The 115,343-nt window shown below is 29.1% G+C and carries 89 protein-coding genes and 4 tRNA genes (2 of these 93 cut by a window edge); 38 read left to right on the top strand and 55 right to left on the bottom strand.

Features of this window, described 5'->3' with window-relative positions; all coding sequences use genetic code 11:
- The 3 genes in view from glyA to bhYOR_RS03000 are tightly spaced (at most 3 nt apart) and all read right to left on the bottom strand, a layout consistent with a single transcriptional unit that may run on beyond the window.
- A protein-coding gene (glyA, locus tag bhYOR_RS03010; RefSeq protein ID WP_025399913.1) for a serine hydroxymethyltransferase crosses the window boundary here: on the bottom strand, positions 1 to 1,159 show its 5' portion. The gene continues 95 nt to the left of window position 1, outside the view; only the first 1,159 of its 1,254 coding nucleotides appear in the window; it begins with the start codon at positions 1,157 to 1,159; the stop codon falls past the left edge of the window.
- Positions 1,149 to 2,702 (bottom strand): DNA-binding protein, encoded by a 1,554-nt coding sequence (locus bhYOR_RS03005; RefSeq protein WP_025399912.1) that lies wholly within the window; start codon positions 2,700 to 2,702, stop codon positions 1,149 to 1,151. Before bhYOR_RS03005 ends, glyA begins: the two co-directional genes overlap by 11 nt.
- 3 nt (positions 2,703 to 2,705) lie before the next feature.
- Positions 2,706 to 4,151, bottom strand: a complete 1,446-nt coding sequence (locus tag bhYOR_RS03000; RefSeq protein WP_025434099.1) for a cysteine--tRNA ligase — start codon at positions 4,149 to 4,151, stop codon at positions 2,706 to 2,708.
- A 200-nt stretch (positions 4,152 to 4,351) separates the two neighbouring features.
- Between bhYOR_RS03000 and murB the strand changes: the two genes are divergently transcribed.
- On the top strand, positions 4,352 to 5,269 hold the full coding sequence (murB, locus tag bhYOR_RS02995) for a UDP-N-acetylmuramate dehydrogenase (protein WP_025399910.1): 918 nt from the start codon (positions 4,352 to 4,354) through the stop codon (positions 5,267 to 5,269).
- A 1-nt stretch (position 5,270) separates the two neighbouring features.
- Here the strand turns inward: murB and bhYOR_RS02990 are convergent, their stop codons facing one another.
- Complete coding sequence (locus bhYOR_RS02990) at positions 5,271 to 7,469, bottom strand: methyl-accepting chemotaxis protein (RefSeq protein ID WP_025434098.1); 2,199 nt, start codon at positions 7,467 to 7,469, stop codon at positions 5,271 to 5,273.
- A gap of 200 nt (positions 7,470 to 7,669) precedes the next feature.
- Here bhYOR_RS02990 and bhYOR_RS02985 point away from each other — a divergent pair, with 200 nt between their 5' ends.
- The 3 genes from bhYOR_RS02985 to argS are packed head-to-tail and all read left to right on the top strand — an operon-like array spanning position 7,670 to position 12,239.
- Entirely contained in the window at positions 7,670 to 9,886 is a 2,217-nt protein-coding gene (locus tag bhYOR_RS02985; RefSeq protein WP_025434097.1) for a methyl-accepting chemotaxis protein, read from the top strand.
- 15 nt (positions 9,887 to 9,901) lie between these two features.
- Positions 9,902 to 10,495 (top strand): hypothetical protein, encoded by a 594-nt coding sequence (locus tag bhYOR_RS02980; protein ID WP_025434096.1) that lies wholly within the window; start codon positions 9,902 to 9,904, stop codon positions 10,493 to 10,495.
- A complete protein-coding gene (gene argS / locus bhYOR_RS02975; protein WP_247088199.1) occupies positions 10,485 to 12,239 on the top strand; it encodes an arginine--tRNA ligase in 1,755 nt (584 codons plus the stop codon). Before bhYOR_RS02980 ends, argS begins: the two co-directional genes overlap by 11 nt.
- Before the next feature lie 30 nt (positions 12,240 to 12,269).
- On the opposite strand, the gene bhYOR_RS02970 is transcribed toward argS, so the two are convergent.
- Both bhYOR_RS02970 and bhYOR_RS02965 read right to left on the bottom strand, forming a co-directional pair.
- Positions 12,270 to 14,201 carry an AMP-binding protein gene (locus bhYOR_RS02970; protein ID WP_025399905.1) on the bottom strand — a complete coding sequence of 644 codons (1,932 nt, stop codon included), beginning with the start codon at positions 14,199 to 14,201 and terminating at the stop codon, positions 12,270 to 12,272.
- Between the two features lie 13 nt (positions 14,202 to 14,214).
- Positions 14,215 to 14,922: a CPBP family intramembrane glutamic endopeptidase gene (locus bhYOR_RS02965; protein ID WP_025399904.1), complete on the bottom strand. Its 708-nt coding sequence runs from the start codon at positions 14,920 to 14,922 to the stop codon at positions 14,215 to 14,217.
- A 115-nt stretch (positions 14,923 to 15,037) separates the two neighbouring features.
- Between bhYOR_RS02965 and bhYOR_RS02960 the strand changes: the two genes are divergently transcribed.
- Together bhYOR_RS02960 and rsmA are read left to right on the top strand one after the other, a co-directional pair.
- Positions 15,038 to 16,312, top strand: a complete 1,275-nt coding sequence (locus bhYOR_RS02960) for a ComEC/Rec2 family competence protein (protein WP_025434095.1) — start codon at positions 15,038 to 15,040, stop codon at positions 16,310 to 16,312.
- 28 nt (positions 16,313 to 16,340) lie between these two features.
- A complete protein-coding gene (rsmA, locus tag bhYOR_RS02955) occupies positions 16,341 to 17,177 on the top strand; it encodes a 16S rRNA (adenine(1518)-N(6)/adenine(1519)-N(6))-dimethyltransferase RsmA (RefSeq protein WP_025434094.1) in 837 nt (278 codons plus the stop codon).
- Here the strand turns inward: rsmA and pta are convergent.
- Complete coding sequence (gene pta, locus bhYOR_RS02950) at positions 17,148 to 18,206, bottom strand: phosphate acetyltransferase (protein ID WP_025434093.1); 1,059 nt, start codon at positions 18,204 to 18,206, stop codon at positions 17,148 to 17,150. The two genes, rsmA and pta, sit on opposite strands and share 30 nt — an antisense overlap.
- A 106-nt stretch (positions 18,207 to 18,312) precedes the next feature.
- On the opposite strand from pta, the gene metG reads away from it, so the two are divergent.
- Both metG and bhYOR_RS02940 read left to right on the top strand, forming a co-directional pair.
- Positions 18,313 to 20,511 carry a methionine--tRNA ligase gene (gene metG / locus bhYOR_RS02945; protein WP_281506144.1) on the top strand — a complete coding sequence of 733 codons (2,199 nt, stop codon included), beginning with the start codon at positions 18,313 to 18,315 and terminating at the stop codon, positions 20,509 to 20,511.
- Between the two features lie 21 nt (positions 20,512 to 20,532).
- On the top strand, positions 20,533 to 21,582 hold the full coding sequence (locus bhYOR_RS02940; protein WP_025399899.1) for a lipid II:glycine glycyltransferase FemX: 1,050 nt from the start codon (positions 20,533 to 20,535) through the stop codon (positions 21,580 to 21,582).
- On the opposite strand, the gene murD is transcribed toward bhYOR_RS02940, so the two are convergent.
- From murD to bhYOR_RS08140, 3 genes are all read right to left on the bottom strand, one after another.
- Positions 21,579 to 22,934 carry a UDP-N-acetylmuramoyl-L-alanine--D-glutamate ligase gene (gene murD, locus bhYOR_RS02935; RefSeq protein ID WP_025399898.1) on the bottom strand — a complete coding sequence of 452 codons (1,356 nt, stop codon included), beginning with the start codon at positions 22,932 to 22,934 and terminating at the stop codon, positions 21,579 to 21,581. The genes bhYOR_RS02940 and murD overlap by 4 nt on opposite strands.
- A 24-nt stretch (positions 22,935 to 22,958) precedes the next feature.
- On the bottom strand, positions 22,959 to 24,302 hold the full coding sequence (locus tag bhYOR_RS02930; protein WP_025399897.1) for an MATE family efflux transporter: 1,344 nt from the start codon (positions 24,300 to 24,302) through the stop codon (positions 22,959 to 22,961).
- Positions 24,303 to 24,840: 538 nt separating this feature from the next.
- Complete coding sequence (locus bhYOR_RS08140; protein ID WP_281506142.1) at positions 24,841 to 24,972, bottom strand: hypothetical protein; 132 nt, start codon at positions 24,970 to 24,972, stop codon at positions 24,841 to 24,843.
- Between the two features lie 150 nt (positions 24,973 to 25,122).
- Here bhYOR_RS08140 and bhYOR_RS02925 point away from each other — a divergent pair, with 150 nt between their 5' ends.
- A complete protein-coding gene (locus tag bhYOR_RS02925) occupies positions 25,123 to 25,917 on the top strand; it encodes a M15 family metallopeptidase (RefSeq protein ID WP_247088188.1) in 795 nt (264 codons plus the stop codon).
- 2 nt (positions 25,918 to 25,919) lie between these two features.
- Here the strand turns inward: bhYOR_RS02925 and recG are convergent, their stop codons facing one another.
- The 8 genes from recG to bhYOR_RS02885 all read right to left on the bottom strand — a co-directional run bounded on the left by recG (position 25,920) and on the right by bhYOR_RS02885 (position 38,820).
- Positions 25,920 to 27,983, bottom strand: coding sequence for an ATP-dependent DNA helicase RecG (recG, locus tag bhYOR_RS02920; RefSeq protein ID WP_025434091.1), 2,064 nt, complete (start codon positions 27,981 to 27,983; stop codon positions 25,920 to 25,922).
- Between the two features lie 8 nt (positions 27,984 to 27,991).
- Complete coding sequence (locus bhYOR_RS02915; RefSeq protein WP_025399894.1) at positions 27,992 to 28,564, bottom strand: YggT family protein; 573 nt, start codon at positions 28,562 to 28,564, stop codon at positions 27,992 to 27,994.
- An 11-nt stretch (positions 28,565 to 28,575) separates the two neighbouring features.
- Entirely contained in the window at positions 28,576 to 32,019 is a 3,444-nt protein-coding gene (dnaE, locus tag bhYOR_RS02910) for a DNA polymerase III subunit alpha (protein ID WP_025399893.1), read from the bottom strand.
- Between the two features lie 141 nt (positions 32,020 to 32,160).
- A complete protein-coding gene (locus bhYOR_RS02905) occupies positions 32,161 to 33,339 on the bottom strand; it encodes a methyl-accepting chemotaxis protein (RefSeq protein WP_025434090.1) in 1,179 nt (392 codons plus the stop codon).
- Between the two features lie 109 nt (positions 33,340 to 33,448).
- Entirely contained in the window at positions 33,449 to 34,036 is a 588-nt protein-coding gene (locus tag bhYOR_RS02900; protein ID WP_025399891.1) for a hypothetical protein, read from the bottom strand.
- Positions 34,037 to 34,133: 97 nt separating this feature from the next.
- Positions 34,134 to 35,744, bottom strand: coding sequence for a glutamine hydrolyzing CTP synthase (gene pyrG, locus bhYOR_RS02895; protein WP_025434089.1), 1,611 nt, complete (start codon positions 35,742 to 35,744; stop codon positions 34,134 to 34,136).
- 1,132 nt (positions 35,745 to 36,876) lie between these two features.
- The gene (locus bhYOR_RS02890) at positions 36,877 to 37,635 is read right to left on the bottom strand and encodes an ATP-binding cassette domain-containing protein (RefSeq protein WP_407933128.1); all 759 of its coding nucleotides are present in this window, start codon (positions 37,633 to 37,635) and stop codon (positions 36,877 to 36,879) included.
- A 120-nt stretch (positions 37,636 to 37,755) separates the two neighbouring features.
- The gene (locus tag bhYOR_RS02885) at positions 37,756 to 38,820 is read right to left on the bottom strand and encodes a glycosyltransferase family 2 protein (protein ID WP_025399887.1); all 1,065 of its coding nucleotides are present in this window, start codon (positions 38,818 to 38,820) and stop codon (positions 37,756 to 37,758) included.
- A 220-nt stretch (positions 38,821 to 39,040) separates the two neighbouring features.
- Between bhYOR_RS02885 and pyrH the strand changes: the two genes are divergently transcribed.
- Complete coding sequence (pyrH, locus tag bhYOR_RS02880; protein ID WP_025399886.1) at positions 39,041 to 39,730, top strand: UMP kinase; 690 nt, start codon at positions 39,041 to 39,043, stop codon at positions 39,728 to 39,730.
- Between the two features lie 8 nt (positions 39,731 to 39,738).
- A tRNA-Leu gene (locus bhYOR_RS02875) sits at positions 39,739 to 39,822 on the top strand.
- 135 nt (positions 39,823 to 39,957) lie between these two features.
- Here the strand turns inward: bhYOR_RS02875 and bhYOR_RS02870 are convergent.
- From bhYOR_RS02870 to bhYOR_RS02840, 7 genes are read right to left on the bottom strand one after another with little or no spacing between them, the layout of a single operon-like run.
- Positions 39,958 to 41,301 carry a Sapep family Mn(2+)-dependent dipeptidase gene (locus tag bhYOR_RS02870; RefSeq protein ID WP_025434088.1) on the bottom strand — a complete coding sequence of 448 codons (1,344 nt, stop codon included), beginning with the start codon at positions 41,299 to 41,301 and terminating at the stop codon, positions 39,958 to 39,960.
- Positions 41,302 to 41,346: 45 nt separating this feature from the next.
- Positions 41,347 to 41,721, bottom strand: a complete 375-nt coding sequence (locus tag bhYOR_RS02865) for a response regulator (protein ID WP_012422327.1) — start codon at positions 41,719 to 41,721, stop codon at positions 41,347 to 41,349.
- Between the two features lie 36 nt (positions 41,722 to 41,757).
- Positions 41,758 to 43,530: a BB0569 family chemotaxis protein gene (locus bhYOR_RS02860; RefSeq protein ID WP_025399884.1), complete on the bottom strand. Its 1,773-nt coding sequence runs from the start codon at positions 43,528 to 43,530 to the stop codon at positions 41,758 to 41,760.
- The gene (locus tag bhYOR_RS02855; RefSeq protein ID WP_025399883.1) at positions 43,530 to 44,681 is read right to left on the bottom strand and encodes a CheB methylesterase domain-containing protein; all 1,152 of its coding nucleotides are present in this window, start codon (positions 44,679 to 44,681) and stop codon (positions 43,530 to 43,532) included. The genes bhYOR_RS02860 and bhYOR_RS02855 overlap by 1 nt, the downstream gene beginning before the upstream one ends.
- A gap of 60 nt (positions 44,682 to 44,741) precedes the next feature.
- Positions 44,742 to 46,883 carry a chemotaxis protein CheA gene (locus bhYOR_RS02850; protein ID WP_025434087.1) on the bottom strand — a complete coding sequence of 714 codons (2,142 nt, stop codon included), beginning with the start codon at positions 46,881 to 46,883 and terminating at the stop codon, positions 44,742 to 44,744.
- Positions 46,884 to 46,906: 23 nt separating this feature from the next.
- The gene (locus tag bhYOR_RS02845; RefSeq protein WP_025399881.1) at positions 46,907 to 47,218 is read right to left on the bottom strand and encodes an STAS domain-containing protein; all 312 of its coding nucleotides are present in this window, start codon (positions 47,216 to 47,218) and stop codon (positions 46,907 to 46,909) included.
- Positions 47,219 to 47,235: 17 nt separating this feature from the next.
- On the bottom strand, positions 47,236 to 47,769 hold the full coding sequence (locus bhYOR_RS02840) for a chemotaxis protein CheW (protein ID WP_025399880.1): 534 nt from the start codon (positions 47,767 to 47,769) through the stop codon (positions 47,236 to 47,238).
- Between the two features lie 567 nt (positions 47,770 to 48,336).
- Between bhYOR_RS02840 and bhYOR_RS02835 the strand changes: the two genes are divergently transcribed.
- From bhYOR_RS02835 to bhYOR_RS02825, 3 genes are all read left to right on the top strand, one after another.
- Positions 48,337 to 48,852: a DUF3996 domain-containing protein gene (locus tag bhYOR_RS02835; protein WP_025399879.1), complete on the top strand. Its 516-nt coding sequence runs from the start codon at positions 48,337 to 48,339 to the stop codon at positions 48,850 to 48,852.
- A 276-nt stretch (positions 48,853 to 49,128) separates the two neighbouring features.
- A complete protein-coding gene (locus bhYOR_RS02830; RefSeq protein WP_025399878.1) occupies positions 49,129 to 49,647 on the top strand; it encodes a BAPKO_0422 family outer member beta-barrel protein in 519 nt (172 codons plus the stop codon).
- A gap of 140 nt (positions 49,648 to 49,787) precedes the next feature.
- The gene (locus bhYOR_RS02825) at positions 49,788 to 50,327 is read left to right on the top strand and encodes a BAPKO_0422 family outer member beta-barrel protein (RefSeq protein ID WP_025434086.1); all 540 of its coding nucleotides are present in this window, start codon (positions 49,788 to 49,790) and stop codon (positions 50,325 to 50,327) included.
- Positions 50,328 to 50,342: 15 nt separating this feature from the next.
- On the opposite strand, the gene gnd is transcribed toward bhYOR_RS02825, so the two are convergent.
- On the bottom strand, positions 50,343 to 51,737 hold the full coding sequence (gnd, locus tag bhYOR_RS02820; RefSeq protein ID WP_025399876.1) for a decarboxylating NADP(+)-dependent phosphogluconate dehydrogenase: 1,395 nt from the start codon (positions 51,735 to 51,737) through the stop codon (positions 50,343 to 50,345).
- A gap of 119 nt (positions 51,738 to 51,856) precedes the next feature.
- Here gnd and htpG point away from each other — a divergent pair, with 119 nt between their 5' ends.
- Positions 51,857 to 53,704 carry a molecular chaperone HtpG gene (htpG, locus tag bhYOR_RS02815; RefSeq protein ID WP_025399875.1) on the top strand — a complete coding sequence of 616 codons (1,848 nt, stop codon included), beginning with the start codon at positions 51,857 to 51,859 and terminating at the stop codon, positions 53,702 to 53,704.
- 33 nt (positions 53,705 to 53,737) lie between these two features.
- On the opposite strand, the gene crr is transcribed toward htpG, so the two are convergent.
- From crr to bhYOR_RS02785, 6 genes are all read right to left on the bottom strand, one after another.
- On the bottom strand, positions 53,738 to 54,307 hold the full coding sequence (gene crr / locus bhYOR_RS02810; RefSeq protein ID WP_025399874.1) for a PTS glucose transporter subunit IIA: 570 nt from the start codon (positions 54,305 to 54,307) through the stop codon (positions 53,738 to 53,740).
- Between the two features lie 3 nt (positions 54,308 to 54,310).
- Positions 54,311 to 56,032, bottom strand: a complete 1,722-nt coding sequence (ptsP, locus tag bhYOR_RS02805) for a phosphoenolpyruvate--protein phosphotransferase (RefSeq protein WP_025434084.1) — start codon at positions 56,030 to 56,032, stop codon at positions 54,311 to 54,313.
- Positions 56,033 to 56,047: 15 nt separating this feature from the next.
- The gene (locus bhYOR_RS02800; protein WP_025399872.1) at positions 56,048 to 56,308 is read right to left on the bottom strand and encodes an HPr family phosphocarrier protein; all 261 of its coding nucleotides are present in this window, start codon (positions 56,306 to 56,308) and stop codon (positions 56,048 to 56,050) included.
- A gap of 178 nt (positions 56,309 to 56,486) precedes the next feature.
- Positions 56,487 to 57,350, bottom strand: a complete 864-nt coding sequence (locus tag bhYOR_RS02795) for a consevred protein (protein ID WP_025434083.1) — start codon at positions 57,348 to 57,350, stop codon at positions 56,487 to 56,489.
- Positions 57,347 to 57,808 (bottom strand): hypothetical protein, encoded by a 462-nt coding sequence (locus bhYOR_RS02790; protein ID WP_025399870.1) that lies wholly within the window; start codon positions 57,806 to 57,808, stop codon positions 57,347 to 57,349. The genes bhYOR_RS02795 and bhYOR_RS02790 overlap by 4 nt, the downstream gene beginning before the upstream one ends.
- The gene (locus bhYOR_RS02785) at positions 57,795 to 59,660 is read right to left on the bottom strand and encodes a PH domain-containing protein (RefSeq protein WP_025434082.1); all 1,866 of its coding nucleotides are present in this window, start codon (positions 59,658 to 59,660) and stop codon (positions 57,795 to 57,797) included. The genes bhYOR_RS02790 and bhYOR_RS02785 overlap by 14 nt, the downstream gene beginning before the upstream one ends.
- Positions 59,661 to 59,896: 236 nt before the next feature.
- On the opposite strand from bhYOR_RS02785, the gene bhYOR_RS02780 reads away from it, so the two are divergent.
- The gene (locus bhYOR_RS02780) at positions 59,897 to 62,215 is read left to right on the top strand and encodes a hypothetical protein (protein ID WP_025434081.1); all 2,319 of its coding nucleotides are present in this window, start codon (positions 59,897 to 59,899) and stop codon (positions 62,213 to 62,215) included.
- 2 nt (positions 62,216 to 62,217) lie between these two features.
- Here the strand turns inward: bhYOR_RS02780 and ligA are convergent, their stop codons facing one another.
- On the bottom strand, positions 62,218 to 64,227 hold the full coding sequence (gene ligA, locus bhYOR_RS02775; protein ID WP_025434080.1) for an NAD-dependent DNA ligase LigA: 2,010 nt from the start codon (positions 64,225 to 64,227) through the stop codon (positions 62,218 to 62,220).
- A 215-nt stretch (positions 64,228 to 64,442) separates the two neighbouring features.
- Between ligA and bhYOR_RS02770 the strand changes: the two genes are divergently transcribed.
- Genes bhYOR_RS02770 through bhYOR_RS02745 form a run of 6 tightly spaced genes read left to right on the top strand, consistent with a single transcriptional unit; the run spans position 64,443 to position 69,635 of the window.
- The gene (locus bhYOR_RS02770; RefSeq protein ID WP_025399866.1) at positions 64,443 to 64,823 is read left to right on the top strand and encodes a response regulator; all 381 of its coding nucleotides are present in this window, start codon (positions 64,443 to 64,445) and stop codon (positions 64,821 to 64,823) included.
- Positions 64,824 to 64,833: 10 nt separating this feature from the next.
- Positions 64,834 to 65,253 carry a flagellar export chaperone FliS gene (gene fliS, locus bhYOR_RS02765; RefSeq protein ID WP_025399865.1) on the top strand — a complete coding sequence of 140 codons (420 nt, stop codon included), beginning with the start codon at positions 64,834 to 64,836 and terminating at the stop codon, positions 65,251 to 65,253.
- A complete protein-coding gene (locus bhYOR_RS02760) occupies positions 65,243 to 65,641 on the top strand; it encodes a hypothetical protein (protein ID WP_025434079.1) in 399 nt (132 codons plus the stop codon). Before fliS ends, bhYOR_RS02760 begins: the two co-directional genes overlap by 11 nt.
- Entirely contained in the window at positions 65,638 to 68,355 is a 2,718-nt protein-coding gene (gene polA / locus bhYOR_RS02755) for a DNA polymerase I (RefSeq protein ID WP_247088186.1), read from the top strand. Before bhYOR_RS02760 ends, polA begins: the two co-directional genes overlap by 4 nt.
- The gene (coaE, locus tag bhYOR_RS02750) at positions 68,334 to 68,930 is read left to right on the top strand and encodes a dephospho-CoA kinase (protein ID WP_025399862.1); all 597 of its coding nucleotides are present in this window, start codon (positions 68,334 to 68,336) and stop codon (positions 68,928 to 68,930) included. Before polA ends, coaE begins: the two co-directional genes overlap by 22 nt.
- Positions 68,931 to 69,635: an SPOR domain-containing protein gene (locus bhYOR_RS02745; protein ID WP_025434078.1), complete on the top strand. Its 705-nt coding sequence runs from the start codon at positions 68,931 to 68,933 to the stop codon at positions 69,633 to 69,635.
- Here the strand turns inward: bhYOR_RS02745 and bhYOR_RS02740 are convergent.
- The 6 genes from bhYOR_RS02740 to bhYOR_RS02715 form a co-directional block, all read right to left on the bottom strand.
- The gene (locus bhYOR_RS02740) at positions 69,618 to 70,982 is read right to left on the bottom strand and encodes an FGGY-family carbohydrate kinase (RefSeq protein WP_025434077.1); all 1,365 of its coding nucleotides are present in this window, start codon (positions 70,980 to 70,982) and stop codon (positions 69,618 to 69,620) included. The two genes, bhYOR_RS02745 and bhYOR_RS02740, sit on opposite strands and share 18 nt — an antisense overlap.
- A gap of 4 nt (positions 70,983 to 70,986) precedes the next feature.
- Complete coding sequence (locus bhYOR_RS02735) at positions 70,987 to 72,207, bottom strand: ribose-phosphate pyrophosphokinase (RefSeq protein WP_025434076.1); 1,221 nt, start codon at positions 72,205 to 72,207, stop codon at positions 70,987 to 70,989.
- Positions 72,208 to 72,381: 174 nt separating this feature from the next.
- Positions 72,382 to 73,017 carry a hypothetical protein gene (locus bhYOR_RS02730; protein ID WP_025399858.1) on the bottom strand — a complete coding sequence of 212 codons (636 nt, stop codon included), beginning with the start codon at positions 73,015 to 73,017 and terminating at the stop codon, positions 72,382 to 72,384.
- An 84-nt stretch (positions 73,018 to 73,101) separates the two neighbouring features.
- Entirely contained in the window at positions 73,102 to 73,641 is a 540-nt protein-coding gene (locus bhYOR_RS02725; protein WP_025434075.1) for a tetratricopeptide repeat protein, read from the bottom strand.
- A gap of 65 nt (positions 73,642 to 73,706) precedes the next feature.
- The gene (locus bhYOR_RS02720) at positions 73,707 to 74,786 is read right to left on the bottom strand and encodes a hypothetical protein (RefSeq protein WP_025399856.1); all 1,080 of its coding nucleotides are present in this window, start codon (positions 74,784 to 74,786) and stop codon (positions 73,707 to 73,709) included.
- Between the two features lie 185 nt (positions 74,787 to 74,971).
- Positions 74,972 to 75,199 (bottom strand): KTSC domain-containing protein, encoded by a 228-nt coding sequence (locus tag bhYOR_RS02715; protein ID WP_025375539.1) that lies wholly within the window; start codon positions 75,197 to 75,199, stop codon positions 74,972 to 74,974.
- Positions 75,200 to 75,547: 348 nt separating this feature from the next.
- Between bhYOR_RS02715 and fusA the strand changes: the two genes are divergently transcribed.
- The 8 genes from fusA to bhYOR_RS02675 all read left to right on the top strand — a co-directional run bounded on the left by fusA (position 75,548) and on the right by bhYOR_RS02675 (position 81,301).
- Positions 75,548 to 77,626, top strand: coding sequence for an elongation factor G (fusA, locus tag bhYOR_RS02710; protein ID WP_025399855.1), 2,079 nt, complete (start codon positions 75,548 to 75,550; stop codon positions 77,624 to 77,626).
- Positions 77,627 to 77,638: 12 nt separating this feature from the next.
- Positions 77,639 to 78,334, top strand: coding sequence for a Bax inhibitor-1/YccA family protein (locus bhYOR_RS02705; RefSeq protein ID WP_025399854.1), 696 nt, complete (start codon positions 77,639 to 77,641; stop codon positions 78,332 to 78,334).
- A gap of 78 nt (positions 78,335 to 78,412) precedes the next feature.
- A complete protein-coding gene (locus bhYOR_RS02700; protein WP_025399853.1) occupies positions 78,413 to 78,763 on the top strand; it encodes a bactofilin family protein in 351 nt (116 codons plus the stop codon).
- Positions 78,760 to 79,395, top strand: a complete 636-nt coding sequence (locus bhYOR_RS02695) for a tetratricopeptide repeat protein (RefSeq protein WP_025399852.1) — start codon at positions 78,760 to 78,762, stop codon at positions 79,393 to 79,395. Before bhYOR_RS02700 ends, bhYOR_RS02695 begins: the two co-directional genes overlap by 4 nt.
- A 51-nt stretch (positions 79,396 to 79,446) precedes the next feature.
- Positions 79,447 to 79,520 (top strand) — tRNA-Lys (locus bhYOR_RS02690).
- A gap of 96 nt (positions 79,521 to 79,616) precedes the next feature.
- Positions 79,617 to 79,689, top strand: a tRNA-Lys gene (locus bhYOR_RS02685).
- A gap of 7 nt (positions 79,690 to 79,696) precedes the next feature.
- Positions 79,697 to 79,769: transfer RNA gene (locus bhYOR_RS02680), tRNA-Glu, on the top strand.
- A 59-nt stretch (positions 79,770 to 79,828) separates the two neighbouring features.
- On the top strand, positions 79,829 to 81,301 hold the full coding sequence (locus tag bhYOR_RS02675) for a hypothetical protein (protein ID WP_025434074.1): 1,473 nt from the start codon (positions 79,829 to 79,831) through the stop codon (positions 81,299 to 81,301).
- On the opposite strand, the gene bhYOR_RS02670 is transcribed toward bhYOR_RS02675, so the two are convergent.
- The 4 genes from bhYOR_RS02670 to bhYOR_RS02655 are packed head-to-tail and all read right to left on the bottom strand — an operon-like array spanning position 81,298 to position 86,425.
- Entirely contained in the window at positions 81,298 to 84,120 is a 2,823-nt protein-coding gene (locus tag bhYOR_RS02670) for a M16 family metallopeptidase (RefSeq protein WP_025434073.1), read from the bottom strand. The two genes, bhYOR_RS02675 and bhYOR_RS02670, sit on opposite strands and share 4 nt — an antisense overlap.
- Positions 84,117 to 84,863, bottom strand: a complete 747-nt coding sequence (locus bhYOR_RS02665) for a hypothetical protein (RefSeq protein WP_025399849.1) — start codon at positions 84,861 to 84,863, stop codon at positions 84,117 to 84,119. Before bhYOR_RS02665 ends, bhYOR_RS02670 begins: the two co-directional genes overlap by 4 nt.
- A gap of 22 nt (positions 84,864 to 84,885) precedes the next feature.
- Entirely contained in the window at positions 84,886 to 85,647 is a 762-nt protein-coding gene (gene xth, locus bhYOR_RS02660) for an exodeoxyribonuclease III (RefSeq protein ID WP_025434072.1), read from the bottom strand.
- Between the two features lie 19 nt (positions 85,648 to 85,666).
- Positions 85,667 to 86,425: an MBL fold metallo-hydrolase gene (locus bhYOR_RS02655; protein ID WP_025434071.1), complete on the bottom strand. Its 759-nt coding sequence runs from the start codon at positions 86,423 to 86,425 to the stop codon at positions 85,667 to 85,669.
- Positions 86,426 to 86,853: 428 nt separating this feature from the next.
- Between bhYOR_RS02655 and bhYOR_RS02650 the strand changes: the two genes are divergently transcribed.
- From bhYOR_RS02650 to bhYOR_RS02640, 3 genes are read left to right on the top strand one after another with little or no spacing between them, the layout of a single operon-like run.
- Positions 86,854 to 88,140 carry a hypothetical protein gene (locus bhYOR_RS02650; RefSeq protein WP_025434070.1) on the top strand — a complete coding sequence of 429 codons (1,287 nt, stop codon included), beginning with the start codon at positions 86,854 to 86,856 and terminating at the stop codon, positions 88,138 to 88,140.
- Between the two features lie 2 nt (positions 88,141 to 88,142).
- Complete coding sequence (locus tag bhYOR_RS02645; RefSeq protein ID WP_025399845.1) at positions 88,143 to 88,754, top strand: glucosaminidase domain-containing protein; 612 nt, start codon at positions 88,143 to 88,145, stop codon at positions 88,752 to 88,754.
- Entirely contained in the window at positions 88,741 to 89,553 is an 813-nt protein-coding gene (locus bhYOR_RS02640; protein ID WP_025434068.1) for a TIGR02757 family protein, read from the top strand. Before bhYOR_RS02645 ends, bhYOR_RS02640 begins: the two co-directional genes overlap by 14 nt.
- A 97-nt stretch (positions 89,554 to 89,650) precedes the next feature.
- Here the strand turns inward: bhYOR_RS02640 and bhYOR_RS02635 are convergent, their stop codons facing one another.
- Positions 89,651 to 90,436, bottom strand: coding sequence for a type III pantothenate kinase (locus bhYOR_RS02635; protein WP_025434067.1), 786 nt, complete (start codon positions 90,434 to 90,436; stop codon positions 89,651 to 89,653).
- Positions 90,429 to 92,231, bottom strand: coding sequence for a hypothetical protein (locus tag bhYOR_RS02630; RefSeq protein WP_025434066.1), 1,803 nt, complete (start codon positions 92,229 to 92,231; stop codon positions 90,429 to 90,431). The genes bhYOR_RS02635 and bhYOR_RS02630 overlap by 8 nt, the downstream gene beginning before the upstream one ends.
- Positions 92,232 to 92,347: 116 nt before the next feature.
- Here bhYOR_RS02630 and bhYOR_RS02625 point away from each other — a divergent pair, with 116 nt between their 5' ends.
- A complete protein-coding gene (locus tag bhYOR_RS02625; RefSeq protein WP_038446213.1) occupies positions 92,348 to 92,782 on the top strand; it encodes a hypothetical protein in 435 nt (144 codons plus the stop codon).
- Positions 92,783 to 92,854: 72 nt separating this feature from the next.
- Here bhYOR_RS02625 and bhYOR_RS02620 read toward each other — a convergent pair whose 3' ends face one another.
- From bhYOR_RS02620 to bhYOR_RS02610, 3 genes are read right to left on the bottom strand one after another with little or no spacing between them, the layout of a single operon-like run.
- The gene (locus tag bhYOR_RS02620) at positions 92,855 to 94,438 is read right to left on the bottom strand and encodes a SpoIIE family protein phosphatase (protein ID WP_025399841.1); all 1,584 of its coding nucleotides are present in this window, start codon (positions 94,436 to 94,438) and stop codon (positions 92,855 to 92,857) included.
- Positions 94,431 to 95,981 (bottom strand): NAD(+) synthase, encoded by a 1,551-nt coding sequence (nadE, locus tag bhYOR_RS02615; RefSeq protein ID WP_025399840.1) that lies wholly within the window; start codon positions 95,979 to 95,981, stop codon positions 94,431 to 94,433. Before nadE ends, bhYOR_RS02620 begins: the two co-directional genes overlap by 8 nt.
- A gap of 43 nt (positions 95,982 to 96,024) precedes the next feature.
- On the bottom strand, positions 96,025 to 96,507 hold the full coding sequence (locus bhYOR_RS02610; RefSeq protein WP_025399839.1) for a glutathione peroxidase: 483 nt from the start codon (positions 96,505 to 96,507) through the stop codon (positions 96,025 to 96,027).
- A 270-nt stretch (positions 96,508 to 96,777) separates the two neighbouring features.
- Between bhYOR_RS02610 and bhYOR_RS02605 the strand changes: the two genes are divergently transcribed.
- Genes bhYOR_RS02605 through rlmB form a run of 4 tightly spaced genes read left to right on the top strand, consistent with a single transcriptional unit; the run spans position 96,778 to position 101,099 of the window.
- The gene (locus bhYOR_RS02605) at positions 96,778 to 97,326 is read left to right on the top strand and encodes a nucleotide exchange factor GrpE (protein ID WP_025399838.1); all 549 of its coding nucleotides are present in this window, start codon (positions 96,778 to 96,780) and stop codon (positions 97,324 to 97,326) included.
- A gap of 35 nt (positions 97,327 to 97,361) precedes the next feature.
- A complete protein-coding gene (gene dnaK, locus bhYOR_RS02600) occupies positions 97,362 to 99,260 on the top strand; it encodes a molecular chaperone DnaK (protein ID WP_012422278.1) in 1,899 nt (632 codons plus the stop codon).
- Complete coding sequence (gene dnaJ / locus bhYOR_RS02595; RefSeq protein WP_025434065.1) at positions 99,260 to 100,363, top strand: molecular chaperone DnaJ; 1,104 nt, start codon at positions 99,260 to 99,262, stop codon at positions 100,361 to 100,363. The genes dnaK and dnaJ overlap by 1 nt, the downstream gene beginning before the upstream one ends.
- Position 100,364: 1 nt before the next feature.
- Positions 100,365 to 101,099 carry a 23S rRNA (guanosine(2251)-2'-O)-methyltransferase RlmB gene (gene rlmB / locus bhYOR_RS02590; protein WP_025399836.1) on the top strand — a complete coding sequence of 245 codons (735 nt, stop codon included), beginning with the start codon at positions 100,365 to 100,367 and terminating at the stop codon, positions 101,097 to 101,099.
- 27 nt (positions 101,100 to 101,126) lie between these two features.
- Here rlmB and trxB read toward each other — a convergent pair whose 3' ends face one another.
- The 7 genes from trxB to der all read right to left on the bottom strand — a co-directional run.
- The gene (trxB, locus tag bhYOR_RS02585) at positions 101,127 to 102,104 is read right to left on the bottom strand and encodes a thioredoxin-disulfide reductase (protein ID WP_247088182.1); all 978 of its coding nucleotides are present in this window, start codon (positions 102,102 to 102,104) and stop codon (positions 101,127 to 101,129) included.
- Between the two features lie 101 nt (positions 102,105 to 102,205).
- The gene (pheT, locus tag bhYOR_RS02580; protein ID WP_025434064.1) at positions 102,206 to 103,900 is read right to left on the bottom strand and encodes a phenylalanine--tRNA ligase subunit beta; all 1,695 of its coding nucleotides are present in this window, start codon (positions 103,898 to 103,900) and stop codon (positions 102,206 to 102,208) included.
- A complete protein-coding gene (pheS, locus tag bhYOR_RS02575) occupies positions 103,893 to 105,440 on the bottom strand; it encodes a phenylalanine--tRNA ligase subunit alpha (protein ID WP_025434063.1) in 1,548 nt (515 codons plus the stop codon). Before pheS ends, pheT begins: the two co-directional genes overlap by 8 nt.
- An 11-nt stretch (positions 105,441 to 105,451) precedes the next feature.
- Positions 105,452 to 112,141: a SpiroCoCo family coiled-coil protein gene (locus bhYOR_RS02570; protein WP_025434062.1), complete on the bottom strand. Its 6,690-nt coding sequence runs from the start codon at positions 112,139 to 112,141 to the stop codon at positions 105,452 to 105,454.
- Positions 112,142 to 112,160: 19 nt separating this feature from the next.
- Positions 112,161 to 112,847: an HAD family hydrolase gene (locus bhYOR_RS02565; protein WP_025399831.1), complete on the bottom strand. Its 687-nt coding sequence runs from the start codon at positions 112,845 to 112,847 to the stop codon at positions 112,161 to 112,163.
- Positions 112,848 to 112,852: 5 nt separating this feature from the next.
- The gene (locus bhYOR_RS02560; RefSeq protein ID WP_025399830.1) at positions 112,853 to 114,106 is read right to left on the bottom strand and encodes a hypothetical protein; all 1,254 of its coding nucleotides are present in this window, start codon (positions 114,104 to 114,106) and stop codon (positions 112,853 to 112,855) included.
- Positions 114,103 to 115,343, bottom strand: partial view of a ribosome biogenesis GTPase Der gene (der, locus tag bhYOR_RS02555; RefSeq protein WP_025399829.1) — the 3' portion only. It continues 76 nt past the right edge of the window; the window shows 1,241 of its 1,317 coding nt (coding positions 77-1,317); its start codon lies beyond the right edge, outside the window — the gene reads right to left on this strand; it ends in the stop codon at positions 114,103 to 114,105. The genes bhYOR_RS02560 and der overlap by 4 nt, the downstream gene beginning before the upstream one ends.

The following is a 115,343-nucleotide window of genomic DNA, read 5'->3' as shown; positions in this document are numbered from 1 at the left end:
AATGAGCAACTCTAATAGAATCATCTCTATTTAAACCCCTTGAAGTAATAGCAGCAGCACCAATTCGAATACCAGAAGTTACAGAAGGATTCTTTGAATCAAAAGGAATTGCATTCTTATTAAGAGTAATGTTTACGCTTTCAAGAACCTTCTCAGCATCAACTCCTGTGATACCTAAAACACCAAGATCAACTAAAAATAAATGATTATCCGTTCCACCACTAACTATCCTAAAACCTTCTGAAATAAAACACTCAGCCATAGCTTTGGTATTATTTATAACCCTAGAAATATAATCCTTAAAATCCTCCATCAAAGCTTCTCTAAAAGCCACTGCTTTACCTGCAATAACATGCATTAAAGGCCCACCCTGGGTTCCTGGGAAAACACAAGAATTAACAGCATCTTCCAGTTTTCTCTCTTTATTATTATAATTTACTATTATACTAGATTCCCTACCTGCAAGAATTAATCCTCCTCTAGGCCCTCTTAAAGTCTTATGAGTAGTACTTGTAGTTAAATGTGCAACATCAATAGGAGAATTATGAAAACCTGTAGCAATAAGACCTGCTGTATGAGCAACATCACACAAAAGATAAGCTGAAACTTCATCTGCTATCTCACGAAATTTTTTAAAATCAATTTCCCTTGAATAAGAAGAAGCACCAGCAATTATTAAATTTGGTCTACATTCTTTAGCTATTTTTCTAACATCATCATAATCAATCATCTCAGACTCCCTTGACACTCCATAAGAATATGCATCAAAAAGCATCCCAGAAAAACTAACCTTACTACCATGAGTTAAATGACCGCCATGAGATAACTCCATTCCAAGAATTCTATCCCCAGGCTTAATAAGTGCCATTATAGCAGCCATATTAGCTTGAGAACCACTATGAGGTTGAACATTGGCATAATTTGCACCAAAAAGCTCTCTTGCCCGTGATATAGCCAAACTTTCAATATCATCAACAACAAAGCATCCACCATAATATCTCTTCGAAGGATAACCCTCAGCATATTTATTAGTCAAAATACTTCCAACAGCCCTTCTTACATCTGATGAGACAAAATTTTCTGAAGCAATTAATTCAATATTTTCTCTCTCTCTTGCAGCCTCCCTTTCAATTAAATCAAACAAAATGCTATCTATCATTAATATTTTCCTCCAAAGTAATCCTATAATTCAAAGAATAATTACTATTTGTCAAGCTTTTATATTTAAACAACACTAAATCAAAATATTCATCGGTCAATAAGTCATCATCATAATCCTCCTTATACCCATAATGAATATAATTATCTGACATATTCAAAAAATAATTAGAACTATCTCTAAATAATACTGCATTTACTATATCAAAATAAATAAATCCAACTTGCTCTAAAAAAAATTCACACCAAATATGTTTCTTAAGATTAGAAGACTTAGAATCAAAATAAAATCCAACCGCGTTTCTTAAAGGTATATTGTTTCGTAAAAACAACAAATTCGTAAGCAAGATCAAATTATCAGCTGAAATCTCTCTCATTTTAATAGACTCATCCAAAGTTAAATCATTATCTATAACCGTAAAATGCAAAATTAAAGCATCAATAATAGATTTTGCCAATTCATAAGCTGAATCTTTCTTATTTATATTCAAGTTAATTGAACTTAAATCAAGTGAATCATAAGATAAATAACGATCCCTCTTATTTAAAACATAAGTTTTAAATTCATACATATTACTATCCGTATTTACCTTAATACGCTTTAAAGCCTCTCTATCAAAAATATCCAAATCCAATTTATAAGTCTCAACTTCAAATTTTAAATTATATGTATTGGACTTTAAACTTTTAAAAAATAAATTATCTAAATCCAATACACTTCCATTATTATCTGAAAATTTAATTTTTTGTCTTTCATTTTCAATTGGACTTAAATAAAAAACATTAAAATTAATGTCATCTGATGTCGAACTAAGATCCTCGCCATTAGCCTGAACAAAATAAATTTCATGAGATATTTTAAACTTTCTACTTCTCTTTAAATTCCACATAAAAAAATTTTTATTAAAATTAAAAGGAATCCTATTACTTTCAATTCCGTCAACTAGTAAAAAAATCTCACCATCAATATGCAAAGTCTTTGGCGGAATAAATTCTATTTCCTCTCGACTCAATGTCAATATATCTTTGGAAAGGATTTTATAAAGTTCATATTTTGTTTGAATAAATATTTCAACAACAGCAAAATCTGATATTAAATTTCTTCCTCTTAATGTAACAGGAACATTTGTCATTAAAACCAAATCCTCAGTAGCAAAAATAAAAGGTTTGTTTTCTTCCTCAAGTTTAATTGGAACTTGTCTACTAATTACAAGAAAAAGTTCATTACTAATTCCTTCCTCGCTCTTTACAAAAACAAGACCTGAAGAGATTTCATCTGTAATTCTAAAAACTATCTTCTTATTGCTCCAACTAATAATACTACTTTTAGTTAAATAATGATCATTAATATTAACCTCTCCAATTTTATCACCTAAATTACGTCCTTTAATGACAATTACATTTTCATGCGAAGCAGGCATCGGTAATATTTCATAAATTACAGGCTTTAGATAAAATAAAAATCCAGAAAAAATAAATAAAATTAAAAAAATTAAAAAAATTAAACTTAAAATAATAGACTGACTCTTAAAAAATACTGCCAAAAACTACCCTCTTTTAACCTTAGTCCCCTCTTCAGTATCAATTAACACAAAACCCTTGGAACGAAAATATTCTCTAATCTCATCAGCACGCTTAAAGTCTTTTCTTAACTTGGCAAGCCGTCTCTCTTCAATCAAAGAATGCATAGTATCATCAATATTGACCCTATCCCTCTCAATCTCTTTAAGCACCCCTTCCTTTAAACCAAGAGATAAAACTTCATCAAATTTAAATGCAAGGAGAAGTTTTAAAAAAGCACTTAAATCATCATACTTAAAAATATCCCATAGCAAAGCTAATGCCTGAGGAATACTTAGATCAAAAGCTATTTTTTCCAAAAAATTATTATAATATTTATTCTCTGAAACAGACTCAATATTATCACAATTCTCATTAAGTAATGCCATGTCAAATTGACTTAATGAAGAATAAAGAAACGTCAATTTATTAAGCATATTTTCTCTAGCTACCTTGCAAGCTCTCAGATTACTAAACGTAAACTTAAGTTGGGTTCTATAATGTGCGGTTAAACAAAAATATCTAAAATCTAAAGGTGAAAATCCATCAGATTCTAAGTCTTTAATGGTAATAAAATTATTATTTGACTTTGACATTTTCTCATCTTCCATAATCAAAAATTCACCATGAACAAACAGGTCGCACCACATTTTATTTAAGTAACATTCCGCTATTGCTATTTCATTTATGTGATGGACTCCAATATGATCAACTCCCCCCAAATGAATATCAAGGGTACTCTTAAAATAATCTAAATTCATTGCCGCACATTCCAAATGCCAACTTGGATAACCAAATCCCCAAGGTGAATCCCATTTCATTTCCTGATCTTTAAATTTTGAATTTGTAAACCACAAAACAAAATCTGATTTATTCTTTTTTGAAAGGTCTATCTCAACTCTAGAAACAGAAGAACACCCAAAATTATTTAGATTAATGCCAGCCATCTGTCCATAATTCTTAAAACGAGACGTATCAAAATAAACATTACCATTAACAAAATAAGTAAATCCATTTTGCTCAAGAACTTTAACCACTTTTATCATGCTAGCAATATACTCACTTGCAACAAGCACTTTACCGGGACGAACTATATTTAATTTAGCACAATCATCAAAAAAAGCTTCTGTAAAAAATCTGCTAATTTCATAAACCGTAAGTCCTCTCTCTCTTGCAGCTTTAACTACCTTGTCTTCTCCCTCATCAAAATCACCTGTTAAATGACCAATATCAGTAATATTCATTGCATAATTAACATTATATTTTAGCAACCTTAAGGATTTAATAAGCAGATCTTCAAAAATATATGTTCTAAGATTACCTATATGGGCATAATTATAAACAGTAGGACCACAAGCGTAAACCTTAATATCAGTAAAATTTTTTACTTCAGATAAACTTTTTGTTTTTGTATTATATAACTTAAGAAGCATACATCCCGTAAAAAAAAATTAATTCTAGAGATCAAAAATACTAAAATAAATTACGATTAACATAATCTCTACATAACTTACTATACAGTTTATTATATTTAAAACAATTTGACAAATTTAGTAACAACTAAACCCAAATCACACCTAAAAGGTTACTTCAAATTTGAAAAAAGTAATAATTCAATATAAAATTAAAAAATATGTCAAAAAACATAAATAATTTCCTTAGAAAAATTAACATTAAACCTAAAACAGAAAATCTTGCAAACTATACAACCTATAAAATAGGGGGAATTTCCAAATTATTCTTAGCGCCCAAAACAATCGAAGATACAGAACATATTTTTAAAATAGCAATAGAAGAAAAAATCAAAATATTTATTTTAGGAGGGGGCTCCAATCTGCTAATAAACGATGGGGGGGAAATTGATTTTCCTATAATATACACTGGACACTTAAATAAAATGGAACTTCAAGACAATCAAATTATTGCTGAATCTGGAACCAATTTTGACGATTTATGTAATTTTGCATTACAAAATGAATTAAGCGGATTAGAATTCATATACGGAATTCCTGGAACACTTGGAGGTGCAATTTGGATGAATGCCAGGTGTTTTGGAAACGAAATTTCTGAAATATTAGATCAAGTTGTTTTTATTGATGAGCATGGAAAAACTATCTGCAAAAAATTTGAAAGAAGTGAATTTTCATACAAAATTTCCCCTTTTCAAAACAAAAATACTGTAATACTAAAAGCAACCCTAAACCTAACAAAGGGCAATAAAAAAAATATTGAAGGGATTATGAAACAAAATAAGCAAAATAGAATAGATAAAGGACATTACCTCTTTCCAAGCAGCGGAAGTACATTTAAAAATAATAAACAATTTTTAAAACCTACTGGGCAAATAATTGAAGAATGCCACTTAAAAGGACTAAAAATTGGGGGAGCAGCGATATCACATTACCACGGTAATTTTATTATCAATAGTAATAATGCCAGCTCTAAAGATATTAAAACCCTAATTGAAAGGGTAAAAACTGAAGTTAAAATAAAAACAGGATTTTTGCTTGAAGAAGAAGTGCTCTATATCGGATTTAACGACAAAAATTAAATTATATACCCCAAAATTCATGATTAATATTTTCAACAATATCTTTCATATTAGCAATTTTGTCTCTACACTTATCAACCAAAGATATATGTTCACGTAAAGACTCTAATGCATCTAAACTCATCTTAGAAACCTCAAATTCACTTAAATCATTATTTAAATTATTAAACTTCCCACTAATAACAAAGTAACTATTAAATATCTCCTTGCACATGTTCTTAGTATCTTTAATCTTAATATCATGAGACAAATACTTATCTTTAAATTCTCCAATCTCCTTTACATGTTTAGCAAGGGTAACATTAATTCTCTCATGCTGCACAGAGTTATTATTAATATTATCCTGAATGTCAATAAAATCCTTATAAATAGCATCAATCTCTGAACTTATAACTGAAATGATATTATTAACCATTTTAAGCTCATCCTTAATAGTTGTCGAATACTTTCCAGAATTAATAGCAAGTTTTCTAATCTCCTCTGCAACAACAGCAAAACTCTTACCAGCATCTCCAGCCTTAGCAGCTTCAATTGCTGCGTTCATTGCAAGCATATTAGTCTGAGCCGATATTAACACTAAAAGCTTATTTGCACTCTGAAGATTATTAGTTTGAGATAAAAGTTCAGAAAAATTCTTATTAATATTCTCAAAAATAGCATTCAATTCAACAACCCTATTCTTTACATCATCAATACTTGCAGAATTTGATGCAACAACTTTACTAAAAACCTCTAAATTCTTATCTATTCCATAAAAAACATTAGCATTCTCTTCAAATCTAGTAGCAATATCCATTATATTTTTACTATGCTCACTAATTGGATTAGATATTAACTCAAAATCCTTTAAAATATTCATAATTGATTTCTCAAACTTAGAAAACGCATCTCCCATTCTATCGTAAGTAGCAAGACTATTATGCATTTCATCTATGCTTTCTGCGGGTATGCTTATCTCAGCTAAACACTTCCTCAATTCCTGTACATAAGCCTTAATGCTATTGTTAATATTAGTAGTTTTTGAAAAAAAACTATCAAATTCAGCACTAATGTAAGAAAAAATAAAAGATTTATATTTAACTTCTAAAACAGACTCAAGATTCAGGATATCCTCTCTTTCCTTTTTATACGTAATCAGCATCCCAAAATCTCTAATAAAGGGTAAAATAAATTTATTATAAAGATAAAATATAATCAGATAAACAAAAAATATAAACCCTAAGAAAAATATTGCATTTGATTGGAATCTAAGAGGAAGATAATTCATATTCAAAATAATACCTTGAACTCCATTCCCATCAATCTGATCAGTACTTAAAAAATAAGAAGAGGTCTTATATTTTAAAATATTCTTGGAAATATTAGGACTCTCCTTAATAAGATCCATAACCTTACTTAACACACTATTTGCATAGTTTTCTGCAAAATTATTAATATTTAAGTCATTAAGACTTAAAAACAAAGGATTAAGCTGCTTATCAACCACAAAAAATTCATAATGCTTATTGCTAGACTTAAGATAAGAATTAAATTGATTTGCAATATCAATAAATAAATTATCAAAACAAACAAAAAAACAGATCACGCCCAATACCGCAGCATCATCATCCATAACCGGCATACTTACAACAGAATAGAGCCTATTTTTTACTCTCTTATAACTTGAATAATACGAAACACGTTTCTTTGCAGGAACCAAGTAAATAGGATTTTCAATAATGTTATTTATACCTAAGAACGAAAAATTTTTATTTGAAATCAAAACATTTTGCCCAACAGGAATGTAGAAAATTCCTTCTAAAGAATTCTCTTCAAGGGGTACATGCTGAAAAACCTTGCTTACCTCATTAAATCCCTTAGAGCTTAAAAATAAAGCAATGCTTGTACTTAAATCTATGAATCGCAAGTCAACACTTGCAATAAAAGTATTTGAAACATTACGTAAAACATTTACAACATTATTATTTGCAATAAGATTTTTTAAAACACCAACAGCACCATTATATTTGTTTTTTACCTGAAAAGCCACATTCTTTGAAAAGAGTTTAAAATCAGACTCAACACGCTCCAAAGACCTATTTTTATAGGTTAAATAAGCTTGCCCTAAAAATAATAAACCAAAGCAAATAAAAATAAAAAGTATGAGATAGAGAGAAAACCTCATATTTTTTAATTTAACATTTACCAAATCCTCATTCATAAAAAAAAATCTCCAAAATTAAACCCATAAAAACAAAGTTTTTAAGCTGTATTAAAGTAATATAATATCATATGAATAATCAATAAATATTCAATAAAATATACATTTTATTATTTCAATATATGTATATAATTATATAATAAAATGTATATAATACTAGTTAGTTATGATATTTTGTAAAAAGTTTTGTGAGGCTTCAAGTGAAAAGAAATCATTCTAGTTCCACTCTCTTTTATAAATTTAATATTGTTATTGTAATTTATACAATAATTATTGCCATGACCATTTTCATATTATTAGATCACGGGTACAGGAAAATAATAACAAAAGAACTTCAAAGCTTTACAAAATTTGTCAATAACATCATAATAAAAAGCTTCTCTAGGGATACAAGAAATATGTTAATCGCTATTGATGACTTTGTTAAGAATTATAATCAACATCTAGGCACACAAAAAAGTGAACATGTAAAAAATGTAATATCCATAGACCAATTAAGTTTATTTCCATCTTATATAAAGATAATAGAATACACAAATAAAAATGGAAAAATATTGTATTCAAGCGATGAGAGAAGACTAAATACCAACATAAACTTACAAGAAATGAAAACGGGTCATAATACAGATAACTACCATACACTTACATTAAATCAAGATTTAACAATAATAAATAATAAATCCTATATACCAATGCTTTACAAGATTCCTCAACCAGATCAAAACGATTTGCATAATACAAGTAATGAAAACATAAAGTCAGAAAAAGATATGATAATAAATCATGATGGATACATTGTTTTATATGCAGACATACTAGAACAAATAAAACAACTGAGAAGAAATATATTTATGCTTTTGGAGAGATCTTTATTAGAAAAAGGAAACCAACACAAAAGCTACCATTACTTCAAGATATATGCAATCAACAGTCAAGGGGATATTTTTGGTGAACAAAACGAAGAAACACTTAAACCTATAAAATTATCCATAAATAGTCTATTTGAAAATAATACAAAAATAACAACCCCATTACTCAATGCAATAGCTAAGAGAAAAAATAATTATAATACTAGCTACAACAACAACATAATCTCTATAACAAGACTTACATCTTCATCTTGGTATTTAGCAATACAAATGAACTATAATAATATATTTTCAAATGAACTTAATAACATCAAATTGATGTCAATATCAATAATAATATTACTCGTAATAATATTTATATTAATCATGATAATCACAATTAGGAAATTAATCATATCAAAAATAGAAAAGCTTAATCAGATCATTCCAAAAGTCAAAGAAGGCGATCTAACAATCAAGATTGAATCAAAAGGAAAAGACTCAATAAGTGACACAATAAATTATTTCGGTCATTTCATTGAGAACTTAAAAAACGTAATAAACTCACTACAAGGCAGAGTAAAATTATTGAAAGACAATGGTGACCTACTCTTTAATGAAATAAATAAAGCCTACGATACAATAACAAACTCAAATAAGTATATAGAAAAAACACAAGGAGAAATAGAAAAACAAGTTGAATTTATTTCAAATACAACAAATACAATAGAAAACTTATCTAAAAATATTGCATCACTTGACAATTCAATTGAAACTCAAGCTGCAAGTGTTGAAGAATCATCCTCAGCTATTGAAGAGATGATAGGAAGCATACAATCAGTCACAGAAATAACACAAAAAGCTGCAAAAAGTACAGAAGAACTTAAAATGTTTTCCGATGATGGTAGAAAAAAGCAAGAAGAAATTATCATGCAAATTAAAGATATTTACAAAAATTCAACTAGACTGCAAGAAGCTAATGCATTAATATCATCTATTGCAAGTCAAACCAACTTACTATCAATGAATGCTGCCATCGAAGCATCTCATGCTGGGGAAGCTGGAAAAGGTTTTGCAATCGTTGCAGAAGAGATCAAAGACCTTGCAGAACAAGTTACTTCACAATCAGAATCAGTTGCAGCATCAATAAATGAAATAATGGATTCAATCAACCATACAGTAAAAACATCAGAATTAACAAATAAAGCCTTCAATCAGATATTCAACTCAATCAACCTAGTAGTTCAAGTCATAGAAGAAATCAATCATACTATGCAAGAACAATCAATTGGTAGCCAAGAAATTTTAAAAGCTTTAAACACAATGAGAGAAATAACATATGAGGTAAAAATAGGCTCAAATGAAATGTTCAGAGGCAATAAAGAGATAATTAATGCAGTTTCTGTTTTAGAAGAAATTAATGTCACTGTTTCAAATTCAATGAAGGGACTAAAAGAAGAAATTAAAAAATTAATAGAAGCAGTTGAAAGCATTAAAACTTTTGGAACAACAAATTCAAACCATATTACAGAAATCAATACAGATACAAATCAATTTAAAACAAAATAGCTAAAGGTAAATCTTATGCATAATAAAACATTTCACATAACAGACAAATATTTAAAAACATCCCTAATGCTATTTCCAATTTTTGCCTATACAAAAAATTTCTTAGAAGGAACCATAATATCAATTTGGATTTCACTATGTATTTTACTTCCAGCAATGATCATTAAACAAATAGGATTAAGAAAGCAAATATTAATAATCTACCTATTAACAATAGGAATTGTTACCAGTTTAACTTACCTATTTATGTACTACGTAACTCCTATTCTTTATGAAAACTTAAGATTTTCAATTCCCATTTTAATAGTTATAATAATCTCATTTCACAAAAATGAACCTTTTAAAAGTTTAAAAGATCCATTAAGCATATTAAAATACTCCAAATTACCAATAATAACATTCATATCACTAAGTGCAATAATTTCACTATTTAGAGAAATACTAAATACTGGTAGCTTACAGCTTTTCAATATTAAATTATCAATCATTAAAGATAGTAATATAATAAAACCTCAAGCTTATAGCTCAAATATTTTTCTAGCAGCATCCTTAATCTTCCTATCAATTAACATATTGATAAACATTAAAGGGAAAAAGAATGAACAGTAAAATAAAAAAAGATTTAAAAGCTAAAATTAGCAAAACAATAAAGGAGCTTGCATTAAGAGAAAACATTAAATTAGAGGAAATAAATATAATCATGCAAAAACCTCCAAAAAGTGAACTGGGGGATTTATCAATACTAATATTTGAATTTAGTAAAATCTTAAAGCTCAGTACATCTGTAATTACTGAAGAAATAATTAAACAGCTTGGAAATAAATATGCAACCAAAGCAATGGGACCTTATTTAAACATAAAATTCAACAGGAAAGAGTACATTAAAGATACAATCAAAAAAGTAAATGAGCAAAAAGAAAAATATGGAATAAATAATATACTTAAAAACAAAAGGATAATAATAGAATTTTCATCACCAAATACAAACAAACCATTGCACATAGGACATCTTAGAAATGATATTATTGGAGAAAGCTTATCAAGAATACTAAAAGCTTCTGGTGCTCAGGTAACAACAATAAATTTGATAAATGATAGGGGAACACATATCTGCAAATCCATGCTTGCTTACAAAAAATTTGGCAATAATACAACCCCTGAACTTTCCTTGAAAAAGGGGGATCATTTAATCGGTGATTTTTATGTAAAATACAACGAATATGCTAAAGATAATGAAATGGCAGAAAACGAAATACAACAGTTGCTATGTAAATGGGAAGAAGGGGATGAAGAGACTGTTCAACTTTGGAAAAAACTAAATAAATGGGCAATTGAAGGAATCAAAGCAACTTATAAGCTTACAAACATTACATTCGATAAAATTTATCTTGAGAGTGAAATATTTAAGATCGGACGAGAAATTATACTTAAAGGATTAGAAGAAGGTTTATGCTATAAAAGAGAAGATAGTGCCATATGTATTGATATACCTACAGGAAAAAATGAAATCTCTGAGCAACAATTTAAACAGAAAGTACTCTTAAGGGCTAATGGCACATCCATTTATCTAACCCAAGATTTAGGGAATATAGTAACTAGAAAAAATGAATTTGATTTCGATGAAATGATTTATGTAGTTGGAAGTGAACAAATTCATCATTTTAAAACTTTATTTTACGTTGCAGATAAATTAGGAATTACAAAAGAAAACAATCTAGTGCACTTATCATATGGCATGGTAAACCTACCTGAAGGCAAAATGAAATCAAGAGAAGGTAATGTAATTGATGCTGACAATCTAATTCATGATTTAAATGAATCAATTATACTAGAAATAAAAAAAAGAAATTCAGACAAAGAAGATTGCCAAAAAATCGCATTAAATATATCATTAGGAGCCATTCACTACTATCTACTCAAAACTGCAATACACAAAGATATATTATTTAATAAAGAAGAAAGTTTATCATTTACTGGAAATTCAGGCCCATACATTCAATATGTAGGCGCAAGAATTAATAGCATACTTGAAAAATATGATGAACTAAACTTACCTAGCGAAAATATTAATTTTGATCTCTTAGTAAATGAAAACGAATGGGAAATAATTAAAATTATCTCTGAATTTGAAGAATATATAATTAAAGCCTCAAAAGATCGTAATCCTTCAGTAATAGCCAACTATTCTTACTTACTTGCAAAAAGCTTCAGTACATACTATCAAGACACGAAAATAATAGATAAAAATAACCCTGAACTTACACATGCAAGAATTGATTTTTCAAAAGCAGTTCTACAAACAATAAAAAACTGTATGCACTTACTTAACATTCCCTACATGAAAAAGATGTAAATTTGAGAAATTTAAATTTACAAGCCTACATCATAATAATTCACAGTCATCCTTGTTAAATATTGACATTATCTTTTTATGATATTTCTCAAATATGTAATACCTCTTAAGCTTAAGAGTATTAGTAAGTTCCTCACCAACAACAAAAGCATCTTTTAATAAAACAAATCCAACGATTCTATCAAAGTTTTTAAACCCAGACTTAGGATTCACTATATCTGAAATACATTTAGAATAAAGTTTGTTAACAGACTCATTAGATAATAAATCATCACGAGAAGCAAATATTATTCCATTAGAACCAGCCCACTTCTCAAGAACTTCAAAATTAGGCACAACAACAGCCCCTAAAAACTTCTGATCTTGACCGACAACCACAACACTCTCAATAAACACAGACTTTGATAAAGCTCTCTCAATAGGCTCAGGTTCAATATTTTCTCCACCTCTTAACACAATTGTATCTTTAGTTCTTCCAACAATTGAAATTTCATTGTTCATTGTCGCACAAACTAAATCCCCCGTCTTAAACCAACCATCTCTTGTTAAAACTTCCCTTGTTGTAGCCTCATCTTTAAAATAGCCACTCATAACCTGAAGGGATCTTACCCAAAGTTCACCTTTCTCACCAGGAGGCAAAGCATTACCATCACTATCAACTACTCTATATTCAACATCTGGCAACAAAGGACCAACAGTATTTGCAACAGGACGTCTAAGACGTCTTACACTTAAAACGGGTCCCGTTTCCGTAAGACCATAACCTTCAAGCACTACAATACCTACAGCTTTGAAAAAATAATCAACATAATCTACTAAAGCTCCCCCACCAGAAACACCAAATTCAAATCTTTTCCCAAGTGCCTTCTTGATCTTTCTAAAAACCAAAACATATCCTAAAAATTTAAAAGGCAAAATCAAAATTAATCCAGTAAGAAAAATAACTTTCTTAAAAAATGAAACTAAAAAATTTGACTTCTTATAAATAGGAACAAGACCCAAAAATTTTTCCTTAAGTTTTACATAAATGATTCCCACTTTTAAGAAAACATTAAATAAAACTTTCTTTAAAAAAGATTCCGATACTCTCTTAATAATACCAATCCTTATGCCTTCCCAAATCCTTGGAACAGAAATAATTGCATGGGGATTTAAAGTTGCAAAATCTTTAAGCAAAATAGGCCCGATAGGCTTTGAATAAGCAACTGCTATACCTTTAAGCATAACTATATATTCACAACTTCTCTCAAATGAATGCCAAAGAGGAAGAATAGATATCATTATTTTCCCTGGTTCAAGTGTTGGCAAATAATTACAAATCCTATCTAGTTGAAAAATAAAAGATTCATGACGAAGTACAACACCTTTTGGCAATCCTGTTGTTCCTGAAGTATATATTATAGTAGCAATATCTTTTCCAGAAACCTTTTCAAGCTCAGAATCAAACATTTTAGGATTATCTTTTAAATAATCATACCCCACACTCAATAATTGTTTATAAGAGATTATTGTAATATTTCCCAATTTATCTTCATAAAGTTTATCATCATCAATCACAACAACATGTTTAACAAATTTAAGCTCATGTTTTTTAGCAATGATTTTTTGAAGCTGTTTAGCATTCTCCACAAAGACAAAACTAGACTCAGAATGATTAATAATATAAGCTAATTCATCATCAGACGAATCATTACCCCTCGGAACATCAATAGCTCCTAAGCTCATAACAGCAATATCAATAATTATCCACTCTCTTCTTGAATCAGAAATAAGAGCTACTCTATCGCCTTTCTTAATCCCATAATGCAAAAGACCAGATCCAACCCTCTTAACTTCATTCCAAAAATCAGAATATATCTGTCTCTTAAAATCTTTAGACTCATTTTCTCTGTAAATAAAAATATCAAGATCACCATAAAATCCCACAACTTCCCTAAAGCGCTTAGGTACAGTATCCAGCATAAATCCTCCTTAACTAATTTAACAAAAAGAGCAACAAACTAACAAAGATATTATAAAAACTATGAACAAAAACCGAATAGTATATATTCTTATGTATCAAATATATATAGGATAAAATCCCCCCAAAAATTAATGCAAAGAAAAACCCAATAAATCCATAATAAAAATGTCCATAAGCAAAAATAATACTACTAAGAAAAGCTGCAATTAATGAAACAACCCCTACCTGTTTAAGTTTAGTAATAATAAAAGCCCTGTAAAACAATTCTTCAACTCCTCCTGTAAAAAGGGAAGTAATAACCATTAAAGCAAGTGATTGCTTACTGCCTATATTCCACATAAAACCAGAACTACCTGCTTCAACCCACAATCGCAATGATTCTGGGAAACAATAAAAAATACATAAACATAAAATAATCAATAGAAAAAAAATATAAATAAGCAACTTGACAAAAATTAAAAATGCTTGCCAAATAAAAATGGGCTTGAATTCAGGAATAAAAAACTCATCTCTAAAATCATAAGAACTTGTTAATTTAGCAAAATAGACAATGAAAATAATTAAAAAAGCACTATATAACCAATAATAATAATGGTTTATACTAAAATTCCAAAGATCAACACCAACATAATCGAAAGGAGAGAGACGAGAAACTATAAAATAAGATAATAAAATCTCCAAACAAGCATACCTTAAAGGGTATTTATTTAATAATGTCATAATAAATTATAGATACATAAATATAAGATTGTCAAACTTTATAATAATTAATCCAAAAATGATCTGATATATTTTTGATATTATTTAAAATATACTTCTTCAAAAGAGATTTTTAGTGATTTTATTGTTTTTAATAAGCGCATTAAATTTATTAATAAGATATTACTTAAGACTAAATCCAATATATTTAAATTTAATCTTAATGTTAATTTTTCTAATCAAAAGAAATGCTCATTTTTCACTCACATTCATGATTAGTATAAGTTTTCTGATCATCTTTGAGATTAGTCTAAACTTTAAAAGACTTGAAGATAATGTTTATCAAATAACAAACATTACCTATTTTGCAAAATACTCAAATACCAAAATTGAATCAATAGATGGATTTGGGAAAAAATATAAATTCATATTCAAAAATATTGAAGATAAATACAAAATTGGAGATATAGTCAAAATTCAAAATAAGAAAATGCAACTTATTAAAAGACCGCTGCTAGTAAAGCTTAGGGAAAAATATAATAAACTAATAAACCAGTTTTTAAACTCAATCAGCATCAAATATTCTCACTTTTCAAAAGCAATTCTAACAAACAATAAATCAGATATAACAAAATACGAGAGTAATTTATTTCAAAAAGCAGGTATATCACATATCTTAGTGGTATCTGGTCTACATTTTTACCTAATTTATATCATTTTTTATTATTTAGTCCATATAATTGAAAGTGAAAAACTAAAATATTTAATTCTAAGCATAATACTACTCAATTATTTAATCTTAACGGGCTTTTCACCATCTGCACTAAGAGCATTCATAATGATAGAAACGCTTATGATCTATAAATTAACATATGGAAAAATTAATTTGATTAGTACATTATCAATTAGTTTTATAATAAATGCCATTATCTTACCACACACACTAAATTCAATAGGATTTAAGTTATCTTATCTTGCAGTACTTGGAATATCAATCTCTCTTGCTCTTAATCAAAGATATAACTTAAATAATCTCATATCTCCACTTTTTACAACACTTGTAATTCAAGTTTCAACAGCTCCCATTCTTTATGCTAATAATCTCAATCTTCAGCCAATCTCAATACTATCAAATCTAATAGTTACTCCCCTAATGCTAATATTCTTGATAATAACAATATTAAGTTTAGGTGTCTACACGGTTAACACACATCTATTTTTACTCCTTGATCTAATTAACACTCATATCTTTAAGGCAATAAAAGACACAGCCATGCTCTTTAGCAAATTTCCAGTAATTCAAAATCATAACATAGGAATATTTTTAGTCTTAAGTATTCTAACGATATTTTACATAATTTATAAATTAGAACAAGAAAAGAGATACTGCAACAAAAGCGCAAAACACTAAATAGCAATATGCTATATTTTTAATATCTATGAACATAAATTATAACAGCATAAACAGCATAAAACGTATGCTTGAAAGCAAAAATATAGCTCCACGAAAAATATGGGGGCAAAATTACTTAATTAACGAGCACATAAGAGAAAAACTAGTAGATGCGCTTGAAATCAAAGAAAATGAAAGAATCTGGGAAATAGGTCCAGGACTTGGAGCAATGACAATTATCTTACTTAAGAAAGCAAATTTCTTGACAGTCTTTGAAATTGATCCTAAGTACTCAGAAATTTTAAATGAACAATTTGGACAACTTAAAAATTTTAAGCTAATAAAAGGTGATTTTTTAAAGACATATAAACAAGAAGGACAAAATATTAATAAAATATTTTCAAATTTACCTTATAACATTGCATCAAAAGTAATATCAATGCTTATTGAAGATGAAATCTTAACTCATATGGTATTTACAGTACAAAAAGAACTAGCAGACAGAATGCTTGCAAAAGAGGGAAATAAAAATTACTCGTCATTCACAGTGCTAGTTCAATCGCACTTTAATGTAATTAAAATAATGGATATTGATAAAAAAAATTTTTATCCAATTCCTAAAGTAAAATCAACAACTCTCAAACTCATTCCGTGTAAGAAAGAAATTAAAGATTTTAAAGCATTCAACAAATTAGTTAGAACAGTATTTACAAGTCGAAGAAAAAAACTTAAAAATACGATCATTAACTTTATTGCAGACGACAATATCCTTAACGAAGATTTCTTAAAAAAATTTTTAGATAAAAGACCTGAAGAGATTTCTGTTAAAGAATTCATTGCTATTTCAAATAAACTAACTACCAATCATCAATGCACTTGTTAATACAATATCATCTACAGAACAACCTCGTGAGAGATCACTAACGGGATTCTTAAGTCCTTGTAAAAAAGGTCCATAAGCCTTAGCAAAAGCCAATCTCTCAACAAGCTTATAACCAATATTACCAGCCTCCAAATTAGGAAAAATAAGTACATTTGCAGAACCGGCAACCAAGGAATCACTGCATTTTTTCTCTGCAACGCTTTTAATTAAAGCAGCATCAATCTGCAGTTCCCCATCAACAAGTAAGTTCGTGCTTTTTTTCTTAACGATATCTAAGGCACACCTCACCTTTTCAACTTCAACAGAATGAGCAGACCCTTTTGTAGAAAAGCTTAAAAGAGCCACTTTTGGTTCTGCACTAAAAATATTTTTAAATGAATTTGCACTCTGTATTGCAATTTCTGCAAGCTGCATAGAATCAGGATTTATTATTACAGCACAATCAGCAAACATTAAAATTCCCTCATACCCAAAACAAGTTTCAAACCGACCAAAATCATTCCCAGTATCCATAATCATAAAAGAAGATATACATTTAGTTTCTTTAAGTTTAGGAAGTATTCCAAACACACTCCTTAAAACCTTAGCAGAAGATGCTAAAGCACCACATACACAAGTCTTAACTTCACCAAGTCTCACCATCATCATAGAAAAAATAATCTCATCTAAAAGTTCCTCTCTAGCCTTACTTAGAGTTAATGTCTTACTGTGTCGTAAACTTAAATATTCATCTAAATATCTATTAAAATCTTTAAAAGAATTGGGTTCTATAATTCTTATCATTTCTAAGATATCACCACTAAAGCCCACAAATTCTTTTAATCTTCTAAAAACCTCATCCCTACACCCAATAAGCACCACAAGTCCTGCAAGTTTTTCCTTTAAAATATAAATAGTAGCCTTTAAAATCCTATCATCCATACTTTCAGGAAAAACTATACTAGCCCTATCTCCCTTTTCCATCACAATTCTTTTTGCTCTACCACAAACATAATCTTTAAAATTAAAAGATCCCATAATACTCTCCATATCACATTTATCATTAATAAAAGCATAAATTATTTAATAAATAAAATGCACAAAATAACCTATATTAGTATTAAAATATGAATATAGTACATCAAAAAAGGAAACAATAAATCAAGTGAAAAAAAAGAACTTAATTACAGCTGCATTGCCATATGTTAACAACATACCTCACCTTGGCAACTTAGTACAAGTCTTATCAGCAGATGCTTTTGCACGATACTCAAGAATGATGGGCATAGAGACACTTTACGTCTGCGGAACAGATGAATACGGGACAGCCACAGAAACTAAGGCTTTAATTGAAAAAACTACCCCTGAAGAACTTTGCAACAAATATTATGAAATACACAAATCAATTTATGAATGGTTTAACATTAAATTTGACATTTTTGGACGCACAACTAACAAACGCCACAAGGAAACTGTACAAGATTTATTCTTAAAGCTAGAAAAAAATGGTTATACCACAGAGAAAGAAAGTGAACAATTTTTTTGTAAGCAAGATCAAATGTTTTTAGCAGATAGATATGTAACAGGCGAATGCCCAAATTGTGGAAATAATGCAAAAGGGGATCAGTGTGAAAACTGCTCTAAGTTATTATCCCCAACCGATTTAATAAATCCAAAATGTATAATTTGCAAAAATATTCCCATTATAAAAACAACTAAGCATATCTACATTGACTTACCAAAGATAAAGGATGAACTTTCACATTGGATGCAAATAACCGAACTAAATACAAACTGGAATACCAATGCCATTAAAATAACAAATGCATTCTTAAGAGATGGACTTAAAGAGAGAGCAATAACAAGAGATTTAAAATGGGGCATACCAGTACCCAAAAAGGAATATGAGAATAAAGTATTTTATGTATGGTTTGATGCACCAATTGGATATATATCAATTACAAAAGAAATCTCAAAAGATTGGAAATCCTGGTGGAAAAATAATGAAGAGACGAATTTAGTGCAATTTATCGGAAAAGACAATATTCTATTCCACACCGTTATATTTCCCTCAATAGCACTTGGAAGCAAGGAAAATTGGACAATGCTAAGCAAACTGGCTTCAAGCGAATATTTAAACTACGAAAACTTAAAATTTTCAAAATCTGCAGGAACTGGAATATTTGGAAACGATGTCATTACCACTGGCATACCTTCTGATATTTGGCGATTTTATATATATTATAACAGACCTGAAAAATCTGATTTTCAATTTATGTGGGATGACTTTATGGAAAGGGTAAACAGTGAACTTATTGGAAATTTCTCAAACCTTGTTAACCGAGTATTAACATTTTATAAAAAATTCTTTGGAGACCAAATAGATAAGATAGAAATAAAAGAAGATTTTTGGCAAGAAATCAATCTTAAATATGATAAAACCCTAAATTTTTTCAAACAAGTCGAACTAAAATCGGCCCTAAAAGAAATTCTTGACATCTCAAGAACAGGTAATAAAATATTTCAAGATAAAGAACCATGGAAAACAAAAGACAGTACACCTCAAAAAACAAAAGAACTATTATTAAATTTAATATATTTAATAAGGGATCTATCTATCTTAATCTCACCATTTATACCGCACACAAGTGACAAAATAAGAAGATTTTTTGGAAACAGTTATGAAATTTCCAACAGATTCTTAGGAACAAATTTGGGATTAAGTACAATTCAGTTCACAGAAGTACTATTTATAAAACTAGAAAAACACTTAATTAATAGTTTAAAATTAAAATATTCAGGAAGCAAAAACATGCAAGATGAACAAACAAGCAATCAAATAAATCCAATAAATTTATTTAGCGAACAAGTATGCTTAAAAGTTGTACAAGTAAAAACAATAGAGCGAAATCCAGACGCAGAAAAGCTGTTCATTTTAAAACTTAATGATGGAACTCCTGATGGCAAACAAATTGTAAGCAGTCTTGCAGATTATTACAAAGAAGAAGAACTAATTGGGAAACACATAATAATAGTAGATAACTTAAAGCCTGCCAAATTTAGAGGAATAAAATCTGAAGGAATGCTAATTGCAACTGAAGATAAGGATAAGAATTTTAAAGTAATAATTGTAGAAGATTTTAAAGATAATCCCATTCCTGGAGAGAGAATAATACTTGAGGGTGATAGTTACAAGGAACTAAAATCACCAGCTAAAATCAGCATAGATAAATTCTTTAAAACTCAAATTGTAGCAGAAAATGGAGAACTTAAAATAAACGGTATTAACCTAATACTAGAACATTCTAAAGAAAAAATATTATCTATAGAAATTCCAAATGGAAAAGTCTATTAAATCTTAAATAAAGCAAAATCAATGAATATTAAAAAAACTCAAATAGAAAGCTTAAATGAAAATTATCTACAAAGCAAACTATGGACAATCGTAAAAAAAACCTCAAGCAACAAAAGTCCATGGAAAGCCATAGCATTAAGTAGTGACCATTTTAATAAAATTCTTGTGATGCAAAGAAAGATCTTTGGAAATCTATACTTAAGTTACATCGCCCATCCAGAATTTTCAAATAAGAAAATTGAAGAAATTAATGTAAATGAACTTAATACCCAAATCAAAAAATTTAGTGAAGATATAAGGCAATATTTACATAAAAATACCATATTTGTACGATATGATTTAATGTTTTATACCACAAGAAGCTTAAAAGAAGACTATATTCCACTAAAACTTAAATTTGAAAATCTTAAAAAATCATTCGATGACATACAACCATCAAATACAACCATACTAGATTTGCAAGATTCATTAGATGCCATTAAAGCTAAGATGAAAAAGAAAACAAGATATAATATAAACCTTAGCAGCAAAAAAAATATTCAAGTCATTATAGATGATGATTTTAAATATTTTGATGAATTTTATAAACTTCATAAAGAAACCGCTCAAAGAGATAAATTCGCTATTCACTCAAAAGATTATATAAAAAACTTAATAAAAGCATTCACAGAAGATACAAATTCCAAAATCAAACTAATAATTGCATTACACAATGAACAACTAATATCTGGAATTATTGTTGGAATATATAAAGACAAGGCCACATACCTCTACGGTGCCTCAAGTAGATCAAATAGGCACTTAATGCCAAATTATGCTGTACAATTCAAGACAATACAAATGCTTAAAAGTCTTTCAATAAAAGAATATGATCTCCTAGGAATTCCTCCAACTGCTGATGCAAAACACCCTTTATTTGGTCTATTTCAATTCAAGACTGGATTTGGGGGAAAACTTATTCATAGAATTGGATGTTATGACTTTGTGTACAAAAAATTTTTATATAAAGTTTATAGCATTTTTGAAATACTAAGATACATCTACTATAAAATCATAAAAAAAAGATTTTAAGTCATAATACTCACTAAATTCTTAAATTGCAGCCCTCTATCAAATTCATTCTTAAAAAGCTCAAAAGAAGCACTGGCTGGGGAAAATAAAACTATATCATCCCGAATAGAGTTTTTTTTAGCATAATAAACACATTCTTCTAAAGAAGAAAAGATAAAATAATGAAGATTATTATCTTCTAAAAATTTAATAATCTTTAAAGTAGCACTTCCTCTTAATAAGATCCAAGTTTTAACCATACTTAAAATCTCACCAAAAACTGCAAAATCAAGCCCTTTATCAGTCCCGCCAGTAATAAGATTAATCAACCCTCCGTAGGGCCTTAAACTTTTAACAGACAAAACTGTAGAATCAGGAATTGTTGATGCCGTATCATTATAATATTTAACACCTTCAAATTCCCGTACGAATTCTAACCTATGTTCAATACCATCAAAATCAGTCAAAATCTTAGATACAACACTTAAATCCAAACGTAAATAACTTGCAATAAAAACGGTGATCATTTTAGAGATCAATAACACAATTCTTGAGTCACTAAGAGTACTCATCACTTTATTATTTAAATAAACTTTACCCATCTCAAAATAAAAAATATCATTTTTAAAGTTTAAAGGCACAGTTTCTGAGAATAAAATGAGCTTGGATTTAGATTTAAATTTATAAAAATAATTATAATAAGCTTGATCCTGAGAGATCAAAATCCCGGAATTTTGATTTATAAAAATTTTTGACTTATCTGCTATGTAGCTATCAAAATTTGAATAATAATTTTGATGATCACAATAAATATTTGTAATAATACTAACAATAGGACACAAATTTTTAAGATCATGTAATTGCCAAGAAGAAAGTTCTAAAACAATAGGCGATGTTCCATCAAGTTCATCTAAAAAACTTAAAGGAGATATCCCAATATTACCTCCAAGCTTAGAATTCGGATACTTAGCAACTAAAACCTTATGCAAAAGAGATGCAAGTGTAGATTTTCCCTTAGTTCCTGTAATAGCAATTATCGGATTTTGATTAAACATTAAAAATAAACTAATATCGGTCTCAACTCTTTTTGCAAGCTTTAAATACTTATTATCAAAGCTTACACCAGGATTTTTAATAACAATATCTGCGCTCTTAAAATCATCCTCATCATGATATCCTAAAACATATCGGACTTTATCTTTAAATTGCTTCAAGGACTTAATACTTGGACCTAATTCCAACTCACTCTTTAAATCAGTAATTACCAAATTACCGCCATGTTTCAACAAAAATTTAGCAGCAGCAAGACCTCCTCCATGAAGCCCCAAGCCCATAATCAAAAAATTTTTACCTCTTATATCATTTAAATACACAGCATCAGTATTATAACAAAATAATCAACCTGTTTTAATAGACTTAATCCACTTAGTACTATAAAAATAAGGAAGAGAAATACCCAACTTAATTACATCTTCAAGAGTTGGAATAAAGACAATAAGTTCAAATGGGGTCTGCGTATACTTTGCTAAAAAGTATGCAATAGGAATTGTATAAATAAAAGTTACAGAACCTTCCATAATAGCTCCAAAATTTGGAGATGCACCTGCACGGAAAAACCCAAATAAATATTGAAACGCAAGTGATGTAAAAAATACTGAAATAGAATAATATCTTAGCATAACTCCCATAAGATCTGCATACTCCAATTTATAGAAAATATGGGGAGCTATAAATGACAAAGCAAACATTATAAAAGAGGTCAGAACAGCCAAAACAAAACCTATCTTGCTCAAATATATCGCAACAGACATTATTTCTTCTTTATCATTATTCATCTCATGTCCCATCACAATATTAACAGCAAAGCAAAAAGCATGAATTATATTAAATCCAATAAAATAAATAGAAAAAGTTATACTATAAGCTGCATACTTAGCAGTATCAATTCTTGAAAAGATCGCAATTAAACCAAAATATCCCAAATACCAAATAAAATCATTTAAAAAAATTGGAACAAAAACCTTAATTAACTCAGAAAATATCACAGGATTGATTTTTAAATTTTCAAGCTTAAGATAAAAATGCGAATTTGTATTAAAAACAGTATAAATAAGATAAAAAATAAGCTCAATCAGGCGAACCAACGTAGTTGCAATAGCAGCACCAACTACTCCCATATTAAGCACAAAAATAAATAAATAGTTAAAAACTACATTTAAAATAACTGAAATAACAGAAGTAGCAATTTGAATTTTAGTTATTTTAACAACTTTTAATGAATTAGCAATAATTCCCTTAACAACTGCAAATATAAAAGAATAAACAGCAATATTAAGATAAGATACTCCATAAAAGACAGCTACTGGATCATCGGATAATAATCCAAGAAAAAAATATGAATAAAATAATGCAATTACTATAAATAAAAAGGAAAAAAACAAAAGAATTAAAATACTAATAAAAAATGTATTTTTAAAACTATCAATATTACCTTGAGCATATTGCCTTGTTGCCAATATGTTATAAGCTCCCATTACAGCAAAAGCAATAGTACTAAAGAGTTCAAAAAGTTTATTTGCAAGAGAAACCCCAACAACAGGATAATCACCAAGATAAGACACCATAATATTATCTGTAAATGCAACAACATTAAATAAAAAGAATTCAATGGTTGTTGGGATTGCAATATTTAAAATATCTTGATACACACTGCTTTTCTTGGATTTGCTTAATGAATACATAACCTCCCCCTAAATATAAAAACAGCAAATTTTCAAATTGTCAAAAAAACAAATTCAAGTTTAAACAAACATACTATAGAAAAATAGAGGGAATTCCTTTATTAAAGAAATCAAAATAAATTTTAAATTTATAGCTCATACAATACCCTAATTGTCATTATAATGCATTTTAAAAATTAAATCAGTTCTTCAGAATGAACTTCCCTTATCCAATTATCTTTAAAAAACTATATTACAATAAATATATTTTTAATGATCTCTTAACAAATTCAGGAAATCTAAATCACTAAAAAATAATAAGCACAACTTTTAGATATTAAGCAAAGAATGAAGGCCACCAAAAATCACAAAATAATCCCAAATATTCCCAATGCTCTAAACATACATTTCTCCTTACCATCAAATCTCCATTAATAACACCGAGATTCCTTCCCATACATCACAACAAAGCATAAATCTACAAGATTAGACGTCACTGCAAAAGATGCATATTCACTACTCCCAAGCCAAGCATAAAAAGCATGCAAAATAGTTATGCTTAAAACCCTAATATACGTAAATTTCCCTTAGAAAACACTTGAGAAGCATAAACACTAAGTACAGCACCAAATACCAATATAACAATTAAAAAAAGAAAAGCCTCAAAAGATGTAGGAATGGCTAATACCAATAACTCTCTTAATATTGAATGGTAATTATAAACTTATTTAACATAATTTACTTAGTTTGCCACTTTTATAAACTTAATTTAAACTTAACATTAATAAAATCTTAAAATTACTCCCACAACAAAAACAAACTATAATATAATTACATTCTAATGAAATCATTAAATATCTTTTCACTAATACTCTTAGTTAATAACTTCACGTTACAAGCAAACCCAATATCAAAACAAGACTTAAAAATCTTACTTCAAACCATAAAAACTTTAGATAAATCTTATCAAAAACAAATAAAAGACAATCCTATTCAATTTATAAAAGAGCTTAAACCATTACTTGAAGCAGAAAAGAATGCTCTCTTAATACTTGTAAATAAAAAAATCCCAATTCCTAGAGAATACAACCCAACCGATTTAGTTTATTTAAAAGATTTCAAAAAATTAAAAAATATTGGAAAAGAAAGCTTAAGGCTAAGAAAAATATTAATAGATGACTTAATTAATCTTGTAGAAGCAGGTAGAGAAAATGGCTTACAAATAAACATAGTGTCAGCATACAGAACAAGAGAATATCAAAAATTTTTATTTGAATATAATGTAAAAACTTACGGACTTAAGATAGCAACAAGCCAATCAGCAACTCCTGATCACTCACAACACCAACTAGGAATAACCATAGATTTTATAAAAATAGATGATAATTTACTAAATACAAAAGCTGGTAAATGGCTTTATGAAAATTCATTAAAACATGGATTCTCATTATCATATCCAAAGAATCATGAAAGAGAAACTGGTTATAAACCAGAACCTTGGCATTACATGTACATTGGCAAACAAGCATGCATCTTACAAAAAAAATATTTCAACAATTTACAATATAAACTTCTCAAATTTTGGCATGAAAATAAAAAAGAACTTTCACAGTTAATTCAAAAATATACAAATTAATATTAACTCTCTTTACCAACAGATCTTAAATATGAGCATAAAAGACTATCAAGTAATTCAATATCTGATTTATTATAATCAGACTTATTTAAAGAAAACATATTAAGTTCTTCTCTAATCAAACTTATAACTTCTTTATCTTCAACAAAATCAGCTATCTTAAGTTTTAAATAACCAGTCTGCTCAAGACCAAATAAATTGCCAGGACCTCTTAATTTAAGATCCTCTTCTGCTATTTTAAATCCATCTATATTTTCTTTTATAGTCTTAAGTCTAAATTTTCCTGATTCTGTTAAAGGTTCCTTGTAAAGCAAAAACAAAAAAGACTTTAAGCTACCTCTACCAACACGCCCTCTAATCTGATGCAAAGTAGAGAGTCCAAAACGCTCTGCATGCTCTACTACCATACAAGTCGCATTTGGGCAATCAATACCAACTTCAATAACACTCGTTGCAACTAAAATATCTATTCTCTTTAAGTAAAAATCACGCATAATTTCTTCCTTAACATGGGATTCAAGCTTAGAATGAATCATTGCAACAGAATACTCAACAAAAATATTCTTAAGATTTAAACACATACTAGTAACATCTTTTAAATTAAACTTCTGTGAAGATGATATTAAGGGATAAACAAAATAAACTTGATGTCCTTTTGCAAGCTCATTTTTTAAAAATTCATATACCTTCTCTTCATTACCATGTTTTGCTAAATACGTAGTAACAGGTATTCGGCTCTCAGGACCTCTTTTAATTAAAGATACTTCAAGATCACCAAAAAGAGTCAAAGCTAAACTTCTAGGAATAGGAGTTGCTGACATTAAAAGCACATCAACCTCTTCTCCCTTATTTTTAAGCTCCTCTCTTTGATCAACACCAAATTTATGCTGTTCATCAATAATGATATAAGCTAATCTTTTAAATTTTGTTCCCTGAGAAAAAATAGCATGAGTTCCAATTACTAAACTATAAGTTCCACTTTGAATTTTTTCTAAAACCTCATCTCTATCTCTCTTTTTTAAACTACCAGTCAAAAAAGCTATAGAAATATTAAAATCTTTTAGTATATTTGCTAAATTATTATAATGTTGCCGCGCCAAAAGATCAGTAGGCACCATCAACGCAACTTGATACCCAGCTTCAATTAAAGGAATGCTAGAGAGAAAAGCAACAATGGTTTTCCCACTTCCAACATCACCTTGCAATAATCTATTCATTGGCTTATTACTTTCAAGATCATTAATTATTTCATCAATTGCAACTCTTTGATCTTTTGTAAGCTTAAATGGAAGTTTTAAAATAATTTGATCAAGCAAATTCCTAGGTAAATTTCTTTTTTTCCTCAAGAAAAACACAGAACTTTTTCCCCTTGAAAAAAACTGAAGCAAAAAAATCTCCCTATAAATCAAAGTCTTTTTTGCCTTTTCAAGCATTTCAAATGAACTTGGAAAATGAATCTCATTTAAAGCCTCATGAAAGGGCAACAATGAATACTTATTTATCAAGAATTCAGGGACGTCTGACTGCCCAAACTTTAAAAAATAAATAAGGGCTTCTTTTACATAAGACGATATTTTCTTAGAAGTTAGTCCTTCACCAAGAGAATAAACTGGCATAATTTTTTTAAATCTTTCAGGATTACAACTAAACACTTCACTATCAAAATTAGAGCAACTCCACATCTGAGTATAATCGTTGTAATTGAACTTAGAATAAATATAAAATTTTTGACCTACCTTAAAAACCCCTTCTAAGAATCCCCTATTAAAAAGAAGAATTTCAAATATCTCATTATTTTCACTCTGAGCTATAAGTTTTAAATTCCTTTTAAAATTATTTCCAAAATCTCTATGTTCTAAAACAGTAAAAACTGTCATAAGTTCACAATTTCTCACTTCCAGTGAATCTGGAAAAGTTTTTATATTTTGACGATCCTCATATTTTTTAGGAAAATATTCTATAAGTTCTCTGATATTTGTAATGTGAAGACTATTTAATCTCTCAAGCCCTTTCTTACCAAGACCACTTATACCTTGCAGGTCATATTTAAATTCATGTAAGAACACTAAAATTCCTAAAAAGGCAAATAAAAGCCTAGACTACTAATAGCCCATATAGCTTGCTCACAAATAATTATAAATGCCAATAACAATGCTCCTGCCACAATTAAACTAATAGCATAAGACATATGCTTATCTGTAACTATATTGTTTATCTTAATAGACAAGGGCATTAACAATGAATCAACGCTTTTCATGAAATCAGTACCAGCAAATAGATGTAAAACCAAAAATATTAATCTTAAAATAAAGAAAAAAATAAGAGCAAAAAAAACACTTCTCAATATTCCCCAAACTTCAATAATAAACAATATAACAAATGTAGACAGTTTATAATTACCGTAAGACAACATTCTCTCAACTATTGTAAGAGTAATTAAAGCTGCAATGGGCGAAAAATCATATATGCCAATCCTAAAAAACCTAATCCTTCTAAAAATAGATAAAAATGGCTCTGTTGAATTATATATAAATCTAAAAAACGCACTAGTATTAATTCCTGAGGATACAAGCCAACTAAGAAGAATTCTAACCAAAATTAAAATTCTATAAATGTTTAAAAATACAATTAAAGTCTCTATTATCACAACTAATCCTCCTAATCAAACCAAATATCCTCCACTATCTTATAACATCTCAACTCATTAAGTTTAGATTCATCAGGTTTAAAGTTTAAAGTCAAGTCCATTTTAAGCTTCAAGCTTTTATCATCATTTTTTAAATAAAGATAAACATGTGAAAATCCAGTATTATCTTCAAGAGCAAAGATTTTATCTTTTAGAGAATAAAGAAGATGGGAATCATTGAGTCCTTCATTAGAAAATTTAATATGAAGATTATTAACCTTATTAACAGCACCTCTTTTAATACTTAAAACTTTTTCAACTACTATTGAAAACCTATCTCTATTAAATGTGAGCTTACCTATAACACCAATAACACCACCTTCTATCAATAAATGTTGATATTTTTCATAACTTTCAGTAAAAACTACAATATCAATCACACCTTTAAAATCTTCAATAACTCCAAAGGCCATTCGAGCATTATTTTTCTTAGTATGAATAACCTTTACCATACTTAGACTACCAGCAAATTTAACAATAGTATTCTTTCTAACAGCAAGATCTTCCAAAATATTAAAGTTTGTAAAGCGTTCCAATTCAGATTTATAAGGATCAAGAGGATGTCCAGATACATAAAAACCTAAAAGGTCCTTCTCAAATTTTAAAAGTTCAGGATAAGAATATTCCTCAAATACATTATAACTAAAACTTTCCACAACAACATCTTGGGATTCAAGAGGGCCAAATAAACTATTCTGACCAAGTTTTTTATCATTCTTATCTTTTGCTACAAAAGCTATTAACTTATCAAGATTTTCAAAAAGTGTTTTCCTATTTTGACCAAGACTATCAAAAAGTCCAGACTTTATTGCAGCCTCAAGAAATTTTTTATTTATAACCTTATCATCCACTCTTCTAATAAAGTCTTCAAAGGACTTATATTCCCCATTCTCTTGCCTCTCAGTAATTATAAGATCAACTATTAAACCCCCAATATTCTTAATCCCATTAAGACCATAAGAAATATTAAAGCCCACTACACGAAATTCTTTAAAAGACTGATTTATATCGGGTTTTAAAACATCAATCCCCATCGATTTTGCTTCTTCAATATAATAAGATAGCTTCTCAGTATTATTAATCTCATTTGTTAAGTTGGCAGCCATAAAATTTGCAGGATAATTAGCCTTAAGATATGCTGTTTGATAAGCTATTAAAGAATACGCAACTGCATGCGATTTATTAAAGCCATAACCAGCAAATGGCTTTAAAAGCTCAAATATATTATTTGCAAGAATTTCATCATAACCTTTACTAAGAGCACCTTTTATAAAATCGACTTTCATCCTATTCATTTCATCTTCTTTTTTCTTCCCCATAGCACGTCTTAAAATATCTGCTTTCCCAAGAGAAAAACCACCAATAATCTTTGCAACTTCCATTACTTGTTCTTGATAAACAATAACTCCATAAGTTGGCTTTAAAACTTCTTTTAAATCTGGATGGGGATATTTAATCCGCTTAGTTCCCGTCTTAGCCGCAATAAATTGAGGTATAAACTGCATAGGACCTGGACGATAAAGTGCATTTAAAGCAATTAAATCTTCAATACTATCAGGTTTTGCTTCCCTTAAAACTTGCTGCATACCTTCAGATTCAAATTGAAAAACAGAAGCACTACGCCCCTCAGAAAGCATTTTGAAAGTCTTAGCATCACTATCAGAAATATTAGCAATACTAAAATCAGGATTAGTAATCTTAATAAGATTTTCTGCATTCTTTATTAAAGTTAATGTCTTAAGTCCAAGGAAATCCATCTTTACAAGACCACAATCTTCCAATAAGTCCATGGTATACTGTGTAGAAACCGTGTCTTGCTTATAATCCTTATAAAGTGGAACATAATCTGTTAAAGGAGTTCTAGCAATCACAATACCTGCCGCATGAGTTGAAACATGTCTATTCATACCTTCAAGAACAAGCGCCGCTTCCATCAGCTCATTATAAACAGGTCCCTTATTTAAATAGGCCTTTAAAGACCCATCTTCAAAAACTTCTCTTAAGGAAACCTTTGGCCCATCGGGAATAAGCTTAGTAAGTTCATTAGATTCTGCAAAAGGAATATCTAGAACTCTACCCACATCTTTAAATACAGCCTTAGGCTTTAAGGTTCCAAAAGTAATTATCTGCGCAACCTTATCCTCACCATATTTTCTTGTAACATATTTTATAACCTCATCTCTACCTTCAAAGCAAAAATCAATATCAAAATCAGGCATAGATACACGTTCGGGATTTAAAAATCTCTCAAAGAGTAAATTATATTTCAAAGGATCAATATCAGTAATTCTAAGAGCATATGCAACAATAGAACCAGCCCCAGAACCACGCCCAGGACCAACGGGAATACCATTATCATGCGCAAATTTAATAAAATCCCAAACAATTAAAAAATACGCTTCAAATCCCATCTTAATAATTGTTGAGAGTTCATAAAAAGCACGCTCTTTAATACTATCAGTTATACTTGCATACCTAAACTTTAAACCTTCAAGTGTTAAATACTCTAAATATTGACCAAGAGTATTAAACTCACTAGGAACCTGATATTCAGGGAAAATAGGACCTGGAAATTTAATCTCAAACTCATTACATTTCTCAGCAATCTTTAAAGTATTTGCCAAAGCTTCTGGCAAATCCCTAAAGAGTTCATACATTTCTTCTTGAGATTTAATATAAAATTCATCGGTCTCCATTTTAAGTCTATTAGGATCGCTTCTCTTAGCACCCGTCCCAATGCAGACAATAATATCTTGAGCTGTTGCATCTTCCTTATTCACATAATGAGAATCATTAGACACAGTCAATGGAACATTAAGCTCTCTAGAATAAGAGATTAACTTCTCATTAACTATATCCTGTTGTTTAATCCCATGACGTTGAAGTTCAAGATAAAAATCATCACCAAAAATACTCTTAAACCAAAGAATTTCATTCTTTGCATCATCAAATCTATTTGCAAGAATTAACTGGGGAATAATCCCACCAATACATGCAGACGTGCAAATAAGTCCTTCGGAATATTTTTCAATATCACCCTTATCCATTCTTGGACGATAATAAAATCCCTCAAGATAAGAAATACTGGTAAGTTTCAATAAATTTTTATAGCCTAATTCATTCTTTGCAAGAAGAATTAAATGATAATAAGGTTTTCCAAACTCATCATTTTTCTTGATATGCTTTGAAATACTTGACATATAAGCTTCAATACCAATTATGGGTTTTATTCCTGCCCTTTTTGCTTCTCTGTAAAATCTAACAGCACCAAAAAGATTGCCATGATCTGTTAATGCAATATGGGACATATTACATTTTTTTGCCTTTGCCACAATATCTGTAATCTTGGCAGCTCCATCTAAGAGAGAATAATCTGAATGCACATGTAAATGCACAAAATCAACTTTTAAATCCATACTTATACTTATCTTACCAAAACAAAACTTGACTTTTAATAGATATACCTCAACCTAACCCAAAACATTGAATAACAAACACTTAAATATTAAACTCAAACCACTTAAAAACTAAATTAAGAAAAATAATAAATTAAAATATTATGCAAAAACATTAATACCCTTCTCTTCAGATTCAACTACTATTTTTTTGACAGATTCAAGTTTGCTAATAATTTCATCTGATAAACTTTCAGCCTGAATTAAAAAATCCCTTGCTTGTTTCAAATTGACATCATCAGAACTATCTTGTGCAAACACTTTTATTATCTTAACAACAAGTTTATGCACATTTAAATAACAAGAATAAATATTCTCCCAAATTTCTCTAGCCTCGAGAGCCTTTGGAGCAAGTCCCTTATAAAATAATCCAAACCCATGTTTCATAGGATCAGTTTGAATCGCCATTTCCTTTTGATTTTCAACAATTAATCTTACAATACTCATCCAAGACATCTGTTCTGAAATGATAAATTCTAATTCCTTTAAAAACTCATCATTAGAATACATAAAAACCTCAGAACTAGAACAAGAATCACAATTCCTTGACAAATAAGAAATATTAGCTTCAACATTTTCAAGCTCACTAATTAGCGTTGAAAATTCATTTTGCTGACTAACAAAATGTTTAAATAACTCTTCAAGAGAAGTAAGTTCTCCAATCAAACTTGAGAAAAAAGTATCAATATCTAATTGCAATTCCTTAATATTTTTAGAAACTAAATCTTTAGATACCTGTTCAATTTCCTTAACAGAAATCACACTCATAACACTCTTTGCCTGATCTGAGAGTCGCTTAATCTCATCAGCAACAACAGAAAATCCTTTTCCATACTCCTTTGCTCTTGCTGCTTCAAGCTTAGCATTAAGAGAAATCATATTAGTTGCACCTAAAAAACTATTGATAGTCTCTAAACTTCCTTGAACACCTACAATAACATCACTAACTCTTTTCAATTTTTCTTCATTAGTCCTTTCAATATCTTCAAAAATAACACTTATTTGCATGCGAGCATTATTTGTTTTATTAATAATCGACTCAAAAACCCCATCAATATTCTCAAAGTTAGAGAATAAATTGTTATATAAAAATTCAATACGAACTAATACATTACTAATAGAAGATTTAGTGTGATAAAATCCCTTTATTATCTCTTTAACAGGAATTGCATATTTGCATTTATTTAAATCTTCCTTATCTTCAATATCCTTTAAAGACTCATCCTTAGACAAGTCAAACATATTAGATTTTGCTTTACCAAAAAATGAAAATTTATACATGAAAAGATTTTACCACAAAAAAGAATTTTCTAACAACATCAAAATAACTTAATTTAATAACTCTTTAAAACGTAATAAATTAAAAGAACCACCTATCCAAATAATAATTTTACTTATTTTTAACTAAAGAATATTTACCGTGTATTTTATTATATTCAAATAAAATATCTTCATAAGAGAAAAATTTCATAAAAATATTAATAAAATCTTCTAGCTTCTCTTTAACCACTGGCAAATAAAAATCATTATCGAGCTTAAAAACATCATCCATATCTAATATAATTAGATCCTCATTTTGCCTTAAAATGGCTTTTTTGGGTTGCCAAAAAAGAATATTAACTTTACCCCTTCGAATCAAAAATCGATTAAGCTCATACTCAAGATCAACATGATCTGCTCTTACCTCAACAATACCAGTAATAACACATCTCTCATAATCCAATCTCTTAATAAGTACTGCATCTGTAAGCATACCTTTTCCTAAAACATCAATATGAAATTGTTCTTCAATTTCATATTGTTTATTAAAGGGCAAATTAGCTATCTTTCTTAAAAGATTAAGAAGTATATACTTTTTACTCATATCTTTATTACTTGGTCTAAGACAAGGTATTTCCATTCTATATTTAAGCTCATCAAAGAAATATTTAACTAATCTTTTCATTGCAATTGCCTTTTTAATATCATTTTCCTTCATCTTATCCCCCTTAATAAATCCTAAAAAATGCACATACCAACTATATTAAATCTATGAAATACATGAAATAAACCAATAAATACATGACTTAGTAAAATCAAAGACATGATTTTACTAAGCCTACAAAAAGCTTAGACGGGCTTTCAAGTCTTGTAATAAGCTCAGGATGAAATTGACAAGCCACAAAAAACTTATTTTTTGGTATTTCCATTATTTTTACTATTCGGGAATCTTCAGAAAATCCAGACACAACAAATCCATGCTTATTAAACAAATTAAGATAATCATTATTAACTTCATACCTATGCCTAAATCTCTCAACGATCATCTCACTTCCATAAAGTTTAAAAGCAAGCGTATCCTTTTTTAAAAAAACAGGATAACCTCCAAGTCGCATTGTTGCACCCTTATCTTTAAGTTCCTTTTGATCGGGCAATAAGTGAATAACAGGACTAATAGAACTGCATGCAGAATTACCTTCAAATAAAGTCTCCTCAGTATCAGCATCAAGTATTCCGCAAACATTACGAGCAAACTCAATTACTGCAAGTTGCATGCCAAGACAAATACCAAGAAAAGGAATATTATTCTCACGTGCATATTTAATTGCACGAATTTTACCTTCATATCCTCTACCCCCAAATCCACCAGGCACTACTATACCATCTATACTCTTTAACATCCCTTCATCAAAATTAGTACTATCAATTACAGTTGTCTTAACTAAAATATCTAAATTAGCAGATACATGGGTTAAAGACTCAAATATTGATGCATAAGAATCACCAAGCTCAGTATATTTACCACAAATCGCAATATTGACAACTTTACGAGGAGAGGCAAAATTTCTCTTTATTATACCTACTAATCGCTCAAGCCCATCCACCTTAGGCTTAACATTTATTTTTAATTTTGCACCCAAAATTTCATGTAATCCCTGTTTATAAAAAGATATAGGTATTTCATAAATAGTTGAAACATCAGTATTATCAACAATAGACTCAGCATCAACATTACAAAACATTGCTATTTTTTGTCTTATCTGTTTTGTCAAAAGTTTAGAACTTCTTGCAATAATTAAATCTGGAAAAATACCAGCTTTATTTAAAGTCTTAACACTCTGCTGAGTAGGTTTAGACTTCTGCTCATTTATCCCAGCAGGATTTGGAATATAAGTTAAATGCACAAAAGCAATATTATCACTACCAATCTCATATCTTATCTGTCTCATTGTTTCAATAAACAAAATATTTTCCATATCACCTACAGTACCACCAATCTCAATCACTAAAAGTTCACTGCACTCCTCTTTGGCAATCTTAAAAATTGTATCCCTAATCTCATCAGTAACATGAGGAATAAGCTGTACAGTTCTACCTAAATATTTTCCATGTCTCTCATTTTCAAGAATATTTTTATATATTTTACCCATCGTAATGTTCCAATTAGACTTAGAATTTAGATTTAAAAATCTCTCATAATGACCAAAATCCATATCAACTTCTCCGCCATCATCAAGAACAAAAACCTCTCCATGCTCAACAGGATTAATAGTTCCAGGGTCAGTATTTAAATAACCATCACATTTAATTGGTGTTATCCTCAAATTATCCTTAAATAACCGTGCTATACTTGCTGACGTAACTCCTTTACCTATCCCAGAAATTACACCACCTGTTACTACCAAAATTTTTAGATTATCCATCATTAATACCCTCCAAAAAAAATAAGTTCAAACAACCAATATCAATACTTAAAAATACTTAAATCAAAATCTTTAACACCATAATTTTTTAAGGCAACATATAATTACAAAAAGATTTATAAATTTAAGGATAATATTCTCCCGCTCTCTTTAAAAATAAATTTTCCATATGATACAATTTATGTATAAACAAAAAATACCTTTAAAAATATCATCTTAATAAAAAATGCTAGACATAACATCAACATTCACTTCATTCAAATAAACAACAATTACTTCAATTTAAAAATTGAATACATATACAAAAATAGCTAAAAATGCCAACAATAAAAAGAACAATGCCGCAAAAAAGGATATTATTCCCACGTAAATACTAAAATTAATTTTAGTATTTACGTTTCCTAAATTTTTAAGAATGAAATATGCACAAAAATAAATAAACCCTGCAAAAAACATACAAATAAGCTTAATGAAATAATACTCTCCCCAAATACCAAAATCGTAAACAACTTTAAATAAGTAGCTATTAACAAAAAAGATAACAAAATAAAAAAAGACAACCAATAATGTGTAAGATAAGCTCCCAATGACAATAGCTTTAAAAAAAGGATAATTTTTAAATATTATCCTAGATAACAAAAATATAGGAAATCCTATTAAATAGATAACATAAGTCTCTTTAAAAAATAGAAAAAGAAGATATAAGGAAGGATAACCTATTTTACTTCCCATAAAAAAATTTTTATCTAATAACACAGTTAAATTCAGACCTATATAACAACAAACACCCAAAAACAAAGGCAAAATAAATAAAAATTTAACTAGAACAAATAAATACCTCTCTAGAGTAGAAACAGGCAAAGATAAATAAAACACATTTCTAAGCGAATCATGAATCGGCTTATAATGATCAAACATATTGTATATTGACACAATATACACAACACAAAATAAAACGAAAAAAAATAATCCATTGTTATCAATCAAGAAAAGGTCAATTAAATTAACAAACCCATAAATTTTTAAAAAAATATGGCTTAAAGGAAAAACTAAAAAGATTGAAATAACAAAATACAAATATAATTTTTTATTATAGGCAAAATCAACATTAAATAGCCCAAAAAATCGCATTAAACTAAACATCAACTAAACCCTTTAATTTGTTATTAGTGATATATAAAAAGAAAAACTCAAGATCAAAATCATTATCGCAAGACCCACTCTCCAAGTAAATTGCCTTAAATCCATCTTTTACCTTCTCATAATAAAGCTCCTCCCCACCTAATTTATCTACAATCTTAACTTTATAGTTATTACGAATATAAGAAATTGAATTTGAAAAAAGAATATTATTATTACCAATAATGGTCAAATGATCTATAATATCTACTAAATCTCTAACATTATGCCCTGTAACAAAAACTATTTTATTTTCTAATCCACTTATAATATCTCTAAAAACATTTTTTGAAGCAATATCAAGACCATTCGTTGGTTCATCAAAGATCAAAATAGGAACATCTGTGGCAATAGCAAAGGCAATAATACTCTTTTTTTTCTGGCCATATGAAGAAGACGCAAACTTTAGATCAATATCTATCTCAAATTTCAATAAATACTCTTTAAAATCCTTTTCCCTAAAATTTGGATAAAATCTACACAAAGACCTATAATAATTATTTAAAGAAACATTAGGTAAGTCAAATTCTTCAGGCACAAAAAACAAATTCACCAAATTTAGAGGATCTCTTGGAAAAACTTTTAAAGAATTAAATAAAACTTCCCCTTTTAATGGATTTAAAAGTCCACTAATAAGCTTAAGTAGAGTAGTTTTTCCTATTCCGTTCTTGCCAAGAATCAAATACGTCTGTGGCTTTGAGAAATTTAAATTCAAGTTTGAATAAACTTTAGTCTTACGATAAGAAAACGAAACATCTCTAAATTCTATTTTCAATCAAAATTCTCCTTTATGTTAATTGTAAAAATAGTCTATGATAAATACAAGAATAAAACACTAATTTTTTAAAAAAGATCTATAAATAAATAAAGAAAAATTAACATAAAGTTTCGCACTAAAATGCCAAATTTTCAACATAATTTTTGGCAAAATTTGAAGCCCATTAAACCTGGAACCCTTAAGACTTGCATAATAACTTTGAAACTCTTTAGAATTGTGAACTTCATTAAGAACAGAAATAAGTTTTTCTTTATGTGCCTTATAAATAAGTCGCTCCTTAATATGCCAACCTATAATATAAATCTGCTTAAAAGAAACATAATAATAAAGCTGCAAATAAAACTTTTTATAATAGTCAAAATATTTCTCAAAAAGCCCTTCTTCCTTTAGAAAATTTTCTACAATATTAAGGGATGAATTAATCTTACTGATTACACTAATTGATGAACTGGCCCTTCCCATCCGCTGGAAGTTAGTATAGAAATAATTATTTACAAAAGAAACTTTATCTGCTTTCAAAAAAGCATGAACCATGAAAACTATGTCTTCTAATATTACATCATTTAATCTAATATTATTCTTTATAATTAAATCTCTTCTAATCAGTTTATCCCACAATGTACCTACAACAAAATTTCTCTTACAAAAGCTAGCAAAAACAGTTAATAATAAATTCCTAAAAGCTTCCTCCCCAGTTACTGGATAATTTGGAAAAGGAAGTGCAGATCTCCTTTTAATATTTTTTGCAAGAAAGTAAATATAAAACTGAGAACAAACAATATCTGAATTATCGGCCTTTGCCCTATTATATAATACCTCAAGCATAGTATTCTCAACAGAATCATCACTATCCCAATAAACTATATATTCTCCTTCAGACTTTTCAAGTCCATTATTTCTAGAGGCAGCTATTCCCATATTTTTCTGATTAATAATTTTCACAAAATCATACTGATCAGCATATTTTTGAGCTATCTTTAAGCTATTATCATAAGAACCATCATTCACCAATATAATTTCTTTATCTCTTAATGTTTGATTAACAGCATTTTTCATAATCACTTCAAGGGTACTATCAGAATTAAAAAAACAAATAATCACAGAGACCTTGTACTTATACATAAAATCCTCCTAAATAAATACCAACCAACAAAAAGCCTGTATTAATAACTGAATATACTAAATATTCTTAATTATATTAATTATAAGATATAAGGAAACATTGTATATATAGTTAATAAGCTTACATGATTTTAAATATATTTTCCAATAAACTAAATAGAAATATACTATAATACAAATTAAAGAAACAAATAAACAACTTGAAGCATAAGGGATTTAAATGGTAAAAATAATTAGCCTTGGAGGGGGAATAATCAATCCTGACAAAATCAACATAGAATACATTAAAAATCTTAGAAGTCTTATTTTTAAATGGGTACAAGAAGATAGTAAAAGAAAAATTATATTAATTACAGGGGGAGGAAAACCTGCAAGAGAATATCAAGATGCTTATAAACAAATAAATCCTAATTTTAAAAATCATGAACTTGATGAGATTGGAATAATGGCAACCAAATTAAATGCCAAACTTATAAGCAAAGTAATGCAACCACTCTGCATTGACAATATTGTAAGCGATCCAACTCAAGATTTTCATTTTAAAGGACAAATATTAGTCGCATCAGGATGGAAAGCAGGCTTTTCAACAGATTACATCACTGTAAAGTTTGCCGAAAAATTTAAGTCAGATGAAATAATTAACTTAACCAATGTAAATCAAATTTACGACAAAGATCCTAAAAAATTTGATGATGCAAAAGGATTAAAAAATATTACTTGGAATGAATTACAAGATATTGTTGGAAAAAACTGGGAGCCTGGATCAAATCTACCGTTTGACCCGATAGCTACCAAACTAGCACTAAAGCTTAATCTTAAGGCCTATGTACTAAATGGAACTGATCTTCCAAACTTAAAGAAAGTTTTTGATAAAAATGATGATTTTTTAGGAACTATTGTAGTAAAATAAAATTTATTGCCGGTATGGCGGAATTGGTAGACGCGTCAGACTCAAAATCTGATGAGGGCAACCTTGTGTCGGTTCGACTCCGACTACCGGTATTTACATTTATTTAAATAAGAAATGATACTTATCCTTAAGAAAATACTCTAAACAAATATATATGCCAAAAACATTAATAAATCTGATAGAATGAATCGGCATTATTGATATTAAATCTTTTAAATATGAAATTTTTAAACATTAAGTTTTTTAATAGCGTCCTTATAAATTGAAATAAGATTCATAAGTTCACTCTCGTCAATATATTCATTGGTTTTATGAGCTGTATTATCTGATCCTTTAAATAATGGACCAAAAGCAACACAATTTTTGAAAGCCCTTGAATAAGTTGCACCACCAATAGCAATAGGACTAACATCACTCTCGCCTGTAAAATTCTTATAAACTTCAATCAAAGATTTAATAAAATTTGAACCAGAATCAACATAAAGAGGATCAAGAAAAGAAACTTCATGATAATCTAGAGAATATAAATTTAAAGTTTGCTTTATCAAATTCACTAGTTCTTCTCGTTGATAACTTACAGGATACCTCATATCAAAAGATAAAATTTGATTAGATGTCTTAGACAACTTAACCTTTGTTAAGCAAAGAGTAAGTTGTCCAGATTTCGAATCTTCTAAGACTTTACCAAATAATTTTTCGCCATTAATAGTAAAACTAATTTTATCTTCAAAAAAGTTAATAAAATTAGCTTTTAAACCTAAAGACTTAATAATATTTAGTGCATAAGGAGCAACATTAACACCAAGCTCAGGTAATGAAGCATGGGCAGAAGTTCCGTGAATTAAAATATTATTCTCAAAAAATTTATATCTAATCTTACTGCCAAAACTGTCAAGCAAAATTCTAAAATCATCTTTATTAGAATCGCCAAGCTCAAAAGAACACTCGTCAGGAATCACATTATATCCAGTTCCAAGCTCAAAATTAATACAAAATCTCTCATCACTCATAACATCGAACTGTAATAAACCTTTCTCGGCATTAACAACAGGAAAATCACCATCAGGTGTAAAAGAAAAATCAGGAATCTCTTCCCTAATCTTATATTGCTCAATACAACGCCATGCCGTCTCCTCATCTGTCCCAAAAATCACCCTAAATCTTTTCTTAAAAAAAAGCCCCTCTAAAACTAATAACTTAAAAGCATAAAGAACAGCCATCAAAGGTCCCTTATCATCTAGAACACCCCTAGCATATACTTTTCTATCTCTAAACTCAAGTTTAAAAGGATTTGAATGCCAATTAGACACATTACCAGCATCAACAATATCAATATGGGCCAAAATACCTATAAGTTCATCACCCTGCCCTATATCAGCAAAACCATAATATCCATCCCGATCCTTATAAACTTTAAAACCAATATCCTTAGCTATTTCTAAAACTTTATCTAAACACAAATCAATTTGTTCTCCAAAAGGCTTGCCTTTTAAAGCAGAAGCATTAACACTATTAAATTTTATTAATTCTCCTAAATGGAAATAAAATTGTTCTTCTAACTTAAAACCCATAAGACTAAACCTTAAATATAACCTTAATACTATTAAAAATAAAGACTAAAATATCTTTGATATTGTTTGCATAAGAGTATCAGGATTGAAAGGTTTAACAAGCCAACCGGTAGCACCAGCTTTACGCCCCTCATCAACTTTTGACTGCTCAGATTCAGTAGTTAAAACAAGTATTGGTATAAAACTCCCAAACTCTCTTATCTCTTTAATCACCCCTATTCCATCCAGATTAGGCATATTAATATCAGTAATAATCAAATCAAAATCTTTATCGCTCTGTCCAACAGCTTCCTTAAACTTAGATACACCTTCAAGTCCATCTTGAGCCTCAGAAACTCCAAAACCATTTTGTTCTAAAATGTAAGCAACACTCTGCCTAATAGCTCTATTATCATCTATAACCAAAATCCTTTTTTGCATGTAGCACTCCTAAACTCATAAAAAAGTATATAAAAGTTAGAATAAAATTACACTACCCTCATCAAATGAATGAATATCTTTTTCATCTTCAATAAGAGACAATAAATATTTCTTATGAACAAACAAAGTAAATCTATTAGCAATTCTGCGAATAAATTCCTTATCTTCAATTTCAACACATTTAAGACCATTTTTCAATAATTCTGCCTCAAGGGCAATATTAATATTATTGTCCATTTCAATTAAAGTCTTTTCAAGATTTAAAAGATTCTTTCTTAAATTCTTAATATTATGAATATCTAACTTTATCTCTTCAAATATTTCCAAGAAATCAACTGGAAATATTTCATAGGATAATACATGGTCAAGAGCAATCTTCTTTATCTCAAAAATATTATTCTTCATCTCCATAAATAGTTTTTTAAATTTATTAAAATAATTTCTCTCAAGATAAAATCTATTATCACAATCCTTTACAACTTTTTCAAAGAAAAATATTATTTGAGATAAAAACTCCCGTCCTTTAGTAATATTTGACTCAATATTACTAATAATTTTTGACATCTCAGAAATATTACCTTCCATATCCTCAAGTTCAACTCTCTTTACAACCTCTATTTTGGAAGCTATATTAATATTTTGAAATCTAGAAGAAATAGCTGAAATATTTGAAAACATTAATTCTAAAGATTTAACAAGCTTAATCTGTTCATAATAAAGATTTAAAAAGTTAGAATTATTTTTTTCAACATCATCAATCCTTTTAAGTAAATTCGATAAAATAACGGAAAAAGATTCCACTGCTCTTGAAATATCAATATACAAAGAATTATCCGATTTTAAATCATTAATGACCTGAATAGAAGAAATAGATGTATCAATAAATCCTTCAAAAGCCATCAAATTTTCATCCAATTTAGCAATAACATCCTTAACTATCATTTTAGATGAATCTGTAAAAACAGACAAAACTTTTAACTTTTGAAGTTCACTTGTATCCCTAAACTTAAAAACATCAATGCTTGAATACATAATATTTAAATGATACAAAGACTGAGTAAGTCTATCTTGAAACTGTAGATAAGATACAGCATTCACAAACTTAAATTTAAAATCATTAAGTATACCTAAGATATTATCATAAAAGGCAATAACTTCTCCAATGCCGCCTGAAAATTCATCTATATTTTTCATCAAATTATCTTTAAATTCTTCAAGAATTTTATTCTCAGCTGTATTATTTTCAAGTACCTGATCCTTAGCACGATCAAGTCCAACTTTAATATCTCTACCCCTACTAGTAAGCTGATCTGCTTGCTTAATCATAGATTGAGTCAAAGTCTTAATCTCATTTGTAATATAAGAAAAAGCACCTCCTGCTCTACCAACCCTCATGGCAACAGTCAATGTATTAATTGACATTATTTCCATATCAATAGAACTTTTTTTCATCTTTTCAATTACATCTTCAAGAATCTCTATATCCTTGACCTTATCCCTTATTACACCAAACTGAGATTCAAGCAATTCAGTTGAAGAATTAAAATAAGAAACAAAATCATTCAATACCCTTATTACTTTAGAGATAAAAATATTTAAAGAGTAATCATTATCAATATCAAGATTAGAAATAAATCCAATATTAAAAGATAAATCTTTAATATCTTTGGAAAGTTTCTCTATTAATTTAGGAATTGATTTACTTAAACTGGCATAAACTTGTCTTGAACGGCTATCAAAAGCCTCAAGTTCAGTAAATATTTTATTAATATGCGGATCAATATCCAACAACTTATCATCATCTTCCATTAAGATCTCCTTAAAATATATTCAGATATTTTATTTAAAGGAAGGACCTTATCTACAGCACCTATTTTTATTGCCTCCATAGGCATACCAAATACTACAGATGTTACTTGATCTTGAGCAATGTTATATGCACCACTTCTCTTCATCTCAAGCATACAACAAGCACCATCATCCCCCATTCCCGTAAGCATAACTCCAATAGCATTTTCCCCAGCATACATAGCAGCAGAACGGAACAACACATTAACAGAAGGCTTATGTCTGCTAACTAAAGGACCATCTAACAGATTAACAAAATAATTCCCACTAGCATATTTCACAATTAAATGATAATTACCATTTGCAATTATTACAAGACCGGGTCTTAAAATATCTCCATCTTCAGCCTCTTTTACATCAACTTCAAGTTCATTATTCAAACTTTTAGCAAAAGATGTTGTAAATCCCCCTGGCATATGTTGAACAACAACAATTGGAGGGGAATCTTTCTTAAAAGGCTTTAAAAGAACTCTTAAAGCCTCAGTACCACCGGTTGAAGAACCAACAAAAATAACTTTTCCGGTTTTATTTTTATTAATAATACCTTGATATTTCAGAACAACGTCTGGATCATTTTTGGGCGCAACATTAATAACATCTGAAACCTTATAGTTCTTTGTTATACCAGCAATATCGCCCTCAGATTTCTTACTCTCAGATTTAGCAAAAAAATCAGGGGCTTTTATTCTTTTAGTCTCACAAGAAGCAATAAATTTATTACTAGCTAGCTTTTTGATCTCTGATTTTATTAAATCCAAATAATCACTTCTAAATAAATTAACTGTAAGTTTAAAGTTAAGTTTATTTATTATTAATTTAATTTTATCTTTCTTAGGTTCCAGGAATCCAAATTTTGGATAAACTTCATCTTCTGCTATAAAGACAACAGGAAGTGAAATATTATTAAGAACATTATTAAGCGCAAGTCCAAAATGCGACTTGGCCGTATTCTCGACAACAATAACCAAATCAGGAAATTTTTGTAAAAAAACATTAATAAGGTTTAAAGAATTAGAACCTGGATTTAATATCTCAATATCCACATCCTTAGCAAAAGTCCTAACAAAAACCTGTCTTATAAGACCCTGAATATCAATTACCAATATTTTCATTATTATTCTTTAATATAAACCTACCTTATAAAGGCCCCAAATATATTACGTTAAAACATGCTACCTTATAATCTTAGTTATTGTATCAATATCAATTACTAATGCTAGGCTACCATCTCCAAGTATTGTAGCTCCAGAAACTCCTTCCACTTTAGAATAAAGTTTACCTAAAGTCTTTATAACGGTTTGATGCTGTCCTAATACCTCATCTACTACAATTCCTATTTTACCACTATTTGTATTAACAACAACAACATGCTCACTATCACTTTTTTCATCAGATATTTCAAAAAACTCTCTAAGGCGTATAAAGCTAATCATGCTCCCTCTATAATTCATAACATTATTATTATTTTCAAGCACGCATACTTTAGAAATCAATTTGTCAGCCTCAAGACAAGACTCAACACTAGAGAGAGGCACAATAAAATACTCATTCTCTACTCTAACAAGCCACCCTTCAATAATTGCCAAAGTCAAAGGAAAAATCAACTTTATGCGAGTATATTTGCCAAGTTCACTCTCGAGAATCACACTTCCTCTAAGAGACTCCACCTGTTTTCTAACAACATCCATTCCAACACCACGCCCTGATATATTTGTAACAACATCAGCTGTTGAAAATCCAGGTTCAAAAATCAAATTATAAACATCCACATCCGATAAAGTTTTTGAAACATTCTCAGATATAATATCTCTCTCTATAGCTCTCTTAATTATCTTAAACTTATTAAGCCCTCTACCATCATCTTCAATAATAACAATTACAGAATCGCCCGATTGATGTGCAGAAAGCTTAATGATACCTTGAGCATCCTTTCCTGCCTTTATTCTCTCCTCAGCTGATTCAATTCCATGGTCAATTGAATTCCTTATTAAATGCACTAAAGGTTCATTTAACCTTTCAATAATACTTTTATCAAGAACAGTATCACCACCTTGTGCATAATAACGAATTGATTTGCCAAGCTGAGCAGATAAATCCTTAACTATCCTTTGAAATTTCACAAATAAAATCTCAATAGGAACTGTTCTAAGTCCTGTAGTATAATCTCTAAGCTCATTAATAAGCAAAGAAAACTCAGCTGAAATTGAATTTAAAATATTATTATTACTACTCTCAGCTTCCTTTGCAAGCTTAGATTGAATTGTAACAAGCTCACCAACAAGATTTACTAAATGATCTAATTTCTTTGAATCAACCTTAATACTTGCAATATTTACTTTACTCTTAGCAGTATCATCATTAAAATTAGCCCCAACACCACCCAAAGACATCTTATTATATATCTCTTTCGATTCAGGTGAACTTTGATTTTCTTTAAAAAAGACTTCATTAACACCTTTATCTAAATTATCTGCCAAGAAATCAAGTTCAAAAGCCTCAGGTATTTCATAAGATGCATCAACTTCTTCAACAACAACTTTGGACTGTCCATCCAAAAACATAAAAATATCTTCTATAGAACTTTTACTCTCTTCTGTCTCTAGTTTGACTTCCCACTCAACATAAACATTATCAGGTGATATTAATTCCAAATCAGGAATATTTCTTACTCTAGCTCTAACTTGTCCATTTCCTAAATTTAATAATTTCCTTAAAAAATTGATTGGTTTGTGCCCATGAAATAAAATTCCCTTTGAAGGTGAGAAAAGAATTTTATAAACTTTAGTCTCAATATTTAAAGCCTCATCATCAAATTTACCTTGCTCTAAAGATGAATCCAAGACAGATTTTTGAGAATTCAAATCATTAGATGGGCTTGCCTGATCTTCATTAGTAGAACTTAAAACTGTATTATTAAATCCAACACCACGCCCTTTCTTGATTGTATCTATTAAATCTTTTTCACGAACCTTATATGCACTCTCATCAATAGCTTCATCTCCTTCAATTAGTTCGCGAATAAAATCAACTGCCATTAAAATGGCATCAACATTATCCTGATTAAATTTATCAGAACCTTCTTTTATAGGATCAAGAACTGTTTCTATTTCATGCACAAGAGAAGCTGTCAAATTAAAACCAAACATCCCAGCACTACCCTTTATTGTATGAAAATTTCTAAAAATAGAATTGATAACCTCTTCTCCTGATTCAAATTCAATATTAAGAAGTGCATGCTCAATATCTGAAATATTCTCTATAGACTCTTCTTTAAAAGAATCTTTAAATTTATCAATCATATCACTACTATTCATAAATTGCCCTTAAATACATAAAATTAAAATTCAATTAAACTAAGGCCTAAATCCAAGTTATCAATATCCTCAATATCATTCAAAAATCCGCCATATATCAATGAACTTAAAACTTCATCAGATGGATATTCTATCTTTATAAGTAAGTTTCTATCTTTAGCATATTTATTGGAAGCATATAAAATTTGTATAAAAGTAATATCTATTTTCTCTACATTTGAAAGATTAATGACAAGCGCCTCTTTTTCCTTCATCTCCTTAAGAATATTTAAAAGATCTTCTTTAACTTTAAAAATGTTGTTTACTACAAGTTCTCCTTCTGGATTATAAATCATAACACGTAAAACTCCTATTACTCATCATCTGAATCAGATACTGTAGTATTTTTAAATTTGGAGAGTTCTTTAATATCAAATAGATTTTCTATATCAAGAATAATAATAAATTTATTATTACGTTTACCAATTCCAGATATAAATCTTGAATTGAATCCCGTACCAATCTTTGGAGCATCATCAATATCAGATGAATTTAACTCAAGAACCTCATTAACATAATCTACCAAAATCCCAAGATTTAATTCATCACCTTCATATATCAAAGTTAATATAATAATATTTGAAATATCAACGTCTTTTTTCTTAATCCCATCATCACTAACTTTACGCTCTTGCATACCAAATTGCTTTCTAATATCAATTATTGGAACTATTTTTCCCCTATTATTGATTATTCCTGCCATATAATCAGGGGTTCTTGGTATTTTTGAGATTCTAGTATACTCTAATACCTCAACAACATATTTAATCTCAATCGCATAAAGTTCATCTAAACTAAACAAAAGATACTGACTTAATGTACCCTGTACATCGGTTTCTAATTCCATAAATGCCTCTTAATGATATAACTAATAATATAAAATAGAACACTCATAATTTTTATTCAAATTTCACATATCTCACATATTCTAATGTATCAATTATAAATCAAAAACTTCAATACTAAACAAATAAAAAACAATGTTAAATATCATACATAACAAAAATGAAATCTAGTATAACTATCCTACATAATATAAGTAAAAATATAAATGTCAACCGTTTAAATTATTAAGAACAATAATACCTGACAACTTAAACGGTTATTATAAATAATATTCACAAAAAACATTAAACAGACACAAAAACATTTAAACAATCCAAGCAAAATTATAATTAAAATTCCACGATGGGCCCGGCCCTTATATGAATTATTAAAATCAAAATTAACACTTATTCGTCAATCCTAGCAATTAATTTACCCATAAAAAGAGAATTGATTATGAACAAAAATTGGCAGACAACAAATTATAAGAAAAACTTATATCTACTGCAAACCTATTGCATTAGGCCAATTCAGAATTAAATTTAATATCAAATTCAATATAAAATCTCATAATTAAAGGAAAAAGCTCATGAAAAAAAAGAATATGCTTGCTTTAATGTTTATGTTATTATCAATATCTGTTTTTGCAAAGCCAACATCAACAGCAAGAAGCAAATTCGGCATGGGAATCTTACTGCCATTCCCAATTGCATTAGCAATCAATATTGAAAATTTTGACATAGACCTAGGCGTTTATAATGGAACAAATAACCTTTTTAAAGATTGGCAAACCTTATTTCTTGCAATAGATTACATTTTTTACGCACACACTCCTGAGAATACGGATAACATTCTAGATTTTGCTGTTGGAGGAGGTGGTTATGGAACAATATGGTTCTCGAGATTTGGCAACGGTCAAACAAACAGTGGGCCAATGAGCTTAGGAGCAAGATTGCCACTGATTCTAAATGTTGCAATAGCTAAGCAAAAATTTGATATATTTTTAAAAGTAGCACCTGGTCTTGGATTAAATATTTGGAGCAGTGGAGTTGGAATAAGATGGGAAATGTTTGCTGGGGTCGGTATGAGATTTTGGTTTGCATAAGAATAACTATCACATAAAGAGAAGTACTTAGTACTTCTCTTTATAAATCAAGTAAAATATTAAAATAAATTTTATTAATATCATTAAAGAAATTAAATGATGTCAAAATAACAAATAGCATTAATATTACAACGATTCTTGACAAAAAACTTATAAAGTATCAATATTTAATTTGCTAAAATTTATGAATATGCATTTTACTTAAATATAGCAGTTGATACTATTACTTCTGCTTGAAAGCAAACATATACTTAAAAATGAAAGGATCCTTAGTACATGAAAAAAATAATCTTAATCCTATTACTAATAAACTATTTTAATGTTTCAGCAAAGGATTCATACACAAATAAAAAAGGTTATTTTGGAATTGGAGTCCTAGGACCATTCTCAAATTCATTTCAACTAATCTTAGGTAAAAACATCGAAATAGAAATTGGAATTTACAACGGACTAAAAAATCTATTTACCAATTTCAATACATTATTTGCTTCTCTAGAGTTTACTGTGCTCTCATCAGATGTGCCTGAACAATCTAATCCGATAGACACTTCACTAGGAATTGGTATTTATGGATTATGGTGGCTATCTGAATGGCAAAATACCCACAAAGCCTATGATTCGACAAATATCGGCATTAGAATATCTCTCACCCTAAATCTACCAATTATCAAAAAAAATTTTGACATGTTCTTAAAATCAGGACCAGGAGTCAATATTTGGGGCATCGGAGGTAGCAATCCAAAACAAAAATGGGAATTATTTGCTGGAATTGGTATGAGACTCTGGATTGCATAAAAATAAACAGCATTATAAACATCTCGGATTTTAAATAAATCCAAATCAATTGGATTCCCCCTATTATATTTTATTAATCATCAATAATAAAATATAATTAAAATTATAATGATATAAAAACATTAATTGTTGGGGATTTAATGCAAAAGTTAATGCTAAGAATAATACTAATACTAAGCATATGGGTTAATGCATTTGGAAGAAGCTCATACTCAGATAGAAAAATAGGATTTGGAGGAAGCATTGGAAATCCAATATTTAATTGTATCATGTCATTCCCATTTATTGATCTTGAAATAGGTTATGGGGGAACTAATGGTATCAACCTATCAAAAGACAAACTCAAATCAAAAATATATGATTTCAATATATTTGTACTCTCAGCCTTAGATTTAATATTTACAATACCATTAATAGAAAAATTATCTATTGGAACAGGAATTGGGAGCAATATACACATATCATCTCACCAATCAAATTTCATAAATATGGAAATAGGGTTTGGATTTAGAATTCCAATAGCTATCCTTTATGATTTAACAGAACAAGTAGAAGTAGGACTTAAAATAGCACCTTCAATAGAATTTGTATCAAACGCAAAATCCATTGCATATCATTACTTTTATGCAGGACTTAAAACAAATATAATGGGTGGAATATTCGTCAAATATTATATTTAAACCACTAAACTCAAATTATTCCCAAATACTATGAAAAAATTCACCTCTCTTTGAATCAATTCTTTCAAAACTATGTGCACCAAAGAAATCTCTTTGTGCCTGAATTAAATTGGCTGGCAAATAATTAGTAGAATAAGAATCTAGAAAAGAAAGACTTGCATAAAACACTGGCAAAGGTATTCCAATCTCACTAGCTTTTGAAACTATGCGCCTTAAAGATTTTTGATGATTTCTTATCATATCCAAAAAATAATCATCAAAAAGTAAATTAATTAGATGGGGATTTTTATCATAAGCTAATTTAATTTTATCTAAAAAAACACTTTTAATTATACAACCTTCTCTCCAAATCAAAGAAATCTTTCCCAAATTCAAGTCCCAAGAATAATTAACAGATGCACTCTTAAGCATCATAAAACCCTGAGCATAAGCTAATATCTTGGAAACCAAAAGTGCATAATAAAGATCTAAAATCCAATCACTAAGATCGAATTCAGCAGAATCCACGTCCATTTTAAGGATATCACTAGCAATTACTCGTTCATGTTTTAATCCTGATAAAAACCTTGCAAATACAGATTCAAAAATCAAATTTGCTGGTACATTTAATTGTAAAGCTTCAATTGATACCCACTTACCAGTACCTTTTTGATTTGCAACATCTAAAATCTTATCAAGTAAATATTCATTATTTTCCTTATGTTTTAAAATCTTTGATGTTATTTCTATCAAATAACTAGAAAGATCACCTTCTCCCCACTTGTCAAATACTTCAGAAATTCTTAGATTATCTAAATTAAAAGCTCTCTTCATAAAAAAATATGCTTCACTAATAAGTTGCATATCTGCATACTCAATCCCATTATGAATCATCTTTACATAATGCCCAGCCCCATTCTCACCAACATAAGCAGAACAAATATCCCCAACACTCGTCTTGGCAGCTATCTTATTTAAAATAGGCTCAATTAACCCATAAGCCTTTTTACTACCACCATACATCAAAGAAGGTCCAAATCTCGCGCCCTTTTCACCACCTGAAATTCCAAGTCCAACAAAATAAATATCCTTAGAAGATAATTCTTGCTCTCTCCTTACAGTATCCTTATAATGAGAATTTCCACCATCAATAATAATATCGAATTTTTCAACTAAAGGTAAAATTTGTTCAATGACCCCATCCACAGCAGAGCTTAATATCATTAAAATAATTTTTCTAGGTTTTTTTAAGCTTCCAATAAAAGTCTCAATATCTTTAAACCCATGAATTTTTTTATGAGCATTGTTTGCAAGGAAAATTTCCGTCCTATAATTATCTCTATTATAAACAGAAACATTAAAACCGCTATCAGCAATATTTAACGCTAAATTGCTACCCATAACTCCCAGCCCATAAATACCAACATCCATAGTATTATCCCCTACACTAATTTTTTATTATAGACAAATTTACTTTATTCATTATTTTTAGATTATGTTATATTATAAAAAAAGTAAAGATTAAAACAAATGCAAGACAGGAGAATTCTATGAAAAAACAATTTGATACAGAAGTTAATGATTTACTTTATTTAATCATACATTCTCTTTATTCTCATAAAGAAATATTTTTACGAGAATTAATATCAAATGCCTCTGATTCCATTGATAAACTTAAATTTTTAAACTTAACAAACGAAAAATTTAAGGATATTAAATTAGAGCCAAAAATAGAAATAAGTTTTGACGAGAAACTCATTAAAATAAAAGATAATGGAATTGGAATGAACAAAGAAGACCTGATTAATCATCTTGGCACAATTGCAAAATCAGGGACTAAAGAATTTATAAACAATTTAAAAAAAGATGAGAAAAAAACTGCAAGCTTAATTGGACAGTTTGGAGTTGGATTTTACAGTGCTTTTATTGTAGCAGGCAAAGTTGAGGTTGTAACAAAAAAAGCTTTAGAAGATGTTGCCTACATCTGGTCTAGTGATGGCAAAACAGGATATGAAATAGATAAGGCAGAAAAAGATGAAAATGGAACTGAAATAACCCTTTATCTTAACGAAGAAGGAATTGAATATACTAATAAATGGAAAATCCAAGAGATTGTCAAAAAATATTCAAATCATATAAGTTATCCTATCTTCATTAAGTACAAGGAACCTTTAATGAAGGATGGGAAGCAGGAAGGATTTGAAGACAAAGAAGAAAAACTAAACGACACAACAGCAATTTGGATAAAAAATAAAAATGAAATAACTGATGAAGAATACAATGAATTTTATAAAAATCTAACCTTTGATTATGAAAATCCATTAATTCATATTCACACAAAAGCTGAAGGAAGTATTGAATATACAAATCTTTTCTATATCCCAAGCAAAGCTCCCTATGATCTCTACTATCCAAATACTAAACCTGGTGTAAAATTATTCATAAATAGAATTTTCATTACAGATTCTGCTGATAGCTTACTTCCAAATTACTTAAGATTCATAAAGGGAATAATAGATTGCCAAGACCTGCCCCTAAACGTAAGTAGGGAAATTTTACAGCAAAATAAAACATTGGCCAAAATAAAGGTATCTTCTGTAAAGAAAATACTTAGTGAACTTGAAAAGCTAAGTGAAACCGAACATTCCAAGTTCAATGAATTCTCCAAAGAATTTGGAAGATGTTTAAAAGAAGGGGTTTATTCTGACTTTGATAACAGAAGCAAGCTTATATCCTTAATTAGATTTAAGTCTTCTCACATCGATGGGCTTGTATCCTTAAAAGAATACAAAGAGAGAATGCCTGAAGGACAGAAAAGCATATACTACATAACAGGGGGAAAAGAAAACATACTTAAAATCAATCCAATTGTAAATGCTTATAAAGAAAGAGGCTATGAAACTCTTATTATGGATGATGAACTTGATGAGGCAATTTTAAATTTCATCACAGAATATGATGGCATAAAGTTAAAAGCAATAAACAAAAATGAAACAAGTGATGAACTTAAAGACGAAAATTTCAAACACATGGAAGAAGAATTCAAAGATACATTACTAAGAGTAAAAGAAATACTTAAAGAACATGTTAAAGATGTGTCACTATCAGCAACGCTAAAACAAGAACCATCAGCAATCATAATTGATAGTGCTGATCCCACTTATCAAATGCAAAGAATTATGATATCAATGGGACAAGAAGTCAAAGAAATAAAACCTATTCTTGAACTCAATCCAAACAATAAAATCATTCAAAATTTAAAAAATTTAGATGATGAAAACTTGGAAAAAATAAGCATTATTCTTCTTGAAGAAGCAATGATAACATCAGGCTTGCCAAGCAAAAACCCAAGTCAATTTATAAGCATCATAAATGAAATACTAGAGCAAAACATATAATACAAGTAAGTTCGCAAGCTCATGCCTGCGAACTTACTTCTTAACTCTAAGAACCAAATCCTTGCCCGCCTCAACAGGTTTAGTCTGAGATATCTTAGTTTTAACCTCTTCAGTTAAAGTAGTAGAAGAAGGTACAATATATTCAGAGCCATCTTCAAGCTTTCCAAATATATACTCAATGCTTGAAACTTCATCAGAATTCGCAATAACAACAGGAGTAACTACTGACTCTGCATGGGCCTTTAAATACTCAAGGTCAAGTCTAATAATAACATCGCCCTGTTTTACGCTCATGCCTTCCTCAGCAACCCTTGTAAATCCTTTACCATTCAAATTAAGAGTATTAATACCAAAATGCACAAAAATTTCAACACCCTCTTTAGTTTCAAGGCTAAAGGCATGGTTGGTTTTAAAAATTTTACCAATATTTCCATCACAAGGCGCAACCAACTCACTTCCAGTCGGCATAATCGCAATTCCATCACCAACTATTTTCTCAGCAAAAGCCTCATCTGGTACCTTATCAATTGAAACAACCTTCCCACTAATAGGTGCTATTAAATCCAAAGTAGCGGACTTTTTAAAAAAACCTAAAAACCCCATAAACTAATCTCCTATATATTTATCTAAAAATTTCAAAGTCTCTGATTCTGACTTACTATTTAACACTTTATTTGCCAATTCACTTAAATCAGATATTGTATACTGTCTTAGCAAATACTTAATTCGAAGTGAAGCACTAGGAACCATACTTAAAGATCTAAATCCAAGCCCAATAAGAATCAAAGCTCCAGCCTCATCTCCCCCAAGCTCACCACAAACAGAAACATCAATACCAGCACTATTACCAGCATCAAAAACATTCTTAATAAGCTTTAAGACAGCAGGATTATATTTATCATATAAATTTGATATTTTCTGATTACCCCGATCTACAGCCAAAGTATATTGGGTTAAATCATTAGTACCAATACTAAAGAAATCCAATTTGTCAGCAAATTCAGAAGCCACTAAAGCCGCTGAAGGAACTTCTATCATACACCCAACTTCCAAATTTTCATCAAAAGGCAAATTTCTAGACTTTAAATTCTCTTTAGCTTTATCTACAAAATAATTAATTATATCAATTTCCTCATATCTAGTAAGCATAGGAACCATGATCCTTATTTTGCCATAATGACTAGCTCTAAAAATCGCATTAAACTGACTTTGTATCAAATCCTCATAGTCCATATACATTCTAAGAGCACGATAACCTAAAAAAGGATTATCCTCCTTTGGAAAATTAAAATATGGAATCTCTTTATCTCCCCCAATATCAAGAGTACGAATAGTAACAACACCTTTCTTTTCAATAGTTTCTACAACTTTCTTATAAGCTTCAAACTGTTCATCCTCTGTTGGTGGCTTTACAGACTCCATATATAAAAACTCTGTCCTAAAAAGCCCTATACCATCAAGACCATATTTATTAACATAAGAAATATCTGTAGGAGTTCCAATGTTAGCCTTCAGAGATATTTTAATACCGTCTTTTGTCTTTGCATCCTGGTTTTTTAATTCAAAAAGCTCTTTTTCATGCTCATTATGCTCTAATATCTTATGTTTATATTTATCAAGTTCACTAGATGTAGGACTAGAAATAATTATTGAAGATAGCCCATCAATTATTAATTGATCACCTTCTTTAATTTTAGCAATATCTAAAGGTGTCATCACAAGAGCTGGAAGTCCCATTGTCCTTGCCAAAATAGCAGCATGAGAAGTCTCACCACCAACTGCAGTCACAAATCCCTTAACATAATGTAAATCAACCTGCATTGTATCAGAAGGTGTTAATTCTTCAGTAATCAAAACCACATCTCTCTTAATCTCAGCGAGATCAGTCACCTGATCTAAGATATTTGCAATAAGCCTATTCCTAATATCTTTAAAATCAGAAACCCGCTCTTTTAAATAAGCATCTGTATATTCTTCTACACTTGCAATCAATTCTTTAAAGGATAGATATACAGCATAAGCAGCACCATAATTTTTATTCTTAATAAAACTCACAACAGAATCAGAAAGCTCATCATCCTCAATAACTAACATCTGCCCCTCAAAAATGCCTTCCTTATCAGCCCCAAGTTGAGCTACAACCTTTCTTGTGAGATCTTTAAGTACCGCTATAGCCTTTGACTTAGCATCATTAAATTTTTTTATCTCACTATCAATTTGTAAAGAAGTAATTTTTGATTTATCAATGAACTTATCAAAATCCTTCTTAATAAAAAGCGCTTCTCCTATACCTATCCCTTTAGATATTCTTTTCCCCGATAAAGTCATATCAACCTTCCACACCTACTCTTCAAAAGATTCAATGAGCTCAACAAGTTCAGTAACAGCCTTCTCTTCATCATCACCCTGAGCACAAACCATAAGCTTCTTACCAGAAGATAATTCTAGGGTTTGTAATCGAAATAAACTTTTTCCACTAACAGATTTCCCATCAGCTTCAATAGTGACATCGCTAGCATACTCCTTAGCCCTTTTTACAAAGGTTGACGCCGGTCTAACATGCAAGCCATTAACAGCTTTAATTGTAGCTTCTCTTTTAACCATAAGCTTAAGCCCCTTATTTGAATATTTATTTTTTGATTAAGTTATCAACAAATAAATATTATAATGCATAAAAACAAATTGATACATTAATTCTATTGCTTTTATACTAAAACTATGCCAAAAAACCAGCAATTATTTAATAATTAATAATGCTAATTTTATAATATTATTGATAATACTAAAAATTAAATAATATATCGAAATAAAAATTTTTTATAAGTCTTAAACTCCTCTCCCCTAAATTAAAGTTTTTAACATCTCGTATATTCCTATCTAGCATCTTAAGAGAATCTTCTATTTCAACTAGAGATAAAGGCAAAGATTTATTAAGAAGTAAAACTTGAGAATCCCTTAAAGTAATAACTTTGTCATTATAAAATATTTTCATCAGAAAATCACTTATAATATCTCTTTTAACATTCAAAAGAACGCAAATAAAAATAATATTTACCTCTTCTAAAATATCAGATGAAAAAGTATCAACAAATATACTGCTATAAAAACTCTTATTCCATAAATTCGTAATTGGAAATTTTAATTTATTTAAAAACAAAGTATGACGATTTTGTATGTAATCATCTCTGTTAATACTGTAAGCATTATAAGTACAAGTTTTTTTAGTTAAAATATTTTTAAATTCAAGCTGAGCATCAAGACTTAATAACAAAGGATATAAATCAAACACCGTATTCTTATAATAAAATCCATTAGCAATATTAATGCTATTTAGATATATTCTATCATTTAGTTTTGAAATAAATTCATAAAATAACCTTGGAATGTTTCTCTCTCCAAATTGCAATATCGCATCATAAGTAACACACGGTCCCATTTCCAAAAAATTACTCTTAAGAAAAACTTTATTAAATCTTTCAAAATTATTAATTATAAAAAAGTTATCAGAAATATCATTTTTCATAAAAATTGCAGCATTTTTATGAAAATCAATCTCATTATAAACTATATAACTGTTTGAATCTTCCTTAAACAAGCTGACAAGTGCATTAAAATTTTCTGGATAATATACCTTAACACCACTCATTTTCTCTCTAACTCTTCCAATCGCAAATAAAGATCTAAAAAAGTATTAACATCAAGACAATTACATTTTAATGTATTATAATATCCCAAAATATCAGTCCTAATTATAACCTTACGTTTTAAAAAATAGTAAAATAATAATACATTAGATGAAAAACAATTTGCACAAAACCCAAAATCATTTTCAAGTAAAACTTTAACCAAGGTCTCATAAAAGGTTGTATTTTGCAAACCCTCAACAGTAATGATACTACGCCCATTTAACATAAATGCTGGAACTAAAGATGAACATACAGGTTTTAAGTCTAAGAGCACTAATGAAAACTTTTTATTCATGTTTTCAATGAAATTTCGCTCGCCTGAATAAAAAATACTTATCAAAAGCTCTTTGGTACTTAAAGGAAGTTCAATACTTTTTGAAAGACTCTCTCCATTTAAATTAAAGCTAATTAGTATCAATTCGTACGCTCCAACTATTTAGAATATCCTTAAGATCAATAGGGGTTTTACATATGTTAAAGTCAAAAGCCTGAATTAAAGCTGTTCTAATTGCAGAAACAGATGCAACAAATAATACTCTAAAAGAAAAAACAAATTCACCATCTTCAATAAACTCAAGCTCCACGGAATCAACAATATCATAAGTAATATTTCCAAAAACATAATCAACTGCCAAGCTAAAAATTGAAAATGCACGTTTATTATTTATTCTAAGTTTATCAAACTTACCATTTTCAACAAAAAAATTCACATTACTAAATATAACATTAAAAGAACTTATTCCTACATCAATCTCAAGAGAACAAGCAACATTAAACCTCTTGCCTATACCTACAACAAAGTTTTGATCAACTACAACAGGATATTCCCCTTTAAAATCCTCACCGATTATCATGACAAGCTCATCCTTAACAGCTAAAACCTCTCTTTCAATGATATAAGATTCTTTGATCAATGCACTATAAGGTTCAACATCGTCTCTAAAGGCATCACTAACAATAAAATTAACATTATCATAAGATAAGCTAAAAGTCCTAGCTAAAGTATTCCTTAAATAGTTCATTAAGTTGACATCTATCACTCTATAAGGAATAGATACATCTAATTTATCCTTATGCAAACTCATAGAAACAGTTTGATTGCCACTTAAGAAAGCAGAATCTAGATTAGGGCCTAGATTTAAAAAGGCAAATCCTATACCTTTTCTTCTTATATCGAAAATATTATATTCATTATTTAAGCTTATAGAAGATGACTTGCGCATGATAGAATTTTTCAAATCCATTTCCTTAAAAAGCTTTAAAAAAATATTATATTCACTCTTAACATAGCTGAGTAAATAACTAAGGGGTTCAATTGACAAACTAACTGCAAGATTATAAAAGTTTGAATAAATAAAATTATAAACAGAACTCTCAAAGAAGAAATAATTGTCATAAAAAAATATAGCATTACTCTTAGTCGATATAAAATTAATATGTATACACACATCAAAAAATAAATTACTAAAAATATGCTTAAGGCAATCAAAATAAAATTTATATAAAAAGTTTAACGGTCTGTCGATTTCAAGATCTAACATAATCTTAGCAAGCCTATTTTCTACTGATAAATAATTAACAGCTGAAAACTTTAAACTTAAGGATTGTGCCATTAAAAAATGTCTTTTATAATAAATAACATTAACTTTTTGCCCAAGTTTCTTAGCAATTATTATACCTTGTAAGACAGCATTAAAAGAAACTGGAAACAAAACATTCAAACAATCATTATTAATAGGATTAATAATGATCTTATCTTTAGCAATACAAAAATTATTACTAATAATTTGCTTTACAAGTGCAATATTATCAAGGTCTGCATCAATGATTAAACTATCGCCTTTAAAGCACACTCTAACTAAAAGAATATCACTGCAATAATTTAAATAATCTGAAAACTCATAATAAGAATTATGAATTTTAAATTCACCTGATTCTTTCACTCTTGAATCAAAATAAACATCATTCTGCTCAATGTCTTTTAATTCAAAATCAATGCTTTCTTCTGCTCCTAATAAAGAATCTAAGCTCTCAGAATATAAAACTACAGGAATTTGTCCTTCAAAATCTATTTTATTATCAAAAAGTTTTAAATCAAATTCATTAGAATCAACAATATCGATAAACTTTAAGATAATATCATCTTTATAACTTATATAAAAAACCTGATCTTTATATTTATCTGAAAGTTTAAAATCCTCAATAATAGAATTATTGATATTGCAACAAACTGGCAAAGCCCAAACTTCATCCATATTTTCTAACTTCATAAACAACTTAAGTAAAATAAGAAGTCAAAAATTTATAATTTACCTTCTATTTGTATCATTATGTCATAATACCAACAAAATTACTATTGCAAATCAATTCATGATGTAACAATTAAAATATGGATCTCAACGCTTAAATTATTTTCACACTGTTATATATTTTCTTTTGATAAATTTTAAAAACTATGATAATATCAAATTTAGAATGAATGTCAAATAATATCAATAGGGTGTTTATGGGTAAAGGTAAAAAGATACTTCCAATGCTCTCTAGAATTCTTATGCTATTTTCGTGCACACTACTTTTTGGAGAGCCCAAAAAAAATACAAGTGACTATATAATAAATCACTCAAAAATTTATATCCCCAAAGAAGATTTAAACGAAGATTTCAACAATGAAGAAGGGATGATTTACCATAAGAAAAACAAAATTTTAAAAGACAACAAATCAAATACATCAAATAAAGAATCAAATAAACTTAAGTTTAAAGCTTCAGAACAAATTCAAATATCAGACAACATACAAGCAATAAATAATATCTTAACAAACGAAGAGTTACAATACCAACAAAATTTAAACACAAATGATTTTTACTCAGAACAAGACGATATAAATGATTGGTTTATAGAAAATATAGATAACTTAAAGCTTAGAATTGAAAACTATGAAAAAAAAATAGAAAATCTAGAAAATCTTTTAAGGCAAAAAAACATAAAATCAATTGAAAAAAAGAATGAAGAATACGAAATTCTAACAAAAAATTTAAAAGAGGAAATTAAAAAAATAAAAAACCTAATTAACGCAAAAGAAAACTTACTTAATCATGCTCTTCAATCAACAAACAATACTTACAACAATGATCAAGAATATGAAGAGAATCAAAACAAACATATATCAAATGAAGAATATAACTATCCATCTGAAGAGAACACATACGATATATATGCTCAAGAACAAGAATATTTTAATTCAGAAGCCCAAGTACTAAATGAACTTGATAATAAAATCAATAATAACAAAGATACTATTAACAATAATATCCACAGACTAAGTGAACTTGACGATAAAATCATTAACAACAAAGAGGCTCTTAAAGATGCTCTTCATAAGAACACTCACAAATTAAGTGAACTTGATAATAAAATCATTAACAATAAAGATACTATTAACAATAATATCCACAGACTAAGTGAACTTGACGATAAAATCATTAACAACAAAGAGGCTCTTAAAGATGCTCTTCATAAGAACACTCACAAATTAAGTGAACTTGATAATAAAATCATTAACAATAAAGATACTATTAACAATAATATCCACAGACTAAGTGAACTTGACGATAAAATCATTAACAACAAAGAGGCTCTTAAAGATGCTCTTCATAAGAACACTCACAAATTAAGTGAACTTGATAATAAAATCATTAACAACAAAGATACTATTAACAACAATATTCAACGACTAAGTGAACTTGACGATAAAATTATTAACAACAAAGATACTCTTAACAATAATATTCAACGGCTAAGTGAACTTGACGATAAAATTATTAACAACAAAGATACTCTTAACAATAATATTCAACGACTAAGTGAACTTGACGATAAAATTATTAACAACAAAGATACTCTTAACAATAATATTCAACGACTAAGTGAACTTGACGATAAAATTATTAACAACAAAGATACTCTTAACAATAATATTCAACGACTAAGTGAACTTGACGATAAAATTATTAACAACAAAGATACTCTTAACAATAATATTCAACGGCTAAGTGAACTTGACGATAAAATTATTAACAACAAAGATACTCTTAACAATAATATTCAACGACTAAGTGAACTTGACGATAAAATTATTAACAACAAAGATACCTTATTAGCATTTCAAAAAGAATTAATAGATTTAAAAAATAATCATGGTACTAGCTTAAAAAATATCGAAAACAATTTATCTTCAATAGAGAAAGTAATAAATATACTAAAAGATAAGATTGATAAGAATGAAGAATTATACAAAGAGAACAAAGATATAATTCAACAAAAGCAAGACAAAATAAATACATTGGATAAAAAATTAACGAACAATGAAAATACTATCCTAACACTTAAAGAAGAATTTACAAAACATAAAAACAAAGATCTCTTAACTCGCGAAAACAAAAAATCACAATACACAAAAAATGAATTTTATCCTAACAATGAAAAAACAACACATAAAAATGCCATGATAAAAACCGCTGAATTCCAAATATATCCAGATACACATTTAAATAACTATAATTTTAAAGATCAAAGTAGTGAATTTGATTTTAAAAAATCTAACGGATATTACATTGAAGTAGAACCAACAAAAAACTTATATAGAGCAAAAGAAATTTACAGACTAATCCCAAAATATAATGTTAAAACCCACTTCATCAACCCATCATTAAAACATAAAGAAAAATTTTTCAGAAACTTAATAAAAGTAGAACATACAAATGAAATAGTTACTCTATATAAAAATCTAGCATCAGAATTTAAAAACATAAGAATAATAAAATAAATTTAATCATCTAAATCCACAAAATCTTTAATATCAAAAAGACTGAGGGTCTTAATACCCAAATTATTGGCTTTTTGTACTTTTGATCCAAACTTTTCTCCAACAAGTAAAAAATCTAAACGCTTAGTAACTGAAGATCTGAAAACAGCACCTTTCTTAATAAGCTTTTCAATAAGTACATCCCTAGAATACCCTTTAAAAGAACCTGTAATGCAAAATTTTTTACCAAATAAAAAAGAATCATCTGCAGCATCATTAGTATTATCTTCCTCCATTTTAAACCCTAATTCTTTAAAAAAATTAAACTTATCAAGAATAGTCTTATCATTAAATGCTTCAATGATATTTAAAGCTATCCTCTCCCCTATTCCCTTAATCTTTAAAAGTCTGGCAAGAGCATCCTCTTTATTTTTGCAAAGAGTACTAATTATATCAAACGAGTTTAAATTGTTATTAATTAGCACTAATATTGTACTCTCTCCAAGGTCCTTAATTCCCATACCAAGAAGCAACTTTCTAAACGGCCTACTTTTACTATCTTCAATTGAACGCTTTAAATTATTTATTCGCTTAAGATTAAAACCCTTTAGATTAATAAGCCTATCACAATTAAAAGTATAAAGCTCGACCTCTGAAGATATAAATTTCTTTTCAAAAAGGAACTCTATTGTTTTCCCCGAAAGTCCTACAATATTCATGCATTTCTTACTACAAAAATATTTTACCTGTTCAATTATTCGACAAGAACAATGTCTATTTACACAAAAAAGATGTGCGCCTTCTTTTATTAAAGTCATTTTACATGAAGGACAATTACTAGGAATTTTAAAACTACCAACTGCAAGCTTTTCTATTACAAAGTCAACAGCAGGGATCACATCCCCACGTCTTGAAATCACAACAATATCTCCAACATTTAAACCAACAGAATCTATATAATCTTGATTATACAGACTTGCATTAGTAATAGAAGCCCCAGCAACAAGCACTTTTTCTACATGTGCAACAGGAGTAATCTTCCCGCTGCGGCCAACCTGAACAATTATATCGACCACTTTGCTCATACCTGTGCAAGATTCAAACTTATAAGCTATTGACCACTTTGGATGATGAGAAGTAGATCCCAAAATTTTCCTTAAAATAAAGCTGTCAATCTTCAGCACAACACCATCAATTTCATATTCAAAAGAATCTCTTAAGGCCTCTATCTTTTTAACATGAGCAATAATACCTGCTTCTAAGTTTTTGCCACCAAAAAATTCACAAAAAGGATTAACTTTAAATCCAAATTGCTTAAGTTTGTCAAAAGCATCATGATTAGTATTCGGTTTCAAACTAGAATATAAAATATCATAAACAAAAATATCTAAAGGAAAATTAGCAACTTCTTTACTACTTATTCTTCTCAATATACCTGAGGCTAAATTTCTAGCATTAACATAAGGATTTTTTAATGTGTGATTTATTTTCAAAAAATTTTCCTTAGTAATATAAATCTCACCCCGCAACACTAATTCAATCTTTTCATCAATACGCAAAGGAACATTTCTAATTGTTTTAACATTCTCAGTAACATCATTGCCAACCCTTCCATCTCCCCTAGTCAAAGCTTTCTCAAGTATCCCATCTTTATAATGGAGAACAATTGAACACCCATCAATTTTAGGTTCAACTGAAATACCAGTATGCAATCCTGAGCTAGAACTCTCTAACACCATCTTCTCAATCCACAATGATAATCCCTTAATATCATAAGTTTTATCCAAACTTAATATAGGAAAAGAATGTTTAACTTCTTCAAAATCATTTAAAAGATCGCTACCAAACCTAAAAGTAGGAGAATCCAAGGTTTTATATTCAGGATATTTACTTTCCAAATCCTGAAGGCGCAAAAGAGCTTTATCATAAGTCAAATCACCCACACTGGGTGAAGAATCGACATAATACTCTCTGTTCCATCTTTTAATGATATTTTTTAAACGTAAGATTTCATCTTCTACATCTTCGATCATAAATTTGACATCGAACTTAATTGAAAGCCCAAGTTATATTTTAACAAAATAATGTAAATAAAAATATAAATTTTCAGGGATAAGTTCTTGTATAATAAACTCATCCATCTTAAAATCTAAAGTAAAATACAATATAGATAATCATACATAATATCTTTTTTATATTAAATGATTTTTAATATATTATTATGTTAAAATTAAGTAAGGAGTGAGGTTTGGAAGAGAATAGAAAGGCCTTGATAGTTGATGATTCTATTTTTATGAGAAAAAACTTAATTAAGATATTGAAAAAATTAGGCTTTAACGAATTTTTTGAAGCAGAAGATGGAATCCAAGCTATTAAAGAATTTGAGAAACAGGAAGAAATTCACCTAATAACCCTTGATATAACAATGATGGGCATGGATGGCATTACGGCCCTTGAGAAAATAAATGAAATTAACAAAAACCTTGCCCGCAAAATAAATGTATTGATGGTTACAGCTCTTGGAAAGCAAGAACTCATTGCAAAAGCTTTAGAACTTGGAGCTAAAGGGTACATTACAAAACCTTTCAGAGAAGATCAAATAGCAGGGCAGATAAAAAAATTATGCTAGGAGAAAATCCTTGATAAGAAAAGAAGAGATCTATAAAAAAACACAAATTAATACATCAAGTCCTATATCAATATTAGTAATGCTTTATGAGAAAGCAATACAAGATCTAGAAATTGCCAAAGAACTTTATAAAAATGAAGATCCAAGCAGTACAGCAAAAGCCGATGAAAAAGTTTACCATGCACAAGATATCATCATTGAATTAATGTCAACATTAAATTTTGAAGATGGTGGGGAAATCTCAAATAACTTATTCTCAATATATTCCTTTTTAAGCAAATCATTAGAAAGTGTTACATTAGAAAAGAATAGGGATAATATTCAAGAAGTCTTAAAGCACCTTAAAAATCTGCACACAGCTTGGAAAGCATTACTTAAAAAAGATAATAATATTACTAACAAGAAATTAGGGATCAACATTGTCAGCTAATAGAATATTAAAAATATATTTAAAAGATCTAACACTTGAACTAAAAAAACTAAAAGCCATCCTAGAATTTGAAAACGAAGAAATCAATAAAGGAATGATAGACACATTAAATATTACAAATCCTGCAAAGGATTTAATTTTAAATTCAATTAAGAATTATTATGTAACCATAAATTCATGGCTAAAGGGACAAGATCAAATACAAGAAAACGTTAGAAAATCAATCGAGGACACTTGCTTATTAAAAGAAAAAATATGCATCCAATACCAAAATACATGCAAAACCTTAAAAGAGCTATTTGTTCAAAAAACAACAATACCAAAAACACAATTTTCTAAAAGTCTCTTTAACTACGATAATCCAATTTTAGTAGATGTCAAGATATGAAAGAAATTTACCTAATAGACGCTTTAAATATAATATTTAGAAATTATCATGCAATGAAAAACAACCCTTTAACAAATAGTAAAGGGGAAAATGTTAATGCATTTATTGGATTTTTCAAAACCCTTTTTTTTATAATAAAAGAAAAAAATCCAGAAAATTTAATTGTAGCTTTTGATTCCGAAACACAAACATTTAGGCAACAAAAATATCCAAGTTACAAAGCAACAAGAGATGCTCCTCCGGATAATTTAATCCCACAAATCCATTGGATAAAAGACGGTCTACTAAAAGCAAACATTCCATTCTTTGAAATACAAGGATACGAAGCTGATGATATTATAGCCAGCTTTGCAAAAAAAGCAGAACGCAACAATTACCTAAATTATATCATTTCTCCAGACAAAGACTTATTGCAATTAATGTCAGCTCAAACCAAAATACTTAAAATCGAGAATAGTAGCTTTGTGAAAATAGATAATGATTATGTGATGCAAAAATTTGGAGTAAATACATCCCAAATCAAAGATTATTTATCCATTGTTGGAGACAGATCAGATAATATACCAGGTATCAAAGGAATTGGGGGAAAAGGAGCCGTCAAGCTACTAAATGAATTTCAAACATTAAAAGGAATATACGAAAATTTAGATTCTATTAATAATAGATACAAAGAAATCCTATTAAGAGAGATAAAAAATGCCTTTTTAAGTTATGAACTTATCAGTCTTGTAGAAGATCTAGAATTACCGGCACTTGAAAAATTTAAACTGGAAAACTTGAAAGAAGACGTCCTTTCACTATTCGAGGAATACTCTGCAACGACCCTAATTAAATCTTATAAAACTATATTAAAAAAAAGACATGTTACAAATCAAACACAAGGAATTTTACAAACAACATCATATTTAAATACTCTTAAAACAATACAAGAAGAAAATATTAAATACGAAACAATATTAACAAAAGAACAACTTGACTTACTAATAGAAAAACTAAAAAAAACAAGCTATGTATCAATAGATACAGAAACAACTTCTACTAATGTCTATGAAGCACAAATAATCGGTATTTCGGTTTCATTTAAAGAATTTGAAAGCTACTATATTCCCATAGAAACTAAAGAAAAAAAATCTATCGAAAAAGAATACATAACACAAAAATTCAATGAATTTTTTAAAACAAACCCTAAATTAATTGGCCAAAACTACAAATTCGATTACAAAATATTTACAAGACATGGATTTAACGCAATACCCCCCTATTTTGATACAATGATAGCAGCATATATTATCGATCCAAACACAAAAGTATCCCTTGACTTTTTATCAGAAAAGTATCTAATGCATAAAAATATCAAGTACCAAGAAATAGTATCACAAAATGGCACTTTGAAAGATATACCACTTGAGACAGTCTCTAATTATGCTGCTGAGGATGCTGATATTACTTTCAGATTATTTAAAATCTTCGCAAAAAAACTCAAAGAAGATAATCTTGAAAGCCTAATGATAGACGTAGAAATGCCATTTAGCAGTGTTATTACAGAAATGGAAGAAAATGGAATTTACCTTGATAAAGATTATCTAAGACAATATAGCCAAGAACTTACCAAAGAATTAAAATTAATTGAAAATGAAATAATACAAAGTATAGGTATTAAATTTAATCTAAATTCAAGCAAACAGCTGTATAGGGTATTATTTGACGAACTAAAGCTGGTACTACCCCCAAATGTCAAAAAACATTCAACAAGTATTAAAGTACTAGAGGCAATAAAAGATCAACATGAATCTATACCAAAAATCATACAACATAGAAAAATCTCAAAGTTAAAAAACACATATACGGATAATTTAATAAAGTTTATAAACGCAAAAACAAATAAAATACACACAAACTTTATACAAGCAAAAGCAGCAACGGGACGCATTTTAAGCACCGCACCTAACCTACAAAATATTCCAATCAAAGACGAAAAAGGACGCAAAATAAGAGAAGCATTCAAACCCAAGAAAGGCAATCTTTTTATTTCTGCCGATTATTCACAAATTGAACTTGTCATACTAGCACACTTCTCAGAAGACGGGGCACTCATTGAAGCATTTAAAAATAAAGAAGACATTCACATCAAAACAGCATCGCAACTTTTTAAAGTAGACACAGAAAAAGTAACGCCCTCCATGAGAAGGGTAGCAAAATCAATTAATTTTGGAATAATTTATAACATGTCAGCACATGGGCTCTCACAAGAGCTATCTATTAAAAGAGAGGAAGCCCAAAAGTTCATCGATTCATACTTTAATCTTTATTCTAAAATAAAAATTTTTATACAAAATCGAATAGATTTTGCCAGAAAAAATGGATACAGTGAAACTCTTCTTAAAAGAAGGAGATATATAAAAGAAATTAATAGTCAAAATCACTCGGAACGCTCAGGAGCTGAACGAATAGCAATAAATAGTACAATCCAAGGAAGTGCATCTGATATAATGAAAATCGCAATGGTCAGAGTATATAATGAATTTAAAAGTAAAAATCTCAAATCAAAAATACTCTTGCAAGTGCACGATGAGATACTAATCGAATCACCTGAGCAAGAATGTGAAGAAGCAAAAACAATAGTCAAAGAAATGATGGAAAATGCTTATCCTTTAAAGCTTCCTTTAAGGATAAATATTGAGACTGGAAAATCATGGGGAGAAATTCATCGATAATTGGCATAACTGGCAGAATATCAACTGGTAAAGATACCGTTTCAAAAATCATTTGCAGTAGGTATGGTTTTCATGAAATAAATGTAGATAAAATTGGACACATAGTCCTACAAGCAAAACAAGATAGAATAGTTAAGATATTTGGCAAAAAAATATTAAATAATAAAAATGAAATAGAAAGAGTAAAACTTCGAAATATTGTATTTAACGACAGGGGAAAACTAGAAAAATTAGAAGCAATAACACATCCCGCTATATACAAAGAAATAGAACAAATAATATTAAAGAATGAATTTGATAAAATCATAATTAATGCTGCATTACTTTTTAAATTAAATCTTGCAAAGTTCTGCGGGCATATATTTATAATAAAAGCAAATGATGAGATAATAAAGAAAAGATTAAGAGCAAGCCGCAACCTTGATGAAAATTTGATTATCAATATCCTTAAGTGGCAAGATGATATTTTTTTAAATAAAAATATTCTAAATTCAAAAATAATAAATATAATTAACAGTAAGAGCTATGAGCATCTAGAAAAAGAAATTAGGGCAAAGATGAAAGAGGTCACATAGATGAAAGATTTTAATGAAAATAACAATAAAGGATTTTTAGTAGCATTAACTTCAATTGTAATCGTTTGTACAATTATATTTCTTGGAATAATTATTTTCTTTCCAAATAAAAACTTAGCCTCCGACATTGCAAGTAAAAATATTATTTTACAAGAAACAAAAGATGAAAAAGTTATAGAAAATGAAAATAATGAAGAAACTTTATCAATAACTGAAAAACCAAATGAAATTATAATTGATCTCACACAAGATATTAAACAAGATAAAAATTTGAGTAATAGCATAAATCAAAATAATAAAAAAATTATTACTAAAAAAGAACCGCAAGTCATAAATAAACATGAACCTACAAAAACACACACAAAGGAAAACCCACCTCAGAAAACACAAACCACTGCAAAGACAAATCAAGAAACTAAAAAAGAACAAAACTATAATAAATTTGAAAACAAATATGACCCTCGAAAGGAATACTACATACAATTTGCATCACTCTCAGATCCAATCTCTGCTGATAACAATATTCAAGAATTAATGAAATATAAAATACATGCAAAGATTTATTCAGCAACAGTAAATGATAAAGAAACTTATAGAGTCAGATCTGGACCTTACAAAACCATATCAGAAGCTAAACTCGATCTTAAGAAAATATCAGGATCAAGTGGATTTAAAGATGCTTATATATTAACTATTAATAAATAAATTAAAATTAGAGACATATTTGTGATATTTCTCTAAATAAATATCATGCATACTAGCACTAAAAGATATAACTTGTTTAAATTTAGCAAGCTTTTTAAATGCCTTATCCAAACTATCAAACTCCCTTAAACAACAAAAAGCTAAGATTGCATTACCGATAATCTCAGAATGTTTAAATTCAAAAATCTTTAAATCCCTACCAATAATATTAGCTTTTAACTCATTTAAAAACAAATTATCCGAATTAGAACCACTCACAAAAATATCTAAGACATCTCTTTTAAAAGATTTAAGCTGAAGTATCTTATTGTAAAAGGAGAAATAAAAAGACTCAAGCATTGCAATTCCTATCTGTAAAGGATTATCTACTTTGCCAAAAATACCTTTACCCAAATCATCTCTTACTTGCAAATCTATTAAAACATGGTCAGAGAAAAGCTCCCTCTTGCTTAAATAAAAATAAACATCACCTAAATCATATGCCTTAGCAATATCTTCAAGAAATTCTTCAAATGACTTTTTCTTTTTAAACAATCTATCTTTCAGTAATTGCAATAAGTATCCAGAAGGCACTATTCTTCCAATAACAAATAAATTATCTAAAAAATAAGGATACTCCAAAGAAAAGCCAGGCAAATATGCATCTGAAACAAAATTAAAACCCTCACTTGTACCTGTCCTATTAGATACAATTCCAGAAAAGAATGCCCCACTTCCAACAAGCACGCTTAAATAATCAATTCCAGCATTAATTACCTCTATACCACTATCAATGCCAAATTCAATACTCGCACCGTTAGTAACCCGACCAGCAATCTCTCCCATCTTTAAAAAAGGGGGAAATTTATTTGTATCAAGGTTATACTCTCTTATCTCAATATTATTCCAAATAAAAGGGATATAAGACAAACTTGGATAGCTTGTAATCAGATTACCTGTAAGCAAATAAATAAAATATTCAAAACAAGATACAAAATATCTAACCTTACCATAAATCCCCCTCTCAAGTGTGCTAAGCACAAGGGGCAAGAAAGCTGATTTCCCTCTAAAGTTACCAACCATCTTAGAAGAATTCCAATGTAAAACTTCCAAAGGAACTAAATCTGAATCAAGAGCTATCAGACATGGAGAAATACCACTAATAGAAATACAATCTATTTTTTTATGCCTAAAATTAGAAATTACTCTCTTTAAAGCAAAAAGCCATATTTTGTAATCAAAATTCTCAAAATCGACACTAAAATAGTCAAAATAATTTACATCAAAACTCTCTAAAATCCCATGATGAGAATTAACTAAAGCGGATTTCAAAGTACTAGTACCAATATCAATAATAAGTACATCCATCAAACTAACTCTTAGAAATTAAATTTTGAATATCATGACTTCTATCAAGAATTTTTTGCAAACTAACTCTATTGTGAATTGCAAAAATTGCACCTGCAAAAAGATGTGCAACATTAGCTTCATAATACCAAGGTTTACTAATAAGCCTATCATCATGATAAACAGCATTTGTTCCAATTATCTTATAAAAATAGCCTTCCTCATAAGCTTTATCAAAATATCTAATTGCATTCCCATTAAAAAATGGCAGACTTATTGCACATATAATCTTTTTAGCTCCCATGCTTTTTAGCAATTTCACAGCCTTAATAAAAGTCCCACCAGTAGCTAACATATCATCACTCATAAAAACATTCTTACCCTCAACATCTCCTAAAAGCTTAGTAACAGAAATATTAGAATCATTAACATTATGTGTTACCTTCGAATAATCCCTTTCCTTATAAAGCAAAGCCAAGGGCCTTTTAAGACTAGATGCAAAAAATTTATTCCTATTAACAGCGCCTGTATCAGGAGAAACAACTACTAAATTTGAATCTCTAATATCTATTAATTCAGCTAAAGCATCAAAAATTTCATAAGATGCATTTAAATTCTCAAAATACGTTTTTCTAAAAACATTTTCAATAGCCTTTGAATGAATGTCTAATGTTAAAATATGCTTAACTCCTAATTCCTCCAGAAACCTCCCAACAAGACTTGCTGTTAATCCTTCTCTTGAATGCTTTTTATCTTGCCTTGAGTAAGGATAAGAAGGAACAATAACACTCACAGAATTAGCCTTAGCCTGCTTGCATGCATCTATTGTAGTCATCAAATTCATTAAATGATCATTAATTGTCATTACCACTTCTTCATTATTATTTACATTAACTGGATAAGTATTAGAAACATCTTGCACAATAAAAATATCTTTATTTCTTATGGTTTTTAAAATTTCTGCTTTAAATTCACCATTAGCAAACTTAACAAAGCTCACAGGAATTTCCATAGCCTCATCAAATCTTGAGTTAGAAAATCCAAACCCTTCTAAAAAAGGAGACAAAATTCCTTCAAGTTTCAAAACATCTTCTTTTAAACAATTAGAAGTTTGTGAAATTTTTTCAATAACTTTACTCTCAGTATCTAAGAATATTTTCTTAAGCTCTTCCATTATTTTATCTGCAAATACCCTCCCACCAGGACAGGCAATAATCCCTATTGATTTTTTAATAAGCAAACTCAATTTTCAAACTCCCTACTTCGACAAAAAATCTTTATTTTATTGTACATTAATACAAATAATTCACACAAGATTAAGAGAAATCTCTAAAATTAAAACAATAAAAGCCCTCATCATGAGTAAATTAAAAACTAAATAATACAATAATCCTAAATAATGCAAAAATTTATTTGTTATCTAAATAACTTCAAACTCAAATCCTATACCAAACTTAAAATCAGAAAATTTATTATTATGAATATTCCAACAATAATATCCCTCAAGTGCCAAGAAAGCAAATGTAGCCCTTGCACCAAGATCCCAACCAAACACATCAAATTCATTCAAGATAGAATCAACAACAGCAGTAGACATATTAGCTCTAGGTCCTGTAAATAATGCAACAGATCCAATGAAAAAGTCTAACCTTGTATAAAACCTAGATTCAATAGCCGCAATGAATGAATGAATATCATTCAATCGTCCTTTACGATTAACACACCTAAATACATTAAAATCAAATCCAAGTTCAAAACCAAGTGAACAGAAATCATCAAATCTTGCTCCCATTTGAGCATGTCCCCCATAAGTCAAACCAGTCTTAGAAATGTTAACCATATCTGCAAAATCTTTAATGATCTTCTCTCTCTCCAAATCAGATATACTACTCTCAAGTTTTTCACCAACGTCTAAAGCTGTATTATAAAAGTTTGAAATAGTACTTACCGGAAAATCCAAACCAAACCCCAAATTAAGTTCAAATTTAATATCCGCAAAAACATTGCTTGTAACGAATATCAACAAGCTTAAAAATAAAATCTTTGTCTGCATAATATTTAACTCCTCCCAAAATACTTAAATGAAGTTGCACACTAAGCTCATGGAACAACAGATGTCAAAATTAGTACAAAACAATCTTTAACTCTGATCCCCCAAAACGGATGAAACTATCTCACTTGCATTAGAAGGAACTAAATATTTTAATTCCTTATATTTTAAGATATACTTCTTCGCATTTTCTATATCCTTTTTTAAATGATAAATATAAAAAACATTAAATAACGCTTCTTGATTAGCAGGCACTACCTCTAAAGTGTTTAAATAAAATTTTAAAGCCTCTTCCAAATTATCCTTTCTAAAGAATAAATAAGCTTTTAAATTAATCAACAAAATATTGTTTGGATCATTTTTCAATAAAGATTCGAGCTTTAACTCAGCCTCATCATATTTCTTTAAATTGATGTAAGCCAAAATAAAATTATAACTAGATGCATCATTCGCATTAGGATTAAATTTAATAGCTTGTTCGTAAAGTAAAACTGATGCCTGATTATTACCAAGTTCCTCATTCAATTTGGCAAGCTTATAATACTCATCCGAGATAGCTTGATAATCTTGAGAAAAAGTTTTACAAGATAATACAAAACAAAAAAGAAATAAAAATAATCCCTTATACACTTAAAGCAAAACCTGAATACTAGATTAGTATAAATATTAAATAAAATATCAATCAATATTAATGCCTAAATAATTATTGGGATCTCAAACCCAAACCCAACCCTTAAGTCTCTATATTTAAAATCATTAATAGAAAATAATACTGATGATTCCAAATTAATAAAGGCTAGTCTCAATCTAAGACCTGTCTCAATAACACTAAAAGGATTAGTTACTACAGCATTACCACTTAAATTTCCCACATAAATAGGATCTACAACTAAAGATCTATCACCAAAACCTGAAAATAAAGTAGCTGCTAAATAATAAATATCATATTTCACAAATAATCTTGGCATTATTCCTAAGTCTAAATTAACAGGATATGAAGCCTTTAGAAGGTTTAAATTGGGTGCAATCATCCTTCCAAGATTCACACCAAACCCAAGTTCAAATCCATAATAAAAATTACTCAAAGCAATAGGAAGACCAATCTGAAAATAACCTTGAAAACCAGCACTAAATAAAGGTGATAATTTTTGCCGCAAAGCATTATTTAAGACACTCCCTGGTATAAAGATTTCCTTCCATAATCTCATAAAATCATCATGACTATCAATTCCAAATTCACTTAATTGCCCAAATAACACTTCCTGTAGCTCAATAGCACGTTCTGTTGTTTCTCCTAAACTAGCTAAAAGTTTTTTCATATTCAATCCAGCTTCATCTAACTTTTTAAGTGCAGCCCTTTTGTTTAACTTTTTTAGTTCAGTCAAAAATTTTTTTAAATCATGACTACTATTTAAAAGCACGTCTAACTCATCCAAATCAGATTCTTCCATTTTGCCCAATTGTGAATTTTTCTCTTTCCTCCCCCTATACAATTTCTTAAAAGTACCTAAATTTTTTTGAAAAGAAGCATATAAATCAGATGCACTATCCTCAAATGCACTCCAACGGGGCAAAAAATTATTTCTAAAATTTTGCAATATAGGGAATAATTCAGAACTTAACAACTTATCCAAAACTGTGCCAGTCTTTTTACCAAATAAAGAAAGTGACTCAAGACTAATTTGTGTACTAAAACCTGCTGAGAAATACAAAAATTTGGCATAAGATGTACTAAAAAACAAGAACAATATAATAATAATTAAAAATCTTCTCATCTATCAAACCCTATTAAACAAAATTTATTTAATAACTAAACTATAATAACCTTTATTGCAAAAAAACACAATGCAATTCAAAAAGCACAATTGCATTGTATTATAAAGCTTAAAAGCAAATAAATAAAAAAGGATTCCTATAATACTTAAGAATCCTTCTAAAATAACTAAGTCAAAAACTAAAATTAAAGCTTTTCTTGGTCATATTTGTTAAATATATGTTCTGTTAAATATTTACCAACTGACCTTTTTTCTTGAACAAGCTTAGATATTATATTAAAATGCCTTGGTTCAATTTTGAAATATTTATAAGCTCTTCCGTCTTTAAAAAATACAGAAAGTTCAGATAAAGCAGAATCATAATCAACTTGACATATCTTGCTTAATTCATGAGATATTGTTAAAGTATTCAAACTTATATCCTCCAATGATTATTCTTAGGAGTATAAAATATAAAGTAAAGAAAGAGTAAATTCATTAAATGTTAAGTATTTTTAATCAATAAAATCAAAATTTACTAAATGATATATTCCTTATAACTAACTGTATATCTTTTAATACAACTTAGTCAAGTAAGTCTGCAAATAACTGGATTCCCGCACAAAATTCAATAAAAATGAATTGCCGACCTTTTTACAATGAAACTTTCTTAAGTCAAAATTGACTTGAACAGTTTCAAATAGACTTTTTTAAAAAAATCATGTAAAATACTTAAGATAATTAGTGTTCTAACTATACATGCTCAGGAGGAAAAATATTCCATGGATTATAAAAAATTGCGAAACATAGGTATTAGTGCCCACATTGATTCAGGGAAAACCACACTCACAGAACGTATTCTTTTTTATTGTAATAAAATTCACGCCATTCATGAAGTTAAGGGAAAAGACGGAGTTGGAGCAACAATGGATTCAATGGAACTTGAAAGAGAACGGGGCATCACAATAGCATCAGCTGCAACTCACGTTGAATGGAAGAACCATCCAATCAATATTATTGACACTCCGGGTCACGTTGACTTCACAATTGAAGTTGAACGTTCACTTAGAGTTCTAGACGGAGCGATACTTGTTCTTGACTCTGTTGCGGGAGTTCAATCCCAATCAATTACAGTTGACAGACAATTAAAAAGATATAATGTACCACGCCTTGCTTTCGTAAATAAATGTGACAAAACCGGAGCAAATCCTAACAACGTAAAAGATCAACTTAAAGATAAGCTTGGGTTAAACTCAGTTTTAATGCAAATTCCAATAGGACTTGAAGATAAACACATAGGAATTGTAGATCTTATTGTAATGAAAGCCTATTACTTTGAAGGTAGAGATGGAACAGAAATCATAGAAAAGGAAATTCCTGCCGAGTTATTAAATGAGGCTGAAGAAAAGCGAAAAATAATGCTTGATGCACTATCTGACTTTAATGATGAACTTATGGAACTTCATATGGAAGGACAAGATGTAGCTATAAAGACAATATACGATGCCGTTAGAACAGGTACTTTGGCTTTAAAACTTTGTCCTGTATTTATGGGTTCTGCTTATAAAAACAAAGGTGTGCAACTTTTACTTGACGCTGTAAATAGATTTTTGCCTTCTCCTCATGACATCAAAAATGTGGCACTTGACTTAAACGCAAACGAAAAAGAAATTGAACTTAAAACCGATGAAAACTTACCAACTGTAGCACTGGCTTTTAAATTGGAAGATGGACAATATGGGCAATTAACTTATGTAAGAATATATCAAGGGATTTTAAAAAAAGGACAAGAACTAATAAATTCAAGAACTTCGAAAAAGTTTAAAGTTGGCAGACTTATTAGAATGCATGCCAATAACACTGAAGACATTGAATTTGGAAGCAGTGGGGATATTGTTGCATTATTTGGAATAGAATGTGCATCAGGAGATACATTCTGTGACCCTTCAATTAACTATTCAATGACATCAATGTATGTTCCAGAACCAGTAATATCTTTATCAATAAAACCCAAAGATAAAAAATCAGCTGACAATATGGCAAAAGCTCTTGGAAGATTTACTAAAGAAGATCCCACATTCAAAACTTATGTAGATGCTGAATCAAAAGAAACAATAATACAAGGAATGGGCGAACTGCACTTAGAAGTTTATATTGAAAGAATGAAAAGAGAATTTAAAGCAGAAGTTGAAACAGGAATGCCTCAAGTAGCATACAGAGAAACCATAACAGACAAAGCAGAATTTAATTATACTCATAAAAAGCAATCAGGAGGTGCGGGTCAATTTGGAAGAGTTGCTGGATTTATGGAACCACTTGATGCAGAAGGACAAACTTATGAATTTGTCAATCTTATAAAAGGTGGAGTAATTCCAACAGAATACATTCCATCATGTGACAAAGGATTCCAAAAGGCTATGGAAAAAGGAACTTTAATAGGCTTCCCAATTGTAGGTATTAAAATTACAATTAATGACGGCCAATATCATATCGTTGACTCATCAGACATTGCATTCCAACTTGCAGCAATTGGTGCATTCAGAGAAGCTTATAATAAGGCAAAACCCACAATACTCGAGCCAATAATGAGAGTAACTCTTGAAGGTCCAACCGAATTCCAAGGCAATATGTTTGGTCTTTTAAACCAAAGAAGAGGAATAATTTTAGGCTCTGTTGAAGAGGGCAATTTCTCAAAAGTTGAAGCTGAGGTACCTTTAAGCGAGATGTTTGGATTTTCAACCGTTTTAAGATCTTCCACACAAGGAAAAGCTGAATTTTCAATGGAATTTTTAAGATACGGTAAAGTTCCAAATACAACATTTAATGAATTATGTAAAAAATTTAACGAACAAAATAAATAAGGGGGAACCATTATGTTTGAATTAACGCAAGATAAACAAGAAATAAGAATAAAAAATAAATTTTTAGCCCAAGTTTTTGGATTAATGGCAATTGGTCTTTTAATATCTGCAATCTTTGCATATACAACATCTGAAAATCAGATAATGAAAGCCATAATATTCACAAATCCAATGTCATACATAGCAATGCTACTTGTACAGTTTGGACTTGTTTATGCAATAAGCGGAGCAATCGAGAAAATATCAAGCGGCACAGCAACAGCACTTTTTCTAGGATACTCAGCTTTAACAGGAGTAACACTATCTTCTGTATTTATGATATACACTCAAGGTTCAATATTTTATACATTTGGAATTACTTCTTTAACTTTCCTTGCAATGTCCTTTTACGGATATACAACAAGCACAGACCTTACAAAAATGGGAAGTTATTTGATTATGGGATTATGGGGCATCATTATTGCATCTATTTTTAACATATTCTTTAGAAGCTCAGGACTTGATTTTTTAATCTCAATTCTAGGTGTCATATTATTTACAGGTTTAACGGCTTACGATGTTCAAAATATTTCTAAAATGAATAGAATGTTAGAAGATGGTACTGAAATTAAAAATAGAATGGCAGTTGTAGCCTCTTTAAAGCTTTACCTAGATTTCATAAATTTATTCCTATATTTACTAAGATTCTTAGGGCAAAGAAGAGATTAAAAACTAACTTGCAAGTTTAAAGCTAAGGTTAAAGCAAAAATGAATGCTTAAGTTAAGCATTCATTTTTAGGAGTTAAATTGAGTATAGATAGCCTAGAATTTGAAGAAAGCAATACCCAGAATGTTATAAGGAACAGTTTTGAGTTTGAAGGATATATAGAAAGCAATAAACCAATAATCATTGAAGGAGCCCTTAAAGGATTTATAACTTCAACAAGTTCAATTTACTTAAGAGAAAAAGCTAATGTAGAAGCAGAAATTAAGTGTAATAATTTCCTAAATCATGGAACAATGAAAGGCAATGTAGAAGCTTTAGAGACAATCAAAATTTACAAAACTGGAAAGTTAATCGGCAACATTAAAACAAAAGAACTCTTCATAGACTCAGGGGCACTCTTTAATGGAAATTGTGAGATGAAAGAAAAATGACAAATAAAAGTTTTGGTCTAAAAATAATCCTCATATTACTCTCATGCCTAAGCCTACTAAAAGCACAAGAAAAAGAAGACTCGCTTTTACTCTATAGACAAGGCAAATTCCAAGAAGCTATTATCAATACCCAAAATGAAATAAAACACAAGACAAATAATTTAGATGCAAGAGTAATACTTATATGGAGTTTAATAGCAATAGGTGAATATAAAAGAGCCGAATTAGAATCAATCAAAGGACTTGAAATTAACAAGAATGATTCAAGAATAATCCAAGCATTAGGAGAAGCTTATTTTTTCCAAGGACAATATAAAAATGCTCTTAAACATTTTCAGAAATATATTAGTCTTGACTCCAATGGAGCGCGAATAGCTAAAGTATACATTTTAACTGCAGACTCTTTTTATAAACTTGAAAGATATAATGAAGCCGATTTCGCATATGAAAATGCTTTAAGATTTTTGCCAAATAATCAAAACCTACTATTAAAGCTTGCAAAAGCAAGGCTTAATGCAAAAAATAAAATTTTAGCAAAAGAAACTCTAACAAAATTGCTAACTTTAAATCCCAATCACTTAGAAGCAAAAAATTTGTTAAAAAAGACAGAAAAAAATAATCATACTCCTTGACATTATATCTGTAAGCATTTATCCTATTTATTAGTTTATTAATAAAACAGAGGGCTGCTAGCTCAGGTGGTCAGAGCATCGGATTCTTAACCCGCAGGTCACAGGTTCGAGTCCTGTGCAGCTCACTTGAATGATTTAAGCTGAAGGTTTTGCTTATTTCAAAGTATTGACAAATTTTGAAATAAATGGTACAATTATTTTTGGTAGATTTAATTGTTTACGGGCTTATAGCTCAGCTGGTAGAGCATCGCCCTTTTAAGGCGAGGGTCGTAGGTTCGAGTCCTACTGAGCTCAATTTTTTGTCCTCTTCGTCTAGTGGCCTAGGACTCCAGGTTTTCATCCTGGCAACAGGGGTTCAATTCCCCTAGAGGATGTCAAGAGAAACTCTCATGGGTTCTCTCTTTTTCATTATTGTATTAATATATATATAATAATGAAAAATATTCTAGCAACAATGGTTTTATTAACAAGTCTTTACGCAATGTATGCAAACAAAAATGAAAAAAAATCCCCTATCAGTAATAACAATCACAAAATAATACGTTATGATGAAAAAAAAGTAAATCACATTGTACTAAATCTCCAGATTAATGAAAATGCAAGCATAGAAATCAACACTCAAAACAAAAACTACTTATATAATATTCCAAATATAATAAATCAAGATAAAGAATTAACGATAGAAATCAAAATGAACAATATCAAATCCATCAAACTAAATAATAGTGAAATAAAAAATTCAAAGATTAAAACAACAAGATCAAATCCTCAAAAATTTAAAATCTTAATTAGTCAAAATGAATATTCTATTAAATTTAATCTTAACAAAAATATGTTTCCTATCGTAGGTTTTAAAGCAAAAAAAATAATATTAAAGCCCATGCTCACGAACTTATATTCAGAAAAAGAATCTCAAAAAATAGTATTATCCAATCTCATCAAGTACACATCACTAGACAATAATAATGACGAAATAAAGTCTACTAAAAACAGCAATATGCTTCAAATAAGTAAAATTGGATATATTAATATGAATGCTTACTATGATATAAACAAACCAATAAATTCTGATCTAAAATTTATTTTCAACTATAAAAAAGAAAATTACAGAAGAGATTCATTTGAGATTTTCAAACTAATAGCAGAACCTAACATATATGTACTAAAATTCAAGAACTTAACCGATCAGTCTCTAATGTTAAAAAGAATGGCATTTTTTATCGAAAAAAAAGAATTCAGAGGAATGTTACTATCAAACAACGAACTAGAAAATAAAGTAGGATGGAAAGGTCACAATTATAGACTTAAAGACATAATTCTATTTTTTAATGCAGCACAAAAATCAAATATAAAATTAAACAAAGAAGAAAAAATTTTAAAAAACTTAATTATAATCAACAAATTAGCATATATTGAAAACAATATAATTAAAATCAAAGACGAATCAAGAAATACTGCGTTTGCAACTTATTCAGAAGATGAAACTATGTCAAAAATAGCCCAAATGATAATATTTATGCATGAAATATTACACATGTATTTCTTTATAGACAATAATTTCAATAAAGCAATCTCTAATTTTTGGAATAAAAATATCTTATCAAAAGATAAAAAAGCCTGGATTAAATTTTTAGATAATAAAGGTTATGATGTTAAGTCTCATTATTTAGTAATAAACGAGTTCTACACCTACACCACTCAAATTCCAAAAAAAGATATTGCAAATTATTTAACTAACACCAAATATTTCCCCAAACTTGGACTTGGGAGATATGAAGCATGGGCTATAAAATTAGAAGAATTATTATGGAAAGCAAAAGGATTAATAGCTGGCGAACTATTAATCCTTTTCAAGGATAAAATAATAAAAAAGCAAAATATATATGCTAACAAAATTGCAAATTAATTACCCTTTTCTGGGTTTAATACAATCTCTACCCCTTGCTTAACATCAATTTCCTTAAACAACATATTTATGGTGTCTTTACTTAAATTATTTTCAATAAATTTAGCACTAAACGTATCTCTTAAGGCACCATACCAAATAACTGAATATAATATCTTTGAAAGCCAATACCCATTAGATTTAGAACTAATATTATGATCTTTAATAATACTCTTCTTAATATAATTAAAATCCTCGTCCACAAAATCTCTTTTTTGTTTTTCTAATATATACTCATTAACGGACTTCAAGACATTATCTAAAACCTTAGGTTCAACAGTAAAATATACAGTTAAAAAACCATCTGAATTAGAATGTTTTCTAAGTAAATAATCAAAAGATGCTCCTATTGAATAAACACTAGATTGCTTTCTTCTAATAGTTTTAACAAGACCTTCAGTTAATAGCGATGCTAAAGCCTCATAATTTATAATATCCTCAGGTGTATAATTGAACTTAAAAGGATACAAAATGTACGCAGTACTAGTTGAATCCTTGCCTTTTTTTATAACTATTCTATCCGTACTTTTCTTATAAGAATAATCCAAATCTCTAAACTCATCCAATTTTTTGGAACTTAAATTACCTAAATACTTACTTGAAAGATTTTTTATTGTCTCTAAGTCAACATCTCCCACAAAAACAAATTTGAAGTTATTTGCATAAGTAAATCTCCTTTTATAAAAATCCAAAAGAACATCCTTTGATACATTTTTCAAATCAGATTCTTTAATATCTCTCAAACGGTAATCATCATTATTATAAAATTTCCTAATAGCACTATTAAAAAGATATTTAGAACTATTTTCCTTACTCTTAATTGTTGCTTTTATATCATCAATGGTACTTTGCAAAACAACATCATCTATCTTTGGATCATTAAATGTAAAGTATATAAGCTTAAAAAGAGTTTCAATGTCCTTAGTATCAGCACTACCATTAATGCTTGACATTTGATCACCAACTGTTGGGGTTAAACTTACAACCTTATCTGACAAATATTTTTCAACTTGAAGCTGAGAATAATCCCCATATCCTGAATTAGAAACTACTCCTGGAGCCAAAGACAAAACAGGCACAAGTTCAGCATTCTCACTTAACAAACCACCCCAAGAAGATGCACTAAAATTAACTATATTTTTCTTATGCTCATTTCGCTTAAAGTAAACTTCAACTCCATTCTCCAGCATAAAGGATGAAATTCCATAAGATAATTCTTTCTCATCAATAATCTTTTTACTTTCTAAAGACTTTTTAAAAAATTCACCCTGAATTGATACATCATCATAAGGTTTAATTTCTCTTCCTAAAGCAAGATCACGCAATTCTTTCATCTCTTCAAAAGTTAAATTGGGATGAAATTTCTTAGAATAAGAATAAATAATAGCCATATCATCTATGGATGCTTCACGCTTGGCAAAATTTGATATTTCTCTCAGACTAATTTTATTTAGATGATCAATAATAATATCAAAATATTCATTCATATCGAACATCAAAGAATCTTGAGAAATACTATCTACTAAGCTACGTACAATACTAGATGAATATCGCTTATTGATATTATCCTTGCTCAGCTTAGCAGAACTTATAAGCTTAGACTTGATCTTGTCGATTTCACCTTTTGTAAAACCAAATCTCTTAATTCTCTCAATTTCATAGAAAAACCCTTCAATAGCTTCTTTAAAATGCTCTGGATTAATCTTAAAAGAAATTTCATTAATCAAAACATAATTATCATCGGATTTAAATTCCGAATCAAATTTATCAAATGACATAAAATAATTTGTTCCAGCAGTCTTTAGCTCATAAAATCTATTTACAAAAAGCTCATCTAATAAGGTCTTCTCAACCATTCTTGCAACATAATCAACAGTATCAAAACTATCTTTAATCCTCTTTTTAATAACAAAATTCAGACTAGGAAATGGTATCTCAATATCTTCGATACTTACAAATTTTTCATCAATACTTGTACCCAAATTTATTTTAACCTTTTCAGGCTCACTTACCGGTTTCTCTAAAGATGCAAACCGTTCTCTTATTTTCTTTTCAATTTTATCAGGAGCAATATCTCCCACAACAATGATACTAGTAAGATCTGGTCTATACCATTTCTTATAAAATTTCTTGAAATTTTCTGATTTAAAAGATAAAATTCTCTCTTCAAGTCCAATAGGAAATCTGACTGCATATTTACTATCACCCAAAATAACCCCAAACATCTTTTCAGCTACCCTACCAGAATAATTCTCCCCACGCTTTTTCTCTTCAAGAACAACATTACGCTCTTTATCTATTTCTACTTCATCAAATTTCATTTGAAAAGCCCAGTTCCTTAATACATTCAAGGCCTCATCAATCTCTGATTCATTCCCACCATCTGGCAAATCAAGACGATAATAAGTCTTATCAAAACTAGTATAAGCATTAATATCAGCCCCAAATTTCATCCCAAACTTCTTAAGAACTTCCAAAACACCCTCACTACCAGGATAATCCGCTGTACCCTTAAAAGCCATATGTTCAAGATAATGAGCCAAACCCCTCTCATTTTCCTCTTCGTTTAAAGATCCAACATTAAACAAAACTCCCATATGAACAGCCTTACTTGGAAGTCGATTGCCATAAATATAATATTTAAGTCCATTTTCAAGCTGGCCACTTACTAAGTTTTTATCAACCTTTAACTTAGCAGACGAACAAGATAAAAAAAGAAAGACCAAAATTAAAAAGACAAATTTTAATATACTAATATTGTTAATATGTTCGTATTTCATTTCCTTTTCCTTGCATTTATTCTTATGTCATAAACTTTTTTAATTTCTCTTAAAATAGATGAAAATCCAAAATCATACCAATCCTTCACACCCTTTAACCTAGCAATGGGAAACAATTCATAAAATAAGAATAAAAGTTCCCCCTTAGATAACTTTGAAATATCATCAAGGTAAACCCTCTTATTCAATTCCCTAACATATACAAAAGGTTTCAATTTATCTAAAACAAACTTACTAAAATCAGGACTTAAAATACTCGTCTCATAAATTTCAATAGTAGCATGCTCACTTGATACATTATCATACCCTTTAAAGGATACTGGCTCTAAAATCACAAAATTACCATCTTGAACACCTACATTGCGCCCATCTAAAGTTTTTAAAAATCCATCACTACCATCAAAATAGACAAAAATATTTAAGTCTCTCGAGGCCTTTAAGACAAACTTCGAACTATTATAATTCTCTGGGCGTTGCAGAATATTAATATGCTGCACACCATCCAACTCATTACCGCCACTTAAAACTTGAACACCCCTTTCAGCCAAAACCTGCTTGGCCAAATCAATATACGTAAAAAATTCATTTTTTTGAGTCAAATGTTTTTCTCGCTCCAATAAGTGAAGCACAAATAATAGATCTTTCCTATCAAGACTGCGGTAAAAATCAACACTCTCTAAATTAATCCCAAAAATAAAACCATGAATAAAAAAAAACAGAATTGTTATAAAATATTTACTCATATACATCTTCCATACATACACTTTACTGCTTTAACGCTAAAAAAACAGGACAATGATCGCTACCCATTACCTCACTTAAAATCAAAGCATCCCTTACCTCAGATTTAAAGACTTCATTTACAAGAAAATAATCAATCCTCCAACCTATATTACGCTCTCTTGCCCTTGTTCTATAATCCCACCAAGTATAGTTGCCCGGCTCCCTGTTAAACATTCTAAAGGTATCTACATAACCTCCATTTAAAAAGTTATCCATCCAAGTAGTTTCTTCAATATAAAAACCAGCAGATTCTCTGCTGGACTTAGGATTAGAAAGATCAATTTCTGTATGTGCAATATTAAAATCACCACAAATAACAATATTCTTTCCAGCAGTTACAAATGAATTTGCAATAGATTCAAGGCTCATTAAAAATTCAAGCTTATAATTAAGTCTTTTTCTTAAAGCTTGAGAATTAGGAAAATACGCATTAATAAGGATAAAATCACGATAATGAGCAATAAGACATCTCCCTTCTCTATCAAATATTTCCATATTCATATTCTCTAATTTAATAGGCTCAATCTTTGAATAAAGAGCAACCCCACTATAACCCTTTATTATGGATTTTGAAAAATAAGAATAATACTCCTTAATATTAATAAGCTTTTTTGGTAACTGCTCTTTGCAAGCCTTGATTTCCTGAAGACACAAAATATCCGGACTATATTTTTCAATAAACTCAAAGAAACCTTTGCCAAAAACAGCTCTTATTCCATTGACATTCCAAGAAATTAAATTCATAATCATTCACCAACTCAATTTAAACATGTATCTGCAACCCATCATAAGCCAAATAAATATCATATCTCTTTAGATAATCAAATTCTTCATGCATGATATCATGTGAAATATGTGTAAAATAAGTAACCTTAGGATTTATTTTTTTAACTTCATTAATAGCATCATCAAAATTCAAATGTCCAGGATGAGGTTTAATCCTTAAGGCATCTATTACGAGTACATCCAAGCCCTTTAAATAGTTGTAAGAAATCTCAGGAATAGATTTAACATCAGTAAGATATGCTAAATTAGCTATTCTATAGCCTAAACTAATTATATCTCCATGTAATAAAGGAATTGGCATTATATTTATTCCTCTAAAAAAAATTTGTTGCAAATCCACTGCCAAGCTAGGAATAATATTTGCTTTCCCACTTATAGATACTTTTGACGAAAAATTATGCGGAAAAGCATTTTTAATGTGTTGCATCGTACTCTCTCGCGCATAAATGGGTAAAGGAACAGTCCTTGTATAAAATTTAATATCATCAAGACCCATAATATGATCATAATGCTCATGGGTATACAATACCAAATCCAACTTAACGATATTTTCTCTTAAAAGCTGTGTTCTAATATCAGGACCTGTATCAATTAATAAGTTCATTCCATATAAACTGAGGAAAAAGGCACTTCTAAGTCTTTTATTTTTACCAAAGTTTAAACTGCATACTCTACAACTGCAATTCAACATAGGAACACCACTTGATGCACCAGTTCCTAAAAAGATTCCTAACATGTACTAACATTGCCCCTTAAGGAATCAAATTATACCATAATAAAACCAAACGATAAAAGAATAAATAAGATATCAAATAGAATAAGACATAATAAATGACTTAAACGAAAGAGATACAAAATCAAACTAATTTAGTTTAGTTTTAAAGCATAACATCACAAACCATTCAGAAAAAGAAATTATAAACTACTACATCAACCACAATTAATCATAGCTCTAATTTTTGATTTTCAAATAAAAATTTAAAAAGTCATAACCAATAATTAATAATTAAAGTCGAACAAGATAAATGCCAATCCCTATTTATTAAAATAAAAATCAAATAATATCGCTTATATTATATCATAATAATCTACTTTATAACTTAAGAAATTATTTTGTAAATAGCGTTTTTATGCTTATAATTATCTAAGGAAAAATTACTTTTTATGCATGAACAATCTTATGAAACAATATTCTTATTAAGTTTTAGTATATTTTTAATAATAAATTTATTCAATTTTAAAAGAGAATTTTCTTACGAAGATTATTTCATAATCTTCCCCGGAATCTTTTTTATAATTACTCTATATCTCATAGAAGTAAGACCATTAATGTTTTATTCCGGATCCATATTTTTATTCTTTTTAATAACAACTACCATGAAAACCATAAAAACAATAATTCTTAGAAGACACACAAAGAGAAAAGATAATAAATTTAAAAGAATCATTTTTACTATCCCATTTAAAATAATGATAGTACTACCATCTATAATGGTGGTACTAATTTCAACTGTATTTTCATACCTTGGATTCTTTACAGACTATCCAAAAGATGTAAATTCCAGCTACAAAGTAGGATTTACAAAAATCAAAGATCATAAGAATAATTTAAATTTATCAGTATGGTATCCAATCAATTTTACACTAGGACTTAAACGTCAAAATCCTTTTTTTCATTACGATTTTAATCCATTTTTCATAAATGAAATGAACTATCTACCAAAATATGAGAATGTATATAAAGATGCTCCAATTAGCAATAATCAAAAACTATATGATAGTATCTTAATTATATTGCCATTTTATTCTCATGATTCAATGTTTAAATCATTTGTAAACAGACTAGTTAAAAAAGGAAACATTGTATATCTATACGCTCCACAATACAAACATATGAATGCTAGTAATTTTATTACAAACAACAATGCAGGTTTGTTAACTTATATTTCAAACGCAACTATTAAGTATCTAATAGAACCTATCAAAATTTTCAGCGACAGAAAAGACAAAACATCTGATGTTACAGAGATTCAAAATGTTCTTGAACTTATTAAATCAACTCAAAAATTAAAATTTCTAGATCCAAGAGTAGAGCTGAATCAATTAATTCTAATTACAATGGGAAATCAAGCAAATATTGCAAATGCAATCATTAGTAAAAACAAGCAAATAAAAAAATACATAAACATCGGTGGAAAACCTCAAAGCTTCAAAATAAAAACATTGCAACTACTAATAAAACAAGATGAAAATGAATGGCAAAAAACCAACACAGATCCATCTTCTATAAAAGTAATAAACATGAATAACATTGGTGAAATTTCTGATTTCATCTTCAGTAGAAGTTATTTAGAAAGTTTCAATTTCTTTAAAGACAAAAAATTAATGCTACCAAGATTTGATTTTGTAATTAACGAAATCAATAAATTCATTGAGGACAGAGGATCTTAAAAATGCAACAAAAATTCATACTGTTAATAATATCTTTGATATTATTAACAGTAAAGAGTTACTGTATTGAAGAAATAATTGAAATAAATACTGAAATACAAAAAGAAAAATATATTCCTTTTCTACTAAGTAGAGGCAAAAGTCAAGTAGAAGATCTCATAAGATATACATTAAAAATGAATCCCCACCTTGAAGCAGAATACGTTAAAACAATTGCACAAACTTACATAGATGAATCCATAATTGAAGGCATAAATTATGATATTGCCTATGCTCAAATGCTACTTGAAACAGGTATTTTAAAATTTAATGGTATCGTTTCTAAAGAACAGCATAATTTCTCAGGCATAGGAGCTACTGATAACTTTACAAAGGGAAATTCTTTTTCTAATATCAAAGAAGGAATAAGAGCACATATTCAACATTTAAAAGCTTATGCTTCAAGACAAAACATAAATTCCAATATGGTTGATCCTAGATTTTACCTCGTCAAAAGAGGCTCTGCTCCAACAATATATGATCTTACCGGGAAATGGGCCAAAGATAAACTTTATGATAAAAAGTTAAAAAAAATATTGCTTGGATTATTAGAATTTGATAATGCAAAAAAATAAGGATACTATATTAGACATATTAGAATTTATATATAGCAAATATAATAAACGAGAATTTGTTCATCCAGATCCACTAGAATTTTTATACAAATATACAGAAAAAGAAGATATTGAACTTGCAGGCCTAATTAGCTCATCATTAGCACTAGGAAGAGTTGAACAAATATTAAAAGCAATTAATAGTGTCTTAAAACCGCTTGGAAGCAAGCCTTCAGAAACACTCAAAACACTTAAAAAAGAAGATTTAAAAACAATATACAAAAACTTTACTTATAGATTTTTCAAAACAGAAGATATTATAAGACTACTAATACCTTTGAAAAAAATACAAGAAAAATACTTAACAATTGAGAATTTACTCTATAACATTTACAAAAAAAATGAAAACTTCATATCAAGCTTAGACGAACTAATAACACAAATGGAAAATATCAATGAACACTCATTCAGCATAATACTTCCAAAACCTTCAAAGGGAAGTGCCTGTAAAAGGCTATTTCTATTCTTAAGATGGATGATAAGAAAAGATGATGTTGACTTAGGAATTTGGAATAAATTCAACCCATCAGATTTAATAATTCCAATGGATACTCACATGAGAGACATCTCATCAAAACTATTTAATCTCCAAAACAACAAAAATGTAAGTCTTAAGAAAGCAATAGAAGTCACAAAACATTTCTCAAAAAAAAATAAAGATGACCCTGTAAAATATGATTTTTCTTTAACCCGATTTGGAATAAACAGAACATTTAATAAAGAAGAACTATTTACAAATATTTTCAAACTTAAATACTAGGCATTATTAACAAGAAAATTTAAATTTATCTCGCAGTATATAATATTAGTAATTACGACATAAAACCCTTTATCAAGAAAAACGCATAATAAAAGAACTAATAATCGCCTTTAAAAGCATTTCCCAAAATCCTAATGCCTTCAAGGGTCAAATACAAATTAGCTATAAAATCCACGCTTATTAAAGGTAAAACTAAATAAGAATTTCCACCTGTAATTATCAATCTAAATTCCTTATCATAATTACGCATAAGCTCATGATAAACGCCTTCTATTAAATATTTATACTGATAAATTACACCACTATTTACACTATCAATAGTTGATAAACCTAGCAATTTTTTCGGTACTGCAAGATTAAAATCCTTTAAAAGATAGGCATTCTGAATTAATGCATTCAAATTTGTAAAAGGCCCACCATTAATAAGACCACCAAGTATACCTTCCCTTCTGCTAATCGCAAAAATAGTACAAGCTGTTCCAAGATCTACTACTAAAGCATCATTAATATTATAATACTCAATAGCTCCAACAAGATTTGCAAAAACATCTGACCCTAATACAAATCGATTGTTATTATAAAGATTAAAACTTAAGTCATAACTTAAATCAAATCTAATGAATAAAGGATTTACCTTATAAAGGGAAACAATTGCATTGATAAGTACTGTATCAATAATTGGTACAACACTACTTACAAACACTTGATCAACCTTGTAGTCAAATTTAACCTTAAGAAACTTATAAAGCTCCTTAAAACTCAAATCACGTTTTGTGCCAAGCTTGCAATATATCTGCATTTTATCCAGTCTATACAATGCAAAAGATATACTTGTGTTTCCAATATCAATAATTAACTGAACTGAACCAACAAGTTTATTCATCAATATTCCCAAATGCCTTTACATCATCAAATCTTAAGAGAATCTTTGTATCATCGGATTTCTTAGGTGTTATTTTTAAAACCAATATTTTATTATCAGAATAATATCTCCATCCATCAGAATAGATGTAAAACTGAGGATCTGTAAACCAATTAATATTCCTAAACCTAACCAAAGTAGGATTTGGGATCCCTTTAAAAAAGAAATACCCAGAAGAATTTAAACCACGATCAAAATTAATAGAATAAAACGCATTAGAAAAATCAAAATTTATAATCTTTGTCGCACCATATATCCAATGTCCAACTCCAAGATTTGGCAATAAACTAAATCTCGGAATATAATCATTATCAACAATATCAGCATAATAATTTTCATAAGGAATTTTCTCAATATCAGGCTTAAGTAAAGAATAATAAATAGCATTAAAAACAAACTCCAAGAGTAAATCATTACCTAAGTGGGAAGCAAGTCTTTTAAGTAATCCCGCAATCTTAAGTGTATATTCAAAATCCCAAGACAAGTCACTCTTATTACCAGGAATATACGCTTCTCCATTACTAGTTACAGAAAATAAAATAGATACAAATTTAGTTAACTCTTCTTTAAGCTTACCAAGCACAAAATTATCATTATCAAATTGCAAGAATATAATATAATTAGAAAGCACATTATAAGCTTGGGTTAAATTAAATCCAGAAGTCAATATCACTTCCGGTTTCCTTAAAATATTTAATGCACCATTTAAAATAGAAACATTCTCAGATAAAAAAATCTTCTCTAAAAGATACGCATCTTCTTTTAAATATTTCAAAAGCTTATCCGACTCAAGAGAATTAATAAAAGTTTTATTTACAGATAAATAGCGAAAAAATTTATCAAGTTTTTCTGCATCAACGTAGTAACTTGCACTTAAATATGTTAAATGATCTTCATTAAGACTCACTAAAGATTTAAGTTTTAAAAATGTAGCTTCATAATCAGGTCTTGTTAAAGACTCAGCCAATAAATAAATAAATATATCCTCATCAAAAGAATATACATTACCCCTACGCCATCCGCCCTTCTTAACACTAAATCGTGACTTGTTGCTCCATGCATCATAGGCTTTATCTCTAAACCTAACCAATGCTGAGTCAAAGTCCTTTTTATCTACCTTCTTAATCGATGAATACACAACTGGAGAATTTACATCTAAAAGAATATCCGGTTTGCTAGAAATCAATTCATTTGAGGTTTTAGATCCTTCAACCAAATCTCCGATCTGAAAAACTTCTTGAGGACTAACTAAAATTTCTCTCTCATTCATCTGACTATGTTTTCCCAAAGAAACCTCAAAATGACTATCTGTAGCCTCAATGATAATATTTTCATCAAATAAAATTTTATAATCACTCTCAATTTCATAATTAATTAACAGTTTTTTAGAAAGATTTGAACTAACATTAAAGTTATTATTTGAATCAAATGAAAAGAGTAAAAAAATGTTATTTTCAAAATAAACGTAAATAGCATTATCTTGTACTTTATAAGAAATGGGATAAAGATGAATCCCATTTTCAGGAATAATAAGCGGTTTTGTCTTAGATAGATGTATCTTAATACCTCTTATATTAAGGGTAAGATTATCTAAAACATATTGATTATCTTCAACCTTATTGTTAACTAAAAATTTTAAATCCTTTAATAAAAACACATTTAAACTTAAGTCTCGAAACTGAATAAAAACAACAAAAAATAAAAACAGAATACCAATTAGCAAGTAAAAAAAACTTAAACTCAAATATTTATTCATATCATTCAATATTAATAATAAAGAATTAAAATATCAATATCGGTTGTATAAAAGCAAAAAACTTAATAAACTTAATAAAAGTACGTATAATCATACAAATAGGAGCAAAAAAATAAATGAAGATTCCAAAAAACTATATCCCAGGAACAAATCCATATAAATCTCTTCCTAAAAAACCCATTATTGAATCAAAAAAAATATCAAAAAAACAAGAACAAATAAATGCAGAAATAATGAATTCACAAGAGAGAATACTGAAATTATATATAAGAAGATTACAAAAGAAAGATCAAGTAATGCTTCAAAACTTCATCATGGAAGGACATAAAGTTGGTTCTAAGATTTTTAACAACTTGCCAAAAACTTTACAAGAAATAATAACTATAATGAACATAGAATCTCTAAGAGTACTACTTAAAAACACAAAAAATCCTATAAAAAAACTTTATATCAAGTTTTCAACTTGGACACTAAACAAACTATTAAAATCTATTAATAACTCAAGCATAACACAAGACAAAAAAACATCTAAAAAAAATGTAAAGAAATAAAAAAATAAAAACAAATAATCCCCACTTACTGGAATAACTAATATCAATTAAACCCCTAATCTAGCTTACCAATTAATTAAGAATAAACTCCAAAATAGAAAAATCATCCCTAAAGGCATTATATTTTGATAAATTCAACATCTTTTCATAAAGACGTACTAAAACAAAATCATCCAAATCATATGAATTTTTTTTCAATATCTTATAAAAATCATCAATAGACATTATTATATCTTGCTTATTTTCAACCTCATAAACACCATCACTAAAGAGCAAGAGATGCGCGAACTTACTCAATAAATATTCATTTTCCTCACAAGAATACATCTCTTCAATCCCAAGAATCGCCCCTCTTGTCTGAAGATAAATATTACTCTCAGCACTTAAAACAACAGCAGGCGGTGCTCCTGCTGATGCAAACCTTAGATGCCTTGTTTTTACATTTAAAACACCATACCACAATGTAATCAACATATCACTTTTAAATTTAACAAAATAACTGTTAACATATTTTAATACCTTAGAAGGACTAATATCATTATTATTCATAATATAAGAATTAATAACACTTGAAACGCTAAGGGATAAAAGTGCAGAACCTACTCCATGACCTGAAATATCTATCAAATAGATTATTAAATTATCATCATTAACAAAATAATAATTAAAAAAATCACCGCCAATGCGTTTTGATGGAACAAAAATCCAATTAGAACTAAAAAATTCATTTTGCATCTTCATGGGCAATAAAGTTTCAATATAATTCCCAGCTTCAATTAGCTCACTCTCAAAATACTCTCTATTATGAAGTATAAGATCTAAATATTTTTGTCCCTGTTCTATAACCTTTTTCTTTTCAAGAAAATTACTTATCCTAATATCTAATACTAAGAAATCTAGATTTCTTAAAAAATAATCATCTACTTGCTCTTCAATAAAAATCTGAATAATATCTTTCCTATTTATCTGAGAAACAATAATAACAGGAATCATTTCATAAAAACTATTATTTTTAACATTCTTAAGCAAGTTTAAAATCAACTGTATATCTTTATCCGAACTTAAATCAAGAATAATTAAATCATAAAAATCATTACAAAGTAACTGATTAAATAAGTCAACAGTATCTGTAGATAAAACAGCATAGTCTTTTAAAATCAAATAGTCTTTAAGCCTTTTACTATAAATACTATCACAGGAGAAAATCAATATCTTATGTCCATCTTTATTTAAAGCCTGTCTACTTGCAAGAGCAGAAGAGAGAACTACATTCTCAAGCTCAATCTCTATATAAGATATTATCGATGAGATCTTAAAAGCAATGGCCTTAAAAAAGGCAATACCAGCATCTTTAATCTCACTATAATGCATAGCATTATCTATTAATTCTAAAGATAAATATAAATAAGAAAGTAAATCGCATTTCATGCTTCTAATCAAAAATTTGCCTAAATTTAAGTCTTGTGGGTCTTCAAATTCTCCCTGGAATTTATTAGAGATCTCTAAAGTTAATTCAAGATAATTTGTAATATCATTATAAAAATATCTAGGAGTCTCTTTGTAAAGTTCAGAAGAATCAGTATTGATAAGTAAGAAAATCTCTTCTAGTTTTAAACTAAACTCATTTAATATGCTAATAACATTATTACTATTCATCCTCAGTTAACGCAACTCTTGAAATAGGAAGCAAAATATCATTACCAAAAGCTTTTCTAGAAACTTTAACTATCATAGGACCTTTCCTTCTTTTATACTCACTCTTAGAATAAAGATCTAACACCTTTGTAACCACCTCTTTTCCAAAAGATTCATAAAGCAACTCCAAGGGCTCATTTTTAAGTAAATACTGACTTAATATCTCATCAAGAATTTCATATCTAGGAAGAAAATCACTGTCTTTTTGACCAGGTCTAAGCTCAGCAGAAGGCTCTTTTACAATAACATTAACAGGAATAACTGATCTTCCTTCTTTTAAATTAATATATTTTGCAAGACTATAAACATCTCGCTTAAATAAATCGCCAATTAAAGCAATTCCACCACAAGAATCACCATAAAGAGTGCAATAACCAACAGCAATTTCACTTTTATTTCCAGTATTTAGAAGCAAAGACTTATTTGCATTACTATAAGACATTAAAAAAATCCCCCTAAGTCTAGCTTGAAGATTTTCCTCAGTAACTCCCTTTGTATCAAAATACCCATTAAAAAACTCTAAAGCAGATTGAAACATGCTCTCAATAGGCATATCAATTAACTTAAATCCCAATTCTCTAGCAAGTTCTTTCGCATCAAAAACAGATCCTTTTGATGAAAACCTACTAGGCATAGAAATACCAACAACTCTATGAGCCCCTAAAGCAACACATGCAATATAAGCAACAAGAGCAGAATCAATGCCTCCAGAAATACCCAAATGAACTTTATCAAACCCAGATAAAAACACATATTCTCTTAAACTACTTATCAATGCTTCAATAAGTCTATCAAAAATTTTAGACTCACAGTCAAGCTCTAAATCATGAAATCCTTCATCAAATAAAATATCGTCTTTAAATTCTCTAGCCTGTTTTATTTTACCGTATTTATTAATAAAAAAACTCAAACCATCAAATACAACAGAATCATAAGTCCCATATAAATTGGCATAAGCAACTTCCAAATTATTTTTAATAGCTATTTTTTTGAAAAATTCAAGTCTTAAATTATTCTTATCTCCAGTAAAATAAGACTTTGATGGAATTAAGAGATAATCAATGTTACTAAAAAACGCACTAAATTTTTCATCAAATCCCTGAAATAAAAGCTCATCCCCCAGATTTAATACGGCAATACTTTGACCCTTATAATCAAATAAGACCGGCACATTGACTTCCCTAGCTGTCAAGACAAACCGATGATCACTTACTACAGATATGCAATCTAATAATTTACCCTCATAAAAACTATAATGTCCAAATACAACACAAAGTCTATCATCAACTTGCTCTTTTATAAAATCAAGGCAATCAAGAATTTTTCCCAAATATTCTGCCCTATTAAATAAATTCTTGTACTCAATGCCCCCAATAAAAATAAAAGGAAAAACTAAAATATCAACTTTATTTTGAATAGCATACTCATAATTTTCCTTAAACTCACTCAGAATCTGTTTAAACTTAAAAAGTCTACATTTTGTCTGCACTATACATATTTTCACAAAGTAAATAATAAGCAATAACAGACAAAATTACAAGAAAATCCTAAATCACACTTAACCATTTCTCAATATCATATTTCATTTTAATTGGAGCTATCTTAGGAGTATACCTACCTACCACATTACCTTCTCGGTTTATTAAAAATTTAGTAAAATTCCAACGAATATCTCCTTTAAATTCCTCTGGGGACTTTTCTCTTAGATATCTATATAAAGGATGTGCATTCTCGCCATTAACATCAATTTTAGAAAAAATAGGAAATGAAACATTATAAACTGTCCGACAAAATTTTAAAATCTCATTATTTGATCCAGGCTCCTGAAATCCAAACTGATTACAAGGAAATCCCAATATTAAAAACCCCCGCCGCTTATATATTTTGTAAAGCACTTCCAAATCCTGATATTGATTTGTATAACTACAATCACTTGCCACATTAACTATAAGCAATACTTTTCGAATATAATCTGAAAGAGAAATTTCAGGCCCTGATGCAAGCCTTGCTCTAAAACCATACACAATCATAAAAACCCCTTAAATATATTCAAGCAAATTTTTAGACATAATTTTAAATAACAAAAATAACCAATGTATTTTTTTATTTTGACAAAAAAGTACACATAAGAATTTATTAAGCTTGAAATATGTGTCAATATTATACTATTATGACTTAATAGTCAAAATCGACTCTTTCAAAGATAATTAAAATGAATCAAATTAATAGAAAACTCTTTAAAGAAAAAATTTGTAAAATATTTTCTTTAAAGATAAAATGCTTTATAAAAGGAGGCCAAAGTGGAAGAAAAGGAAAGATGTGAAGAATTTGAAAAAATTAAAGAACAAGAAAATGAAACACTACCAAATGAAGACAGTCCTAGCATGGGGGAAAAAGTTGCTGAACTGGAAAATGAAATTTCAAATCTAAAAGATTTATATTTAAGGAAACAAGCAGAATTTGAAAATTTTAGAAAAAGACTTGAAAAAGATAAAGAAAATTTTATTAAATTCGCAAATGAAAACATAATGAAAGATATAATTAACTTTCTTGATAATTTAGAAAGAGCAATAGATTCATCAAAACAATCAAAGGATTTCGATACTCTATTATCAGGAATTAGTATGATTGAAAGTGAAGTGCTCTCAAGCTTTGACAAAAAGTATAATTTAAAAAAGTTTGGCAAACCGGGAGAAGACTTTGATCCAAGTCAACATGAAGCAATAAGCATAGAAGAAAAAGAAGGGGTTAAAACTCCTGAAATCGTGGAAGTATACCAAAAAGGATACTGCTACAATAATCGAGTATTAAGAACTGCAAAAGTTAAAGTTGCACAAAGCAAAGATTAATATTAAAGACAAAAAATAATAAAAGGAGGCTTTATATGGGAAAGATAATAGGAATTGACCTTGGCACAACAAATTCATGTGTAGCAATAATGGAACATGGAAAACCTGTTGTAATACAAAATTCAGAAGGAGGAAGAACTACTCCATCAATTGTAGCTTACACAAACAAGGGCGAGAGACTTGTAGGACAAGTAGCAAAAAATCAAATGGTTACAAATCCTGAGAATACCATATATTCAATCAAAAGATTTATGGGGAGAAGATTTGAGGAAGTTGCGAGTGAAATTAAAATGGTTCCTTATAAAGTAGAAAAGGGACAAAATGGAGATGCTCGTGTAAACATTTCCAATATAAAAAAACAAATGTCACCACCAGAAATATCAGCTGCAACTCTTACCAAAATGAAAGAAACAGCTGAGGCATATTTAGGAGAAACAGTTACTGAAGCTGTAATCACTGTTCCAGCTTATTTCAATGATGCACAAAGACAAGCAACAAAAGATGCCGGAAAGATTGCAGGGCTTGATGTTAAGAGAATTGTTAATGAACCAACAGCTGCAGCTCTTGCTTATGGGATTGAGAAAAAAAATGAAGAAATAGTTGCTGTTTACGATCTTGGTGGGGGAACATTCGATATCTCAATACTTGAACTTGGGGACGGTGTTTTTGAAGTTAAATCAACAAATGGGGATACCCATCTTGGAGGAGATAACTTTGATGATGAAATCATCAAACATTTAATTACTGAATTTAAAAAAGATAGTGCTATTGACCTATCAAACGACAAAATGGCACTTCAAAGACTTAAAGAAGCAGCAGAAAAGGCAAAAATAGAACTCTCAAGTGCTCAAGAAGCATCAATAAACCTTCCATTCATCACAGCCGATGCAAATGGACCTAAACACCTACAATATACTCTAACAAGAGCAAAATTTGAACAAATGGTAGATCATTTAGTTCAAAAAACAAAAGAACCATGTCTTAATGCTATTAAAGACGCTGGACTTAAAGCTTCTGACATTAATGAAGTAATACTTGTTGGGGGCTCTACAAGAATACCAGCTATTCAAAAAATCGTAAAAGAAATATTCGCTCAAGAGCCAAATAAGGGTGTAAACCCTGATGAAGCTGTTGCAATAGGAGCTGCAATTCAAGGTGGAATCTTGACAGGAGAGACTAAAGATATGGTACTCCTTGATGTTACACCCCTCTCATTAGGTATTGAAACACTTGGTGGAGTTATGACAAAACTAATTGAAAGAAACACTACAATTCCTACCAAGAAGAGTCAAGTATTCTCAACAGCAGCAGATAACCAAACTTCCGTAGACATTAAAGTTTTGCAAGGTGAACGTGAGATGGCATCACAAAACAGAGTACTAGGTAATTTCATTCTTGACGGAATACCAGCAGCACCAAGAGGAGTCCCACAAATAGAAGTTAGTTTTGACATTGATGCTAATGGAATAGTTCATGTTTCTGCTAAAGATATGGGAACTGGAAAAGAACAAAAAATTCGAATTGAGTCATCATCAGGACTATCTGAGGAAGAAATTGAAAGAATGGTTAGAGATGCTGAAGCTCACGCTGAGGAAGATAAAAAACTAAAAGAAAGCATAGAAACAAAAAACATAGCTAATTCCTTAATTTACCAAACAGAAAAATCTCTAAAAGAATATGGAGATAAAATAACAAGTGAAGACAAGGAAGCTATTGAAAATAAAATAAAAGAACTTAAAGACGCACTAGAAGGATCGGATGTATCTTCAATTAAATCAAAAACAGAAGAACTTCAACAAGCTTCTTATAAAATAGCTGAAATGATGTACAAAGACGCTCAAGCCAGCTCATCAAATCAAGATAATGCTCAAAACAATGCAGGTAGTGAAAGCAAAGAAGCTGATTACGAAGTTGTTGATGAGGATAAGAAATAGTGAAAAGAGATTATTATGAAATTTTGGGGCTCTCAAAAGGAGCCTCAAGAGATGAAATAAAAAAAGCATATAGAAAAATAGCAATCAAATATCATCCGGACAAAAATAAAGATAACAAAGAAGCTGAATCTATTTTTAAAGAAGCAACAGAAGCTTATGAAGTTTTAGGAGATGATAACAAGCGTGCTCAATACGATCGATTTGGACACACAGCTTTTGAAGGCGGGGGAACCTCAGGATTTAGTGGGTTTTCTAGCGGATTTAGTGGATTTTCAGATATTTTTGAAGATTTTGGAGATATCTTTGATTCATTTTTTACTGGAAAACGTGGGCAAGATAAAAATAAACAACATGAAAAGGGTCAAGACATAACATATCAAATCGAAATATCACTTGAGGATGCCTATTTAGGTTATAACAATAACATTAATATTGCAAGAAATATGTTATGTGAATCTTGCTTAGGAAAAAAATCTGAAAAAGGAACTAGTCCTTCAATATGCAACATGTGTAATGGCAGTGGCAGAGTAATGCAAGGAGGGGGGTTTTTCAGAGTAACAACTACATGTCCGAAATGTTATGGAAATGGAAAAATAATATCAAATCCTTGCAAATCATGCAAAGGAACTGGAAGTCTTAAACATAAAGAAACAATCGAACTCAAGATTCCAGCAGGAATTGATGACTCACAACAAATTAAAATAAGAGGAAAAGGTAGCGTAAATCCCAATAATCAACAATACGGAGATCTCTACATAAAAGTATCAATAAAACCCCATAGAATCTTTAAAAGAAATGGAAAAGATCTATATGCAACTCTTCCAATAAGCTTTACTCAAGCTGCACTTGGAAAAGAGATAAAAATACAAACAATAGCAGCAAAAAAGATTGCAATAAAGATTCCACAGGGCACAGAAAATGATGAACAAATTATTATTAAGAATGAAGGCATGCCAATATTACATACAGAAAAATTTGGAAATCTTATTTTAATTATTAAGATCAGAACTCCTAAAAATCTAAGTCACAATGCCACTTGTCTACTGGAAGATTTAAGCAAAGAAATCAAAGATATTGATGAAATCACTTTAAATAAAGTTTAGTATGTACATCACGCACGCCAATTCAATAATCGAAAGCATAAAAAATAATAAAGGGCTTATGTTATACATTTCAAAGACAAGTCCCAAAAGTATAAATATTGAAAAACTAGCTAAAGAACATAAAATTCAAATAATAAAAGTGAATGATCTTGCCAAGATAATTGGCAACAACGATCATAGGGGTTTTGCATTAAAATTAAAAACTTTAAAATCTAACAATACAAAAAAACAAGATAAAAACTTAGAAGAATTCTTAGAAGAATTTCAACATCAAAATAATGTATTTATCTTAATACTTGATGGCATAGAAGATCCCCAAAATTTTGGAGCTATTCTTAGAACATCAGAGCAATTTAACATTGATCTTGTAATTACTAGCCAGAGACGAAGTGCAAAAGATAATGCAACCATCTTGCGCACTAGCTCTGGTGCAAGTCAATATGTTAATAAACTAGTAGTTCCAAACATAAATAACGTAATAAAACATTTAAAAAAAAATGGATTCTGGATATATGCCAGTGATATCAAAGGAAAGGCAATAAACACCACTCCAATAAATGACACTAAAATTGCACTTATTATGGGGAATGAAGGCAAAGGAATACATAAATTAATAAAAGAAAATTCTGACTTTTTAGTAAGAATCCCAACTAAGGGCAAAATAGATTCATTGAATGTATCAGTTTCAACAGGAATTTTAATATTTGAAATAAAAAGACAACTTAATTTGCTTTAACACATTTTTTATAATTAAGCCAACCAATTATCCCAAAAAATTTCTCACTTCAACAGAAGCTAGAAACCCTTCAGCAGCAGCCGTAATAGCTTGTGCATAAAGCTTGTTACTAACATCACCACACGAAAATACTCCCTTAACACTAGTCTTAACAAGGTCTTGAGTAGATATATATCCATCTTCATCTAATTCCAAAAACCCTTTTAAAAAATCCGTATTTGGCTTATAACCAATAGCTATAAATATTCCATCTACACTTAACTTAAAAGTAGAATTGTCCTTACTATTCATAATTTGAATCCCAGATACAACATTATCTCCATTAACTTCTATAGCCTCACAGTTATATAAAATCTCAACATTAGGCAACTTTTCAACATCTCTCCTTAGCATAGCAATAGCTTTCAAACAATCTCTTCTTACAAGAACATATACCTTTTTTAATAATTTGCTTAAATAAATAGCTTCTGAGATTGCTGTATTACCCCCACCAATTACTGCAGCGGTTTTACCTTTAAAAAGATGCCCATCACAAATTGCACACACAGAAATACCTTTATTCCAAAACAAATCTGAATTCTTAAGAGTATTAAGTTTCTTAGGTACCGAGCCTGCTGCAATAATAACAACTCTGCTTTTATAAATATAATTATCAGTAAAGAGATAAAAAATATTATCTCTCTTTTCTATGAATCTTACAGTTTCAAGATACGTGGTAGCACCCAGATTGATTACCTGTTCTTTCATATTTAACATCAATTCTCTTCCATTCACACCATTTTTAAATCCTGGATAATTATACACTTCCGTAGTCGTTGTAAGCTGTCCCCCAGGCTCAGGACCTTCTAAGACAACTGTCTTATACCCACTCATAACAGTATAAATTCCAGCCGTAAGCCCCGCGGGCCCTGAACCAACAATAACCACATCTTCAACAGAATTCATCTCTGTTCTTACAATTCTTTTATTGCTCTTTTTTATATCCAGTGTTTCAAACTTTAACATAAATATCCATTAACTCCATTTAACTTATAAAATGCACTACATCAAATATTTAAATATAACTTCATTCAAATGCCACAAATAAAAAATTTTATGTATTTCTTTTAATGTAAAATCTTATTAAGATTAATCTCTAGAACGCAACATGGAACCATAATTCCAAAATTGCTCAATATGTAAGGCGACACCTCACCAAAGCTACCTAAAATGATATCATTGATTAAAATATCAGCTCCCCTACCATTTATATAAAGAGTTTGACTTGATTCCCTTAACTTAAATTCAATATTTAAATAATAAAAAAGAGATGAAACTAAAGAATTAATCTCATTAAATGAAAACTCCTTATCAGCCATCAGAAAAGCTAAATTATCATAAGTCATAGTACCATCAACACTACTTAAATCCTTTAAAGCTACCTTGCCAATTTCAAAAATCTTATGCGGATAAGGAAAATTTGAACTAATACTCTCAGATTTAAGTAAATCAGGCACTATTGAGCCTCTAACATACTCATAACCCTCTGTCATTGGATTAGCAACACTTAAGAGTTCATCACTCTTAATATTCATCTTCTCAATAAAATCTGTCCTAGAACCTAGATAATTATAAATCATCTCCTGAAATCCCATTCCAATCATTAAATTTTTAATCTTTCTTGAAAACTCTTCTACCTGACTTAGTTTTCCCAAAGTAAAATCTTTGGGAAGCTCTGGTTTAAAACTATCTAATCCCCTACCTATCATTATTTCTTCAATAACATCCACTTCGTGAAGAAAATCATTCCTATAAACAGGAGGAATAATATAAAACTTATCTAACTCCTTAAAGTACGCTGATATCCCTAATTTTTTTAAATCAAGACACATATCATTTACTGTAAAATTGCTACCAAACATCCTATTAACACTCTCAACACTAACCTCTAGAGTATTTTGAAAATAATAAGGACAAATGATTTCCTTCCCAAATGGAGTCTCCTTAGGAAAAATAGTCTTTACTGGTAAAATTTCAAATCCCATATCATGCAAATCACAAGCAACAACTGATAAAGATAATAAAGTAGCCTCTAAATTAGTTCCCGTAACTTCAATAAACAAATCGGTATCACCTACCTTTAAAGCTCCAATATCATGAGAATTGATTACCGGCGGATAAGAGAGCACCTTATCCTTATAATCCAACAATAAAGGATATTCATTAAAATTCTCAAGAATTGATGCATATTCTATTCCCTTAGGATGTCTCTTATTGATCTCTTTAATAGACATTTCAATGTCCATACCTAAAGGAATAAATCTATAATCAGAATTACATGTAACATAACTTACCGGAAACTCAATAGAAGCTGATGAATACATTCCCATTGCCACTCTTTTACGCTTTTGTCCATAATTATGACAAAGCTTTTCTTGCAACTGAATTAAAGTTTCAAGCATTTGCTCATTACAAATCATCCCTTTTGCTAAAAATCCAAAAATAAAAGGCCTAATACTAAATGCTTCAGGACTGACCAAAATTTCACCATAAAATTTTTGCAAATTACCTGCTGTTGAAAAAAACTCAAACGAAGGTAACTGACCAAAAAGATATGTCTTAATTTGACGCGCAAGTCCTGTATAAGACCACAAATCGGGTCTATTTGTATCATTAAATTCAATTTTTATTTTGTCATTACCCGTATAAAATTCACAAATTTCAGCCTTAGCCATTTCAAGCATAGATACAAGCTCACAATCCGTTAAATCTTTTCCTATCTTTCCTAATAAAATACTTCTATAAACTTCAACTTTAGGCATTTACTTTTCCCCGCCTTAATACAACATCACCAATATCATGGGTAAAAAGCTCCCTTAAATCACTTAGACCTAAATGCATTAAAGCCATTCTATCAATACCAATACCCCAAGCAATAACGGGAACATCAATTCCAAAAGGTTTTGTAACCTCTGGTCTGAAAATACCACTCCCGCCTAATTCAAACCAACCAAGCACAGGATGCTTTACATGCACTTCAATTGAAGGCTCTGTAAATGGAAAATAAGCAGGAACATATTTAACCTCAGTAGCACCAGCCAATTCTTTAGCAAAAATTTCAAGAAGACCCAGTAAGGTTTTAATATTAACATCTCCAATAACAATCCCTTCTGTTTGATAAAAATCAGCTCCATGAGTAGCATCAACTTGATCGTATCTAAAACACCTAACAATTCCGAAATATTTACCAGGATTTTTTGCATTAATTAATTGCTTCGCTGAGAGCACTGTACCTTGAGTTCTAAGCACTAATCTTTTTGAAATACTCTCGCTAAAATCATACCTCCAACCTCTTGAACCTGTATTGTAACCATTTTCATGAACAGCCTTAACATTAGAAAAATAAGGCTCGGGCAAAGATAAGAGTGAGCTTGGTTCTTTAATATAATAAACATCTCTCACATCACGTGCAGGATGAAATTGAGGCATAAAAAGAGCATCATTATTAAAAAACTCACTCTCGACTAAAGGACCATCAAATTCTTCAAAACCAAGACTTACAAGTTTATCCTTAACTTTAGAAATATACTCTGAATAAGGATTTGCACGTCCAATAAAGGTTTTACTTGATGAAACATGAATATTATAAGCTCTAAAATTTTTATTCTCATAAGCTTTATTTTTTAAAAGCTCAGGAGTCAACTTTACAATCTCATCACCTGTTAAATTACTCTCTCTAAGTTCAGATTTTACTTCTAATCCAAACTTAGAAAATTCAAATTTTAAGTCTAATTTCTCTATTACTTTAAATAACACATCGCTAGCACCTTTCTTCTTAGAATAATTAGAAATGACTAACAATTCATCTTGGGATAAATCATCTTCTAAGAGATCACCATCTTTAGCTTTTACAAGCAATTCTTTAACTATCTTGTAACTAGCACGATTTAAATCTTTTACAATAATTTCCTTACCCAATCCCAAAGACAAAACCCCCTCTTTAGATAAATTGCCAAATGCCTTACCAGCATCTCTAGCATCAATTTCTAACTCTGATGACAAATTAGTAACTAAAACTGTCTTTCTAGATACAAGACTGATTATTTTCTCTTCAATTAAACCATTATCTAAAGCATCAATACCTTTCTCAGTTAGACGATAAAACACATTAAGCTTTCTAAAAGTTTCTCTAAGAATACCTTTAGAAACAAGCCATTCAATTGTTTTATTTGATTGCCCTTCATTATAAAGCAAGTCAGAAGCAAGCCTTAAAGCAAAAATCTCATCTCCCTCTTTATAATTTAAAATCACTTTTATCTCAAGGGGATGTAATGTCTTTACTACCTCAGATCCATTCTCCACAAAACTATCCTTTAATCATCACTTTTACTAATAATTCCAAGTTCCAAAATAAGCTCAACCTCTCCAACAGATAATTTAGTAGCTCTTGAGATTTCCAAGGCACTCCAACCTTGTCTCATAAGTTTAATGACAGAATTTCTAACTGTTTCGTTATTAAGACCAACATTATCTTTGTATTTAGATTCTGTTTTTACAAGAATTCCAAGAGTTTTAATTCTCTCTTCAGCAGCAATATTTAAATTTTCTAATCTAGTTTCAGATTTTGCAACTTTTTCCCTTATATTTCTAGTATGTTCCAATTTACGATCAATTTCCCCTAGCATTTCTTTAAGAGTTTGAGCATTATTTAGTACTTCTTGTGATAAATCTTTATTTACCAGTAGCTCTGACATAATGCCTTTAAGCTCACCAAGACTCTGCTGAAATCCAGAACTCTCTTTAAATAATACATGCATTCTACTCTCTATTTCATTTATCAAATCAAAATTTTTATCAACAGATTCTAATGTAGACTTTAATAAGCTATCTTTATTACTAATCCTATCATAATTATCCAGAATATTATTTTGTTCTTCTTTTATCTCCTTAAATTTAGTTTTATAAAGCTGCATTTCATCATAAGATTCTGTAAATTTCTTATACCTCTCCTTAAAGGAAGTGTAAAATTCAAGAAATTGAGATAGATCTTTTTTAATTCCCTTAATATCCATTTGATGAATCTTTAAATCATCAAATATCTCAATAATATCTGATGATTTAGCTTTAATATCGCCAATTTCTCTAGTAATACCTTCAAAGTCACCTTTATATCCTTGAACAAGATTTATTTCATTTGCTAAAGTTTCACGTAATTCTTCTAATTTATCCTTGAAATAATAAACTTCTTTAATCAGTATATTATTTTTCTCTAACTCAACTTCAAGTCTCTTGAAATTCTCAAGCTTAGAACTAATAACAGCATAACGACTATCAAGTTCTTCTTTCAAATCAGCCTTGTATACAATTAGATTATCCTTAACTTCATCTATAAAATGATTAAGATCACTATCATAGTTTAATACCTTCAATTTAAGCTGTGATACATTCTCATCAATACCTTCAATCATTAAATTATATTTGTCCTTAAACTCAGATTCTATGCTATTAACTTGAACATTCAAGCCATCCCTTAAAGTTCTTATCTCTTCTTCTGAATAACTTAAACTACTCTTAAGTTCATTCTCAAAAGAAACATACTCCTCTCTTATAGAATTGGCAAAAGAATCATAATTTTCCCTAATTGTTTTCTCAATATTAACTCTATATTCATCCACTTTATCAGAAAGCTTTAAAACCTCATCTTGCATCAATTTTACTTGAGATTCAAAATCACCTTTGTCATTTGAAAACCTATTTACAATATCTCGCTTTTCTTCCTCAAGCCTAGAAATCATTAAATTGAATTCATATTCTAATTTTTCATTAGCCTCAATGATTTTATCTTCAATATCTTTTTGCTGACTTAAAAACTTAATTTCCACTTGTGTTGCAAGCTCTTCAATATGTGAATTTATCTTCTCATTTATAGAACTAATCTTAGAATCCATGAAATTTTCAATATTTAAAACTCTACCCTGAACCTCATCTGAAATATTTTTCAAATTAAGGTAAGATCTATTTTCAAATTCCTTAATATCTGCATGCAAACGCCCAAAAATTTCTTTTGCTCTCTGATTAACACCATCTTTAATAACTTCTAAGCCATTCTCAATAGCCAAAATATCACTCTTAATTTCATTTAAACTTTTCGTTGTAATACCTGCTCTATCTTCAAATTCTTTATAAGTGTGCTCTTGCCAATTTGTCATATCATCTTTAACTTTTAAAAACCAAGAGTCAACATTATTTTGACGATTGTCTACAAGTTGAATAAACTCATCTATTCGATTGGTAACATTAGTTTCCATTGAAACTATCTTACTCTCCGCATCTCTTTTTCTGATGTCAAACTCTTTATTAAATTCCAAGTAAAAATTTTCTTTATTAAGCAAAAGTTCCCGTTCGAATTCAATCTTAAAATTCTTCATAAGGATTTCTTTTTCTTCCAAACTCTTAATTATATCTCTCTCTAAATTCTCAATTCTTTGATCTGAGGATGCCACAAAATTTTCCAAAGAACTTTTTAAAGTATCGCTTCTTTCTCTTAAATCTTTAAAAAAGTCCTCTTCAAGAAGTTTAAGATGAGATGACACATTGTGATAAGAATCCGCTTTAAGCTTTAATACATCTTCCTCAACATTACTCAAACTTAACTTAAGTTTACCAAGATTTTTCAACTGTTCATTAATCTCTCGATCCATCCTTTCACCTGAATGAGAAAGTTCTGCAGTTAGCTCAGAAATACATGTATTTAATCTATTTTCCATATCAAGATGCATATCAGAATATTTGCTATCAAGCTCAGCATATTTACTTTCAATAAGTCCATCAACCAAATTAGTCTTATCGTTTATCTTCTTCTCTACAAGTAAATACTTCTCATCATACTTACCTTCAAGTTCAGCATATTTACTTTCAATAAGTCCATCAACCAAATTAGTCTTATCGTTTATCTTCTTCTCTACAAGTAAATACTTCTCATCATACTTACCTTCAAGTTCAGCATATTTACTTTCAATAAGTCCATCAACCAAATTAGTCTTATCGTCTATCTTCTTCTCTACAAGCAAATACTTCTCATCATACTTACCTTCAAGCTCGGCATATTTCAAATCAAGAGTTTTGTCTAATTCATTATGATATCCGCTAATTTTAGCCTTTAAACCTTTCTCTATCATCTCAAAATCATTTTCAATTGACTTAAGAGCAGATATTTTATCATTAATCCCATGTTCATACTTTTCAATCTCTTCATCAATTGCAGAAATAGCTCTAGTCATATACATATCAAATTGGGCTTTCATTTCTTTTGAAATCTCAGACTTAATAGCATCAAATTGATTATGGATGTTATTACTATCCTCTTGTATTTTCTGTCTTAAATCTTCCTCAAGTTTTAAAATTTCTTTTGACCTTTCCTCGATTATCCCAAAATTACGATCCATCTCGGAAATTTTTGCTCTCAAGTGCTCATCATTATCTGTAAGCACCTTATATATTTCATCTCTAATCTTTGAAATAGCCCCTTCGCTCTCAATAAAAAATGTTGAATATCTCTCTTCAAAATTATTTTCAATAATCTTGAATCTCTCTTTATAAAGCTCATTTAAAAATTCAGATTTATCCTCAATATTATTCTTAAGTTCATTAATCACCCCTATAAACTGTTCTCTTAAATGAAGAAGATCCCTATCTATGGTTTTCTTGTAATCAATTGCCTCTTCTCGCCTAATTTTATACTGATGCTCAATTTCTCTAAACAATTCACCAATTCTTAGCTCTTCTTGTTCTATTATGTTCTTAATTTTAATTTCAAAATTTTCAACTTGATATTTCGAAACATCAAAAGATAATTTAAACTTTTCTAAATTTTCATCCATATTCCTGCTAAGAATATCTATTTTATCTGTCAGCCTTCTATTTACATTTTCAATCTCATATCCTATCTCACTCTCTAATTTATTTGCAAGAGTTTCTGAATATCCTCTAGAATCAGATATGACTTTACTATATTTTTCATTAATTTCTCTATTTAAATCATTAAATCTTGAATTAAGAGAATCAATGGTAATATCAATACTTGCCTGGAATGAAGAAATATCTGTCCTTTTATCCTTAAGCAAACTATCAATTTCCTTAACAAACTCTTCTGACCTTTCTAAAACTGTAGCAAATTTCTTAGATAAACTTTCCTCAAGCTCTTTAGTATCTGCATCAAAATGACTCATAATATTTTTCAAAAGCTCATCTGCATATACATTCCCTTGATTTCTAAATTCATCTATTTTTTCAAGATAATAACTCTCAAGCCCTTCAAAAGTAGTTTTAAGATCCTTAATCTTTAAAGTCATCTCAGAATCAATTGCATTTACATCAATCTGTCCTGACGATAATACGTTCTCAATATTAACTGATATCTCACTTAACTTACCTTGCCAATCATTAAGCTTATTATCTATTTCACTATTAAGGACATCTCTTTTACTTAAAATGTCTTCCGATATTCTATTTAAAAAATTATCTATCTGCCTTTGATTATCTACTTTAATTTCAGAAACTTTTTGCATCCTAGACTCAATAAATCCATCAAGGTCTGATCTAAGATTACTTAAAACATCTTCACATTCAACTTTGAAGTCTTTAAGTCTATAATCAAGTTCTTCTACCTTGCCTTTAATTAACTCTTCTTTATTAGAAAAGTCATTATTAAATCCATTAAGCATCATAATAATTTTGTCGTGAATTATTTCGGCTTGATCATCAATAAATTCCTTAATCCCTGATAAAGTCTCTTCACTGTTCTTATATGACATATCTCTTAATTCTTTATACTTATCTAATACTGAACTTTCAAAATCTTCCGTCTTTGACGAGACATATTCAAGTCTCTCATTAACATCTTTTTCAAAAGACTCGATCTTTGAAGAAGCTGATAAGAGTAATTCTTCACTTGAAATCTTAATATCAAGTAAAGATTTGTTTAAAACAATAAGCTCATCTTTCCAATTAGTATGCATATCCATTGCTTTTTTTTGAATATGTCCTGAGAGTTCATTGAAAATATTCTCACTAAGTTCTTTTCCCTTAGTCCTTTGAGTCTCAATCAAATTTAAAAATTCTTCATTGGTTTTATTTAAATGGAATTTAATATCCTCTAAATTTAGACCTACTTCCCTTTGCCAATGTTCATATTGCAATTTGTTAGCTTCCATTTCCCTAATAAATTTACCTATATCCTCTCCATAATGACTCTTTAAATTAGATACTTCATCATTAATATCAGCGCTTATGCCACTCAACTTGGATTCGAAATCTCTTCTTAAAGTTTCAAAGTCTTGCACTAATAACTCATTTAAAGACCCTATACCTTCCTTTATCTTTTTACTAGTAATTTCAAAATTTTGATAATCATAATCTGACTTTTCAGAGATTTTACTAAACTTTTCATCACATTTAATAGCAAAACTATCAATATCACTCTCAAACTTATCCGCAATATTCTTGTACTTGCTCTCTAGTTGAGTTTCTAATTCACTACTTTTCAAATTCAAAGCTTCTTTTAATGTTTCATACTTTGAATTCACGCTATTATCTAAACATGAATAATCATTAACAAACCTTTCATTCATTTCTTTAAGCTGTGAATATAAGTTACCATCCAACTTGGAAATCCCATCTTGAACATCTGTACTGATATGTGAAAGTCTCAATTCCAATTCATTTCTAATATCATTCATCCTTGAAAATACATTCTCACTAAAACTATCAATATCCCCTTTAACTTTTTCCTTAAATTCAACATATATCCTATTAGAATCATCTTCAAGATCATCAAGCAACGTCTTAACACCACCTTGAACACTCTCTATCCTAGAATTAGCATCCTTTAAACTACTCTCTATCCTTTCTCTTATGCCCTTATCAAATTGATTTATCTTACTATCATATTCTCTATAAATATCACCAACATTAGATTCAACTTGAACCCTAAACTGTTCCAAAATATCTGCAAATCGCTCTTCATACTGCCTCATCTCTTGTCTTATAGTCTCTTCAAGAGAATTCAGCCTAGAATAGGTATTATCTTTAAAAACAGAACCCAGAGAAGAAATTTCATTATCAATTAATACCAATTTGCCTTCAAGTTTATCTCTTATCTGATTAGAACGCTCATCGACATACATAAAGACTTCATCAAATTTTATCTGTAGCTCTTCATTTAATCTAGTTAAAATAAAATCTTCCTTCTCATTAATTTTAGTCTTAGATTGTTCTACAATAAGATCAAGAGAATTTTCTATTGATTTATATTTAGTTTCATATATACTAAAAGAATCTTCCATTGATTTATCATAATTATCTATGCTAGATTCAATTTTAAACAAAAACTCCTTAAACTCATTCTCAAGCTTTTCATTACCCTTATCTAAAATTTCTCTCTTTTTCTCTTCAATCATTACTAAAGATTCTTGATAAGACATAAGATCTCTATCCAGGTTATCCATTCTCACACTAAAGTCTTTAATGGTGTTATCAAACTTATCCCAACTCTCAATCTTGATAGCCTCAAGATTTTCCTTATTTGCTTTATCGAATTTTTCAAAAACTGTATTTAATCTAGAATCAATAGAATCAATCTGAGTATTAAAATTCTTTAAGGTTTTTGAAAGTTTATCTACTATTTTCCCATCCACTTGAAGTCGTTGTATATTATCTTGTACTTTAAGAGCCATGTCATCTAGATCTTTAAGCATAGAATCATGATAGGCAATTTTCTTTTCAACTTCTGCAAAATCACTACTTTTATTTTTAATCTTTTGCTGAACTTCATCTATTTTTTTTATGATCTCTATACTAGAACGTTGATACGCTTCCATATCAACAGCAAGATTACTTATCTCTTTTGTCTTCTCATCAATAAAATCCTCAAGGTTATCCTTAGCAATATCAATAAATTTTTTAATCTTATCTAAAGCCCTTGAACGTCTGTCATACTGCCTATAAATAAATAAAATCACTAAAACCAATAAAAGATTAACCAAAATGGTTACAAAATCTATCATAAAATATTTTACCCACACTCTATATATTTAAAAGTATATATCTTTGCAAGTCTTTATAATTACTAAAAATAAAATCACACTTCATACCTTCAAGAAATCTTCTCTTAGAAAGATAAGCTGTTCTCATACACACGCCACTAGCACCCAAAATATCATATTCATAAGAATTGCCAACATACAAAATATGATTACTATCTATACCCAGTTCATCTACAATCCTTAAAAAAGCTATCTTATTTGGTTTTAAATAGCCGGTATCCTCTGATGAATAAAGAACATCCCAAAAACTATCCTCAATTCTTAACAAATTACTAACACGAGTTGCAATCGGAAAATCAGACATCACTCCTAATTTTATTCCCTTAGATTTAAGAGAATAAATCAAATCACGAACACCAAAATACGGTTTGAGATTTCTAAATTTATTACTAAAAGATTCACTATAATATATTTTATTTAATAAAAATTCACACCGATTCTTATTAAAACCCAGATAATTAGCAAGCATTTCAACCTGCATAGAAATCAACTCATCTCTACTAGAAGGAACGCTTCTCCCACTTTGTAAAAGTCTTATTTCCTTTCTTACCTTTTTAAAAGCTAAAAAAAATTTAATATTTTTTAAAAATTCAGGAAACATTACTAAATTAATACCTATTTCAGGATAAAGAGTCCCATCAAGATCAAACACTACGGCTTTTATCATAAAATCTAATTATTTATCCTTCCTGGTATTGAGACTATAGATACATTCTTTGGAACTTTAACCTTAACTAAATGAATATATGAATTTGGATATCTACCTCTAAGTGATTTAATTGAAGTTTCATCATTAATTTCCATTAAAGATACTCTAAAAATAGATTCTCTATCAATAAATGGAAATAACACAACAACATGTTTATGAAAAACCTTTCCTGGAAATCCTTTAATTGTCGTATTAATAGAGCCAAAATACATATGACCAGGCTCCTTTACAGCTAAATAATACAAAATAAACTCTAAATTATCAATCTCATATCCACGATTTTCAACATATTTAAGAAAACCAACACTATTTACATCCGATTCCTTAACCCTAGACAAATCCAAAGCAGCATGAATATTTTTAAGCTTATAGGCAATATTACGAGTCCAATCAAGTCCAAAGAATGGATCCCTACTAAATTCATAGTACTTCGTAAAACTATTACCTCTAATTCCAATATGCTTAACTTTAAGATCTTCTATTTTTAAAAGCTTTCCTGTCATTGCCCTATAAATTGAATCTGCTACCCATTTGCCAAATCCAGAACAATTAAATCCTATAGGTTCTCTTTGAGGCTCACCCGTCTTAATATATACCATCTCACCCAGTTCATTCATTGCACCATCATGCATTTCAAACATTAAAGGAGAAGACTTTAAAAAGGTTCTAAGACTATCAACAATATTATAAACATTATCATAAGCTTCAAGATATTTAGGATTAAAAAGCTCAAAATCAATAAAAGAACTAATATATCTAGATATTTCTATAAAAGAACCAGTAGCAATATCACTAATTTTAAAAGGCAATTTAATATCTTTATAGATTAAAGTATTAATTAAATAAAAATCAGCACTGGAATGAACATCACCTGCTTTTATTCTAATAAAAGTATCTGCTCTATTAAGGAAAAATATTTTTACCTGTTCAATTCCATATCTTCCAACTTTAATAACATAAGAGCCTGGAAAAATGTAAGACACACCATTTTTTCGATTAAAAAAAGAATAGTAAGCATAATCCCCCAATACTGAATTTGATACTTCAACATAATAATTATCTTCAATATAATATTTTTGAGGTTTTATCTTAAAAAAAGTATTACTTGAATTAAAGTATTTTGCATAATTTGCTCTAACACTAAAATCATAGAAAGAATTCTCAAATGCAAAGAGATTTAGATTCCCAACTATCAAAAATAAAAATATGTATCTCACTTTAAGTCTCTTGTCTTTTCTCTCAGTTCTATTAAAATTGGAACATTATAATAACCAATTTTACGAATATTATTTACTAAATAATTATAATAAGAATTTGGAAAATTAGTTATTTTATTCGCAAATAAAATAAACTTAACAGGATTAACACTAATCTGAGTCATATATTTAACTTTATGTGAAGCATTCAAATGATAATCCTTAATCCATAAACTTAACATCTTATTCAAATCAGAAGTATTCATTTTAAGTTCAAGTTGTTTTTTTAATTTAATTGCTTCTTTAAAAAGATTATCTACCCCTACTTTTTTATGAACAGATATCCTTAATACAGGAGAAAAACTTAAAACTGGGAAAAAAAATTTAACACGACTCTTTAAAGCCTCAAAATAACCGCTCTTTGAATCTACAAGATCCCACTTGGTAAACACAATAATAATCCCTTTACCTCGCTTAGTTGCATAATGTGCAATTTTCTTATCTTGAGCCGTCAATTCTTCCTTAACATCAACTAACAAAAAGATAATATCTACCATATCAATTACTCTTAAAGCTCTACTTACAGAATAATGTTCAACAAGTTCATTTACTCTCGCTCTCCGCCTTATTCCAGCCGTATCAATAAGCTCAAATGTTTTACCATTCCTTTGAAATCTTGCTTTAATAAAATCCCTTGTAGTTCCAGCCATCGGAGACACGATTGAAACCTCATCTCCAGCTAAAAAATTAATAAGAGTCGATTTGCCTGAATTTGGCTTTCCTATAATGCCAATTTTAACATCAATATTATCATCAGTTGCCAATTTGCCCACTGAGTTTTTTAAAAAAAGTCTTAAGTTATTAATTCCCTTTCCATGAGTAGCACTAACTAAAAAGCTCTTCTTAAAGCCCAACTTTTGAAATTCATAAGTCAAAACTTCCTTATGATTACTATCTATTTTATTTAATACCAAAACTATCTTATCACTATATTTTCTTAACCTCTCAATAAGCTCATAATCTTCTGATACCATTTCATTTACATCTAAAACAAGTAAGATTAAATCAATGCTATCAAGCAAGCTTATAACCTTATTAACCACAATCCTACTAAGTTCATCTCTTAAGAGGGTAAATCCACCAGCATCAATCAAATAAAACTTATAAGAATCTACTGTGCAAACCTCTTTTACTAAATCCCTAGTAACCCCATAAACCTCATCAGTAATACTTCTATTCGAGCTTAAAAGCTTATTAA

Source organism: Borrelia nietonii YOR, from assembly GCF_023035795.1.
GTDB classification, from domain to species: Bacteria; Spirochaetota; Spirochaetia; order Borreliales; family Borreliaceae; genus Borrelia; species Borrelia hermsii.
Note: the sequence above shows the minus strand (reverse complement) of the source record. Positions and strands in the feature narration are given on the sequence as shown.

Bases quoted from the DNA above. Each gene is read 5' to 3' on its own strand.
- bhYOR_RS02650 (WP_025434070.1), top strand. From the start codon at position 86,854: ATGCATGAACAATCTTATGAAACAATATTCTTATTAAGTTTTAGTATA.
- bhYOR_RS02565 (WP_025399831.1), bottom strand. From the start codon at position 112,847: ATGATAAAAGCCGTAGTGTTTGATCTTGATGGGACTCTTTATCCTGAA.
- bhYOR_RS02630 (WP_025434066.1), bottom strand. From the start codon at position 92,231: ATGAATAAATATTTGAGTTTAAGTTTTTTTTACTTGCTAATTGGTATT.
- bhYOR_RS02610 (WP_025399839.1), bottom strand. From the start codon at position 96,507: ATGATTGTGTATGGTTTTAGAGCAAGGCTTGCATCAGGGCCTGAAATT.
- bhYOR_RS02940 (WP_025399899.1), top strand. From the start codon at position 20,533: ATGAATATTAAAAAAACTCAAATAGAAAGCTTAAATGAAAATTATCTA.
- bhYOR_RS02835 (WP_025399879.1), top strand. From the start codon at position 48,337: ATGAAAAAAAAGAATATGCTTGCTTTAATGTTTATGTTATTATCAATA.
- rlmB (WP_025399836.1), top strand. From the start codon at position 100,365: ATGTACATCACGCACGCCAATTCAATAATCGAAAGCATAAAAAATAAT.
- bhYOR_RS02930 (WP_025399897.1), bottom strand. From the start codon at position 24,302: ATGTATTCATTAAGCAAATCCAAGAAAAGCAGTGTGTATCAAGATATT.
- bhYOR_RS02990 (WP_025434098.1), bottom strand. From the start codon at position 7,469: ATGAATGAGGATTTGGTAAATGTTAAATTAAAAAATATGAGGTTTTCT.
- crr (WP_025399874.1), bottom strand. From the start codon at position 54,307: ATGGGGTTTTTAGGTTTTTTTAAAAAGTCCGCTACTTTGGATTTAATA.
- murB (WP_025399910.1), top strand. From the start codon at position 4,352: ATGTCAAAAAACATAAATAATTTCCTTAGAAAAATTAACATTAAACCT.
- pheT (WP_025434064.1), bottom strand. From the start codon at position 103,900: ATGCCTAAAGTTGAAGTTTATAGAAGTATTTTATTAGGAAAGATAGGA.
- bhYOR_RS02800 (WP_025399872.1), bottom strand. From the start codon at position 56,308: ATGGTTAAAAGAGAAGCTACAATTAAAGCTGTTAATGGCTTGCATGTT.
- coaE (WP_025399862.1), top strand. From the start codon at position 68,334: ATGGGGAGAAATTCATCGATAATTGGCATAACTGGCAGAATATCAACT.
- bhYOR_RS02865 (WP_012422327.1), bottom strand. From the start codon at position 41,721: ATGCAAAAAAGGATTTTGGTTATAGATGATAATAGAGCTATTAGGCAG.
- bhYOR_RS02870 (WP_025434088.1), bottom strand. From the start codon at position 41,301: ATGGGTTTTAAGTTAGAAGAACAATTTTATTTCCATTTAGGAGAATTA.
- pyrH (WP_025399886.1), top strand. From the start codon at position 39,041: ATGGTAAAAATAATTAGCCTTGGAGGGGGAATAATCAATCCTGACAAA.
- bhYOR_RS02745 (WP_025434078.1), top strand. From the start codon at position 68,931: ATGAAAGATTTTAATGAAAATAACAATAAAGGATTTTTAGTAGCATTA.
- bhYOR_RS02845 (WP_025399881.1), bottom strand. From the start codon at position 47,218: ATGATTTATAATCCAGAAGGAGAACTTGTAGTAAACAACATTTTTAAA.
- bhYOR_RS02640 (WP_025434068.1), top strand. From the start codon at position 88,741: ATGCAAAAAAATAAGGATACTATATTAGACATATTAGAATTTATATAT.
- polA (WP_247088186.1), top strand. From the start codon at position 65,638: ATGAAAGAAATTTACCTAATAGACGCTTTAAATATAATATTTAGAAAT.
- bhYOR_RS02830 (WP_025399878.1), top strand. From the start codon at position 49,129: ATGAAAAAAATAATCTTAATCCTATTACTAATAAACTATTTTAATGTT.
- bhYOR_RS02980 (WP_025434096.1), top strand. From the start codon at position 9,902: ATGCATAATAAAACATTTCACATAACAGACAAATATTTAAAAACATCC.
- rsmA (WP_025434094.1), top strand. From the start codon at position 16,341: ATGAACATAAATTATAACAGCATAAACAGCATAAAACGTATGCTTGAA.
- bhYOR_RS02785 (WP_025434082.1), bottom strand. From the start codon at position 59,660: ATGAAGTTAGAAAATATGGATGAAGTTTGGGCTTTGCCAGTTTGTTGC.
- bhYOR_RS02695 (WP_025399852.1), top strand. From the start codon at position 78,760: ATGACAAATAAAAGTTTTGGTCTAAAAATAATCCTCATATTACTCTCA.
- pyrG (WP_025434089.1), bottom strand. From the start codon at position 35,744: ATGATGGATAATCTAAAAATTTTGGTAGTAACAGGTGGTGTAATTTCT.
- ptsP (WP_025434084.1), bottom strand. From the start codon at position 56,032: ATGACTTTATCGGGGAAAAGAATATCTAAAGGGATAGGTATAGGAGAA.
- bhYOR_RS03000 (WP_025434099.1), bottom strand. From the start codon at position 4,151: ATGCTTCTTAAGTTATATAATACAAAAACAAAAAGTTTATCTGAAGTA.
- bhYOR_RS02795 (WP_025434083.1), bottom strand. From the start codon at position 57,350: ATGAGTGGTGTTAAGGTATATTATCCAGAAAATTTTAATGCACTTGTC.
- bhYOR_RS02840 (WP_025399880.1), bottom strand. From the start codon at position 47,769: ATGGAATTAGAAACCGATGTACAGGGTACATTAAGTCAGTATCTTTTG.
- bhYOR_RS02925 (WP_247088188.1), top strand. From the start codon at position 25,123: ATGAAATCATTAAATATCTTTTCACTAATACTCTTAGTTAATAACTTC.
- xth (WP_025434072.1), bottom strand. From the start codon at position 85,647: ATGAATTTAATTTCTTGGAATGTCAATGGAATAAGAGCTGTTTTTGGC.
- pta (WP_025434093.1), bottom strand. From the start codon at position 18,206: ATGGAGAGTATTATGGGATCTTTTAATTTTAAAGATTATGTTTGTGGT.
- bhYOR_RS02655 (WP_025434071.1), bottom strand. From the start codon at position 86,425: ATGTTAGGAATCTTTTTAGGAACTGGTGCATCAAGTGGTGTTCCTATG.
- bhYOR_RS02970 (WP_025399905.1), bottom strand. From the start codon at position 14,201: ATGCTGGATACTGTACCTAAGCGCTTTAGGGAAGTTGTGGGATTTTAT.
- bhYOR_RS02825 (WP_025434086.1), top strand. From the start codon at position 49,788: ATGCAAAAGTTAATGCTAAGAATAATACTAATACTAAGCATATGGGTT.
- bhYOR_RS02625 (WP_038446213.1), top strand. From the start codon at position 92,348: ATGAAGATTCCAAAAAACTATATCCCAGGAACAAATCCATATAAATCT.
- bhYOR_RS02675 (WP_025434074.1), top strand. From the start codon at position 79,829: ATGAAAAATATTCTAGCAACAATGGTTTTATTAACAAGTCTTTACGCA.
- bhYOR_RS02885 (WP_025399887.1), bottom strand. From the start codon at position 38,820: ATGTATAAGTACAAGGTCTCTGTGATTATTTGTTTTTTTAATTCTGAT.
- bhYOR_RS02855 (WP_025399883.1), bottom strand. From the start codon at position 44,681: ATGAAAATATTGGTAATTGATATTCAGGGTCTTATAAGACAGGTTTTT.
- bhYOR_RS02705 (WP_025399854.1), top strand. From the start codon at position 77,639: ATGTTTGAATTAACGCAAGATAAACAAGAAATAAGAATAAAAAATAAA.
- trxB (WP_247088182.1), bottom strand. From the start codon at position 102,104: ATGTTAAAGTTTGAAACACTGGATATAAAAAAGAGCAATAAAAGAATT.
- argS (WP_247088199.1), top strand. From the start codon at position 10,485: ATGAACAGTAAAATAAAAAAAGATTTAAAAGCTAAAATTAGCAAAACA.
- bhYOR_RS02965 (WP_025399904.1), bottom strand. From the start codon at position 14,922: ATGACATTATTAAATAAATACCCTTTAAGGTATGCTTGTTTGGAGATT.
- bhYOR_RS02665 (WP_025399849.1), bottom strand. From the start codon at position 84,863: ATGAGTAAATATTTTATAACAATTCTGTTTTTTTTTATTCATGGTTTT.
- bhYOR_RS02740 (WP_025434077.1), bottom strand. From the start codon at position 70,982: ATGGATGTACTTATTATTGATATTGGTACTAGTACTTTGAAATCCGCT.
- fusA (WP_025399855.1), top strand. From the start codon at position 75,548: ATGGATTATAAAAAATTGCGAAACATAGGTATTAGTGCCCACATTGAT.
- bhYOR_RS02850 (WP_025434087.1), bottom strand. From the start codon at position 46,883: ATGAATAGTAGTGATATGATTGATAAATTTAAAGATTCTTTTAAAGAA.
- ligA (WP_025434080.1), bottom strand. From the start codon at position 64,227: ATGATCGAAGATGTAGAAGATGAAATCTTACGTTTAAAAAATATCATT.
- bhYOR_RS02860 (WP_025399884.1), bottom strand. From the start codon at position 43,530: ATGGAAGATGATGATAAGTTGTTGGATATTGATCCGCATATTAATAAA.
- bhYOR_RS02900 (WP_025399891.1), bottom strand. From the start codon at position 34,036: ATGAAGGAAAATGATATTAAAAAGGCAATTGCAATGAAAAGATTAGTT.
- bhYOR_RS02720 (WP_025399856.1), bottom strand. From the start codon at position 74,786: ATGAGAAGATTTTTAATTATTATTATATTGTTCTTGTTTTTTAGTACA.
- gnd (WP_025399876.1), bottom strand. From the start codon at position 51,737: ATGGATGTTGGTATTTATGGGCTGGGAGTTATGGGTAGCAATTTAGCG.
- bhYOR_RS02570 (WP_025434062.1), bottom strand. From the start codon at position 112,141: ATGATAGATTTTGTAACCATTTTGGTTAATCTTTTATTGGTTTTAGTG.
- dnaK (WP_012422278.1), top strand. From the start codon at position 97,362: ATGGGAAAGATAATAGGAATTGACCTTGGCACAACAAATTCATGTGTA.
- bhYOR_RS02780 (WP_025434081.1), top strand. From the start codon at position 59,897: ATGGGTAAAGGTAAAAAGATACTTCCAATGCTCTCTAGAATTCTTATG.
- dnaE (WP_025399893.1), bottom strand. From the start codon at position 32,019: ATGGATTTAAAAGTTGATTTTGTGCATTTACATGTGCATTCAGATTAT.
- bhYOR_RS02905 (WP_025434090.1), bottom strand. From the start codon at position 33,339: ATGTATAAATTTTCATTTTTTGGTAAAGCAAAATCTAATATGTTTGAC.
- htpG (WP_025399875.1), top strand. From the start codon at position 51,857: ATGAAAAAACAATTTGATACAGAAGTTAATGATTTACTTTATTTAATC.
- bhYOR_RS02645 (WP_025399845.1), top strand. From the start codon at position 88,143: ATGCAACAAAAATTCATACTGTTAATAATATCTTTGATATTATTAACA.
- bhYOR_RS02620 (WP_025399841.1), bottom strand. From the start codon at position 94,438: ATGAATAGTAATAATGTTATTAGCATATTAAATGAGTTTAGTTTAAAA.
- bhYOR_RS02635 (WP_025434067.1), bottom strand. From the start codon at position 90,436: ATGAATAAACTTGTTGGTTCAGTTCAGTTAATTATTGATATTGGAAAC.
- bhYOR_RS02670 (WP_025434073.1), bottom strand. From the start codon at position 84,120: ATGAAATACGAACATATTAACAATATTAGTATATTAAAATTTGTCTTT.